This window comes from Candidatus Galacturonatibacter soehngenii (assembly GCF_008830185.1).
In the GTDB taxonomy this organism is placed as follows: Bacteria; Bacillota; Clostridia; order Lachnospirales; family Lachnospiraceae; genus Lachnotalea; species Lachnotalea soehngenii.
Map to the genome: position 1 here is coordinate 1,384,116 of NZ_WAGX01000005.1, position 115,343 is coordinate 1,499,458.

101 protein-coding genes and 1 riboswitch (2 of these 102 cut by a window edge) are annotated in these 115,343 nt (G+C 33.6%); of the genes, 22 read left to right on the forward strand and 79 right to left on the reverse strand.

Annotation, left to right across the window (positions count from 1 at the left end; all coding sequences use genetic code 11):
• A protein-coding gene (metK, locus tag F7O84_RS13775) for a methionine adenosyltransferase (RefSeq protein ID WP_151146295.1) crosses the window boundary here: on the reverse strand, nt 1–449 show its 5' portion. 739 nt of this gene lie to the left of the window's left edge; 449 of the gene's 1,188 nt are visible here — the first part of the coding sequence; it begins with the start codon at nt 447–449; its stop codon lies beyond the left edge, outside the window.
• 146 nt (nt 450–595) lie between these two features.
• Nucleotides 596–698, reverse strand: a riboswitch (SAM riboswitch).
• A 283-nt stretch (nt 699–981) separates the two neighbouring features.
• Between metK and F7O84_RS13780 the strand changes: the two genes are divergently transcribed.
• Nucleotides 982–2,049 (forward strand): HD-GYP domain-containing protein, encoded by a 1,068-nt coding sequence (locus tag F7O84_RS13780; RefSeq protein ID WP_151146298.1) that lies wholly within the window; start codon nt 982–984, stop codon nt 2,047–2,049.
• Nucleotides 2,050–2,151: 102 nt separating this feature from the next.
• Here F7O84_RS13780 and F7O84_RS13785 read toward each other — a convergent pair whose 3' ends face one another.
• The 3 genes from F7O84_RS13785 to F7O84_RS13795 all read right to left on the reverse strand — a co-directional run bounded on the left by F7O84_RS13785 (nt 2,152) and on the right by F7O84_RS13795 (nt 5,832).
• The gene (locus F7O84_RS13785; RefSeq protein WP_151146300.1) at nt 2,152–3,444 is read right to left on the reverse strand and encodes a UDP-N-acetylglucosamine 1-carboxyvinyltransferase; all 1,293 of its coding nucleotides are present in this window, start codon (nt 3,442–3,444) and stop codon (nt 2,152–2,154) included.
• Nucleotides 3,445–3,788: 344 nt separating this feature from the next.
• Nucleotides 3,789–5,339: a M23 family metallopeptidase gene (locus tag F7O84_RS13790; RefSeq protein ID WP_151146303.1), complete on the reverse strand. Its 1,551-nt coding sequence runs from the start codon at nt 5,337–5,339 to the stop codon at nt 3,789–3,791.
• A complete protein-coding gene (locus F7O84_RS13795) occupies nt 5,317–5,832 on the reverse strand; it encodes a shikimate kinase (RefSeq protein ID WP_151146306.1) in 516 nt (171 codons plus the stop codon). The genes F7O84_RS13790 and F7O84_RS13795 overlap by 23 nt, the downstream gene beginning before the upstream one ends.
• Nucleotides 5,833–6,164: 332 nt before the next feature.
• Between F7O84_RS13795 and F7O84_RS13800 the strand changes: the two genes are divergently transcribed.
• Nucleotides 6,165–7,370 (forward strand): DNA polymerase Y family protein, encoded by a 1,206-nt coding sequence (locus F7O84_RS13800; protein WP_151146308.1) that lies wholly within the window; start codon nt 6,165–6,167, stop codon nt 7,368–7,370.
• Between the two features lie 3 nt (nt 7,371–7,373).
• On the opposite strand, the gene F7O84_RS13805 is transcribed toward F7O84_RS13800, so the two are convergent.
• Nucleotides 7,374–7,961, reverse strand: a complete 588-nt coding sequence (locus F7O84_RS13805; RefSeq protein WP_151146311.1) for a helix-turn-helix domain-containing protein — start codon at nt 7,959–7,961, stop codon at nt 7,374–7,376.
• A gap of 183 nt (nt 7,962–8,144) precedes the next feature.
• Here F7O84_RS13805 and F7O84_RS13810 point away from each other — a divergent pair, with 183 nt between their 5' ends.
• The 4 genes from F7O84_RS13810 to F7O84_RS13825 all read left to right on the forward strand — a co-directional run bounded on the left by F7O84_RS13810 (nt 8,145) and on the right by F7O84_RS13825 (nt 11,100).
• On the forward strand, nt 8,145–9,296 hold the full coding sequence (locus tag F7O84_RS13810; protein WP_151144754.1) for an IS91 family transposase: 1,152 nt from the start codon (nt 8,145–8,147) through the stop codon (nt 9,294–9,296).
• Between the two features lie 56 nt (nt 9,297–9,352).
• Nucleotides 9,353–9,532: a hypothetical protein gene (locus tag F7O84_RS13815; protein ID WP_042679852.1), complete on the forward strand. Its 180-nt coding sequence runs from the start codon at nt 9,353–9,355 to the stop codon at nt 9,530–9,532.
• A gap of 180 nt (nt 9,533–9,712) precedes the next feature.
• Nucleotides 9,713–10,864: an IS91 family transposase gene (locus F7O84_RS13820; RefSeq protein WP_151144754.1), complete on the forward strand. Its 1,152-nt coding sequence runs from the start codon at nt 9,713–9,715 to the stop codon at nt 10,862–10,864.
• A 56-nt stretch (nt 10,865–10,920) separates the two neighbouring features.
• Entirely contained in the window at nt 10,921–11,100 is a 180-nt protein-coding gene (locus F7O84_RS13825) for a hypothetical protein (RefSeq protein ID WP_042679852.1), read from the forward strand.
• 175 nt (nt 11,101–11,275) lie between these two features.
• Here the strand turns inward: F7O84_RS13825 and F7O84_RS13830 are convergent, their stop codons facing one another.
• The 10 genes from F7O84_RS13830 to F7O84_RS13875 form a co-directional block, all read right to left on the reverse strand.
• Nucleotides 11,276–13,150, reverse strand: coding sequence for an ATP-dependent nuclease (locus tag F7O84_RS13830; RefSeq protein ID WP_151146314.1), 1,875 nt, complete (start codon nt 13,148–13,150; stop codon nt 11,276–11,278).
• Between the two features lie 25 nt (nt 13,151–13,175).
• Entirely contained in the window at nt 13,176–13,847 is a 672-nt protein-coding gene (locus F7O84_RS13835) for a flavin reductase family protein (protein ID WP_151146317.1), read from the reverse strand.
• A 17-nt stretch (nt 13,848–13,864) separates the two neighbouring features.
• Nucleotides 13,865–15,514 (reverse strand): putative manganese-dependent inorganic diphosphatase, encoded by a 1,650-nt coding sequence (locus tag F7O84_RS13840; protein WP_151146319.1) that lies wholly within the window; start codon nt 15,512–15,514, stop codon nt 13,865–13,867.
• Between the two features lie 204 nt (nt 15,515–15,718).
• Nucleotides 15,719–16,189, reverse strand: a complete 471-nt coding sequence (locus F7O84_RS13845; protein WP_151146321.1) for a hypothetical protein — start codon at nt 16,187–16,189, stop codon at nt 15,719–15,721.
• A 442-nt stretch (nt 16,190–16,631) separates the two neighbouring features.
• Nucleotides 16,632–17,285 carry a GTP pyrophosphokinase gene (locus F7O84_RS13850; protein ID WP_151146323.1) on the reverse strand — a complete coding sequence of 218 codons (654 nt, stop codon included), beginning with the start codon at nt 17,283–17,285 and terminating at the stop codon, nt 16,632–16,634.
• Nucleotides 17,286–17,393: 108 nt separating this feature from the next.
• Complete coding sequence (locus F7O84_RS13855) at nt 17,394–17,921, reverse strand: cob(I)yrinic acid a,c-diamide adenosyltransferase (RefSeq protein WP_151146326.1); 528 nt, start codon at nt 17,919–17,921, stop codon at nt 17,394–17,396.
• Between the two features lie 187 nt (nt 17,922–18,108).
• Nucleotides 18,109–19,563 (reverse strand): ISLre2 family transposase, encoded by a 1,455-nt coding sequence (locus F7O84_RS13860; RefSeq protein WP_151141076.1) that lies wholly within the window; start codon nt 19,561–19,563, stop codon nt 18,109–18,111.
• 130 nt (nt 19,564–19,693) lie between these two features.
• Entirely contained in the window at nt 19,694–20,431 is a 738-nt protein-coding gene (locus F7O84_RS13865; protein ID WP_151146329.1) for an ABC transporter permease, read from the reverse strand.
• Nucleotides 20,432–21,181 (reverse strand): ABC transporter permease, encoded by a 750-nt coding sequence (locus F7O84_RS13870; RefSeq protein WP_151146331.1) that lies wholly within the window; start codon nt 21,179–21,181, stop codon nt 20,432–20,434.
• A complete protein-coding gene (locus tag F7O84_RS13875; RefSeq protein ID WP_151146334.1) occupies nt 21,181–22,092 on the reverse strand; it encodes an ABC transporter ATP-binding protein in 912 nt (303 codons plus the stop codon). Before F7O84_RS13875 ends, F7O84_RS13870 begins: the two co-directional genes overlap by 1 nt.
• Before the next feature lie 179 nt (nt 22,093–22,271).
• On the opposite strand from F7O84_RS13875, the gene F7O84_RS13880 reads away from it, so the two are divergent.
• Both F7O84_RS13880 and F7O84_RS13885 read left to right on the forward strand, forming a co-directional pair.
• Nucleotides 22,272–23,003 carry a response regulator transcription factor gene (locus tag F7O84_RS13880; RefSeq protein ID WP_151146337.1) on the forward strand — a complete coding sequence of 244 codons (732 nt, stop codon included), beginning with the start codon at nt 22,272–22,274 and terminating at the stop codon, nt 23,001–23,003.
• Nucleotides 22,987–24,363: a sensor histidine kinase gene (locus F7O84_RS13885; protein ID WP_151146340.1), complete on the forward strand. Its 1,377-nt coding sequence runs from the start codon at nt 22,987–22,989 to the stop codon at nt 24,361–24,363. The genes F7O84_RS13880 and F7O84_RS13885 overlap by 17 nt, the downstream gene beginning before the upstream one ends.
• Here the strand turns inward: F7O84_RS13885 and F7O84_RS13890 are convergent.
• Together F7O84_RS13890 and F7O84_RS13895 are read right to left on the reverse strand one after the other, a co-directional pair.
• A complete protein-coding gene (locus F7O84_RS13890; RefSeq protein ID WP_151146343.1) occupies nt 24,360–26,147 on the reverse strand; it encodes an ABC transporter ATP-binding protein in 1,788 nt (595 codons plus the stop codon). The genes F7O84_RS13885 and F7O84_RS13890 overlap by 4 nt on opposite strands.
• On the reverse strand, nt 26,140–27,933 hold the full coding sequence (locus F7O84_RS13895; RefSeq protein ID WP_151146346.1) for an ABC transporter ATP-binding protein: 1,794 nt from the start codon (nt 27,931–27,933) through the stop codon (nt 26,140–26,142). The genes F7O84_RS13890 and F7O84_RS13895 overlap by 8 nt, the downstream gene beginning before the upstream one ends.
• 197 nt (nt 27,934–28,130) lie before the next feature.
• Between F7O84_RS13895 and F7O84_RS13900 the strand changes: the two genes are divergently transcribed.
• The 3 genes from F7O84_RS13900 to F7O84_RS13910 all read left to right on the forward strand — a co-directional run bounded on the left by F7O84_RS13900 (nt 28,131) and on the right by F7O84_RS13910 (nt 31,422).
• The gene (locus F7O84_RS13900; protein ID WP_151146349.1) at nt 28,131–28,985 is read left to right on the forward strand and encodes an AraC family transcriptional regulator; all 855 of its coding nucleotides are present in this window, start codon (nt 28,131–28,133) and stop codon (nt 28,983–28,985) included.
• 231 nt (nt 28,986–29,216) lie between these two features.
• Nucleotides 29,217–29,483 (forward strand): hypothetical protein, encoded by a 267-nt coding sequence (locus F7O84_RS13905; RefSeq protein ID WP_151146352.1) that lies wholly within the window; start codon nt 29,217–29,219, stop codon nt 29,481–29,483.
• 160 nt (nt 29,484–29,643) lie between these two features.
• A complete protein-coding gene (locus F7O84_RS13910; protein WP_151146355.1) occupies nt 29,644–31,422 on the forward strand; it encodes a GGDEF domain-containing protein in 1,779 nt (592 codons plus the stop codon).
• 44 nt (nt 31,423–31,466) lie between these two features.
• Here F7O84_RS13910 and F7O84_RS13915 read toward each other — a convergent pair whose 3' ends face one another.
• From F7O84_RS13915 to F7O84_RS13925, 3 genes are all read right to left on the reverse strand, one after another.
• Complete coding sequence (locus F7O84_RS13915; protein ID WP_151146357.1) at nt 31,467–32,816, reverse strand: glucose-6-phosphate isomerase; 1,350 nt, start codon at nt 32,814–32,816, stop codon at nt 31,467–31,469.
• 123 nt (nt 32,817–32,939) lie between these two features.
• Nucleotides 32,940–33,716: a hypothetical protein gene (locus F7O84_RS13920; RefSeq protein WP_151146360.1), complete on the reverse strand. Its 777-nt coding sequence runs from the start codon at nt 33,714–33,716 to the stop codon at nt 32,940–32,942.
• 104 nt (nt 33,717–33,820) lie between these two features.
• The gene (locus F7O84_RS13925; RefSeq protein ID WP_151146363.1) at nt 33,821–34,519 is read right to left on the reverse strand and encodes a 5'-methylthioadenosine/adenosylhomocysteine nucleosidase; all 699 of its coding nucleotides are present in this window, start codon (nt 34,517–34,519) and stop codon (nt 33,821–33,823) included.
• Between the two features lie 248 nt (nt 34,520–34,767).
• Between F7O84_RS13925 and F7O84_RS13930 the strand changes: the two genes are divergently transcribed.
• Together F7O84_RS13930 and F7O84_RS13935 are read left to right on the forward strand one after the other, a co-directional pair.
• A complete protein-coding gene (locus tag F7O84_RS13930) occupies nt 34,768–35,007 on the forward strand; it encodes a TIGR03905 family TSCPD domain-containing protein (RefSeq protein ID WP_151146366.1) in 240 nt (79 codons plus the stop codon).
• A gap of 18 nt (nt 35,008–35,025) precedes the next feature.
• Nucleotides 35,026–36,087 (forward strand): undecaprenyldiphospho-muramoylpentapeptide beta-N-acetylglucosaminyltransferase, encoded by a 1,062-nt coding sequence (locus F7O84_RS13935; RefSeq protein WP_151146369.1) that lies wholly within the window; start codon nt 35,026–35,028, stop codon nt 36,085–36,087.
• 111 nt (nt 36,088–36,198) lie between these two features.
• On the opposite strand, the gene F7O84_RS13940 is transcribed toward F7O84_RS13935, so the two are convergent.
• On the reverse strand, nt 36,199–36,609 hold the full coding sequence (locus F7O84_RS13940; protein ID WP_151146371.1) for an HIT family protein: 411 nt from the start codon (nt 36,607–36,609) through the stop codon (nt 36,199–36,201).
• Nucleotides 36,610–36,705: 96 nt separating this feature from the next.
• On the opposite strand from F7O84_RS13940, the gene F7O84_RS13945 reads away from it, so the two are divergent.
• Complete coding sequence (locus F7O84_RS13945; RefSeq protein WP_151146374.1) at nt 36,706–37,446, forward strand: two-component system sensor histidine kinase NtrB; 741 nt, start codon at nt 36,706–36,708, stop codon at nt 37,444–37,446.
• Nucleotides 37,447–37,514: 68 nt separating this feature from the next.
• Here F7O84_RS13945 and F7O84_RS13950 read toward each other — a convergent pair whose 3' ends face one another.
• The 14 genes from F7O84_RS13950 to F7O84_RS14015 form a co-directional block, all read right to left on the reverse strand.
• A complete protein-coding gene (locus tag F7O84_RS13950) occupies nt 37,515–38,504 on the reverse strand; it encodes an SCP2 sterol-binding domain-containing protein (RefSeq protein ID WP_151146377.1) in 990 nt (329 codons plus the stop codon).
• 55 nt (nt 38,505–38,559) lie between these two features.
• Complete coding sequence (locus F7O84_RS13955; protein ID WP_320411225.1) at nt 38,560–39,291, reverse strand: rhomboid family intramembrane serine protease; 732 nt, start codon at nt 39,289–39,291, stop codon at nt 38,560–38,562.
• Between the two features lie 145 nt (nt 39,292–39,436).
• A complete protein-coding gene (locus tag F7O84_RS13960) occupies nt 39,437–40,759 on the reverse strand; it encodes a DUF6382 domain-containing protein (protein WP_151146380.1) in 1,323 nt (440 codons plus the stop codon).
• A 17-nt stretch (nt 40,760–40,776) separates the two neighbouring features.
• Nucleotides 40,777–41,217 carry a hypothetical protein gene (locus F7O84_RS13965; protein WP_151146383.1) on the reverse strand — a complete coding sequence of 147 codons (441 nt, stop codon included), beginning with the start codon at nt 41,215–41,217 and terminating at the stop codon, nt 40,777–40,779.
• On the reverse strand, nt 41,208–41,633 hold the full coding sequence (locus F7O84_RS13970) for a prepilin peptidase (protein WP_192451760.1): 426 nt from the start codon (nt 41,631–41,633) through the stop codon (nt 41,208–41,210). The genes F7O84_RS13965 and F7O84_RS13970 overlap by 10 nt, the downstream gene beginning before the upstream one ends.
• A gap of 14 nt (nt 41,634–41,647) precedes the next feature.
• On the reverse strand, nt 41,648–42,562 hold the full coding sequence (locus F7O84_RS13975) for a hypothetical protein (RefSeq protein WP_151146390.1): 915 nt from the start codon (nt 42,560–42,562) through the stop codon (nt 41,648–41,650).
• An 18-nt stretch (nt 42,563–42,580) separates the two neighbouring features.
• Nucleotides 42,581–44,128 (reverse strand): DUF5702 domain-containing protein, encoded by a 1,548-nt coding sequence (locus F7O84_RS13980; RefSeq protein WP_151146393.1) that lies wholly within the window; start codon nt 44,126–44,128, stop codon nt 42,581–42,583.
• 104 nt (nt 44,129–44,232) lie between these two features.
• Complete coding sequence (locus tag F7O84_RS13985) at nt 44,233–44,406, reverse strand: Flp1 family type IVb pilin (RefSeq protein WP_151146396.1); 174 nt, start codon at nt 44,404–44,406, stop codon at nt 44,233–44,235.
• Nucleotides 44,407–44,444: 38 nt separating this feature from the next.
• Complete coding sequence (locus F7O84_RS13990) at nt 44,445–45,923, reverse strand: immunoglobulin-like domain-containing protein (RefSeq protein ID WP_151146398.1); 1,479 nt, start codon at nt 45,921–45,923, stop codon at nt 44,445–44,447.
• 1 nt (nt 45,924) lies between these two features.
• Nucleotides 45,925–46,665 carry a type II secretion system F family protein gene (locus F7O84_RS13995; RefSeq protein WP_151146401.1) on the reverse strand — a complete coding sequence of 247 codons (741 nt, stop codon included), beginning with the start codon at nt 46,663–46,665 and terminating at the stop codon, nt 45,925–45,927.
• Between the two features lie 14 nt (nt 46,666–46,679).
• Complete coding sequence (locus F7O84_RS14000; protein ID WP_151146404.1) at nt 46,680–47,906, reverse strand: TadA family conjugal transfer-associated ATPase; 1,227 nt, start codon at nt 47,904–47,906, stop codon at nt 46,680–46,682.
• 7 nt (nt 47,907–47,913) lie between these two features.
• The gene (locus F7O84_RS14005) at nt 47,914–48,903 is read right to left on the reverse strand and encodes a P-loop NTPase family protein (RefSeq protein ID WP_151146407.1); all 990 of its coding nucleotides are present in this window, start codon (nt 48,901–48,903) and stop codon (nt 47,914–47,916) included.
• Entirely contained in the window at nt 48,900–49,382 is a 483-nt protein-coding gene (locus F7O84_RS14010) for an A24 family peptidase (RefSeq protein WP_151146410.1), read from the reverse strand. The genes F7O84_RS14005 and F7O84_RS14010 overlap by 4 nt, the downstream gene beginning before the upstream one ends.
• A 140-nt stretch (nt 49,383–49,522) precedes the next feature.
• Nucleotides 49,523–49,795, reverse strand: coding sequence for a pro-sigmaK processing inhibitor BofA family protein (locus F7O84_RS14015; RefSeq protein WP_151146413.1), 273 nt, complete (start codon nt 49,793–49,795; stop codon nt 49,523–49,525).
• Between the two features lie 198 nt (nt 49,796–49,993).
• Here F7O84_RS14015 and F7O84_RS14020 point away from each other — a divergent pair, with 198 nt between their 5' ends.
• Entirely contained in the window at nt 49,994–50,251 is a 258-nt protein-coding gene (locus F7O84_RS14020) for a YaaL family protein (RefSeq protein WP_243140893.1), read from the forward strand.
• Between the two features lie 50 nt (nt 50,252–50,301).
• On the opposite strand, the gene F7O84_RS14025 is transcribed toward F7O84_RS14020, so the two are convergent.
• From F7O84_RS14025 to F7O84_RS14165, 29 genes are all read right to left on the reverse strand, one after another.
• On the reverse strand, nt 50,302–50,778 hold the full coding sequence (locus tag F7O84_RS14025) for a flagellar export chaperone FliS (protein ID WP_151146416.1): 477 nt from the start codon (nt 50,776–50,778) through the stop codon (nt 50,302–50,304).
• Nucleotides 50,779–50,788: 10 nt separating this feature from the next.
• On the reverse strand, nt 50,789–52,312 hold the full coding sequence (locus F7O84_RS14030; RefSeq protein WP_151146419.1) for a flagellin N-terminal helical domain-containing protein: 1,524 nt from the start codon (nt 52,310–52,312) through the stop codon (nt 50,789–50,791).
• Nucleotides 52,313–52,396: 84 nt separating this feature from the next.
• Entirely contained in the window at nt 52,397–55,543 is a 3,147-nt protein-coding gene (locus F7O84_RS14035; RefSeq protein ID WP_151146421.1) for a DUF6240 domain-containing protein, read from the reverse strand.
• Between the two features lie 63 nt (nt 55,544–55,606).
• On the reverse strand, nt 55,607–57,286 hold the full coding sequence (locus F7O84_RS14040; protein ID WP_151146424.1) for a motility associated factor glycosyltransferase family protein: 1,680 nt from the start codon (nt 57,284–57,286) through the stop codon (nt 55,607–55,609).
• A gap of 26 nt (nt 57,287–57,312) precedes the next feature.
• Nucleotides 57,313–58,152, reverse strand: coding sequence for a M15 family metallopeptidase (locus tag F7O84_RS14045; protein ID WP_207708060.1), 840 nt, complete (start codon nt 58,150–58,152; stop codon nt 57,313–57,315).
• 27 nt (nt 58,153–58,179) lie between these two features.
• Nucleotides 58,180–58,677, reverse strand: a complete 498-nt coding sequence (locus tag F7O84_RS14050) for a GAF domain-containing protein (protein WP_151146427.1) — start codon at nt 58,675–58,677, stop codon at nt 58,180–58,182.
• Between the two features lie 129 nt (nt 58,678–58,806).
• Entirely contained in the window at nt 58,807–59,643 is an 837-nt protein-coding gene (locus tag F7O84_RS14055; protein ID WP_151146430.1) for a TylF/MycF/NovP-related O-methyltransferase, read from the reverse strand.
• Nucleotides 59,640–60,368 carry an acylneuraminate cytidylyltransferase family protein gene (locus F7O84_RS14060; protein ID WP_151146433.1) on the reverse strand — a complete coding sequence of 243 codons (729 nt, stop codon included), beginning with the start codon at nt 60,366–60,368 and terminating at the stop codon, nt 59,640–59,642. Before F7O84_RS14060 ends, F7O84_RS14055 begins: the two co-directional genes overlap by 4 nt.
• Nucleotides 60,369–60,371: 3 nt before the next feature.
• Nucleotides 60,372–61,310 carry a GDP-mannose 4,6-dehydratase gene (locus tag F7O84_RS14065; RefSeq protein WP_207708061.1) on the reverse strand — a complete coding sequence of 313 codons (939 nt, stop codon included), beginning with the start codon at nt 61,308–61,310 and terminating at the stop codon, nt 60,372–60,374.
• A 370-nt stretch (nt 61,311–61,680) separates the two neighbouring features.
• Nucleotides 61,681–62,931 carry a hypothetical protein gene (locus F7O84_RS14070; protein ID WP_151146436.1) on the reverse strand — a complete coding sequence of 417 codons (1,251 nt, stop codon included), beginning with the start codon at nt 62,929–62,931 and terminating at the stop codon, nt 61,681–61,683.
• A gap of 54 nt (nt 62,932–62,985) precedes the next feature.
• Nucleotides 62,986–63,459: a hypothetical protein gene (locus F7O84_RS14075; RefSeq protein WP_151146439.1), complete on the reverse strand. Its 474-nt coding sequence runs from the start codon at nt 63,457–63,459 to the stop codon at nt 62,986–62,988.
• Nucleotides 63,460–63,494: 35 nt separating this feature from the next.
• Nucleotides 63,495–63,974 carry a hypothetical protein gene (locus F7O84_RS14080; protein ID WP_151146441.1) on the reverse strand — a complete coding sequence of 160 codons (480 nt, stop codon included), beginning with the start codon at nt 63,972–63,974 and terminating at the stop codon, nt 63,495–63,497.
• A complete protein-coding gene (locus F7O84_RS14085) occupies nt 63,974–65,062 on the reverse strand; it encodes a glycosyltransferase WbsX family protein (protein ID WP_151146444.1) in 1,089 nt (362 codons plus the stop codon). Before F7O84_RS14085 ends, F7O84_RS14080 begins: the two co-directional genes overlap by 1 nt.
• Before the next feature lie 17 nt (nt 65,063–65,079).
• Nucleotides 65,080–66,309 carry a glycosyltransferase gene (locus F7O84_RS14090; RefSeq protein ID WP_151146447.1) on the reverse strand — a complete coding sequence of 410 codons (1,230 nt, stop codon included), beginning with the start codon at nt 66,307–66,309 and terminating at the stop codon, nt 65,080–65,082.
• A gap of 12 nt (nt 66,310–66,321) precedes the next feature.
• Nucleotides 66,322–68,646, reverse strand: coding sequence for a hypothetical protein (locus F7O84_RS14095; RefSeq protein WP_151146449.1), 2,325 nt, complete (start codon nt 68,644–68,646; stop codon nt 66,322–66,324).
• Between the two features lie 74 nt (nt 68,647–68,720).
• Entirely contained in the window at nt 68,721–69,941 is a 1,221-nt protein-coding gene (locus tag F7O84_RS14100) for a CDP-glycerol glycerophosphotransferase family protein (RefSeq protein WP_151146452.1), read from the reverse strand.
• A gap of 24 nt (nt 69,942–69,965) precedes the next feature.
• Nucleotides 69,966–71,456 carry an N-acetylneuraminate synthase family protein gene (locus tag F7O84_RS14105; RefSeq protein WP_192451762.1) on the reverse strand — a complete coding sequence of 497 codons (1,491 nt, stop codon included), beginning with the start codon at nt 71,454–71,456 and terminating at the stop codon, nt 69,966–69,968.
• Nucleotides 71,457–71,501: 45 nt separating this feature from the next.
• Complete coding sequence (locus tag F7O84_RS14110) at nt 71,502–72,509, reverse strand: cytidylyltransferase domain-containing protein (RefSeq protein ID WP_192451763.1); 1,008 nt, start codon at nt 72,507–72,509, stop codon at nt 71,502–71,504.
• 238 nt (nt 72,510–72,747) lie between these two features.
• A complete protein-coding gene (locus F7O84_RS14115) occupies nt 72,748–73,692 on the reverse strand; it encodes an FkbM family methyltransferase (RefSeq protein WP_151146461.1) in 945 nt (314 codons plus the stop codon).
• Between the two features lie 34 nt (nt 73,693–73,726).
• A complete protein-coding gene (gene glgB / locus F7O84_RS14120) occupies nt 73,727–75,646 on the reverse strand; it encodes a 1,4-alpha-glucan branching protein GlgB (protein ID WP_151146464.1) in 1,920 nt (639 codons plus the stop codon).
• A 274-nt stretch (nt 75,647–75,920) separates the two neighbouring features.
• Nucleotides 75,921–77,075, reverse strand: coding sequence for a multiple monosaccharide ABC transporter permease (gene mmsB, locus F7O84_RS14125; RefSeq protein ID WP_151146467.1), 1,155 nt, complete (start codon nt 77,073–77,075; stop codon nt 75,921–75,923).
• Between the two features lie 4 nt (nt 77,076–77,079).
• A complete protein-coding gene (gene mmsA / locus F7O84_RS14130) occupies nt 77,080–78,618 on the reverse strand; it encodes a multiple monosaccharide ABC transporter ATP-binding protein (RefSeq protein WP_151146471.1) in 1,539 nt (512 codons plus the stop codon).
• Nucleotides 78,619–78,681: 63 nt separating this feature from the next.
• Nucleotides 78,682–79,839, reverse strand: a complete 1,158-nt coding sequence (chvE, locus tag F7O84_RS14135; RefSeq protein ID WP_151146473.1) for a multiple monosaccharide ABC transporter substrate-binding protein — start codon at nt 79,837–79,839, stop codon at nt 78,682–78,684.
• Between the two features lie 223 nt (nt 79,840–80,062).
• Complete coding sequence (locus tag F7O84_RS14140; RefSeq protein WP_151146476.1) at nt 80,063–81,094, reverse strand: substrate-binding domain-containing protein; 1,032 nt, start codon at nt 81,092–81,094, stop codon at nt 80,063–80,065.
• On the reverse strand, nt 81,091–82,695 hold the full coding sequence (locus F7O84_RS14145) for a helix-turn-helix domain-containing protein (protein WP_151146478.1): 1,605 nt from the start codon (nt 82,693–82,695) through the stop codon (nt 81,091–81,093). Before F7O84_RS14145 ends, F7O84_RS14140 begins: the two co-directional genes overlap by 4 nt.
• Nucleotides 82,670–84,196, reverse strand: a complete 1,527-nt coding sequence (locus F7O84_RS14150) for a sensor histidine kinase (protein WP_243140894.1) — start codon at nt 84,194–84,196, stop codon at nt 82,670–82,672. Before F7O84_RS14150 ends, F7O84_RS14145 begins: the two co-directional genes overlap by 26 nt.
• A complete protein-coding gene (locus tag F7O84_RS14155; RefSeq protein WP_151146481.1) occupies nt 84,174–85,214 on the reverse strand; it encodes a sugar ABC transporter substrate-binding protein in 1,041 nt (346 codons plus the stop codon). The genes F7O84_RS14150 and F7O84_RS14155 overlap by 23 nt, the downstream gene beginning before the upstream one ends.
• A gap of 241 nt (nt 85,215–85,455) precedes the next feature.
• Entirely contained in the window at nt 85,456–87,978 is a 2,523-nt protein-coding gene (locus F7O84_RS14160; protein ID WP_151146484.1) for a hypothetical protein, read from the reverse strand.
• Between the two features lie 967 nt (nt 87,979–88,945).
• Nucleotides 88,946–91,234 carry a hydratase gene (locus tag F7O84_RS14165; RefSeq protein ID WP_151146487.1) on the reverse strand — a complete coding sequence of 763 codons (2,289 nt, stop codon included), beginning with the start codon at nt 91,232–91,234 and terminating at the stop codon, nt 88,946–88,948.
• A gap of 348 nt (nt 91,235–91,582) precedes the next feature.
• On the opposite strand from F7O84_RS14165, the gene F7O84_RS14170 reads away from it, so the two are divergent.
• Nucleotides 91,583–92,974: an ArnT family glycosyltransferase gene (locus F7O84_RS14170; RefSeq protein WP_151146490.1), complete on the forward strand. Its 1,392-nt coding sequence runs from the start codon at nt 91,583–91,585 to the stop codon at nt 92,972–92,974.
• Nucleotides 92,975–93,061: 87 nt separating this feature from the next.
• Here F7O84_RS14170 and F7O84_RS14175 read toward each other — a convergent pair whose 3' ends face one another.
• From F7O84_RS14175 to F7O84_RS14205, 7 genes are all read right to left on the reverse strand, one after another.
• The gene (locus F7O84_RS14175; protein WP_151146492.1) at nt 93,062–93,319 is read right to left on the reverse strand and encodes a GlsB/YeaQ/YmgE family stress response membrane protein; all 258 of its coding nucleotides are present in this window, start codon (nt 93,317–93,319) and stop codon (nt 93,062–93,064) included.
• A gap of 21 nt (nt 93,320–93,340) precedes the next feature.
• The gene (locus F7O84_RS14180) at nt 93,341–93,553 is read right to left on the reverse strand and encodes a CsbD family protein (RefSeq protein ID WP_151146495.1); all 213 of its coding nucleotides are present in this window, start codon (nt 93,551–93,553) and stop codon (nt 93,341–93,343) included.
• Nucleotides 93,554–93,735: 182 nt separating this feature from the next.
• Nucleotides 93,736–94,137, reverse strand: a complete 402-nt coding sequence (locus tag F7O84_RS14185; protein ID WP_151146498.1) for a cytidine deaminase family protein — start codon at nt 94,135–94,137, stop codon at nt 93,736–93,738.
• A gap of 129 nt (nt 94,138–94,266) precedes the next feature.
• A complete protein-coding gene (locus tag F7O84_RS14190; protein ID WP_151146500.1) occupies nt 94,267–95,076 on the reverse strand; it encodes an SDR family oxidoreductase in 810 nt (269 codons plus the stop codon).
• 40 nt (nt 95,077–95,116) lie between these two features.
• Entirely contained in the window at nt 95,117–95,911 is a 795-nt protein-coding gene (locus tag F7O84_RS14195) for an SDR family NAD(P)-dependent oxidoreductase (RefSeq protein ID WP_151146503.1), read from the reverse strand.
• A 98-nt stretch (nt 95,912–96,009) separates the two neighbouring features.
• Entirely contained in the window at nt 96,010–96,648 is a 639-nt protein-coding gene (locus F7O84_RS14200) for a response regulator (protein ID WP_151146505.1), read from the reverse strand.
• Nucleotides 96,635–97,843 (reverse strand): sensor histidine kinase, encoded by a 1,209-nt coding sequence (locus F7O84_RS14205; RefSeq protein WP_192451764.1) that lies wholly within the window; start codon nt 97,841–97,843, stop codon nt 96,635–96,637. Before F7O84_RS14205 ends, F7O84_RS14200 begins: the two co-directional genes overlap by 14 nt.
• A 210-nt stretch (nt 97,844–98,053) precedes the next feature.
• Between F7O84_RS14205 and F7O84_RS14210 the strand changes: the two genes are divergently transcribed.
• Nucleotides 98,054–98,857, forward strand: coding sequence for an SDR family NAD(P)-dependent oxidoreductase (locus tag F7O84_RS14210; protein ID WP_151146510.1), 804 nt, complete (start codon nt 98,054–98,056; stop codon nt 98,855–98,857).
• Nucleotides 98,858–99,015: 158 nt separating this feature from the next.
• Here F7O84_RS14210 and F7O84_RS14215 read toward each other — a convergent pair whose 3' ends face one another.
• Complete coding sequence (locus F7O84_RS14215; protein WP_151146512.1) at nt 99,016–100,308, reverse strand: glycoside hydrolase family 1 protein; 1,293 nt, start codon at nt 100,306–100,308, stop codon at nt 99,016–99,018.
• 59 nt (nt 100,309–100,367) lie between these two features.
• A complete protein-coding gene (locus F7O84_RS14220; protein ID WP_151146515.1) occupies nt 100,368–101,771 on the reverse strand; it encodes an MFS transporter in 1,404 nt (467 codons plus the stop codon).
• Between the two features lie 209 nt (nt 101,772–101,980).
• On the opposite strand from F7O84_RS14220, the gene F7O84_RS14225 reads away from it, so the two are divergent.
• A complete protein-coding gene (locus F7O84_RS14225; RefSeq protein ID WP_151146517.1) occupies nt 101,981–102,214 on the forward strand; it encodes a polya polymerase in 234 nt (77 codons plus the stop codon).
• 1 nt (nt 102,215) lies between these two features.
• Nucleotides 102,216–103,430, forward strand: a complete 1,215-nt coding sequence (locus tag F7O84_RS14230; protein WP_151146520.1) for a helix-turn-helix domain-containing protein — start codon at nt 102,216–102,218, stop codon at nt 103,428–103,430.
• A 45-nt stretch (nt 103,431–103,475) separates the two neighbouring features.
• Here F7O84_RS14230 and F7O84_RS14235 read toward each other — a convergent pair whose 3' ends face one another.
• The 5 genes from F7O84_RS14235 to F7O84_RS14255 form a co-directional block, all read right to left on the reverse strand.
• Nucleotides 103,476–105,689, reverse strand: a complete 2,214-nt coding sequence (locus F7O84_RS14235; protein ID WP_151146522.1) for an alpha-L-rhamnosidase — start codon at nt 105,687–105,689, stop codon at nt 103,476–103,478.
• 45 nt (nt 105,690–105,734) lie between these two features.
• Nucleotides 105,735–107,204 (reverse strand): methyl-accepting chemotaxis protein, encoded by a 1,470-nt coding sequence (locus tag F7O84_RS14240; protein ID WP_192451765.1) that lies wholly within the window; start codon nt 107,202–107,204, stop codon nt 105,735–105,737.
• Between the two features lie 91 nt (nt 107,205–107,295).
• Entirely contained in the window at nt 107,296–109,524 is a 2,229-nt protein-coding gene (locus F7O84_RS14245) for a glycoside hydrolase family 2 protein (protein WP_151146527.1), read from the reverse strand.
• Between the two features lie 219 nt (nt 109,525–109,743).
• Nucleotides 109,744–111,543, reverse strand: coding sequence for a family 43 glycosylhydrolase (locus F7O84_RS14250; protein ID WP_151146530.1), 1,800 nt, complete (start codon nt 111,541–111,543; stop codon nt 109,744–109,746).
• Nucleotides 111,544–111,726: 183 nt separating this feature from the next.
• The gene (locus F7O84_RS14255; RefSeq protein ID WP_320411226.1) at nt 111,727–112,734 is read right to left on the reverse strand and encodes a sugar phosphate isomerase/epimerase family protein; all 1,008 of its coding nucleotides are present in this window, start codon (nt 112,732–112,734) and stop codon (nt 111,727–111,729) included.
• A gap of 111 nt (nt 112,735–112,845) precedes the next feature.
• Here F7O84_RS14255 and F7O84_RS14260 point away from each other — a divergent pair, with 111 nt between their 5' ends.
• From F7O84_RS14260 to F7O84_RS14270, 3 genes are all read left to right on the forward strand, one after another.
• Nucleotides 112,846–113,415, forward strand: a complete 570-nt coding sequence (locus F7O84_RS14260) for a TetR/AcrR family transcriptional regulator (protein ID WP_151146534.1) — start codon at nt 112,846–112,848, stop codon at nt 113,413–113,415.
• A 337-nt stretch (nt 113,416–113,752) separates the two neighbouring features.
• A complete protein-coding gene (locus F7O84_RS14265) occupies nt 113,753–114,364 on the forward strand; it encodes a DUF6273 domain-containing protein (RefSeq protein ID WP_151146536.1) in 612 nt (203 codons plus the stop codon).
• A 17-nt stretch (nt 114,365–114,381) separates the two neighbouring features.
• Complete coding sequence (locus tag F7O84_RS14270) at nt 114,382–114,855, forward strand: pyridoxamine 5'-phosphate oxidase family protein (protein WP_151146539.1); 474 nt, start codon at nt 114,382–114,384, stop codon at nt 114,853–114,855.
• A gap of 382 nt (nt 114,856–115,237) precedes the next feature.
• On the opposite strand, the gene F7O84_RS14275 is transcribed toward F7O84_RS14270, so the two are convergent.
• Nucleotides 115,238–115,343, reverse strand: partial view of a hypothetical protein gene (locus F7O84_RS14275; protein WP_151146542.1) — the 3' end only. 296 nt of this gene lie beyond the right edge of the window; only the last 106 of its 402 coding nucleotides appear in the window; the start codon falls outside the window, past its right edge; it ends in the stop codon at nt 115,238–115,240.

The window sequence follows — 115,343 nt, forward strand, 5'->3', positions numbered from 1 at the left end:
ATTGGATATGGCATATATTCTTCTGTCTCATTGGAGGCAAAGCCAAACATCATCCCCTGGTCACCTGCTCCAATTGCATCAATCTGAGATTCTGTCATCTTATTCTCTCTTGCTTCTAAGGCTTTATCTACACCCATAGCTATATCTGCTGATTGTTTATCCAATCGAACCAATACTTCACATTTATTTGCATCAAACCCATACTCTAAATTATTATATCCAATTTCATTTACAGTTTTTCGAACTATTGCTTCATAGTCAACGTTTGCATTTGATGTGATTTCACCCATAACTAGTACAAAACCTGTATTCGTACAAGTTTCACAAGCTACACGGCTCATTGGATCTTGCTCTAGTAATGCATCTAAAATAGCATCTGATACTTGATCACAAATTTTGTCTGGATGTCCTTCAGTAACGGACTCAGAAGTAAATAAAAGTTTTTCCATGATTCCTCCTAATCTGTATGTTCTATACATACTTACAAATGTACCCCATAATTCATAACTTTACCTATTAAGTAGAGTATTAGAATGGGAAATTTAAACGAAAAAAAATCCGTCATAAACGGATTTGAACTCAAATTAATCAAATCCCCTTATTGTTCGACTACTCGCTCAGGTTGGCACCTTCCTACATATAAGAGGGGTTGCCGTGACTTCACAGATCCTTTGTATCTCCATCACTCTGAATAAGAGAAAAAGTAACGATTTAGACCTTTAAAAAGCTCTTAATTGTTACGATAAATTACAATATTGAATTTTCTTAACTTGACATAGCTATGTATGCTACTTGAATCAAGAATACACTATAAGGCTTTTTTCGTCAATCCTTCTTTAAAAATTTATAATAAATTTATGAAAGAAAAATTATCAATTACTTTTTATATGAGACGATAGTACCAATTCAATTGACAAAATAATACATAATTTCTTATACTGTATTTATTAAATAGAATGGAAAATGGAGGGTGGGTAAATAATGAAAAGAATATTAACCAAGGATTTAATTCCAGGTATGATTACAGCCGAAGATATTCATACAATTAGCGGTCAGCTGATATTACCTGCGAATTTAAAGCTTACAGATAAGATGATTATCAGGCTTGAATTTTATGCAATTGATGCGATTAACGTAATAGAGGAAAACAGCGAGGAAGTAGCAGAGCCTGTATTAACCTATCGGGAAAAAGTAGGTAACAGCAATGAATTCAAGAAATTTAGAGAGTCTTTTTTTGAAAATGTGGAATATTTTCAAAACTCTGTCAATTTAATTATAAATCGCATTGCGCCTATTGATACCTACTCGCTACTTATGAATACACTAGATTTATTTTCTAGCGATTTAACGACTATTGGTGTTTTTGACATGCTTCATAATATGCGTGAGTATGATGATGTTACTTATCATCATTCCATGAGTGTAGGCATAATATGCAATATTTTTGGTAAATGGCTTGGATTTTCAAAAGAAGATATCGAGGTACTAACTCTTGCAGGACTTCTTCATGATGTGGGTAAGGTTATGATTCCAGATGCAATCATTAAAAAGCCAGAACGTTTATCTGTAACAGAATACGAAATCATAAAAACTCACCCGTTCCAAGGGTATAACCTATTAAAGGATGAAGATATTGATGAGCGAATTAAAAAGGCTGCACTGATGCACCACGAGCGATGTGATGGCTCTGGGTATCCGTCAAGGCTTCTTACAAATGACATTGACGAGTTTGCTAAAATAGTTGCCATAGCCGATGTATATGACGCAATGACTTCTGCCAGAGTATATCGTGGTCCGCTTTGCCCTTTTGATGTCGTACATATTTTTGAAACAGAAGGTCTTAAGAAATTCGACCCTAAATACCTACTTACATTCTTAAAGCGAATCATGGATACTTATATGAATAATGATGTCTTGTTAAATAACGGAGAAACAGGTACGATTATTATGATTAATCAATTGTACTTATCAAAACCAGTTATTAAAACTTCGACAGGCTTTATTGACTTATCACAGGAGCCTGATTTGTATATTGCGAAAATACTGTAAATAATATCGTAACGTATTTATAACACATTTAAAAGGTCATTGTGAAATTCACTCACAATGACCTTAACTTTACTCTATTTCATTTATTCATATCATTCAATATCAACCAATTTTTAATTTGAACTTTTGAATATCTTTTTCTGTTTCAACCTTCTCTATATTACCGCCAAGACTTCTTAGCTTTTCGTCAAAATCTTCATAACCACGTTCAATATAAATAATGTCTTCAACTGTAGTAAATCCTTCTGCTGCAAGCCCTGCAATAACTAGTGCTGCACCTGCTCTTAAATCAGGAGCATTCACCTGCGCTCCTGTGAATTTTGTTACGCCATCAATAATTGCTGTATTACCTTCTACTTTAATAGAAGCTCCCATTCTAGTGAGCTCATCTACATATTTAAAACGATTCTCAAAAATACTTTCTGTAACTATACTTGTCCCCGAGGATAAAGCTAAAGTCACTGAAAATTGTGGTTGCATGTCTGTTGGAAAACCAGGATATGGAAGTGTCTTTACATGTGTATGCACAAGTCTTTTTGCTGCAACTACTCTTACTGCATCGTCAAGTTCTTCAACCTCACAGCCCATTTCAACTAATTTGGCAGTAATAGCTTCTAAATGCTTCGGTATTACTTTCTTAACTGTTACATCACCTTTGGTGGCTGCCGCAGCAAGCATAAAGGTGCCTGCTTCAATTTGGTCTGGGATAATAGAGTATTCACTCTTATGAAGCTTTTCTACTCCAACGATTCTTATCACGTCAGTACCTGCCCCTTTGATATTTGCCCCCATACTGTTTAAAAAGTTTGCTACATCAACAACATGTGGTTCTTTTGCTGCATTTTCAATTATCGTACTTCCTGATGCCATTGATGCTGCCATCATAATATTAATGGTTGCCCCAACTGTAACCACGTCAAGATAGATATGATTTCCTACTAAATTATCTGCTTTTGTCTTAATTAATCCATGCTCAATACTAACTTCCGTTCCAAGGGCTTTAAAACCTTTGATATGTTGGTCAATAGGTCGGCTTCCAATATTACACCCACCTGGTAATGCAACCTCTGCCTTTTTGTATTTTCCAAGTAATGCACCGATCAGATAATAAGATGCTCTGATTTTTTTAATATATTCATTGTCAATGGTAGTTCCTCTAATATTAGAACCATTTATTTTTACTGTATGTCTGTCAACTCTTTCTACGCTTGCACCGATTTCCTCAATTGCCTGTAATAACACATTTATATCTCTAACATCTGGCATGTTATCAATCAAAACTGTTTCATCTGTCATAATGGATGCTGCTAGTATAGCTAGTGCAGCATTCTTTGCTCCACCTATTTCAACTTCCCCAACAAGTGGATTACCGCCCTTTATAATATACTGTTCCATAATACACCTCAATTAAATTCCAAATTTACTTTTCTATATAATAAACATTCTCTATTCGCAATTTTACATAAAAATAAAACACACATATTTTAATATAGTACACCAAAATATCTAATATGGCAACAACTTCTTAAAGCACTAAAGTTATTATAACATAATATTGTTCATTGTAAAGTATTCTGTGAAACGAATAGACCTTCGATATCTTCCCATTTCAGTGGCCATCTGAATGTTTATCCAAAGCTTAATCATAACCTTTTTCTTATTGTGTATTACTTTATTTACCAAAAATGCTTTACATAGAATAAATTTACTCTATATAAAGCATTTGCAATATCTTAAAATCAATTCAAGTAATTTAATGGATTTGACTGATCACCATTTACAATGATTTCAAAATGCACATGCGGTCCTGTACTTCTTCCTGTGTTTCCGCTTAATGCAATCTTATCACCTTGTGAAACCTTATCGCCAGAGCTTACTAGGATTTTACTTAAATGCCCATATCTTGTCTGCATTCCATTGGAATGTTTAATGGTAATACAATAACCATATCCATTCGACCATCCAGCGCTTACTACAGTTCCATTACAAGAGGCTTTGACCGCAGTTCCAACTGGGCAAGCCCAGTCAACTCCTTTGTGCATTCTGCCCCATCTTTTACCAAATCCAGAAGTAAATCTTCCACCTGTAATTGGCTTGATAAATGTAGGAGGCTCTTGCGTTCCAATTTGAATAATCTTTGGAATCGCTTCTGTGATTATATTTTCTTCTATAATTTCACGATTTGTTTCTTTTCCGTTTCTTTGAGTAAGCTTTGCTGTTACCTCTCGAAATCCTGAACTACCTTCTTGCATAACTTCTTGTTTTGTTGTAAACCAATTATCGTTTTCTATATATTCAACTGGAAGGGTATATTCCTCTTCATAAGTCGTCTGTTCTGTAACTATAACTGACAATTCTGGTTCTGGAACTGTAACAACAATTTCATCTCCAATTTGCAGTACGGTGTTCTCATCCAGATTTTCGTTCATCTCAACTATTTTTGAAACAGAAACGTTGTTCTTTTGAGCAACGACGGAAAGGCAATCGCCAGATATCACCTCATATATTTTATTCTTTTCCTGATCTTTTGTTACTAAATTAATTGCTGTTTCTAGGTCTGTTATCTCTTCACTTTGAACATAAGTCTCTACAACTTCAATTTTTTGTTCAAAAGAAATGTCTAGTATTCCATCTTCTGTAACTGCTTCTCCCGATAAATCACCAGTGGTTGCTTCAGGTTGTTGCCCATTGGCATCTGTTTGTTGTGTACCTTCCGTTACCTTATCTGTTTGATTTGGAGATTTTGACATTTTATAAATATTTGGCTGCAAGGCGATTAACTCTTGTTTTTCTTCCTGAATCAAATCAATTGAAAATTGATTTTCCTGATCATATTTATTCTTTGCCTCACTTAACAAAGATATAACAGCATCTTTACTTGGCAAAGTGATTGAAAAATCATCTATCTTAATGGTATAAGCCTTTTGCTTGGTCGCAACGATACAAGATTTTAATTCTTGATAAACATTGTCTTTTACTACATCCAGATTATCAACTGACCCAACAATTTTTTTATCTGGCACTATTTCATAACTATAATCCATATAAACAATATCTTGTGATTCTGATGCAATTTGCTTTCTTGCCTGCATTACAAGGTCATTGGCAACATTTTCCTCTAAGACAGTTCCCTCTTCTTGTCCATTGATAACAATGCGATAAAAAGTTCCGTCTCGGTCACCACGATTGCTTATGACAGGATTGACGATAAGCATCACAAGACAACTTAAACATGCACCTACAAAATATGTGATTTTGATTCTCTTACTAAACTTTGTGATTTTTTTCATTTTGAATAGCCTCTACTAATTTAGAAATTGTCATTTCAACAGTTAAATTTTCTTCATCAATTATTATATCTGCATACTTCTCATATAGCGGTGTTCTTTCTTCATACAAATCTTTTAAGGTTTGTCCCTTTTTTAACACCACGCCTCTGCCTTTAATATCATCTAAACGCTTCTCAAGCTGTTGATATGATAACTTAAGATAACAAATCATTCCTATGCTCTTTAAATGAGCCATTGCTTCTTTCCCATAAACAACACTTCCACCTGTTGCAATAATAGACTTGTCTGCTATTAGCGAAGCATTAACTTGATTTTCTATTTCTATAAAACCGTCCACTCCTTCTTCTGCAATAATTTCACGCAAAAGTCTTTTTTCTCTTTCTTGTATGATTATATCTGAATCAATAAACTGATATCCTAAAACCTTGGCTAATACGACGCCAATGGTGCTTTTTCCAACTCCTGGCATCCCAATTAATACCAAATTATTCATCTTATGTTTCCTCAACTTTCAATATGGGGAATATTCAACTACCTAATTATAAAATTCAAACTCAAATATCTTATTAACTAGTTGTTACATCATTACTTAATATGTTATTAAAAAATCTTATAAATTTCAAGTACAATATTTTTTAATTATGATATACTATACTACAAAACATGTATTTTATGAAGAAAAATCGATTTTTTATTTTTTACATAATTCGTCATTTTATGAACCAAATGTTACATAGAGGATCTTATGATTACAGTAGACAGAAACAGAACTGCTGATTTTTTTTAAACATTAATGATGCTTTTACTAAGGAAGGATGATTGGGATTGGAACGTATTATTTTTCATATTGACGTAAATTCTGCTTATTTAAGTTGGAGCGCGGTTTCTAATTTGCAAAAGAATCCTACGCAGATAGATTTGCGAACGATTCCCTCCATTATTGGCGGAGATCGGGAAAGTCGACACGGAATTGTACTGGCAAAGTCAATACCTGCAAAAAAATACAACATTAGAACAGGAGAGCCCGTTGCACAGGCTCTTCGTAAGTGCCCATCTTTGGTAATTGAACCTCCTAATCATCAATTATACAGTGAATATAGCAAAAAGCTAATGAATGTTTTAAGTGAGTATAGCCCTGATTTAGAGAAGTTGAGTGTCGATGAATGTTTTATGGATTTTACTTCTATCGCACATCAATATCCTTCTTATTTACATGCCGCAACCTTAATTAAAGATCGTATCTATGAAGAGTTGGGATTTAGCGTTAACATTGGAATATCTTCTAATCGATTGCTCGCTAAAATGGCTTCTGACTTTAAAAAGCCAAATCTAGTTCATACACTTTTTCCATCTGAGATAAAGGAAAAAATGTGGCCACTGCCCGTAGGGGAATTGTATATGGCAGGACAATCCAGTGTAAAAACATTTCATAATTTAGGGATTTATACCATTGGAGATCTTGCTTGTACTTCTAAAAAGCTAATAGAACTTCACTTAAAAAGCCATGGACGACTTCTATGGCAATATGCTAATGGCATCGATGATACACCCGTTATATCGGATCAAACGAAGCTAAAAGGAATTGGAAATTCCACGACGCTTTCCTTTGATGCCACCACAAAGGAAGAGAATACACATGTACTGCTAGCACTTTCAGAACAGGTATCAAAACGTCTTCGCTCATCAAAACAACTTGCGGGTATGATAAGTGTAGAAATAAAATATAATGATTTTTCAAATGTTTCTCATCAAATGCAACTAATCACACCTGCTAATACAACTGAGCATATCTATAAATACGCATGCATCCTTTTCGAAGATTTATGGAACCGTAACCCTGTCAGGCTCCTTGGCATTCGTACATCTAAGTTAACAAGCGAGGAGGAACCGATACAATTGTCTTTATTTGATACAGCAAAGAACGAAAAACACTTAAAGGCAGAACAAGCCATTGATTCTATTAAGACTCGTTTTGGTAACGATGCAATTATTCGTGGAAGCTTTCTTAAAAAAAATGATTCTTGCGAATAACTGCTATGCTCCAATATAATGATTCACTTTCGTTAATCCTGCTTTATCCCAACAAAGAACAACATAAAGACAAAGTATCTTCTCTCCATTATTACGATAACAATGCTCTTGATTAGCTGCTAATTGAATGGAATTGTTTTCTTTTACCATGTACTCTTTTCCGTTAATATTCAAAACAAGTTCTCCACTTGTTACCGTTACATACTCAAATGTATTTTCGCCACGTATTGTTTTATATTCTCCGCCTGGCTCGATTTCAATCAGATAGATTTCAAAGTTTCTTCTTTCATCATACGGAAAATAAGTGTATACACGACAATTATTTTCCACATCATATGTTTTTGTTAACTCGTCCTTTTCTACGATTTTTACCTGTTGCACAGGAGTCTGAATTAACTCTTCAAAGGACACTCTAATACCTTCTACTATTTTACCAATAATTGTAACCGTAGGATTGGATTCTCCTCTTTCAATTTGCCCAAGCATACTTTTACTAACCCCAGTCTGCTTTGCCAACATATCAAGACTCATATTTTTTGATTTTCTAATTCTTTTTAAATTTATCGCAATGTTTTTATCTAAATGGCCCATAAAATAACTCCTTTTTTATTCATAATTCTCTAATTCATCCCTCTAAGGGCTTTACAATTAGCAAGTTCTTCAAACTTTCCCATTATATAAAAAAGTGTCTTCGACACTTCAACTCCCCTCCCCCTCAATCTTGAGGGGATTTAGGGGGTTTTCTTTTTGCTACAAATCCTTCATAATAATCTTATGAGCAACATACTTCAGGATATATTTAAAGATAACTATGAAAGAATGATTTATACTTTACACCCTCGCAAGTCGGTCATTGAAAATGTTAATCGTATGATTAACTGCGGTGACCCTTCTTTTGGTGGTGCAATGTATGGTTGCGGCAAATGTGGTACCCTTAAATTTGTTCCTTTCCGTTGTCACAGTCGCTTCTGTCCTACCTGTGGAACTAAGTATTCCATTGACCGCACTACCTCTATGTCTTTTAAGATAATCAATGCTCAGCACCGTCACTGTGTTTTTACCATTGATTCTGAACTTAGACATTACTTTCTTGAAGATAGAAAACTTCTTAATCTTCTTTTTGAAGCTGTTCAAAGTGTTGTCTTTCGCTTATTTCACAAAGACAATAAAGCCGAAAAATTCACGCCTGGATTCATTCTTGTTCTCCACACTTTTGGTAGAGACTTGAAATGGAATCCTCATATTCATTGTCTTCTGTCCGAAGGTGGCATTGGTAACTCTGGTATTTGGCGTCCCAAAACTCACTTTAATTACACATTCCTTCGCAACGCCTTTCGCACAGCCCTCCTTAACTTAATGGAGAAAAAGCTTGGGCCATCTTTTATACTGGTCAAGGCTAAATGCTACCACGAACATAAAGAAGGATTCTATGTCTATGCAAAACCTAATAAGTGTAATCCTAAAGTTGTTACTAAATACATAGGCCGTTATCTTGGTCGTCCTGTTATTGCCACTTCTCGTATCGACGATTACGACGGTGAAAATGTAACTTTTCACTACAATCGTCATGAGGATGACAAACTTGTCGTTGAAACCATTCCTGTTATGGAATTCATTGAACGACTAAGCATGCACATTCCTGAAAAACACTTCAAACAAATCCGCTACTATGGTCTTTATGCAAGAACACGTGAGAGTGATAAAAAGCTATCTCTTGCCATATCAAAAGAAAAACATAAGGTTATTCTTTCATTCAATCGCTGGCGCAATTGCACTTTATCCTCTTTTGGTTATGATCCTCTCAAATGTCCATGCTGTGGCGAGACAATGCTTTTTCTTGAGCTTTATCATAAACATCAGCATATTTCTCTGGACAAAATGTATGAAAGGGCAATGGGAAGACTCCCAACTTTCTCTTCTGCATGAAATATATACATACCACCTCCGTCTGTGATAAAATATATAAAACGGAGGAAAACACTATGTCAAAATGTTCAGATGAAATCAGAAACAAGTATATACAGAATCCACCCGAAGGCATGACCGCTGATGACATCCGCCACATGAGTGAGGATGATTTGCTTGATATGGATTACTTCTTAAATGAAGACGATGCGTTTGACGAAGACTTCCCGGGAGCTGAAGGTTTCTATATCTTCTAAAACCTATCGTTTACTTGTTGTGCCCGCCTCCATGCGGGCCCTTTTCATATCAAGAGTTCTCCGAAGGAGAACTTTCCTATAAAGTAAAAAAGTGTCTTCGACACTTCAACTCCCCTCCCCCTCAATCTTGAGGGGATTTAGGGGGTTTTCTTTTTGCTACAAATCCTTCATAATAATCTTATGAGCAACATACTTCAGGATATATTTAAAGATAACTATGAAAGAATGATTTATACTTTACACCCTCGCAAGTCGGTCATTGAAAATGTTAATCGTATGATTAACTGCGGTGACCCTTCTTTTGGTGGTGCAATGTATGGTTGCGGCAAATGTGGTACCCTTAAATTTGTTCCTTTCCGTTGTCACAGTCGCTTCTGTCCTACCTGTGGAACTAAGTATTCCATTGACCGCACTACCTCTATGTCTTTTAAGATAATCAATGCTCAGCACCGTCACTGTGTTTTTACCATTGATTCTGAACTTAGACATTACTTTCTTGAAGATAGAAAACTTCTTAATCTTCTTTTTGAAGCTGTTCAAAGTGTTGTCTTTCGCTTATTTCACAAAGACAATAAAGCCGAAAAATTCACGCCTGGATTCATTCTTGTTCTCCACACTTTTGGTAGAGACTTGAAATGGAATCCTCATATTCATTGTCTTCTGTCCGAAGGTGGCATTGGTAACTCTGGTATTTGGCGTCCCAAAACTCACTTTAATTACACATTCCTTCGCAACGCCTTTCGCACAGCCCTCCTTAACTTAATGGAGAAAAAGCTTGGGCCATCTTTTATACTGGTCAAGGCTAAATGCTACCACGAACATAAAGAAGGATTCTATGTCTATGCAAAACCTAATAAGTGTAATCCTAAAGTTGTTACTAAATACATAGGCCGTTATCTTGGTCGTCCTGTTATTGCCACTTCTCGTATCGACGATTACGACGGTGAAAATGTAACTTTTCACTACAATCGTCATGAGGATGACAAACTTGTCGTTGAAACCATTCCTGTTATGGAATTCATTGAACGACTAAGCATGCACATTCCTGAAAAACACTTCAAACAAATCCGCTACTATGGTCTTTATGCAAGAACACGTGAGAGTGATAAAAAGCTATCTCTTGCCATATCAAAAGAAAAACATAAGGTTATTCTTTCATTCAATCGCTGGCGCAATTGCACTTTATCCTCTTTTGGTTATGATCCTCTCAAATGTCCATGCTGTGGCGAGACAATGCTTTTTCTTGAGCTTTATCATAAACATCAGCATATTTCTCTGGACAAAATGTATGAAAGGGCAATGGGAAGACTCCCAACTTTCTCTTCTGCATGAAATATATACATACCACCTCCGTCTGTGATAAAATATATAAAACGGAGGAAAACACTATGTCAAAATGTTCAGATGAAATCAGAAACAAGTATATACAGAATCCACCCGAAGGCATGACCGCTGATGACATCCGCCACATGAGTGAGGATGATTTGCTTGATATGGATTACTTCTTAAATGAAGACGATGCGTTTGACGAAGACTTCCCGGGAGCTGAAGGTTTCTATATCTTCTAAAACCTATCGTTTACTTGTTGTGCCCGCCTCCATGCGGGCCCTTTTCATATCAAGAGTTCTCCGAAGGAGAACTTTCCTATAAAGCAAAAAAGCACCAAGCCGCAAAAGGCTTGATGCTACATCTTCGTCGCATACAATTAATATTTTTATTTATATGATATATATTTTTTTATTATTAGTCAAGCGTTTCTTTTTTTCTACTTTCAAAGTAAACAAAACGATCAATCGCATCTAGTATATTGGAAAAATTCTCCTTGGGTGCTACATCAATGTATTTTTTTAGTATTTGTGTTTGGGCATCACCTTTATATTTTCCGTAGAATATATCAAACAAATTGTGTCCTCTGACATAGATTCGAAGAAACTCCATATTTTTCTTTAAATCCTCTTTACTTTTGATTCTTGTGCCCGTAATTTTAATCATACGTTTCATACTTGGAAGCTTATACAAATAGGACCTATATTTATCATATAAAATATTATAGAACTCTTCTTCACTTTTTATGACTCCAATTTTGCACATTACAGAAGGGTCTAAAAAGTAATTTTCAAAAGAATAATATTTTAAAACTAATACATTTCTAGGTTCTACTTTTGGCACATTACCTACATCTTGTTTTGCTCTCTCACTATAATAACTGCAAAGCTGTCTTACTAGGTGTTTTGGATTTTTACCATCGCTGTCTCGAATCATTAGAAATTGATCCTTTAAATATAACTTATTAATATACTTTAGATTTGCATAAGTTTTTATATTCGTACAGCTATTCGTAGGTATGATAGAAATACGTTTTAGCATTCCTTTTTCATCATAAATTTCTGAATAGTATTTCTCTAAAAGCATAGGAAGGCGGTTACCATCTTGTTTTCCCTCTACAATAAAAACAAAGCTTACATTCATTAAATCATTTGCCGTATATCCCAAATCATCTAAGATAATATCAATATCTACGTCCTCTTTGATTGTTGTGTTATAATCTTCATCTGCTATCACCTGCTTAATTTGTCTGGTCGAAAAATTAAACAGCATATTTGGAGAATGCGTTGAAAAGATAACTTGATTCTTCTTTGATAAACGAAATAAAATCTCACTTGCTACTTTTTGTAGCTGAGGATGAAGATATATTTCAGGTTCTTCAATGAGAATTATGCTGTTTACACTGTTATCTCTTTCAATATAAGCTTCTAGCATTGAAAAGATATAGATACTTCTTGTACCAGCTCCTAGATTATCAATGGTGCCAATGGTACCTCTTTCCTTATTATCAATCAATGTATCCATCGATAAAAGCCTGTCAAAATCAAAGTTCATAACATATTTGATATTTTGTGCTTCCCCATTATTTTTATGAAAGTAATAATTAATTCTACTTTCAAACTCTTCTATATTCGTTGTAAAAAGTTTATATTCCAAAAGCCTTGCTGTCTCTGTGATTGTAAGTTCATCTGTCTTTTTCTTTTGCATCATACCCACACATTCAAAGCATCTTGAACATGGCTTCTTTCCATCAAACATACATTTATCATAACGTAAGCTCTCAAGTGCTTTATTTCCCTGAAAGCTAAAAATATCTGCCTGAATATTGGATAAATCTCTTCTACTATTTAGATAATGAATCTTTGGAAGTACTTCTAAAATATATTTGTTATCTTTTTTGAAACCATCAAAATATCTTCTTTTTCCATCCCGATTAATAATACAGGTGAACTTTATTAACCCTTCTTCTTTCGAATAGCTTGGAAGCTTTGACATAAAGTCCTTTTCCCATATATCATAGCGTTTGTATCTGCTTACTGCACCTTTTTCATTTAGATGAGTCAAGTCATCCTCATCCAAACTTAATGTTACAGCTATTTCAATATTTTGGTTTTTTGAAAAAAAATGTCTCTCTTTTATCTCATAACTATCAAAAAGTGCTAAAAGTGCATCTAATACAACTGTCTTTCCAGTATTATTTTTTCCAACCAAAATCATGGCATTGTCAATTTCACTGATAGTCAGTTTTTTTATTGATTTGAAATTTTCAATTGATATTGCGGCTATTTTCATCGTCTACCTCTGTCTGATTATCAAGTTATTTTTTAACACTATCTTTTTTGGTATCCGTACGAATCCATTTTAGTTCTTTTTTTGGCAAATTAACTTTATTTTGACTGCTTTTATTTTTCGTTTTCGTTGTTGTTTTCTTTCTCACAGAGTACCCAAAAGTTCCAAGCTGTTCTTTTAGATTAAAATATTCTCCATGCGAATATACCATCAAATCTGCAGAATTCAAGCGAAACTTTCCGCTTTTATCCATATATCTCTCATCAATGTCAACTGCAAGTACCTGCGCTAAAAACATGTGATGCGTACCCAATTCTTTTATCTCTACCACTTTACATTCTATGCTAACAGGGCTTTCTTTGATAATCGGAGCATACATTAATTTTTCTGCTTTTTGTTTGGTAAGCTTCATTTCTTTAAATTTATCTACATCTCGTCCAGAACGTACTCCACAATAATCCGTTGCATAGACTAAGTCTTTTGTTGTCAGATTCACTACAAATTCGCCTGTTTCCTTTATCATTTGATAGGAATGTCTTTCCGGGCGTAGCGAGATATAGAGCATGGCAGGATTGGTACACACTGTGCCTGTCCATGCAATGGTAACAATATTTGCATTACCTTCTTTGTCACCGCAGCTTACCATAACTGCTGGCAGTGGATATAACATATTTCCAGGTTTCCATACTTGCTTTGACATCATTTACCACCTTATCATTATTGTTGTATTGCACTCATAAAAGCAGGTATTAATTGCTTCTTTCTTGATACTACATTCTTAAGAATATAGGAATCACTATCTGATTTTACATCAAATGCACTTTCAACCACGGATTTGGCATCTTTTCCCTGACAAATTACTTCGGTTGATTCCGCTATGATATTCGTCAACATGAAAAACAACATATCAATACCATGTTCTTGATAAGCCTTGTCCAAATACGGAATTAACTTACCCTTTATCTCTTCTAATTCATCTGCATTCATGGAATTAATTTGTCCCACACCAAAAGAGATTCCACTTACACTGAATTTCTTAAAATCTTGATAAAATATTTCTTCTGGTGATTTGTTTTTCAAATTGCTTCCTGCATGAAACATCTCGTGTGCAAATTCTTCTACGTCTATTCCTGCAATCTTTGCAAGCTCTTCTGCTGCCGCTTTATCAAAAGCCGTACAGGTAGGAGAACGATACATAAGAGTATCTGAAATAATAGCTGCACAAAGCAAACCAGCTATATGTGGCTCAATCTCTACTTTATTTTCAAGATACATTTTATAAATAATGGTTGCCGTACATCCTACTGGCTCATTTCTAAAAAATACTGGTGAAATAGTCTCTAAAGAACCAAGTCTATGATGGTCAATGATTTCTAAAATTTCTGCTTCTTCCACCTGGTCAACTGCTTGTGATGCCTCATTATGATCCACAAGAATTAGTTGCTTTCTAGTCATATTAAGGAGATTACGTCTTGAAATCATTCCAACATAAAAGCCTTTTTTATTAATAATTGGAAAATCTCTGTGTCTTTTTTTCGCCATGACTTCTTTTGCAACTTCAGTGAAATCCTCTGTTTTAAATGTAATCAACTTATCCTTTCTCATGAAGTATTTAATCGGCATACTTTGGTTGATTAATCGTGCAACTGTGTAAGTGTCATGAGGAGTACTAATTACAACACAATCTCTTTCTTCGGCTAATTTTTTAATGGTCATCGATATTTTTGCACCTTCACACACAATGATACAGCTAGCATTCATTTCTATGGCACATAGCTGGGATTCATAGCGATTTCCAAGAATCACCAAATCATCTGGTTCGATAAAATTCTCCATTAAATCAGGGTTAGCTGCTGCAATGAGCACTTTACCCTTTACAAAATACCCATGTTCATTTCCAACCACCATAGTTCCTTCCAAAGTCTCTATGATATTTTTATATTGTGTTCTCGCCGCTGATAAAATGGCACTATCAAATACCTCCATGTAAGAGGTTGTAATATCTCCGATTGTAATGAGTCCTTCTAGGCGATTCTCTTTATCTGTGATTGGAAGTGTAACAACATTTTCATCCTTCATTAACTGCCAAGCTTTTTTCAAAGAAATACTGCTACTAACTCCCTTTGTCTCCCTAATCTCTATATCTTTGATTTGTGTTCCTACATCAGACATATAAACAGGAGCTTCTACTCCAAACCGTTTTAACACGTACTGTGTTTCTTCATTTATCTGGCCAGCTCTCCTCGCACAATGTTCCTTCGAAGAAATTTTATTCTTTAACGCTGTATAAGCGATTGCAGAACAAATCGAATCCGTATCTGGATTCTTATGACCAATGATGTAAATTTTGTTACTTGTTTTTCCCATTTTTGTAATTCCTTTCAAACTTTGCCAAATTTATTTCTTATGTTATAACCTAGCCAAAGCTAGAGTATAACTTATTTACTTTTTATAACTGCCATAATTCACATTTTATATCCTAAATGTAATAAAATCTATATCATAGACTTTTCTAAGTCTTATTATTTCTTACTTTTTCACATATTCATGCCATTGCTTCAATATCAAACTTTAGATGACTCCTAAAATATTGGTTATAAGTAGCGCAGTGATTAATACCAAAAACCAAACAATTAATTTATTGATGCGACCTAACGCTCTCATTTTCCTTTCTTGGTTTTCATCATACTCTTCTAAGAGGCCTTTTATACTTTTGTATAATTTGGCATTTTCCTTACTTGATTCTTCTGCCAATTGATTCTTTAGCAAGGTCAGCTCATCGAAAAATTCCTGTCTAATATCCTTAAGCTCTTTTTTTAACTCTTCCATTTCCTTTTGATCTATATTCTGTTCATTTGCTTTTACTTCAATTCCTTTTATTTTTGTTATACTTGCTTCTACCAGAGAATTAATTCTTTTAACCAGTTCTACATTTTCGCTTGTTTGTTTTCTCATTTCTCGTAAGCATTGCATTGTCGTTTCTGCAATACTCTTGTCCAAATTTGTATCACGATTACTAATCATATCCATTAACCCAGCCATTTCAAATCCTCCTTTTTCCTTGTCTCCTTTCATTCTAACTATTTTTTTGCTATATTTCCACTGTTTTTTGCATATTCTTTGTTTTGTGCTACTTTTCTTCCGATGACATTTTTCATGTTTTTAACAGCTAAGTTTACATGTGTAAATCATATCTATTGTGCATTTTTATACATTTCCACTTCTAATACACATTTATTTTGTATATCTTTTACAATATATTAATATAGTGTTCATATTTTGTTCATAAGTGATTGCTATACTAATATCAAGTTAAAGATGCGTTACATCTTAACAAAAAAGTAATCTACGTAATGTTTTCATTACACATTATAGATAAATTTTTTCATAATAGCCTCGGTCTTGTCGCCGGGGCACTCCTCATTTATAGGTTTGTAATACATACTAAGTTTTTATATTTCATATACAAAAAAGACAGTTGCACTTAACTGTCTTTTTTCGTGTTGTTTTTTTCTGATTGCTTAATTGCTTCATTTAGCGATAGCATTTTTGCATCTAACATCGAGATCATATCTGCGCATTCTTTTAATTCATTTTGTATATTTTCTGGAGCATTTCCTTCGAATTTATAATAAATCTTATGTTCTAAGCTAGCCCAAAAATCCATTGCTATGGTTCTAATCTGAATCTCTACTTTTGTATCAATCACCTTATCCGACATAAAAATAGGCACGGAAACAACCAAATGATAGCTCTTATAACCACTGTCTTTTGGATTCTTAATATAATCTTTTACCATCAAAACCTTTAAATCACTGTGTTTTGTTATAATCTCTGCAATACGGTATATATCAGAGGTAAAAGAACAGGTGATTCTTACCCCGGCAATATCATTGATACATTTAACCATATTATCAATTGTGGATTCATATCCTTCACGCTTTAATTTCTTTACAATGCTTTCTGGAGTCTTAATCCTTGACTTTACGTGTTCAATTGGATTGTATTGATGTACATGTTGAAATTCATCATTTAATATGTCAATTTTAGTCGTAATTTCCTTTAGTGCTGATTTATATAAAAACATAATGGTTTTCCATGAATCAATATCATCACAGAGTACTTCGGTATAATCCATATCATCACATCCCTCTTCGCTTAGTGCGGCAGTCTACCATCTTAGATTATACCATATTTATCGGTATTTGTGCTTTTTTGACAATTAATTCACACTTTTTTAACTTTTCTACTTTTCAATTCCATACCTTGCTGGTAATCCCTGATCGTATGGGTGCTTTATTTTTTTTATCTCAGATACGTAATCAGCCACTGCTAGCAAGTCAGTACTTGGTGCGTTCCCCGTCAACACAACCTCCAAAGATTCTGGTTTACCTTTAAGATAGTTTAACACGATTTCTTCATCTAAAAGCCCTGCTCTTATGGTATATATAATCTCATCCATTAAAAGAAGGTCATACCCTTCTTCTTCGGCTTTTTTTGTAATCTCTTCAAAACGTTTTGTATAAAATTCTTTCCGTTCTTGTTTCTCTTTTTCTGCCATCTGGAAACTAAACTTTTCTTTTTGTAAGCCGTCTATAATGGTTATATTAGGAATTACCTCCAAGACATTTCGTTCACTGGTTGTATTATCCTTCATAAATTGATATATTAAAACCTTCATTCCATAACCCGCCGCTCTTACTGCAAGCCCCATTGCTGAAGTGGTTTTTCCTTTTCCATCCCCACAGTATATGTGTATAAGTCCCTTTTTCATCTCATCTTCACTTCTTTCTTACTTATATTGAGTTTCTTTGTTTGATTATATCATCAACAATTATCTCCTACAACTATAGAATCAAGATGGATAGTGTAAATTTACAGTAGGATTTTAATAGACAGACTTGCCCCTGATGTGTTTCCGATTTTTTGACTGTCCTTATTTTATTCTATTTTTCTCTTCTTTACAATCCCCAAATATGATTCTTTAATGCTGCGATTTTCTTTATCTGTGTATAAGGAATACTATAAACGGGTATATCTGCAAGGTTTCCCAGTCGTTTTCGATTTGCACGTTCCATCTGAAACATTTGATTACTGTTGTATATTACCTCTTCACAACCCACTGCCTGCGCAAACTCTTGCTTTTGATATCTCACTAATTCCAATATGTCTGCTTTATTGCTTTTATAAATCCTTAATCTTGACATTTTATCAGCACCAGTTTTGCTCCAGCCCAATGGCCTCGAACTCATCCTATCTGCTAATATATGACTGATATGACCTTCCGCGCTGCATTCTACTTCCTTGTTTTTATCTCTTACCCACTGCATGATTCCAGACCAGTTTCCTAGAATATATTCTCTGGCTGCCATGACTGTCTTTTGTTTTGAGCCTTTTTCTGTAACATTTAAAATCTTTTCAAAGGTTTTTTCTGCAAGCCATTTCTTTTCTCCATAGATTGCTTTATAGATTTCTCTTCGTGCATCCTCTACAGAATCTAAAAGATGAGAAGTTGCTCCTATGATATATTTATGCATATGAAAACGATCAAGGACAAACTTTGCTTTATGAATCAGTTTCTGACCACTTTTAATCCAAGCAGCTCCATCTCCATTAATATAGATTTTTTCCAGATATTCTATATCATACGAGTTTTCGATATATTCATACACTTCACCCCAAAGCCTTGTGATTTCAGCACTTCCTTCATAGATTCCTCCAAAATGAGCCTTTCCTATTAATTCATTTCGACCATTATCGTTTGTAATACCTTCATAAACATAAACAAGCCTTGGCATAATTGTATTACTTCTTGGTTTCTTTATATCTCCTTTTTTATCAAGATACTGCAAGGATACGTGGTCTTCGTCAGCATCAATATATAAATATTTCACTTGTTTTTTCTCTTGTAGTGGCTTTATTTTTGGAAATTCAAGGGAATGTATTTTGTTCATAACAGTTTCTTTGCTGACTTGCGTTTCACTAATGGATACTCTCTCTCCACCTTTTCGATAGCTGCTGTCTACAGCCTCATTGAGCATTTGGGCAACTGCATCTTCTGTTAATCTGGTATGGGGATCCAGCTGCATCACTTTATCCAATAGATAGGCATACGTTTTCTCCTTGGGATGATAAAACAACGTCTTGTGGTAAGTTACTTCTCCAAGAGAAGTAACTAGTGATGTTTGATCTCTTTTCACAATCTGCCAGCCTCGACGAATGTGTTTATTTCTCCTAAGCATTTCATCATAGGATTCCCATTCTTCAGCAATCATTGATAGACCAAGATCAACAACACTTTTTGTAACGCCCTGAACCATTTCCGCTATCTTTTTCATATCTGTTGAATAATCTACAAATATATTTTCTAACTTTTTTACCCCTTCTGACTGAAACTGTTGTATACTTTTAATCATAGAAAGCACCTCTTTCTGAATTAGATTTTTGTTTGGTCACTTAAATCCTAACACAGAATCGTGCTTTCTTTTTATATCTATTTCATTTTCCTACAAAAACTTTACACTAGCATCAAGATGAGCTTTTTACCTACCCAGCAAACACATCTTTTCTTTTCATCCAAACATAGGCAAATACAACACATATTCCTACATAAATCATACTATTTTGAAAGTACATTGGTATACTACACTGGATTGGCCCTCCTGGAGCATTTGCTCTCATACCTAGTCCAAGAAGAGCATATGGATACATAACTCCATAACCTGCTGAAAACGCGGGTATGCTTCCTATTCCCCCAATCAAAGCAATTCCAACAGGGAGTGCAAAGCTTCGAATGACCAAAGAAATACAAAGTTGTATTGCACATATGACGGTTCCGCCAAGGACTCCATACAGTAACCATTCAATTAGCTCTTTTGGAATGGATTCTGTTAGACCGCAAAGCTTTCCAGACAAAATAAACAATATACCAATCCATATCTGCGTCAACACTACCATTGAGGAAACAATGATTAACTTCGATAGATAACTGTATATTGGGGGAACTGGTAGCGTCATAACACGATACCAGTTATGGTTTACATGCTCTAAGCGATACAAATAAGAACAATAAACTCCGACGGTAACAGGCAAAAAGAAATAACAACTAAATAATGTGTGCTGTGTCCAAAGACTATACCATCCGTCTGTCAAAATATCTTTGTTTTGCAAATAGTTAAAGGTTCCCATAATAGCTGGAATAATTGGAAGCAAAATAAACGCAATCCATACCAAGCTATGTCTCAATTTTATTTTTTCTGCTTTAATTGTCTTTATGAATAACATTTATATTTCCCTCCTTTTTATTAAGACCAGGCTTAATGCATAGACTGCGACAAATACAAAAATAACCACGAAAAAGCCAATCCAGTCTGGAGAAGTATAATAATAATTGGTAACACGGGTTTTCTCATTCCAATCCATTCCTACAAGTAAAAGTACTCCATAATAACTCCATATCAAAAATCGTTTGATTCCTTCTGGAAAAAACAAAGAAAATAGTCCCATAAAAGAACCTAATAAGCCAATTGTAATTGGTATCATTTGATTCTTAAAATGTAGGGAAAGCAGTTGTTGTATCAGCAAAATCGTTACATTGATTAAAACTGTAAAGACAAAATAATACAACATCTTATCCATTGGGATACTTCCCACAAACCCTTTTATAGAACCTATGGTTACAATGATAAAAACCTGCAAAATAGTTGCCAAGGTCATAAAAAGGGCTCCACATAAAAACTTCGTAAAAAATAATTTTTGCTCTGGTATTACTGTATATAAAAGTTTTAACATTTCTCCTTTATGCTCAACATCGCAAAGTCTAGACGCTACCACAGCCGCTGTGATTGGCATCATGATTGTATTAAGGACAGGAAACTGATAAAGACAAAACATCCAGCCTTGCACCAAATCATTTGCATCCATTTTTCTAACAGCCCATAGTTGCCATAAGCCCTGTACGATAATGATGGAGAATACGATAAGCCATATTTTCTTATAACGAATTTTTAGAAATTCTATTCTAAGAGCTCTCATTATAAACTCACCGCCGTTCCTGTAATCTCTAAGAAAATATCCTCTAGATTCTTGCTTCTTTCTTCAATTCGTATGATTTTGGCACCTTTTTCAAGCAATGTTTTAATCTGCTCAAACAGTGCTTGGTCTGCTATCTTAGGAAGAAGAAGATAGTCTTCTTGTACTTGAAAGGATACTCCTTGTTCTTGTAGCATTTTGGCAACCATTTGGTTGTTTAATGTACGTATAGCAATTTTTTGGGTGCTTTGTTTATGAAGCACAGATAGGCTATCTTGGAAAACAAGCTCTCCTTTGCTAATAATACCAATGTGGTCTGCCATTTGGTCAATCTCACTTAATAAGTGGCTTGAAACCATAACAGTCATTCCATATTCTTCTGGCAAAGAGCGTATTAATTCTCTTATTTCCTGAATACCTGCTGGATCGAGTCCATTTGTAGGTTCATCTAAGACTAAGAGTTTGGGATTACCAAGTAAAGCACCTGCAAGTCCTAGCCTTTGTTTCATACCGAGAGAATACTGAGATACTTTTTTATTTTTTTGATTTTCCAAACGAACAATTTTTAATACCCTGTCTATCTCTTTATCTGGTAACCCTTTTAACATGCTAATAATCTTTAAATTTTCAGCTCCACTTAAATGCCCATAATAGCTTGGTGACTCAATCAAAGCGCCAACATGTTTTAATATTGGTATTCGATTTTTTGCATTTACCTCCTTGCCAAATACTTGAATGCTACCTTTGGTTGGCTTAGCAAGTCCAAGTATCATTTTCATAGTTGTGGACTTTCCAGCACCATTTGGGCCAAGAAAACCATATACTACTTGTTTTGGAATACGAAGATCTAAATCCTTTACTCGCAAAGCAGTCCCATACTGTTTGCAAAGGGAATTGGTTGTTATAATATTCATAGTGTTGCTCCTTTCTAATAAGCTATCTTTATCTTAACAGCGCCTCCTTACACCTACCTGTATGCAACCTTACATTTACCTTAAAACATAGAACTTAAATATCATTTTTTTATTTTTTAGGATATAATAGGGTAAAATATAGATAAAAAAACAATAGTAAAAGAAAGGAAGGATACGCCATGAATACCATTCATGATTGCAAACTCCTAATCATAGATGATGAACCAACTCTTTTAAAAATGGTCATCGATTTATTAAAGCAAAACGGTTTTTATAAAATCTTTTCTGCTTCTAATTGCAAGGAGGCTCGAACACAATTTTATGCCACAAAGCCAGATGCCATTTTATTAGACGTTTCTCTTCCTGACGGAGATGGCTTTTCTTTGATGCGTGAATTTCGTTCGCACTCAATTGTTCCAGTCCTCTTTCTTTCTGCCAGAGATGAAGATGAAGATCGTTTACTCGGTCTTGGCCTTGGGGCAGATGATTATATTACAAAACCATTTTTACCACGCGAATTGATATTAAGAATTCACGCCGTATTAAATCGCACCTATTTTCCTCTTATTTTAAATCAAGAGGAGAAACCAGTCTTTACACTAGGGGCCTTAACCATTGACTTTAATAATGCAACGATTACTTCCGAAAAAGGATGCGATACCCTTACCGCAAAGGAATTTGCACTTCTTTGGAAATTATATGAGAATAAAGAGAAAATTGTATCAGGCGATAGCTTGTGTCAAGCAGCCTGGGGAGATACGCTTTATGGATATGAGAATACACTTATGGTACATATTAGAAGATTACGTGAAAAAATTGAACCAGAACCCTCCAATCCCCGCTTTTTACTTACCATTCGTGGAATTGGTTATAAACTAACGGGAGGAGAAACACTTGAAAGGTCTAATTAAAATACTAAGTCGTTATGTGATTTCAGCTACCGCAGTAGCAATCTTTTTGCTTGTCATTAATTTTATTTTATTGGTAGCAATTACCGTTAAATCAGGAAGTACCACTTTGAAAAAAGAAAGTGTTCAAGAGCTCACAAAAAACTTGATAAAAGTAGATGATGAATATAGATTGCCAGATGATTTTACAACAACTCTCATACAAAATGACCAATGGGCAATGCTTCTTAATGAGGAGGGCAGTGTTGTTTGGAGCTTAAATCTGCCCTCTGATATTTCGTTACAATACTCACTTTCTCAAGTGGCTGGGTTTTCTCGTTGGTATTTAAATGATTATCCCGTTTATGTATGGCAGCATTCAGATGGACTTTTTGTATGGGGGCATCCAAGACATAGTGTTTGGAAGTATAGTGTCAGCATACCTCAACAATTTATGAATCGTTCTCCTTTTTATACTATATCGCTTTTTGTAGCAAATGTTATAGCTGCCCTTGTACTTGCTTTGCTGCTTGGACTTCGCTTATTTCGTTCGTTAAAGCTACTTACGAAAGGAATTTATCAATTAACACAAAAACAACCCGTCACTCTTTCGACTCAAGGTTTGCTTGGAGATGTGGCCAAAGTCATTAACCAGACCTCAGAAAAGCTAATCAACCAAGAAGAAGCTCTAAGTAAAAGAGACAGTGCAAGAACTACTTGGATTGCTGGTATTTCTCATGATATTCGTACTCCACTTTCCATAGCAATGGGCTATTCAAGCCAGTTAGAAAATGACTTAGAGTTAACCTTAGCAAAAAGAGAACAGGCAGAAACCATTCGAAAGCAATGTGAACTAATCAAAACACTTGTAAATGATTTAAACCTTGCTTCAAAGCTAGAATATGACATGCAGCCTTTTCACTTTGAAGTGATTTTACTTGCACCTTTCTTGCGAAACATTGCCGTAGACTTTTTAAACAGCAAATCAAGTGACCTACACAGCCTTGATGTATGTATTGATGAAACAGCTCAAAACATCTCTGCAAATGCTGACCGAGTATTGCTTTCTAGAGCTGTTTCTAATTTAATTACAAATAGTGTTCGTCACAACAAAGATGGATGCCATATTCGTCTTTCCTTAAAGTGTGATTCCTTTAATTGTAGTATCGAGGTTGCAGATAACGGAATTGGTTTTACAAAGGAAATGCTTCACACTCTAAATCACGAAAAAGCCTCTGTAGAACTAAATACACACGGACTCGGATTAACTTTAGTTAGACAAATAATAAAAGCACATAAAGGTTATACAAGATTTCAAAATCAATTGGAGGGAGGATGTATGATCACACTTTGTCTCCCACTTCATGAATCATCACATCTTTAGGAAGCTAAAAAGCTATACTGGGACAGGTAAAGGTTGTAATATTCTCCCTTTTTTTCCATTAACTCATCATGGTTCCCCATTTCTTTTATCTGTCCTTGATCAATATAGAGAATACAATCTGCATTTTTAATGGTTGATAATCGATGTGCAATGATAAAGGAAGTTCTACCCTTTAGAAGTTTTAAAAGACCTTCCTGTAGCATCATTTCAGTCTCCGTATCAATACTAGAAGTGGCTTCATCAAGTATTAATATCTTTGGGTTTGCTAACAAGGCTCTTGCAAAGGAAATCAACTGCCTTTGTCCTTGTGATAACCTGCTTCCTCTTTCATTTACCTGTGTATCATAGCCTTGTTCCATCTCCATAATAAAATCATGAGCACACACTGTTTTTGCCGCCACGATTACTTCTTCATCACTTGCTTCTCGATTTCCATATCGAATGTTATCCATAATACTTCCTGAAAAGATAAAACTATCCTGCAACATAACACCCATCTGCTTTCGCAAGGAACGAATGGTAACACCATTGATATCAATACCATCTATGGTTATTTCTCCTGAGGAAATGTTGTAGAAACGGCTTAACAAATTGATAATGGTTGTCTTTCCTGCCCCTGTTGGTCCTACAATGGCATAGGATTCTCCCTTTTTCACTTTAAAGCTTACTTTATCCAAACGCTTTATTCCATCATCATAGGCAAAATCAACTTCCTTAAATTCCACTTCACCTTGAATCGGAGGCATATCAACAGCATCTTCTCTATCTTTTACTGTTACTGGTTCATCAATCGTTTCAAAAATTCTCTCTAAATACGAAATAGAGGTCAGTAGTGAATTGTAAAAACTGGCAAGTGTTGTAATAGGATTCCAAAAGCGACTAATATATCCTGTAAAAGCAATTAAGACACCTGCTGTTATATTGCCTTCTCCTCCTAACATCCAGTTAATACCAAGTACATATATCATAGAAGTGGTTAATACCGATATGGTATCCACAATTGGTGAAAGCATCATATTATAACGCACTGCGTTCATCCAGGCACTTTTGTAATCACTGCTTAATTGATTGAAAATATTTTGATTCGTCTCTTCTCTTACAAAAGACTGTGTAACACGAATTCCATTTAAACTTTCTGCAATATAAGCGTTTAGATTTGATTGCTTATTGCTTTCAATCTGCCAAGCCCTTCTTTGCTTTTTCTTCACAGTCCAGATAAGAACTGCTAGGATTGGAATTCCGCACATACATACTAGCGCAAGCTTTACATTTATGGTTAGCATAAACACTATGATAAACAACAAGCTACATAAATCAGTAATCGTGTTTACAATTCCATTTGACAGCAAATCACTTAGGTTGTTTACATAATTTACTACACGTACTTGTATCTTTCCATGAGGTCTATCATCATAATAAGAAAATGGAAGCTCTTGAAGATGAACAAACAAATCTCTTCTTAACGCATGAATTACATTTTGACCCACACGGTTTGTTAAAATAATCTTTACTTTAAGACTCACGCAAATAAATATGGCAATTACCATAGTCAAAAGACTTAGGAAAACAATTCCCGTTATATTTTTATTAGGAATATAATCATCCATAATTGTCATAAAAAATCTTGGAGTTAACATAGAAAGAGCACTTGATACCAACATAATAACAATTGCTTTTATCATGTCTTTTTTATATGGTCCTACATATTTGGCAAGTCTTTTTAGCTGGCCAAAATCAAATCCAGCTTCTAAGGTTTCATCAATATCATATTTATTTCTAGCCATAATTAAGTGCCTCCTTTTGCTGTTCTTTGATATATTCTCTAAACTCACTGCTATTTTTTAATCGATCAAACTCGCCGTATTGATGACGAAATACGGTATCATAATAGCCTCTTTTTTGGATTAATTCTTCATGTGTTCCTTTTTCTACAATTCTTCCATTATCAAGCACTAAGATAACGTCTGCATCCTTTATGGAGGAAATTCTATGAGCAATGATAAATACTGTCTTTTTATCCTGTAGTCTAGTTAGTTCTTCTTGAATTCTAGTCTCTGTCTCCATATCAACAGCTGAAGTTGTATCATCTAGTATAATTATGGCAGGATCTGTTAGTAGTGCTCGCGCAAGAGAAATTCTTTGCTTTTGTCCTCCAGAAAGTCCCATTCCTCTTTCTCCTACAATGGTATCATATCCCTCTGGCATAGCCTTAATAAAGCTATCTGCGTTGGCTACCTTTGCTGCCCATTCCACTTCTTCGAAGGAACAATCAGGCCTTCCATATGCAATGTTTCCTTCAATCGTATCGGAAAATAAGAAGACATCTTGCATAGCCATTCCAATGTTTTGACGAAGTGAATATAAGTCCATTTCCTTTACATTAATATCATCAACATAAACATTGCCTTCACTTGCATCGTAAAAACGACATAATAAGTTCATAAGCGTAGATTTACCTGCTCCTGTTGCTCCAATAATTCCAACGGTCTGCCCAGGCTTAATTTCAAAGCTTACATCATTTAATATATCTTCATCATCTGCGTTGTAGGTCACATGCTCAAAACGTACGCTGCCCTTTAAATGCTTCTTTACGATTGCATTACTTGGCTTTTTAATATCAGGTTCGTGGCTGATGGTTGAAAATATTTTCTCTAGTGAAGTCATAAATCGTTGTATATCATTAATAAGCCACCCAGCAGTGCGAAGTGGTGTCGTAAGCATCCAAAGATACCCACTCATGGTTACCATATTTCCTAATGTCATTTGTTCATTGATTACCATAATTGCTCCAGGAAGCATCAAAAGAAAAGTTAAGACATTTGATAAAAATTCAAAAACAGGGATGTATTTCGCCCAAATCACAGCACCTTCTAATTGTACCTCTTTAAAGCTATCATTTTCTTTATCAAACTTTTCTATTTCGTAATCTTCTTTGGCAAATGCTTTTACAACTCGGTTACCACTGATGTTTTCTTGTGCAAAGGAATTTAGCCTTGAAAACATTAGCCTGCTTTTAATAAATGCAGGTTTAATATTTTTTACCTGAAAATATGTAGTAAGGGCAGTAAACGGCAAAACTAAAATCATCATAAATGCCATTTTAATATTAACGGTAAACATCATAATAAGAGCAAAACAAAATACAAATATGGATTCTACTGTCGCATAGATTACATGGGCAATAAAATGTCTGATTGCATCCATATCTCCTGTTTGTCTTGACATTAAATCTCCCGTCCGATTCTTATTATAAAAATTAAAATCTTGTAACAGTAAACGCTTATATACCGAATCTCTTAAGCTATAAAGCGTACCCTGTGATGCCTTTTCCATACTCATAATCATAACGAATCGAATTCCACTTCGTAGCAAGGTAGTAGCTACTAGTAGCAAAATAAGTTTTGGTAACAGTGAAACATTTCCTTGCTTCATTACCAAATCAACAATTGAACCTGATACCTTTGGATTAATCACTGCCAGTGCCGAGGCAATTGGTATAATTGTTAGTCCAATGATAATGTATCTGGCGTGTTTTCTTAAATGTGAGTAAAACCACTTATATGGTGTCATAACCTTATCCCCTTCTTAATAAAATAAATAAATTTACTTTTCTATCATCTTTCATTGCCATTGGAGTATATCGAAATTTATAACAAAATAAAATGTACTTTTCGACACACATGATGTATATTATTATAAAGAAGCTAGTAGAAATTGATATACATTTTATGTATCAAATGTTTTCATTCACACAAACGGAGGAAATTATGTGCGACTGCAGATTCGACATTACTTACAATGACCTCAATCCCACAATACTGTTTGTTAGCAAGGGGAAAATGACAAAGAACTCTCGTTATCACAACCACGACTTTACAGAAATTACCTTTATTTTATCCGGAAAAGGACAGTACTTTGTAGAAGGTAATACTTATGATGTTTCAGCGGGCGATTTATTAATCTGTAATTCGGGCGTGAATCATAATAACATTGTAATAAATGAAAAAGAACCTACTACTGAGTTTTTCGTAGGTTTTACCAATTTTCACTTTAAGAATATGCCAAGTAATGTAATTTCATTAAAGAATGGAGATTACATTATGCATACGAATAATAAGCTTCGCCAAGAACTTACCAAATATTGTTATGCTATGCTTGCAGAAAATGAAACTAATCAAGCTGGAAAGTACTTTATGATAAAAGCGAATTTAATCCAATTTCTGTTGCATATCATACGCCAAAACATAGAGCCTTGCCCACCTCAAGCAGGGTATCATTTTGATAGTCATCATAAGAATGATGTGGTAAATCAAATCATTTCCTATTTGGATACACATTACAATGAGAAAATCTCTTTGGATGCGATTGCTCAAAATATGTATTTAAGCTCTGTGTACATATCAAAGATTTTTAAGGATGAAACTGGAGAATCACCCATTAATTATTTGATTAAAATAAGGCTTGAAAAAGCAAAAGAAATGCTTGTTTCCTTAAAATCAGACAGTGTAAAAGAAATTGCTACTTTGGTAGGCTATGAGGATGTATATCATTTTAGTAAGCTATTTAAGAAATATTATGGAATGTCACCATTGCATTATAGAAAAAACTTTATTCGTTCGTAGGTTAAGTGATATATAGGTATATATGGGGTAGGTGCAAAGCATTTACCCTTTTAATTATTAATATAGGTTATAGGTACTACGAATGCTCCTATAAAAATAATTAAAATAACTCATAAACCGTTTGAGAAACCTTACATGAAATGTTATAATTAATGATGCAAGTTCAAATAATTTATATTAAGATAAAATATTTTGGATACTTTATTTAATATGCGAAAGGACCCTTTGTTTATGTTTCGATTATGGGCTAAAATATATTCTAATAACCGTCTTATAAAAGACATTACTATAGAAAATGATTCAAACGATACTCGTACCCACAAAATCTTTCACGGGTTGGAACAAATTTGTTATGACTTTGACCTTAGTAAACCAATTTGGTTGGAATCAAACATCAATGAATTCAAACGCCATAGCAAAGTGCGCTTTTCAAAAGATTCTTTCGTTGATGAAATTGATTTTGATTTTCTTGAAATCCAAGTGATTGAAGAGGATTAATTCCATTTGTGAGTGCAAGGCATTATCCATTTAAGAAATTTAATGTATTATATTTAAATCATTTATTATCTCGATCGTTACCATATCTTTTACTTGGTGCGAGTGGTTATAATGAAATCTACTATTAAGCAGTTGTTTCATATTACAGGGGTGTGTATTAATGCAGAATATTTCTTTTCATTCAATTTCAGAATCAAGGATTCCTATCGCCATTACCGACCTAAATCTTACTCTTCAGTATGGAAATAAATCTTTGTATACCTTAATTGGGAATGATTTATTTTATTCCATTTATAAAGTTGTGCTTCCTTCAGACCGCACGCGGTTATCTGAATGCATTCATAATATCTCTATCACCAAGTCTGTTACTGATATTTTTTCTATTTTATACAGTGATAATGAATATCATCACATGCTACTTAATTTTACTTATATTAAGAATAATAAATTAATTAAAATAGAGTTTCAATATCTATCCGACATCATCAATGAACATTCCAAGCTTGAATTTGATTTGATAAAATATCGTACTTTATTTACTTTGGTTGGTGATAAAATATTTGAGTACCAGCCCGAAACCAATCATTTTAAATTTTACTGGATAAACGAAAAACAAAATATATTGCTATTTAATGGGGATTTAACTATCTGGAAGGATGACATGATGAAACAGGAGCGGATTGCAAGGGAAGACCTTTCTGTTTTTTTAGAATTTTGCCAGTCCTTAGTAGAATCTATGAAAAACTTTGAATACCAGATATCTTGTAGTATACTTTCCAATGGTGAGATTTTTGAAACAACGAAACTAAAAGGAATTACACTAAAAGACCATAATGATAAAAAAATTGTAATTGGGGTCTGTCTTCCTTTTAATACCATACATAATACCAAGGAAAATCATTTTATTGATAATTTGTATAAAGATGAGTTGACTGGACTTTTAAATAAACGCGAAATTAAAAGTTATGCACAGAACCTATTAAGACAACAACCTGATCACAATATATATCTTTTCATTATGGATTTGGACAACTTTAAACAATGCAACGACATGTTTGGGCATATGTTTGGAGATGAGATCTTAAAGGCGGTATCAACCATTTTGAAAAATACGATACAACAGCATGGTGTGGCTGGTCGCATTGGAGGAGATGAATTTCTTGTTATTTTGGAAGATGTCGATTCCGAAAAGCTTCTTCGAAATATGCTTCGTTCCATCCGTGCAAACATACAATGGTTATATAAAGAAAAGTTGGCTGCCTTTCAGCTTGGCTGTTCTATGGGCGTTGCGTGCTATCCAAAAGACGCTTCCGACTATGATACACTTTTTAAATTGGCGGATTATTCCTTATACCTTGCTAAAAACAAGGGAAAGAGTCGCTACATTATCTATGATTCAAAACTACATGGGTTGGTAAACTGTAATGGGAATGATAACTCCATTTTGACTCAAAACATTCCATTTCAAACAACCGTAACTCTTTTGGATGTGCAAAAGAAAATATTTTTGTTATATACAAAGGGTAAGCCTGTCATACCAGAGATATTTCAGGTGATAAAGGAATTCTATAAATTACATAACATCGTAATATATATCCCTAATTTATCGTATGCTGATGTTGATTCCCTCAACAGCAATACTTTGGTTTATATGCCCATGATGTTTTACGAAGACTATTTGTCACAATTTATTGAAACAAGTACCTATTGCGTTACAAATATTAAGAACATTGAATTTACTTACAGCAAAATATATCATTATTTTTCTAATCTTTCCTCAACGTCTTACTTTCAATGTTTGATGATAGAACCAAGCAATCATCAAATAAATGGAATTATTAGTTATGAACATTCCAGTGTCCATTATTCATGGTCAAATGATACAAGGCAGCTACTTGCTTTGATAAGCTCTATGGTAAATGCCATATTATTTACTTAAAAACACAGAGTATCAAATACGATACCCTGTGTTTTTATTTTAATCTATAATCTTTTTAAAAGCTCTTCTCTTTCTTTTTCAAATCCAGGCTTACCAAGTAGGGCAAACATATTCTTTTTGTAGCTTTCTACACCTGGTTGGTCAAATGGATTTACTCCTAATAAATATCCACTCACACCGCAAGCAAATTCAAAGAAATAGAATAATTCACCTAAATAAAATTCATTTTGCTCTGGAATGTGAACTAACAGATTTGGTACATCACCATCTGTATGTGCTAAAATGGTTCCATTCATAGCACTTTTGTTTACAAAGTCAACGCTCTTTCCTGCCAAGTAATTTAATCCATCTAAATCCACTGGCTCTTCTTCTAGTAAGATTTCACACTGAGATTTTTCTACATTCAATACAGTTTCGAACATTATTCTTGCTCCGTCTTGAATGAATTGTCCCATAGAATGTAAGTCCGTGGTCAAATCTACAGCCGCTGGAAGGATACCTTTTTGGTCTTTTCCTTCACTTTCTCCATATAATTGTTTCCACCATTCAGATATATAATGTAAGCTAGGTTCATAGTTTGCAACGAACTCTACCTGCTTTCCTTTTCTTAATAAGATATTTCTTACCGCAGCGTATTGTAAAGAATCGTTTTCTTCAAACTTATTTTCTAATGCTTTTTTTCTTCCGCTAGCAGCACCTTCCATTAATTTATTAATGTCTGCTCCACTCACTGCGATTGGAAGTAGACCTACTGCTGTTAAAACTGAGAATCTTCCTCCAACATCATCTGGAACTACAAAGGTTTCATAGCCTTCTTCTGTTGCTAGTTTTTTTAATGCTCCTTTTGCCTTATCTGTCGTTGCATAGATTCTCTTTGAAGCTTCTTCTTTTCCATACTTTTCTTCCAATAGCTTTTTGAATACACGAAATGCAATCGCTGGCTCTGTTGTGGTACCAGATTTAGAAATTATATTAACGGAGAAATCTTTTCCGTCTAATACATCCATTAAATGTTTGATATAGGTGCTACTGATATTATTTCCAACATAATAAATTTCAGGAGTTTTTCTGATTTCCTTTGAAACAGAATTATAGAAATTATGTCTTAAAAACTCAATGGCTGCTCTTGCTCCAAGGTAAGATCCACCAATACCAATTACTAATAAAACATCGGAGTCTTCTTGTATTTTCTTTGCTGCTTTTTGAATATTTGCAAACTCTTCTTTATCATAATCAACTGGAAGGTCAATCCACCCAAGAAAGTCATTTCCTGCTCCTTTTCTCGATAACAATTGCTCCTTTGCCGCTTCGGCTAAACCACTCATCATACTAACTTCTGCTTCATTCATAAATGATAAAGCCTTTGAATAATCAAACGTAACTTTGTTTTCCATTTGTACACACTCCTTTATATCTTTCAGTTGAATCTTATCCGCACTCTTACAACTACTCTAATACAATAAAAATAGTTGTGATAAATTTGTCAATCTTTATTGTAGCAAAGTAGTTCCATGAAATCAAGATAAAAATTGACTTATTACATCCTCTATGATTGCTTCTGCGTTACTTTGAGATTCTTCCACAGACTCTGTCTTTTTATTTTTTTCTTTTTTCTGATAACGCAAAAGAATTTCATTGTCTTCCTTTTTGTTTTCTCGTATTACTGGAATGTCTTCTATTATTTCTCTTTCTTCTTCTGTGACTGCACCTGTTTTTACTGTGTCATGGGTGAGATGATTTTGCAACGAATTTTCAAAAAAATCAATTAAATTTGTATATACTATATTTTTTTTATGCCCTGTATCTAAGATCACTTCTGCTAGCTTTAATGTTAAAATTGCTCCAATTCCATATATCTCATACGAGGATCCTATTTTTACACTATATCCTTCTACATAGCAAATGAGTCCGCTTACAATACCAAACGTTCCACATAGCCAACCAAGCACAATAGGTATGCGATGCAATTGGTACATGCTAATACCACCTACTCTGTGCTTGTACATATATTTATCTACAAATATATTGACATTATTAACACCAAGATTTAATTTATAACAGTTTTCAAATTTTAACTTCATCTGCTTTATCAACTTGTTTTTAGAAGCTGGAATATTTTCCGATTCCTCCATTAACTTAACATAAAAAAATGTTTGTATTACTTTGATTACAACAGCAAATACAGTGGCAATAATAATACCATATTTGATAAAATCCCCTTTTAATATTTCTTCCAAAATAAATATTCCCCTTTCTTTCAATCTGGCTGCCTCAAATATATATGTATCAACCATATTGGTTTATACAAAATTATAGCTTATCAGGCATAGAAAAAAAAGAGAGGGGAAGGAAAAATCGTTTTACAAAAACCTAGTGTTTATAAGGGATTTTGACATTTTTATAGTTCTTTAAGCATATTCTCTACTAATATGACGGAATGTTCAATCGCCTTTTTTTCAAAAGTTGGGTAATCTACAAATGCACTATCATCTGCCTTATCAGAAATGGCTCTTAAAATCACAAAAGGTAACTGATTCAAATATGCTACCTGCGCAATTGAAGCACCTTCCATCTCTGTACAATAACCGTGAAAGTTGCTTTCAATTCGCTCCTTTACACTCTTATCTGAAATGAATTGGTCGCCTGTCACCACTCTTCCAATATGAGCTTTTATGTCTGGAATTTCTCTTTCACAAACTTTTTTTGCCAATGACACAAGACCTTCATCTGCTATAAATGTAGATGTCTCCATTCTAGGTATCACACCAAGTTCATAACCAAATCCCGTGGCATCTACATCATGCTGAATCGCATCACTTGATATTACAATATCTCCGATATCAATTTTATTTTGTAAAGAACCTGCAATTCCTGTATTGATGACACGACAGATTTTAAAATCATCAACTAATATCTGTGTACACACTGCAGCATTTACTTTACTTATTCCACTTCTAACAATCACAACTTCTTTTCCATTTAGAATACCTTTGTAAAATTCCATAGATGCTTTCTTTATTATCGCATCTACCTGCATCTTACTTTTTAAGATATTCACTTCTTCTTCCATCGCACCGATGATACCTGTTACTCCCATAATAATCTCCTTCATTTTTCAACATACATGATTACTATATTAAGATAGAAATAGTAACGAGTAAGCAATTTTTTCATATTATTATTGTTATAGTCAGCCATGCCACCTTTTGCAAGCAAGCTTTCATAGTTTTATGTTTACTGCGCATGCCTAGACTGTTACCATTATATCAGATTTTTTTTTATTGACCTAGTATAATTAAATAAATTTTGCTATACTTTAAGAAAGTATAAATAGGAGGATTTGAAATGTTATATAAGACATCAGGAGTCTGCACACGTGAAATCAACTTGGAAATTGAAGACTCTGTTATAAAATCAGTTGAGTTTGTCGGTGGATGTGCTGGAAATACACAAGGTGTTGCAAGGTTAGTAGAAGGAATGAACGTGAATGAGGCAATCAAGCGTTTAGAGGGTATCAAATGCGGTTCCCGTTCTACTTCATGTCCTGACCAGCTAGCATTGGCACTTCGACAGGCTTTAAAATAAATTGGAGGCACCTTTTTCATGAAACGAATCATACTTACCGGTGGCGGAACCGCCGGACATGTAACTCCTAATATAGCTTTGCTCCCAAAGCTTAAGGAGGCAGGATATGATATAAATTACATTGGTTCCTATGACGGAATTGAAAAAAAACTAATTAACGATTTTAATATACCATATTACGGTATCTCCTCTGGAAAACTAAGGCGATATTTTGATGTAAAGAACTTTACAGATCCCTTTAAAGTATTAAAGGGACTAGGTGAGGCATCAAAATTAATGAAACAGTTAAAGCCAGATATTGTCTTTTCTAAAGGTGGATTTGTAACCGTACCCGTTGTTTATGCCGCCAAACGTCTTAACATTCCTGTTATCATACATGAATCAGACATGACACCAGGGCTTGCAAATAAGCTTTCGCTTCCTTTTACTAGTAAAGTATGCTGCAATTTTCCAGAGACTGTACAATATTTGCCAGAAGGAAAAGCTGTACTAACTGGATCACCCATTCGCCAAGAGTTGTTATCAGGAAACAAATTAGCTGGTATTAAGCTTTGCGATTTTACTGTAAACAAACCTATTATTATGGTGATTGGCGGAAGTATGGGCGCTGTTGCAGTAAATCAAGCGGTTCGCAGTGCACTTCCAAAACTATTGGAGAATTATCAAATAGTACATTTATGCGGTAAAGGAAAGCTTGATGCGTCCTTAGCAAATAAAAAGGGATATGTTCAGTTTGAATATGTCAAAGAAGAATTAAAAGATTTATTTGCTATGACAGATGTAGTGATATCTAGAGCAGGTGCAAATGCTATTTGTGAACTGCTTGCTTTGAAAAAGCCAAATATATTAATTCCACTTTCTGCCGCTGCAAGTAGAGGCGATCAGATACTTAATGCGAAGTCTTTTGAAAAACAAGGATTTAGTTTGGTGATACAGGAAGAGTCCGTAACGGATGAACTTTTGATTCGCTCTATTGATGAGTTATATCAAAACAAATCAAAATACGTAGAGGCTATGTCTAAAAGTAAGCAGGCAGATTCCATTGATGTAATTGTGAAATTAATACAATCTCTCTCATAATACAATTATGCTCTTGTCTAATCAATGCGGATTGAAATTTCTTTCAATCCGCATTGATTAAATCAAGACATGGTATCTCTATTTACCACTACTTTACCTAAGTACGTTCGTCTAAAAATTCAACTGTTTTGCTATGCTTTGCATTTCTTCCTCTGTAATATCATGAACCGTCCAGCCAACTTTTGCATCATCATTTATAAATCTTGGAATCAAATGGATATGGAAGTGAAACACAGTTTGTCCTGATGCTTCCTTATTGTTTTGTACAATATTGAATCCATCACAAGAAAGTGCCTTTGTCATTTTCTCAGCCAGCTTCTTCGCCAAAACAAAGGCTTTCGCAGTCATCTCCTCACTTAATTCATAAATATCTTCATAATGCTGCTTTGGAAGAATCAATGCATGTCCTTTTGATGCAGGACCTCTGTCTAAGATTACTTGAAATAATTCATCTTCATAGATGGTAACAGATGGAATCTCTCCATTTGTAATTTTACAGAAAATACAATCGTTATTTTTCATTTTACAGTCTCCTTACTTTGTGTGTCACATTTTGTTACATTAATCTATTTGTAATATTTACAATTTAGTGCTAGACTGAGTTGGGGTGATAAATGAATGTTAAATAACAATGACAGGCAACAACTAGAGAAATTAATGGAAACAGATCCTGAACTTAATCGTCTTATAACCAATGTTATGGAAACTTACAAATTTAATATTTGTAAATTTTCACATGAACTAAGAAATCCTATCACATTAATCAATAGCTCTTTGCAATTGATTGAATCTCAGCACCCTGAAGTAAAAAACTTTAAGTTTTGGAATGAAACAATGGCTGATATTCAATATGTTCGATCCTTATTAGACGAATTATCCACTTATAATCAAAGTGAAACTTTGCACATGTCTAGTTATAGTATCAGTGAGCTTATGGATTCTGTTTGTTCTTCTATTCGTAATGATACTTGTGACTATTGCACACTTACCTGCACTTACGATAATTCTCTGCCGATTATGACTGGAGATATGGTAAAGATGCGACAAGTAATTACGAACTTACTTAAAAATGCAAAAGACGCTGTTAACCCTGAAAACGGTTCCATTCAAGTACGCATACAAAATTTGAATAACTCCCATATTCAAATTATCATTTCAGATAATGGCTGTGGTATCCACCCTGAATATCAGGATACCGTGTTTGAACCGTTTGTGACCCATAAAACAAATGGGTCAGGACTTGGCCTTTCTATATGCAAAAATATCATTGAGGCCCATGGTGGTTCTATACGATTTGAATCACAAATCAATATAGGAACCTCCTTTTATATAACACTCCCAATCTCTTCTAATGTTTGACCACGCCCACGATTTTCGTGGGTTTTTTATATAATAGGAAAGTTCTTTGAACTTCCCTATTATAATTTCTAAAAAGTGAATACATCATCTAATAACCGAAGAATTTTAAAATCACCCTTTGCCGTCATCTCTCCAGACATAAATGCTCTTTGAAATGTCATCTTACCATGTATGATACTATCCATCACTTGGCTTGTCAGTTTAATTTCCACATCTACATTCTCTTTATTACCATAATAACAATTTATTTCACTTTTATTAAGTTCCAAAATTAGTTTTTTTTGTTTATCAGATATGGTAAAAGCATAGCTTGAGATAGCTTCATTTTTTGATTCAAAATGACTTTTAAAATCATTGATATATTCCATTCCTGCTGTATTATCACTTAAATCTAATTTGGCCTTAAAAAGACTGGCAAGCTCTTCAATGTCTGCCTTTTGCTTTTTAACATATCGATCATCAGAGGCAAATTTTGATAATTGTTCTGTTTCTTGTGGCGTAAGTTCAATACCTTTTGTTCTTAATACATTTTGCTTTACAGCCATGTTACTGGTAGGCATGTTCTTTAATTTTTGAGATATCGCTCGATATAAATTCTCAGATGCCTTTTCAATCAAAACGGAGTAATCCTCATTCACTTCAAAACTTGCTAAATCATCCACATATCCACAAATTCCATTGCATTCCAAGCCTCCAAGTAAGGTCCATGCATTGGATAATGTAAGACTTGCTTCTCTTTCGCCATAGGTAGTTGACATCACTACTGGCTGCATATAAACACTGCTTAATTTTTCTTTATCCGCATACAGCCAACAAGCGTCAAGAAACATTTGCATATATCCACCAATTCCAAGCCATTCTACAGTGGTGGCAAGGATGATACCATCTGCTGCTTTAAGGGTTTGTGGTAATGTCATAATCGAATTTTTTTGTTCAAAAAGATTATATTTTACTGTTTCTACTCTTAGTTCGTCAAATACCTGCTGCATTTTATTTATGACATATAAAGTAGGGTCATCAATAAGCCCTCTTCCCCCATAATATATATTTATTCTCATGTATACCTCCTAGTATTCCTCAACAGTAAGAAATGATTTGGTTAAACCTTATTCTTTATTGTATAATATCACTGTCAAAACGGCAAGAAGGTTTTTTTCTTCGATACAGCAAAAGAGCAATTATAATGCCACTTAAAAATCCCCCAATATGAGCTAAATTATCAATCCCAGATTCGCTATATCCATGATAAAGACTAAATAAAGCTAATAAACCAAGTCGAGTTGAAGTCATCTCCTCTAGACGTCCTTTATTTACAATTACCACATAAAGCAACGCTCCAATCACTCCAAATACGGCTCCTGATGCACCTGCAGATACCACAACTTCTCCTTTGCTATAATTATAAACACAAGAAAGAACACTTGCACCAAGTCCACTTAATAAGTAGATCATGACAAATCTAACTTTTCCAACAGCACGTTCTAAATTATCACCTAAAAAAAACAAAACCAGCATATTATTAAACAGATGCTCGATTCCAAAATGCAAGAACATTGAGGTTAATAAACGATAATATTGTCCGTAGTCAATGATTAATGGTGCAAGAGCGGCTCCACTCTCTAACATAAATTTAGAATCAAGCGTAGAACCCTTCAACTCTAATACGATGAATACAATAATATTTGCCAAAACAAAACAGTTGGTACATATTGCATTTTTCATTACTCTATAATAAGCTTCTCGAAACATAGTAAGCCTCTTTTCATTTCTTAATAAAGAGACATTAACACTTTCTGAAATGGATGTCAACAATATGGGGCGTAGCTTATCACTTAAAATGCTCACGATGGGATGAATTTTTTTTCATATTTGCCTCCCTTATCGCAATTAATTATCGACACGTTCATCATATATTCATTATAAATCATTTCTATTAATTCGGCTTTTTTCCTTAGCGTATCGTATATTAGCGATTATAGTCGAAATATAGTTAACGAAACACATATTCAACGGTAGCAAATTGTATCCTATCTTCTGGATGTATTTCCACGGTTTCATTGGCCTCTAGCCTTCTGCCATTGTGAAACGTTCCATTTGTAGAGTTCAAATCAGTAAGAAAATATTTGGAGTCTACTTTTTTTATTTCAGCATGAATTCTGCTTATTCTTTCGTCTAAAACCACTCCGTCTACATGTTCTTGCATTTTCCCAATTAAAAAGGTCTTTTCTTTTAAGTCAAAGTTTTGATATATGTCCATTGTAGAAATCAGCCTTTTATTTGGTACACGATAATTTAATAATACGGTATTTCCATAATATGAAGATTCCAAATCCTCTTTTATACTCTCATTATGTACTTCTTCTTTATGAATTAATGTAACAGGTTCAACACTCTCCTCTTTGTCTTTTTCTAATTTTGTCTGAATTGATTCATCATCTTCCACAATAATTAAACTATCGGACTCCTCTTCTTGTTTTGACTGTGCCTTTTTATAGAAACTATAGATTACTATTACAATCACTATCAGTAGAACGCCTCCAACTTTTAGTAATATATCGTTATTTATTTCAATGGATTTGATAACTGCAAGGTTTTGATATAAAAAGTAAAGCAGCAACGCTAAGGCACTTATAATAACGAGACCTCCAAATAAAAAAAGTGGTTTTTTACTTTTTATTTTTTCTGTACTTTTTTCTACCTCCTCGCTAGCTTGGCTTACTGTTGGAATTTCTTGTTCAACCTCTTTTGACTTACTATACTCCACTTTATTTTCCTCTATTGTAATGGAACTTAAGATGTTTCTTAACGAATAATTATCATTCATAGTCTGACGATATAGCTCATAAGCAGTTGCTACGGTATACTTATCTTCATGGTCGATTCGTTCCAAGATGTAAGCGGTTAATGTATGAAAGCTTTGACTGATATCCTTTTCAAAACCAGGCATATAGCAAAAATAAATCTGATTCGTTTCTATGTTCATATATATGTATTCCGGCTCTAAAATAAAGTCATTCGGATTTAAAAGATATTCAAAGCTACTTTCTAATACCTTTAAAAAGCTTGTAACCAAAATGTTTAACTCTTCTTTTTTTATTTTCTTTTTTTCAAAAATGCGACTAATTGGATGCTTTGATGTAATCTCATAATAATATTTTGTTGCTTGATCAAATTTTCTAACATTACATTTCAATATAAATGGAATCTTATTTGAGATAAGCATTCTTACACGATAATCATCACTATTAGAAAGCGAATCATCACTTAGAATCATATAATTATTGTTTAAGTCTCGTTTAAACTCTAGCTGCATATCGTCCTCCTTATTGATTAGTTTATAAAACCTTCTACTATCTTACAGTACCTGATAAAGGTTACAGGATTTACGCGATTCATTGATTTTGTTGTAGCGATATTCAAACTGTTACTATTAAAAATCGTCTGTGAAATAAAAATACTAGGAAAATAAAATACTCCGCTACAAGATACTGTAATCTTTTTCTTTTCCACTTTAATGTTTGTTGTTATGCTTCTTGTTACAAGTACTTTATTTAATATTACTTGCTCACAATCTTGTTCTAGCTTTTGTTTAATTTCTGAATTGGATAAATTCTTCTCGTTTGTATACTTGTTGGCAAGTATAATGGCTCCTTCTTTTATGACTGCATTGTCATGCAAATAAAAGCTTATAAACAAAAGTATAACAATTGTTCCAATAATTAACGGCATAAGCAAGGATGCTTCTAATGTATAGCTACCTTTTACCTCCATATTATTAGACCTCCAGCAAATGATAGTAACAAAAATGGTATAAATGGAATTTCATAATTTTTATTCATACCTTTTTTGAGTAAAATAAAAGCACCAACAATAGCAGAAAGAAAGGTAGCTGACAACAACAATAATAAGTTATCATAAAAGCCTAAAAATAAGCCCGTTACCATTAATATAATTCCATCCCCACTCCCTATTTTTCCTTTTGTCACAAAGCTTATCATTAGTAATACAATTCCAATCCCCACTCCTCCTATTAAGGAAGTAAGTGGTACTAATTGATAAGAGAGATTACATATGACACCACTTACTAAAAAAGGAATTAAAAAATATAGATTAATTCTTTTTGACTTTAAGTCCATAATACTCATTATGCTAAGCATTGTAAGCACCAAAATTTTAATTACGACCATATTCCCTCCATACTCTAGTTGCCACATCTTTGGCATCGTTGTCTGCCTTCTATTTGAGAGATTGGTATTGCAATGATTCCTCTTCGAATTCCACTACAATCTCTTCGTTTATGATAACGATCTCCTGTGTTTGTAATAAATAAGCTTCCATCTCCTTGCTCATCGCCGCAAAGCTCACATTCATAATATTTTCCACCACTGTCATTTCTAAGATTGCTAACCTGTGTTTCTCTTATTTGAGATACAGATAGGTTTATATGGGTACAGGAAATATCAACGTGATAAACACTTCCATACTGCGTTATGTAAACCATTTCCTCTTCTGTATCAGAGCCATTCGATGCATCATATCCAGTCCAAGCTCTTATTCTTGCTCTTTGAATGACTCGTACCTTATCTATTTGAAAGAACTGGAAGGGTATTTTTATGCTATATATACCTACAACGTCAATCATATCCTCCTCTTGCATGTAAGAAGATAAAAGAAGGCTAATTCCACCTTCAACATGGTTGATTTCAAAGTAATTCTCACCTAGTTCATTTGTTATCTTACTTTTTACATACAGGCTGCTTAACATTCCAGATACCAAGTTTTCTACTTGTCCAGATGCGATGATATCATTACTTTGGGCACGTTCATAGACATAAGCATATAATGCTAAGTCCTTACTTTGTTTGTATAGCTCGTTTCCAACTTCCGCCTGTATCTTTACAATCTCAGTAAAGTACATCATAAAGCAAATAGCAAAGATAAAAATCGGGAGCACCATAGCTGCTTCTACCGTAAGACTTGCTTTTTGTGAGATGAATGAAGACACCCTTTCAGTCTTTGTACTCTTCTTATCATTTGGGGATGATAGTATGTGAAGTGTGTGGAGAGAGTTGTAAGTTTGATTGTAATTTGTATTTTTGTGATTCTGAAAGGGCATCTTCATTCACCTCCTTTGTCAATAATAGGAAAAATCCTTTGTTACGCTATAAGAATATGTATCGCTACCTCTTTCTAAGGTTCGAAACGGTAATCTTAAAAATAACCCTTTTGTTTCATATTGAATGTTTGTTTTGAAGCTTTGAGTACAATTATCAATTCTAAATTTTTCATTTATCATTTGAATATTTAATTCAATTAAATCAAGACTGCGTTTTATCTTTTTATTGTGATTTGAAAAGTACAAAAGTAATTTCAAATACCCTTCATAATCAATTCCTCCTTCATCTTCCTCCCCGCTATCTAGAACTTCTGATAGATTGCCTAGATTCTCAAGAGACAGATTCCAATTTGTGCTATTTTTAATAAGTGCTACCTTCTTTCCCGAAAGAAGCATACGAACTTCAAGTACGCTTTCTGCAAATGCCCAAGATAGTAACAGAATCATTTGAAGAGCCGCAATAGCAAGTGGTCCCAAGTACCCGACAATTGTAGTTGCCAAGGCAGTGGCTGCCTCTCGTTTAACAGAATCTGTTAATAAGTAAGTAAAATTAATCCCTTCTCGCATTAACAATAATTTATTTACAACGGCTTCTAAGTTTGCTTTGTCACTTTCTTTTCCTCCTAGAATATATTCTGCTTGATACAAAAGAACATCATCATTATCATAGTCTTGTGTTAGATAGTTGGGGAATTTTTCAAAAAGATATTCATTAAATATAGCTTTGTTGATTGCTCCATTACCTTTCCCTTCAAACGTTCCATTTCCAGTTTTTAATTCTCTTTTTGATGAAACATGATTTAAGTTTCTTATTTTTTTATTGGATAAGGTAGACGAATCCTCTAGAACAAGTTCTAGAATTGGGGAAGCTTGTAATCCTTTGATGGTATCTGCTGGATTGTATACTTCTGGTGGTTTGGGAGGTATCTCTACTTCATCTTCTCCCTCCTCTGCCGCTTCAAGTGCTGCATCATACTCAGCCTGATAAGACTCTTTTGCACCATCAATTTCACCTTGCAGACTACTTTCCTCCTCTTTATATGTTTCAAAGCTTTCTTGATTTTGTTTAATTTCCTCATTATATTGTCCTAAGAGATCTTGAACAATTGATAAGCCCAGTTTATTTTCCATGTAAGCAATTGCTTGACTATAATAAGCCTTTGCGTTGCGATCAGTAGCCAGAACATGTTGATCGGTCATTACATTTGTTACTTTTGTTCGCCAAAGCTCAGAATAACGAAATAATTCCATTGCTTCTAGCCCTTTTGTAGTATGGGTATTGTATTCTACAAAGGATTTTATTCGAGCATTCACTCGTTCTATTGTTCCATCTTCTGTTTGATATCCCATATCAATAAAAAATAAGTCGTATCGATCTAATAAGTCTCTGTTATATTCAGCAAATGCAGAATATATTCCCATGTCGGTTATGTTTTGTATCTGCATACGAACACCTTGCAACCTTGCACTTTCTATCGTAGTGCAAACCACTGAAAGTATGAGGGTAAGTATCAGACTTAAGAATACAGTAATATGTCCTTTGCTATAATATTTTGTTTTACTCATCTTATCTTTCCTTCCCCTCTTTACTTTAATCATTACAATATTACAAATAGTATTACTTTCAGTATTTATCCAGGAAAACTGATACGTTTTAAATCCCAAATAGTTTAGTTGTAAATACCTTCTGCTCCGGATTTTATTTTTTTGAAGATATTATCCACTAAGCCTGTCAGCTCATTTTTAAAGACAGCAACTAGCGCAATCAAAACAACCAGAATAAGAATAATCTCTACTACCCCTACTCCGTCTTCCTCTTGAATGAATCTTTGTATTATATTCATATGAATCCTCCTTTTTCTTGTCTTATTTTTTATCTATATTACATTTGAAAGGACATACATGCTGGTATCATAATAATGATAAGTACGACAACTAAATTTAAAAACATAGGTAACATAAGCTTTGTACTTGCTTCTTCACCCGCTACTTTTGCATAGGCTTTTCTATCTTCAAAGGCATCCAAACTTTCGTTTTCCAGAATCTTGGATAAGCCTTTGGAACCCTTTTTTAAATTCTGGGTAATTAACGAGATCATCTTCATATATCTTTGGTTTTTCATTCTTTTTCCAAACTCCTCGTATGCATACGCTTCTGATACGCCACTTGTAATTTCATAATAACTAATTAGCATTTCTTCATACGCATAACGAAAGTATTTTTTATCTATCTGCTTTTTCTCACGGTAATCAAGTGCTATTTTTTGCCATGCGCCTTTTACCGTCATACCTGCGCCTAATAGCAATGTTAATTTACTTACAATGTCTGGGTAATCCGTTAATAGCTGTTGACTTCTTTTTTTTATCTTTTTTTCTAAATCTTTATCCTTACCAATATAAATAAGAATCGAAGAAAAAATCCCTAGTATCCAAATCAAATGAGCCGTGTTGTCTTTTGGTTCACTCCATACGATTGTTTTTCCGTTTATACTTAGAGGAAGCTCTATGTATTTACTCGTTTGATCCCTTTCATCCGCCTGCTTTAATTGCTTGGATAGGTTTAATCTTACCCTCTCTTCGTCCGTTAAAAGTGGTGGCAAGATTTTAAGAGGAAGCTGTATCTTATCTTCGTATTCTTGACAATGAAGCGTGGCAATGAGATTAACCAAAGTTCCTTTTTCCTCAATATCTTGATTATTGATTTCACCATTTGTTCCTACTACTTCAAAATTACTCGTTTCCCAGCTTATTGTTAGTGGTAATCCCTCTATTCTAGTAGGAAGTACTAGTTTTGATCTAACCTCCATCAAAGAAGGATTACTTCCCTTTACAAGACTTTCAATTTGGCTTTTTGCTTCTGCAAACATTGTCTTTACTTCGTTCTCTGTTAAAAGCTGCCCGCTTATGGTGACTTTAATGTCTTGCTCCTTTAATTCGTCTTGAATGCTTATAATGAATTCTTTTGACTTTTCTCCTTCTTGGTAACTGCCACGCTCCACATATTTGTCTTCTATAATTGCACTTTCTTTTTTTTGTCCAAAGGATGCCAATAGTGTAAGAATACTTCCTGCAAATATCAGTAAAATGGATAATGCAATTTTTTCCACATAAAACTTTTTTATATGAAAGGTTGTTCGATCAGTTGGATTTATTTGTTTTAAACGCTCGATAACCACAGGTTTTAAAAACACATTTTGAATCAGTCCCTTTTTTTGTTTTAATAAAACCTCTACAATCGGAATGCTTAATCTATAAAACGGTATGTAAAGTTTTGAAGTAGGTTTGTATGGTTCAAACTCTATTTTTCTGAAAGCTATCATAGCTGTCATAATTCCTATTATCATTCCTATGGAAACAAACATACTATACCTCCACATCCACTATATTTCTGCCTAACCAATATGCCAAAAGATAGATTGAAAGACATATTGTCATCACAATGATTCCAAAAATGTTATGATATAAAATATTAAAATACTCTTTTGAAGTGATTCTGATATATAAGATAATAAACATCGGTATTAGATTCATTATTTTTTGTTCTAATCTTTTATTTGCAAGCAAAACATTAATCTCTCTTTTTACTTCTATTTTTCCTGTTATACTATTTACAGTCATATCAATAATGGCTAAAAAGTCACCGCCAGATCGTTTTGCAATGGAGAATACTTCTGTAAAACTTTTGATATCCTCATCTTTACTTCTTTTTGCCAAATCTGCCAATAAACTTTCTATTGTCTCATTCATTTCAAGCTTTCGCATGATGTGGTAGAGTTCTCTCATAATTAATGCATCTTTGGAATAAACCAAAGCCAATTCATCATAACTTTCAGCAATAGCATTTTCTACTGAATAGCCTGCTGCCAATGCGTTAGATAAGCTACTTATTGCATCCTTAAATTGAAAATTTAATTCTTTTCTTCGCTTATCGTTTAATATTTTCTTTTTGTCATCATAGAAGAATTTAATACATGCAAATAAAATTATGATGGCAAATATAGAGTGATAAAACAACCATCCGATTAAGATACTTAGTCCTAACCACTCTCCTCCATATAAAATTGCTTCTATTTTGGTAAACTTATATTCATCGTAATGAATCATTTTCCTCCCCCTTTTTATAAAGAGATACCAGCAGCCTTTAATTTGTCTGTATATTTTAAATCTGTAATCTTTTGCAAGCTTCCTATCACACAGTCTTTCTTGCTGTTTGTTTCTTCAATGAATTGATAGAGTGGTGTCGTTTGTATTTCTCCATTTTCATATCCTGTAATCTCTACAATTTCTAATACCTTCCTACTCTTGTCTCTAAGTCTTCCAAGATGCACAATAATATCAATTCCAGCTTCTAGCTGTCTTCTCACCGCATTGATTGGAATATCCATCCCCATTAAAATCATCGTTTCAAGCCTGCTTAACATATCTTTTGAACTATTAGCATGTCCTGTAGAAAGGGAGCCGTCATGACCAGTATTTAAGCACTGTATCATATCAATTGCTTCAGTTCCTCTTACTTCTCCAACAATAATCCGATTGGGTCTCATACGAAGAGCTGACTTAATTAAGTCACGAATCGTAATTGCAACCATGCCTTCTACATTCGCATTTCTTGTTTCCAGTTTTACAAGATTCTCAATTCCATTAATCTGTAATTCTGCTGAATCTTCAATTGTAATAATTCTTTCGTCTTTGGGAATAAAATTTGATAATGCATTTAGAAAAGTGGTTTTACCTGATCCAGTTCCTCCACTTATAAAGATGTTATAGCCTGCTACTACAAGCTTTTCTAAAAAATCTGCTGCTTCTTGGCTGATTGAATTCCATTTCAGAAGCTCTCTCATACCAATGGGCTTATCGGGAAATCGTCGTATTGTTACAATTGGTCCATTCAATGCGACTGGAGGTAATACTACATTTACTCTGGCTCCATTTTCTAATCTTGAATCCACAATCGGAGTTGATTCATTGACCACTCGATTGGTACGTGCTACAATTTGTTGAATTACATCTGAAAGCTTTTCTTTGCTTTCGAAACTCTTTTCCCATTTGTATAAATGTCCCGCTCTTTCAACAAAAATATTATCCGTTCCATTAACCATAATCTCTGTCACTGTATTATCATCCACCAGCTCTTGTAGAATATCAAGCTTTCTTAGAGAATTGAACACTTCCGTACGAAGCGTATTCTTGATTTCTAGGCCTATGTATACTTCTTTTGATAATTCTATGATGTATTGATCAATCATTTCATAGATTTCTTCATCTTTCATCTCTCTTGAAATATCAAGTTCGTTAATTACGTGCTCACGTATCATTTTTAAATATTTTATTACCTGGCCTTCCATACAACTCCTATCTGACTACGCTTCTAACATAATCTCCTAGTTCACTCCAAACAAGCTGTTCCGCATAACATTCTCTGCTTCCAAAGCTATTATGATAGGGTAGCTTAATCTTTTTCATATTTGATTTAAGCACTTCATAACCTGCTTTGTCCAAAAGGGATTCAAATTGTTCGATTTTAGCATTGGATAAATAATCTTCTCGAATCGGCACATATATTTGATTACATTCGCTTAAAAGCTCTAACAACCCCTCTGCTCCATCTCCAAAATCAACAATTACTGTCTCATACTTACTATTTGCACTTACTTCACGAAAAAGTTTCAGCCATTCTTCTTTCTTGACTTCTCGAATGTCCATCGGTGATGAAACTGGAGGAATATAATCTAGATTATTAATGGAATCAACAATTCCTTCTAGCTTAACTAACAAGTTAGCCTTGTCTTGTCTAAGATAATAAATTACATCTGATAAATCAGCTTTATACTCCTTTTGAAAAAGAGTTGAAAATCCAGAATACTCCTCCATATTAAGATACAAGACTGCTTTTTCCTTTGCCAATATTTGACCAAGTGCTAAACAAAAGGAGGATTTTAAGCTTCTTTTAATCGGTGAATACACTCCAATGATTTGGCACTTTTTATTAAGAAGGGATAATGGTTCATCTTCTCTTTCCGCATAATAATTCATAATGCTTTTTAAAATATTACCTGCTGATTGATATTTATATATCGCTTTATAGGTCTTGCCTGCTAAGACTGCTTCTTGTTCAGATAAAAGAATGGTAAGACCAATATTTTTTTTATTAATTAACTCAATATTCATCTTATCACTTACCAATAATATATGAATAAATCGCTCTTTTGCATATTCATGTATACTCTCTTCATTCGTAAAGGCTTCAGAAAAAAATATATTATTTTTATTATTAAAGTAATCAACTAGATTGTAGGCATATGCTGCTTCTTTATCGCATATTGCTATCATTCTATTTTTCATAAAATTCCTCCTATGTAGCACAATACACTAAATAAAATGGGAAGTGTAAAATGAATTGTATTGCTTTTTTCTCTTTCAAGTGTTTGGATTTGTTTGGATTGAAATATCCCGAATAGATACAGACTTATGTTACGAAGTATTTTTATTAGATTTCTTTCTAACAATAGTTTGAATATTGCTATGATTGCTCCAAATATAAAGGATACTATGATACATTGGAAAACCCCTTGATAACCTATGAAACCACCAATCACCGCAAATAACTTTACATCTCCTGCACCAATTCCACCGATTACGAATATAATTAGTAATAAAACGATTGGCAAAAAGACTCCAAGAAAATAATAAATGATACTATGTTTATTAACTACAACGGTAAAAACAAAACTTAATAATAATCCGATTAAAATTAACTTATTACTAACCTTTCCTGTCGTAAAATCGAGTATCACTGCAATTAATACTAAAAGTATTACAATAAAAAATTTGACATACCATCACCTCTGTTCAATTAAAATACATATTGGAAAAGTATTATGCAGATTGCATAAAGAATATTAAGACTTGTCCTAAAGTAAAACCATTATATAACAACTTTTCTCATTTGTCTAGTTTTATTTTAAAATAAATTAAAAAAAGCAATTGCGTAAAGTAAAACAAACCCTGGTATCCCCAAAGCACCAATTGTTCCAATCGTACCAAGATTTACTCCTACTAAAACATCAATCTCTTGTGATAGAAAGATTGTATTTAATAAATGTAGACTAACTGCTCCAAACACCATCCTAAGTATTACATTTACAAAAACCTCTGTTTTGTTTTTGGCGAACACAATAATAAGAACAATTGCGCAAACTACCAACATAAAGATAATAGCCTGTTCTAATTTCATTTTAAATCCCTTTCGACATGTAATATATAACTATTTATATGATAGTTTGTTCAAATTATTACAAAAATGTATATATTCATTAAATTTGCACTATACTAGTAAAAACAGGTAAATTTATTAACGTTGAATTAAGAGGATTTGCTCTTGATTAGCACTATAGTACGTTGAGAAAGCAGGGATATATTGATAAAAGAATTTTTGAGTACAATCAAAATACTACCACCGACAAAAAACGAAGCTGTTTCACTGCAAATATATCATAACCAAGAACATAGCAATCTATTATCCGACTTAGCTAAAACAAAAAATGATTTAGACATTGCCTATTCTAATTTCGAAAATGTTATTGATCCTGATTTAATTGATAGTTGCATCTATGAATTAAATGCGGTCCAAAAAAAATACAAATTTCTTTATGAGCGTGTGAAGCAGCATGAATTAGAGAACTTATTATAAAAGTAGATAAAAGAGGATATGTAGACGAACCCTACATATCCTCTTTTCATTTATACACAAAAACCTCTATTTAAGTCTTGAGTTGAATAACTTTCTGACAATGTACCTTTTCCATAGGTCAGTCCCGCATATACTTGTTGGGTATTTCCCATCAAAGGTGCAGAAGAATCTTGTTTTGCAATCTCTTCAAAAGCTTCTGTCAGAGTGCGAATCATACGCTTAATGGCCGGAAAATCTTGAGGCTCTTTCTTTATAACAGATTGTATTAGTAGTTTATTGATATAAATATAAATCTGCATCAATTCCACCGCAATTTTATGTCTTGTATCTAATGATGTCATCAACTCATAGATGCAAGCTCTTGCTTTTTTGGTTGTCAAAACAAAGCCTTCCAAATCTTCTTTATCATAGTATGCGATTGCTTCCTCTAGATATTCCATTGTCATATCAAAAATCACTACTACCAATTGGCTTCGATTGCTTTGCGTAATTCGAAGTGTATAATCAGATATCTTTTCTTTTTTCATGAATTACCTCTTAAGATAATAATTGTAACACTTGCTGTGGTCTATCATTTGCTTGTGCAAGAATAGCAGTTCCTGCTTGAGCTAATACATTCTCTTTTGTATAATTGGTCATCTCCTCAGCCATATCGGTATCCATAATTCTGGAAAATGCTTCTTCTAGATTCAGAGAGTTTGTATCAATACTAGCCGATGCAGATTCCAATCTATTTTCATAGGTACCAATTGTACTTCTTGCTCTTTGTACCTTATCTAACGCTTTATCAATCGCATCCAAGGAACGAACTAACCCTTCTGGTCCAATCATATTTAAGTTATCAATGCCTAGTGCCTTTACGGATACATCTGGCAATACAATATCTAGTGTCTGTCCTTCATTGGCTCCTATTTGAAGAATCATAGATCCAATTCCAGTTGCTTCGATTTTAATATTAGCTGAACGTGTCGGATCATCCACGATTCTTGTTAGCGTATCTCCTGCAACCGTTAGATTCATTTCAAAACCATTTCGATCGGTTATTGTCACCTGATCACCATCTGCTTTATAAATTGCAGTATCTGAAAAACCAGAAGCAGTATTTAATGTAATCTGCGCATCTACTCCGACAGAAGTAATCACTCCTGCTGTGGCAATATCACCTAAGCCTAATGCGTCTAATAACGCTGTGTTTTCACAGGAAATATTTACATGGGCCGCTGAACCATATTCCTCGGCTACGAATAAAAAGCTGGTTGTTCCGTTTACAAAGGAGGTCGTATTATATCCAGCTGAGCCTACTGTAGCCTCAGTAAATGTATTAAGAGGCAACGCTGTTGGGTCTGCTACTGAATATAGATTGACATCTGCATTTTTAGCCCCATCTCTAAGCTTTTCGTAAACCTCATCAGCAGTGTCACCTTCTTCAATCTTTATCACTACTCCATTAATTGTGATTGTACCTGCCTCAGCCGCAGTGATAGGATCTGGTATATTGGTAACACTTGTTCCAGGCGTAGTATTCATTACAACTGCTTTTTTAGGTGCAGTGGTAACAGTTAAGCTATAATCCGCAGTTAAAACATCTTTTGAATATGCATTAACTGTAACAGAAGAGGAATCGGAATAAGCGCGATAAGATAGATTGCCATTAATAAGTGCTTGCCCATTAAATTCTGTATCTCTAGTCAATCGGTCTATCTCTTTTACTAATTCATCTACTTCCGATTGAATACTTTGTTTATCATCCTCTCCATACGTTTCATTCATAGCTTGTAGTGTTAATTCTCGAACTCTTTGGAGCATGGAGTTAATCTCAACCAAAGCACCTTCCGCCGTTTGCAAAACTGAAATACCATCTAATGAGTTTTGTGATGCATTGTCGAGTCCTCTAATTTGATCTCTTAATTTTTGTGAAATAGCAAGGCCTGCTGGGTCATCAGATGCATTATTAATCTTATAACCAGAAGACAATCGTTCTGTTGATTTTACCAAGCTGTTTTCTGTACTTTTCAAATGATTGTTCGCAATAACTGCCTGTATATTATATGTAAGCTTCATTTTACCTCCATCTGTACTTTTTTGTACTTGTTTTCCATCTGTTTTATTTATCGACTGGAATAATTAAAAACTTTAGTTTGTAATTTAATTGGTCTTGGTTTGCTGGTTTTGTATGGAAATAACAAACGCTTTGGCTAGACGATAAAGGTCTTTCGTATTTGCTTGGTTTTCTATTTCACTTGGTTCTATATCGTGCTTTATTTGATTCATATCAAGATTTTTACTTGCTATAAAGTCAAGCTTACCAAGCGAAATACCACTCGCTTCAAGCTGGTTTTTCAATACATTTCCATTACTTTTTAGTATATTTAAACCACTTTGATTATCCGATGCTATGTATCCATAAGCTTCTTTGTCTTTTAGCACAAATTCTGCTACTGCTTTACCTACCGTCTCATTTTCCATGGTTATGGAAACTTTACCAGACTGCGTTCCACGAATTACAGTCAAATTGATGGATGTAATTTCTTCTCCAATTTGTATTGGTATTTCATACTTTTCTTCCTTGCTTAAATGAGTAGTCAACTTAATTTCATTTCTTAAAAGTTTAAGCTCTTTTAAATCAAGGGACGTAACATCTTGTTCTTTTACTTTTTCATCCAATGAAGACATTGCAACCTTCTCTAGATTCTCATAGGCTTGTTGCATCTCTTCTTTGGATTCAAGTGCGTCTGTAATCTGTGTGAAAGCATCAGAGAGTTTGTCGTTTTCTTTACTTTGCTCGGTCAATTTCTGGAACATACTTCCTCTTTTATTCATTAACGCATCCGCTGCCAAGATATTATGAATGGTAATTGGCTGTCTAAAGTCGGAAAGCATCGTAATAACATTTTTTTCAACCTGTGAAGCCTTTTGGATTACCTCTTGTTGTTCTTTGTAATATTCTTCCGATATCAGTTTATTTTCTTTGGCATTTGATAGTTCATCTACGAACTTTTCCAAGGACATATCTTTTATCTCGCCATCTTCAAACACTTGCTCTAATTTATCTGGTGTTATCTCTCTTAATGCTTTATCTAAAAGATTATTATAGTATTGTGTTTCTCCTGATTGATTATTGGCCTGCTCTTGTCCCATATTGGTTTGGCTAGGAAAAGCAGAACTTAACTGTTCACTAATAGAGGTTGTCGTAAAATGAAGGGATTCCAATCCACCAAAGTTATCATCCACTTTCACGTCCAAACCTTTATTTTTTATCGTTCGCACTCCAGTCAAAAGATTATTTAATGTAATCTCTGCATTTTGGTTTACCAATGCTCCAATCACTTGTCCATCTGTCTTTTCCACATTATGAAGCAAACGATACATTCCAACAAATGCATCTCTTTCTTTTGATGAAATTTCACTATTTTTTTCAAGTCTCCATAAAAACTCACTATACTTTTCTTGTGAATTATCATCTCCTAGAAGATGATTCATATCTTTAATCTGGTTATTTAACTCATTCACATCCGTGTCCAAAGGATTGATACCTTCACGTATCATATTTAATACCACCTTCGGCGTTAAACTTGAAATCGTCTGGTTTACTGCCGCGTCTGCTACCTTTACTGCATTAATATTCTCAAGATTAATCTCCATGTTGTTGTAACCTAGAATTCGAACCGCACGCTGATTGGAGTTGGTTATCTCAAGACCTAAGTCTGTTAAAATGTCATCTACATTTTGAAAGGCTTTTGCGATATGATCACCCATATCACTTCTTGGTTTGGTCATCAACGCTTCGTAGCTTTGATTTGCAGCATCATATTTACTTTTTAATTCACTTCCTGTTTTATGAATTCCTTGAATGGAGTTTGGCGTTTCCCCTGATACTACCTTTCCAATCACGTCACTTGGTACATATCGAATTTCAGAAAGTTTTGTTGTAATATCTTTTAGTGTACTAATATTTTGTGTACTTGCCTCTATATCGCTACTATCCAAAAGTTGCTTGTAATAAAGATTCTCTGCATTCTTAAGCTCTGTAATCAAGGCTTGTAAACTGCTTGTCTCTATGGATATTCCCTGCTTTAAAAGTCTATAATTAGCTTCCACGCTCATCTGTAGTCGAATTTCTTCTAGCTGTCTTCTTGCCGTAATATAAGTTATGTTATTTTCAATTACCTCTAGTGCTTTAGAATTCGCTTTTTCACTCGTATCCTCTGTCTGTTTTGCCTGAACATCCTTTAGATTAGAGATGGTAACTGGAAGCTCATTTGCTATCACTTCTTTAATATCTTGTGCAGTGGTCTCTTGAATTACCTGATATGCCTCTTGAGCTCGCTCTACGAAGGAAGGTTCGTTTGTTACAAGCGCTTGTACTGGTTTTTTTCCTTCTTGTATTGCCTGCATAATCTGGTTTAAGACATCTTCTTGTGATAGAGGAAGTGTAACATCTTTTAATGATTCGTACTGTGATAATGTATCCTTTGTAAGTGGAATATGATTCTCCATCAGCCATTTCGCATCAGACAAAGTCTCATTATCTACTTTAAGGTTCGCACTTTCAATTACTTTGCTCATGGACTCTTTTAGACTATCCCAGTTAAAATCGTCTGAAATTTTTCCAACATAACCTGTTCCTTCACTAAAAAAGCCTGCTGCGTAGGTTCCACCTGCACTGTTTAATCCGCTAAATTCAGCTTTATAAATATTTTCAATGCTAGGAGCTAGTTTATTATGAATCAAATATTTGAGCGCACCGTCGGATATAGGCTGTAATTGATTTGCTATTTCCAAGGCTTCTTCGATATCTTCTATATTATCTTTCGTAATTGGGAGATTACTTTCCATAAGTTTCTTAGAAATCTCCATTGCAAGCTGTGAACTACCTGCAACCTTTTCGATTGCTTCCTTGCTGATATCCCCTGTTATCTGATAATCTTCACAATGAGTTGCAAGATAAATTTGTATTTTATCTGTTACCGTAACAATGGTTTTAACCTCATCTTCCGTAACATCAAAACCTTCTTTATCAAGCTCTGATAAGTCATTAGAAGTCACCGTCTTACCAAGTGCAGCTAATGTACTTTTTACGAACTCTGAAGGCTGGGTTTGTGCTGCTTGCATGATATCTTCCTGAGCATTCTCACCCATTTTAAATAGCTGATTTTTGCTGTCAGAGGACTCTACTTTAAAAGCATCTTGGCTAAATAATTTTTGTGTCACACTATCTATATTTTTTTGCTTTTCACTAAACTCTAATTTATTATGAATACTATTTAAATCTACTTTATTATTTACGTTCATAACCGCCTCCTGCATAGAACCACATACTTCATATTCCTACTCTATGCGGTATATTTCGGCATATTAATTTAAATCCTTAACAGAACTTAACTCAATTATTTCTTTTAGGGTACATATCCTTGTCCCTTTAATAAACGCTCCGCCTTCGGTTGCATCAATAACCTTGGCATCAGCCTCTTTTGCAATACGCTTTTCAATCCATTCTTTATACATATTTAGTACTCGTGTCGTATAAACGATTCCACCATCAACGGATTGAATGGGAATCAACCCTTCCATATCTGCATTTCTTCGACCTAACGTGCCTGTTGCATGTGTTTGGCTATCGGTATGAGCCATATCTGCTCCTAGCAATATAACTCGCTTGGCTTTTAGACGCAGACATATGTCAAGTGCCGTTGTCGTAACCGATCCCCCTGTACCATACAGGTTATAATTATGTTCCTTTGCATATTTTTCTGCTTCTGGAAAACCCGACTGGCATACCAAATACTTTGCTCCTTTGTGAACCATTGCCAGTTCTTTGCAGGCAGTTGATAATAAAATTAAGGAAAAGTCTTCCTTTTTTACGCCACGAATTTGTCCAATCAAGGTTTTTTTAGCATCTGTAATGATAGTGTAATCTGCTTTAATTCCCATATTTTCAAGTTTCTTATGTACCGTTCCTACCGCAAAAATAATACTATTTTGAGGCTTTTCTCTTAATAATTCAATGTTTTTATCAAGAGAAGGCCCTGCAGCAATTAAGTAGACATCTTTATCACAAAACTGGTCAAATAGCTCATCAACATAATGATCGCAATTCTTTATATTACTAAAAAAGTTTGATATCATCCAATCATTTTGATTGCGAATGGAGCTATCCACAATAAAGAGATTCTCAAACTTTTCTCTTATTTCCTTTTTTTTAACCGTTCGAATTGAGGGCTGATGTATTGCTAATACTCTATCAGAATCTGGTATTTGTGTCCTACTTGCTAGCTTTGTTAAATCTGGATCATAAATAATTTTTATTCTGTTTGTTGATAAATGATGTAAGCTTCCATACATAACAGCTAACTTAATCATATCCAAATCCGATTCATACACCTCGACACAAAAAACGTCTTTCTGTTCGATAAAGGCATTTGCATGATTTAATAACTCAATTCCATATAAAATATATTGAGACGCCCTTGGTGTATAATATGCATCTGCAAATAATCTTGCTGTATCTTGTGGATCATTATTGCTTGTTAAATAAAAGGAGTCCGCTTCGTTTACTACCTTAATTGTTACACTTCCATTTGTTGTAGGCTCAGGAAGGTACCTTTTGCTTATGCTTGTGTCATCTTTTATTAATTGATAGAGCTTGTTATCATATTGTTCTAACAAAAGAAGATTTTGCTCATAATGATTGGAAAGCATTAGGACATCTTCTTTTGATTGTATTACCGTTTGTAGACTAATTAGGAATGGAAGTAACTGAAGCTCTAAAAGGTCAGCTAGCAAATGATAATCGTTTTGCTTTTGCGATTTCGTAATGGATTCTAGTAGTTCCATGATATAAATCTCATCTAGCGTTACATATTCTTCGTTAAAATAATCTTTGTGTTCTAAGACCTGTGTAAGAAACTCAGTCATAATTACGTGCATAAAGCGTAACAACTGCATACCCCTACTATGGTTTTGTCTTCTTAATTCATAAATCACGTGTTTTATTTTAGTAATTAACTCTTTATTTTGATTGTATATTTTCTTCACTTAAAACCTCCAATTAACCAAAATGTCTATTCTACATCAAAATCAAAATAAGTATCCTTGTACGGCTCATCTTTCAGTTGAAAGTGCCACCACTCTGTACGAATGGAATCAAAACCTGCTTCCTCCATAATCGTTCTTAAATACTCACGATTTTCATGCTGACTTTTTGTGATTTTATCGGTATCATAATTAGATATGGTATCAAGCATATCAAAAGGGCTTCCCATATCAATTTCTGAACCGTTTTCATCTACAATGGTAAGATCAACTGTACTTCCTCTGGAATGTCTGGATTTTTTTGATATGTATCCATTTTGAAATAAAACTTCTTTTTCCATAGAAGGGTAAAATACCTCTTTCATACTATCGTCCTTGCTGCTCTCCCATCTTAGAAAATGGTTGACCGCCTTTTGAGGTCGATACGCATCATATATTTTTATATGATAGCCATCCTGTTGTAAGCGATCGGAAGCTTTTTTTAGCGCTTTCGCTGCGCTTGTGGTTAAGATTGCAAATGGTGCATGATAACCATCAATCTTCTCTCCAACAAAATTATAATCCGTCACATACCGAATATCTAGCTCGGCAGTTGGTATTACATCGTCCACATACACGAAACCCTCTGGTAGATTATACTTTTTCTCTATTTTTATAACCTGCTCTTCTACCTCTTCTTCGATTGCAACTACTTGCTGGTTTAAAGCTGGTACATTGGCTTTCTCTAAGCTCTTTGTCTCTTCTATCAAATCTAGGATTGGGGAAGTGATTTCTTTTGTCTCGTTACTTTCTTTTTGTGTTAACAATTGTTTTCCACAGCCAGTAAATATCGTAACAAACAGCAATAAAAGAATTATTTTTTTATTCAAACCAAGCTCCTCTCCAAACAGATATCACTAAACAATGCGAACGCTCCAATCACACTGTTTTTCTACTACCTCAATTATCGTTTCTAATCCCTCTTTGTCTTGTTCATCAAACCTCGAAAAATTAGGGCTGTCTATGTCTAGTACACCAACCACTTTGTTGTCTATTATAATAGGTACTACAATTTCAGAATTCGATGCACTATCGCAAGCAATGTGCCCTGGAAACTGATGTACATCCTCAACCATTTGAGTCCTGGCTTCTTTTGCTGCTGTACCACATACTCCTTTTCCCAATGCTATTTTTGTACAAGCTACTTTTCCCTGAAACGGGCCAAGTAGTAAGATTTCTTCTTTCAGTAAATAAAAACCTACCCAGTTAATGTCTTCTAGTACTTCATTTAGAAGTGCAGTGGCATTGCTTAAGTTGGTTACTAAGGGGAGGGTGGGGTCTATGATACTTTTAATCTGGGCAATTAAAAGCTTATATTTTGATTGTTTATAACCAGTTGATTTTGATTTGCTCATAATACTTATCCTTTTGCTTTGAATTTATTCTTCATTATATATTATAAATATATCGGTCTCTTCGCTTTTAAAACTAAGGACAAGACTCTGCAAAATAGTCTTGTCCTTAGTTTTAAAGTTCCTATACTCCTATTTTATTACTCCTATACTTATATCATCACCGATAGGAAATAGCTTTAGTGACTGACCTATTTCTTTTTCATAATATTCAACTGCTTTCTTTACATTTGGCCATTCTGGATTAAAATAATCATGTATTACAATAATTCCATTGTCTACTAATTTAGGATAAAAAAATCGGAGTCCTTCTAAAGTTGGTTTGTATAAATCCAAATCTAAATTAACGAAAGTAAACATTTCATTCACCTCTAATGCTGATTCCGGAAAATAACCCTTTTTTACAATACATTGCTCCTTAAACCTCATCTTACCTAAAACTAACTCAACTGATGTATCCTTTAAGTGTTCTGCCTTTGCGACTTTAGCTGCTCCTTCTTCAAATTTTATATCTTGATTATCAAACCCTTCAAATGTATCAAATAAATAACATTTACGATCATAAAAATAGTAGTTTATCCACTTTGCAAACTCTCCGCGATACACACCTGCTTCAGCAACGCATCCTTTAATTTCGTTTTTCATCACTAATTCTGAATACCTTTTAAGCCAGCTTATTCTAGCCTCTTCGGAATTAGTTCTTCCTTCATCTAATAACATACTGTTTGAAATTCCCATTTTTAATAATTGAGTTTTAATTTCTGAGACAGACACACTACCAATTAAAATATAATCAAATTCTGTAGCTATTAAGTTAGAAGGTGGAATACATTGTATTCCATCAATAATAACGCTACCCCACTTTCTCCTATCATTATCTACAAAATATATAATATTAAATTTTTCTTTATTTTGATTATACGATTTTAATCCTGTTGATCCTGTTCCAAATATAATTACTTTTTTCATTTTACTAACACATCTTTCCTATTTTTGGAAACCCATACCCTTGCTAATTCTAAATCAGTCAAATCATGAATATCAATAGATTCATCTATTCTGTAGGGCTTAACATTTTTCCCCATAAAATCCCATGGTGGTTCCCCTTTTTCTTTTCTCAATAGTGTCTTAACATTTAAAACCCAAAAATTATGTGCCAGAAAAAAACATTCAGGTAAATCTTGCCTATTTGTAGATATCTCACCTTCTATTTGACCAGAGTCGTACATTACTAAATTTCCATCACTACCTATTTTCTTTGCTCTTACCGGATGATGATCATTATCTTGATATATTGGTACAACTGCACTAACACTCATATCATCCAGCATAATTTCAATACACTCATCAACCCATTCGGTTTTTATAGTTACATTGTTTGCTAATACAGTAATTAAAATGTCTGGAATTTCCCCTTGACTTTTCATTATATCTAAAGCATGGTAAATACTATCTATGTGTTGCGCTGTTGGTAATGCTAGTTCATGAGGTCTAACAATTGGTATGTAGCCTATCTTTTTTGCCTCTTTTAGAATATTTGAATCATCACTACTACAATAATTTTTTTTAACATACTTTGAATTTGCTACCGCTGTTGCTGGATAATACAAAACAGGTTTACCTAATATATCCAAAATATTTTTATCTCTTAATGTGTTTTTACCTCTTCCGGTCAGCAATGAGTATATTTCCATAATTTATTTCTCCTCTCTTTGTATAGCCCATTTAACCATTTCAGCTATACCTTCATCAAAGTTAGTTTGAGACTGCCAGTTTAACTCATTTTTTATTTTTGTATTATCTCCATATATTCCATGTTGATCTCCAGGAGTTCCTTTTATATACTCTACTGTTACATTATATGGTAAGTTATTTTTAATCTTATATACTAATTCTTCAACTGTATACTTTTTACTATTCGAAACATTATAAATCTCAAAATTACTATTAGTTTTTTCACTGTTCAGGGCAAGAACCATTGCTTCAACAACATCGTTTACATTTACAAAGTCCCTAAACCTATCTTTTGAACCTTTTACCACAATGTGTTTATTTTTTATAGCTTGTGCAAGATATATGCTTAACATACCTTGTTTTAAATTTTCCATATTCTGACCAATTCCATATACATTAAACAATCTTAGAACAGTACATTTAATATCAAAAGTACTATAAATTTTCATATAATTTTCACTTGCCAATTTTCCCACGGCATAAAAAGACTTTGGGCTTGTATATGACTCCTCATTAACAAACTCTTCTTTATGGTCACCATATACAGACATTGAACTAGTATAAATAAATTTCTTACAACCAGTTTCTTTTGCTAAATTAAGTAGCATAAGTGTTGACTGTGCGTTTGTTTGCAAATCATAAACAGGCTCGTCAAAACTAATTTCACCTGAACTTTGCCCTGCTATATGAAAAATAGCTTCGAAATTATAGTTTTTTAATTCTCCTATAATACTTGAATCAAATACATTTCCAATATAAGATTTACAATCTTTTGGAATGTTTTGCATTTTACCTGTTGATAAATTATCAACTGTTACAACCTCATATTTTTCTTCTATTAATCTTCTAGCTAATGCTGAACCAATAAAACCTGCTGCTCCTGTAACTAATATACGCATCATTTTCATATTCCTTTCTTTTCTAAGAAAAATTGTTTAAGAATTATTAAAAAATGAATTATCAATATATATGCTTCTCTTTGAAATCATCATCTAAGAATACGCCATTAGGTTATTCTTCTTTAAACACAAATAATATTAGCTCATGGTCAATTGTGTCATAGATAACAATAGCTTCACACGTCAAATTTTCCAAAATCTATGGTTAGTAACCCATACATTGTTTCATAATGACTTAACACTTAACATCAGAAAATTGTATGTAAAATATTTTTTAATAATAAATATACTTCTTTTTTCTACTCTGATTACGCATTTAACAATGGTATACCTAATTTCCCCAATAGAATCCCAAAACTAAAATTTCTTTGCACTAACTATTAATAAACTTCTTATAGAATTCAAAATAATTTGTACTAAAATCTCCAACTCCGCATAAAAATTCTCTTGTTGACATCAACCTTTCCTCAAATAGATTAATATTATTAAAATATCTTTCATAAATTTTTAATAATTCTTTACTATTACTAAACCTACACCATTTTATTGCACAATACATGTCACTATCTTCTACAAATCTAAAGCAAGGTAATAAGGCATAAATAAATTCTTCAAACATAGATGTGTTGCCTAAAAGAACAAAATCAACGCTCTTAATTATGTCTTTTTTATTCAAATTACCAACTAAATATTTTCTAAAAAATTTTCTATCAATCACACTGATATAACGCCCTTCATTATCTGCTGGATGCATTCGTACAACATAGTTTAAATTATATTTATTAGCTATTGCATTGGCAATTAAAATTAATCTTTTGTTTTTTTCAATTACTGTATTGTCCCCATTTTCTAACACTATTAAAAATTGCTTCGTTGAGTTTATTACTATATTATCCACTTTCTCAATTTCATAACTCATAGGCATGCCTGTTGTTATGAGTTTATTGGGATCTGTACCAAAATGTTTAGCTATTACATTAGTATATTCACCGTGTGATAGAAAATAATCACTGTATGAATACTTAAAATGCCAAGCTTGATGAAAAAATCCATGTTGTAATGTTGCCGTTTTTATTCCAATACTGTTACAATATTGAACCGTCATACTATCGATCATATGTAAATCACTTAAAACAACAACCAAATTCAAGCTATTTCTTTCTTTATCTATAATATCTTTAATTGAATAAAAATTGTTTACTCCAAAATTAAGTTCTAGGCAACATGCAATTTTTAACCAAAATGGCATATCTATTTTCAGCATTTGAAGAAACCATAGAACCGTATAAAAATAAGATCTTTTTATCTTTAAATTGGATTTACCCGCAATAACTTCAATCCGGTGTTCACAAAGTGTAACATTTTGCTTAAACCACTTAACATAGTCCTTTCGATTTGAATATGAGTTTGAACATAAAAAGAGCAAACTAGACTTTCCTTTACAATTAACATCATAACCTTGTAGACATTTATAGCTATAATATTTTTCCTTCACGTCCTGAAAAGATATTGATTTGTTAAGTGTCAAAAACGCTACCAGCGTAGAACCAACCTTTTCTATTGGTATACCTACAAATTTAATTTTATTTAATTCTCTAACATATTTTTCCCTTTTATTTTTCATCATTACCTCTTTATTTCTTTACTTATAGTAAATAGAATCCTAGTAATAAAGTAATTAATCTAATGAGAATATTACGCTTTCCAATGATACGATATTAAAGTTCCCTTTCTTCTTTAGCTCTGCTTCAATTGTGTTATAATCAAATATTGCCGAAACAACTATTAAGTCAACTTCCTCTAACTCTTCATTCATATTATAAATATCCAAATCAGAATTTGGTATTCCACCATTTTGGTCAATTCCGTATTTTATACAAACTTTTCCTTCTTTAAGTTCCTCGTAAAGTCTAGTGCCTAGTTCTCCCATTCCATAGATAGCTATGTTTTGATAACCATTATGAACAAAATATTTTTCCACAGAAAGTCCTTTATTGCGTAAACTTAACCAATGATTTAACAGCTCATAATATGCTCTAAATTTAAATGCCTTATCATATTTCTTGTTTTTAGTATTGAAATATTTTACAATTGCTGCGCCTACTCCCGCACCTGCTATTAATGTTAAAAAAGTAGATATTACCTTCTTCATAATTGTATTACCTTCCTTTATTTTTATTCTTCTAACTACATCCCATACACAACATCTTCCAATGAAATTATATCACAATCACATTTATTTCTTAATTCTTTTTTTATACTATCATAAGCATTGACGCTGCTTACCACAATACAATCCACTCCTTCAAAACGTTCCTCTTCATCAAACGCTAATATATCTAAATCAGCGAATGCAAGTGTAGGATCTCTATCAATTCCATAACTAACTACAATGGAACTATTGTCTAATCTTTCATATAATCGGTTTCCCAGTTCGCCCATTCCATAGATGGCTATAGTTTTATATCCTCTTTCTACAAAATAGTCCTCAATGTTGTAATGGTCAAATTCTACCTTTAACCATTTATTTAATACTTCATAATATAATCTAAATTTATCTATTTGTTTTTCTGTACTTACAATAATCTTATCCTTCAACTGATTGGATAAAAAAAATCCCAATCCTCCTGATATAATGCAAAACATAAAAATTATAAATGTATTCACTATTCTTCCTCCAATGCTTCCTTAACAGCCTGTAAATACATAAACTTGTATTTTTTATCAGGTTCTAAATAATTTCCCTCTCCCCACTCATTCCAAGCATTAAGAAACAAAAACTCATTTCCTTCCTTTTTAGAAAGTTGAATCTGTTTTTTTAGATATTGTTTAAACCTTTGTGGTGTTGATCCTTTACAGACTATTCCATCAATCCCTCTTCTAGGTGTATCATCATAGTTAACAAAGGCTCCCCTAAATTCGTTTTTTGCATGGGGTTTATTAATCATTGTTTCATTCAACTCTTTATAGCTTAATGTATTACAAAGGAACGAATTAAGTATTTTATATTTTCCATATTTTTTTCTCATTTCCTCCTTCCACTCAAATAATGCTTTATTTTTCATACCAAGATTTTTTCTGCTTTGTCCAGGTTCAAAATCAACGGTAGCACTAATTCTTTTGTTTTTTATTATCTTTCCATTGCCAGTAATCATGCCTACCAAATAAATTCCATCAAATCCATTCTCTTTAGCTAGCTTATTCCAGTAATCTAGCATTCTATCAAAACATAAAATAGTATTAATACGATAAATCAAAAATACTGGTTTATTGTCAATTTTAATATATCTTTCATCTTTAAAGAAATCTAATAGATAGTCAAAGTGTTGTTTCCATTCGGATTCTTTTCCATATTTTTGCTGAATTAATACCTCTTTTTCTCCTTTTGCGCCATGCCAGGTCCTTGTCCATGATTCATTTGCCCAAGCAAAGCAAAACGGAAACTTTATATTTTTATGTTCTAATAATAATTCTGTAGGTTTTTCTAATACTTTTTTTCCACCTTCAAACCAATAGTGATAGAAGCAAAATCCATATATGCCGTATTTTTTTGCCATTTCAACTTGATTTTCCATTGTTTCTATATTAAGAAGGTTATAATAATTATCCTGATACGGTTCTCGTGGTTGATAATGCCCTTTAAAATAGCTTTTTGCTTTTTTAACATTTGTCCACTCCGTAAAATTTTCTCCCCACCACTCATTATTTTCAGGTATTTCATGAAACTGGGGCAAATAAAATGTCAATATCTTCATCATTCTCTCCATTAATCTTATAAAAGCTCACTTACTAGCATTGATTCCAAATTTATTATTTGACTATTTACATATAATTTAAGCTCTTTTGATATCTGATTAAAATCATATGAAGTGGTTACAATAACAGCATCTACTTTCTCTTCTATTTCCTTCATTGATACAGTCTTTATTCCTTCAACAATACTTTTATTTTCATCAATCGCAAATGAAATCTTAACATCAGTTTCTTTTAGAACGTTAATAAGCTGAATGCCTACTCTACCTACTCCATATATAGCAACCGAATTAATCTTTGAAGTTTTTAAATAAACTGCTAATTTTTCTGAAAGATTATGAATTTCACTCATTCTCATAGCCATTTCATAATTGCTTTTGTATTTTACACTACGTTTTGTTTCATGCAGTAGCACATGAAACATAGTTTCATCCATAACCTCAGGTACAACTCTCTCTTTATAAATCAAGAACTCTTCCTGTGTCAACTCTCCTAACATATGTCTCATAATTGCCGATATCATTTCACACAATTTCGTTTTATCACGGACTAAATCCTTGTTTTTTTTCACCATGTAAATATATGCATCCAGTGCATTTCTATAATTATAGTTAACACTGTTTTTAGAGTAATTAACATTTACTAACATTTCATTTACAAAACCTATTTTGTACTTATAACATATCCTCAATGCTAGTTCCCAATCTTCAAGGCATCTAAGAGTTTCCTCAAATCCCCCAACTTGTTCTAATACTTCTTTTTTGATAATCATTGTTTGGGTACTAATCTTATTCATTTCAAACATTGATTCAAAAATATTTCCTTCTAATTCCTCTAAACTATATTTTTCAGAAGGATACTTATAGTTCAAACTTCCTTTCAGATAGCGATATGCACAATATACTAGCCCATAGTCTTCTTGTTGAAATAATTGTAACTGGTGTTCTAGTTTACTGGGTAACCATTCATCATCACTATCTTGAAAAGCAATATACTCTCCTTTTGCATGCTGAATCCCTTTGTTTCTTGCTCCAGAAGGACCTAGATTCATTTCATTTTTAATATACCTAATTTTATCATTGCCCAAAAGCCCAATTAATTTTGCTGTATTATCACTTGAATTATCATCAACAACAATAATCTCAATATTTTGATAAGTCTGATTTAATACACTTTCAACCGCCTTTATTATCGACCCAGCTCTATTATACGTTGGTATTACCACCGATACCAAAGCATTTTCTTGCATAATACTCTCCTCCTATACATAAAAAATCTTTGGCTCAGTAACAAATTCCTTGAAACTCTTTTCTATATAATCTTTAATTTCACTTATTGAAAATAATGATGTTATAATAAAGTTCCTATTTCCATTACCTATTGCCTCTTCTAATCCACAAATGGTTACTCCTTCTTTCATCCTTCCCCACAAGGATTCCTTTCGATCAATAAAACAACTTACTTTTATATTATATAATTTACATATAAAGTAAAACTGCCTTCCATTTTCTCCCGCCCCGTACAAAGCAACCTCTTCAATTCCTAGGTTATACACATTTTCTACTACTTCTTGCATGTTTTTTATTATTTCATTCCCCGCAGAATTTTTCAAAGCTTTTCTCAAATAATAAAATTCATCCTTTAAAGTGATAAGGCCTTTCGGCCAAACAATATTACTATTTTGGTAGGAATAGCTAACATTACATTTGTCTATAAATTCAATACCTTTGTTTTCTAATAAATCCAAATTTTCTTTTGTTATAATTGGTTGTTTATGATTGGTTCCAAAGTTAGTATCTGCTTCAAAACTCATTATAAGTTCTACTTCTTTTAATGTAGGTATGTCAATCATGCGATGTAATATCTCTAAGCACCCTTTTTTATTGTCTATAACTTTATCAGCAATCTCTGGCTTTTGCTTTCTAAAATAAAACCAATATTGCTGAAAATTGAGAATCCCTTCAAAAACAATATTAGTAAGCCTTTCATTTTTTATAGACTCATCTTGTAGCGGAACAATTTTGTTTCCTACTCGCTGATATCCGATTGTGCTTCCCTCACAAACACTTATTAATTTTTCTAACACATCAGGAGTTCGATGAATTGTTGTCATCATATTAATATGTTCAGCAAATGTTCCTGTGTATCCTTCAATATTTATCCCGTTGTAAACACGATCCTCTGTTACTCCCATTCCTAGAAAATGTTTTAAATGAAACTCTCTTTGCTCTAATCGTAATGCTCTTTCTGTCCATTCCTGAATCCTTCCCACACAACCAATATCAATGGTTGCCGCATCCATTAAATTGTTAATTTCTTGTTCTAAATACTCAATGTATAACCTACGTTCTTGTTTCACATAATCTTCAATCTTGTTTTTGTTTTCTTCGTCAAGCAATCGTTCGATCATATATTCCTTTAGTGATGCATAATTATCAAACGGTATGGAATGAGATACCTTTAGCTTCGTATCAAAATAATATTTAGCTTCTTTAAAACCATGCTCATCTAGTCCAAATATTGTTATCAGCTCTCTTATCGTAAGATTACGTACCCCAATAATATTCTCTATTTCTTCTCTGTCAATTTTTTCTATTGCACCAATATAAGACACTTTTCTAGATGTATAAATTGCCTTTACATTAATCGATAATTGTTGGTCTTCAATTTCTCTCTTCAGTAATTCTGATAATAGAAATCCTTCTCGCATCAGTGGGTATATATTATTTATATTTAGCTTTTGCATTCTTTTTACCACATGAGATACAAATAAAGTCAGAAAGGGGCCAACAATACTCGCCCCTATTTCAAATGCAGTTTTTTCCTTATCATCTACAAAATCCACTTGCTGTGTAGCAATTTTTCTCAAAGATAATATTTCTGGCTGTGGTATATTGTGTCGTATCTTTTCATAGTCATATACGCTATTCATTTTTGTCGGAATCACATCATAGTGAAAAGCATGTAGACCATAGTTAAGTGCTTGTTCATAATCACTATATTTGTTATCCCCTATATGTAAAATTCTACTTTTTTGAACTTCTGGGAATAACCTAAATAACTCTTCGTAAAGTACTCCTTCTTGCTTACTACTCCTCTTTTCACAAGAAACAATAATTTCATCAACAAGTTTTATATCAAATCGAGCAGACTCCAGCAATTGAATGATTTGCATTTTATTAAGATACATATCTGAAAGCAGTACTATTTTTTTCTTTTGTCTGCTAGCTTCTTTTATTAACTCATGAATATCAGGATTTAGGTATCCTAAACGCATTTCTGTTTCAATCTCCGCCTGCATCAACATTTCTTTGCTTTTAACAATATAGGTAGGCATTTCATTATATATATCTTCTAGTACTACTTCTCTATGTGCATACCGACTTCTAGCTCGTCTTTCCATTTCTACCCGAAGCTTCAAAAATTCATATGGAGTTATATCAATATTAGTTATTCCATCACTAACAGCTTTCTTCCATACATATTCAAATATATCAATTGGTTTTGCAACAGTTCTTAACCATAATGTATCAAATATATCTAGACTAACTACATCATATTTTTGTAAATTAATTGCTAGTTTCATATTTTACCTCCATTAAAGCAGTATCTATGTGTACAAATTATTGAAGTAAGTACTGCTTTCATTATCTGTCGTAGTTATCCTATTATCCTATAAATCTTGTTATAAACCTTTTCGCATGCTAATTCATTCGGTGTCGCAAACATCCTATCTCTTGACTTAATGCGATTCTTAAGGCATATATCCTCAAGCATAACCCTTTTAATTACTTCTATAAGCTCATCCATGTTATATGCTTTTAATTCTGGCATGTATTCATCAAAATCAAAATAACACTCTCTCGTATCTTGTGAGTAGGAATCGTAGTCATAGTAAAAACCCACAACAGGTCGATTAAGCAACATAAAATCGGTGTAGATTGATGAATAATCTGTCGTTAAAATATCCACTAATTGTAAAAAAGTATACGGATCAATATTTGCATCCACATATTTGATATTTGAATAATTAAATTCTTTGAATTTATTTGCAATAATTGATTTTGGATGAAGTTTTACTAAAAAAATCATATTATTTTGAACTAAAAAGTGATTAAATTTATCAAAATTCATAACCGAAAAGAGCTTAGTTTCTGAATTGCGGAAAGTAGGCATATAACAATTGACCTGTAAGTTCTTCTTTCTCCAGCTTGTTATAGAAGTTATTAGCTCCTTTTCCTTTTCATTATATAAATTCTGAAATTCCGGGTCCAACAGCGCATCGTTTCTTGGCAAACCCGCCTCTATGATATGTGACTGCGCCACCCGAAATGCGGACATAAATATTTTTGTTTTGACTGGTGATGTCGCCAAAACATAATGATTTGGCTTTTCATCCGACATTCTTCGAAGAAACGTTTTAAATTTATCCCAATTATTTTTGGGATGTCTTACCTTGTCAAATTTGTTATCATAGTTAATTTTCTTGTTTCCAACTCCGTGCCAAAGATTTACTTTCGTCGCACCACCTGATAGCCAAAAAGAGATGTCTTTGGAATAATTATCAAAAATATAAACTTTACCTCTTAGACAATAATAAATCCCTTTTAGCGAACGATAATAATAGACTTCGTAATTCTTACCATTTAAAAACTGTACCACATCTTTGTTATGCGTAATCCAGATTGGCCTTATTTCATTCTTTTGGTTTTGATTTGCATACAAATAAAGGTACTTCGGATTATCCGCGAAACGGTTGCCGAATGTACTCCCAAACAACCATATATTCTTATCTCTTGGAGTAAGAAAGGATATCCAGTAAATCGGTAGTAACAAAACCTGTCCCCAATACTTTATCCCATCAATCAATTTTTTTCTCATGTAATTTAAATCCTATTCTTTTGCTTACCATTTTTTTAATATGGTTTTTCTCTCCATAGGGTCTAACAAGCTAATTTTACTATCTTCATAATAAGAATCACTTTTCACATGAGTCGTTGATACCTCTTCAAATATAGCCCCCGTTGTAGAGGTAAAGGAGTGTCTTTCCCCTCTTAGTACCGTCTGTATATCACCTGGTTTCATGTCTATTTCTTTTCCTTCAATGACTACATGCAAGTCCCCATATAATAACTGGAAGGTTTCTTCTTTCACTTTATGTGCATGAGTTGGGTGCTTTTGACCTGGAAGAACAATTAATAGCTTTTTGCAATATTCACGATTAATAATACTAATAATGATCGCACCCGTTTGCCTAAAATGCTGCATTCCATAGTGGTGTGATAATTCTACTTCAAAATCATTTCCTAGAGCGATTCCCGCTTCATAAAGCATACCTTTTGCATCGTGTACAACACTTCTTGCCAGTTTAGTAGGGGTTATTTTTCTTGTTTCAAGAAGCTGTGAGTTTTTATCATAATCTTTGCTAGCGATAACTCCTTCATAGAACTCTCCACTATTCATCTGCTTATCGTGACATGGCATAGCAAAAAAGACATCATCTCTTGTAATAGTTTCCCCAGCCTTAATGTCACGCTTACAATACACTCCACGCATTAAAGAGTTAAGAGAATCTAATTCTTCCTGACTGATATATTTATCATTCTGCTTTTTCGTAGTACAAATAAGTTTCGCTTTTAATGCCGCTTCCACCCATTTTTCCGCCTGTGCTGGATTCATGGAATAAGCATTTAATTTTATTGTTTCTGTTGGGAGACCAACATGACGTTCTAATATTTTTGCACCTTTTGCTATTGCAAGCATTGTTACAGTATTATCATCTGGATCTTCATGACCGGAATATCCAATTGTAACGTCACGGTATCTCTTATTCATTCGGTCAATGAAATCCAGTTGTAAATGTTCCAACGGTGCCGGATATTCAGCTACACAATGCAAAAATGCAAATTCGCATCTTCTGTGTGTGAAATAATTATATATTTTGTCGATATCAGACAAGGACTTACCACCCGTAGAAATGATCAATGGCTTACCTGTTGTTGCTACCTTTTCTAATAGAGGCCAATCAAGCGCACTACAGCTTGCAATCTTGATGATATCAATTCCTTGATCCATACACCAATCAACACCATCTTCGTCAAAAGGAGTACTCATGGTAACCATGCCTTCATCTCTTACCGCTTCAACAAGTTGGGTAAATTGTTCATAGTCTAACCTGGTACTCATAAATCTTGGAATATGGTTGACATCTGTTCGCTCCTTGTAATCTGGATGAACAAATGTCTCTAAATTTCTATATTGAAGCTTAACAGCAGCTCTTATATTATTTTTTCTTGCTATTTTCCCCATGTTCTTAATGATATCAATGCCGTGTTCTACACTGCCTTGATGACTATTTGCCATCTCAAAAATAAATAAGTCTTCAAAAATACTCATAACTACCTCCATGTATGTAGACAGGTTCTAAAACCTGCTATTTATCTATTCAAATAAGTCATATAAATGTTGTAAACTAAGCATTTTATCATCAATATAATAATCCGCATTAGGCTTTCCAAACTTTAGCTCATGATATTTGACTCCCCAGCTTTTCATTTGCGCCTTGGTTACTTCTTCCCAATCTTTTCCTGTTACATAGCCTCTCGCCGTAAAAAGAACAATTGTATTCCCATATTCATATAATTTATTAATGATACGAATCATTTGGTCGTTTGGCTCAGAAAGAGCATAGTCTAAGTCTGGCTGTAATTTCGCAATTACTCCATCAATATCAAACACAAAAGTTTTGTTCCCCTCTATCATCTTTAAATATTCTTCAGCTTTTTGGAACTCTTCTTCGGTATCAATGTCAAAATTGTGATCCATCTCATACCCGACTATATAATCACCAGACATAGAGTTCTTTTTCGTTATTACTGATGTTCGAATCACATCAATGCACGCATTTTGATAGTACACAACTGGTAATTGTTGACGCGGCATATTATAACATTCCTTTATCTCTTTCATAATGGGAACTAATCTTCCATCCAAGTCCTTATGCCACATCTTATATGCAACTTCTTTTGCCTTTGCAATGCAACGAATGGAATCAATTGACTCATCTGCAAGCATTTGCTCAATTATATTATCAATGTCTTCTACGTTACGAATCGGATAAGTCGGTCTTAATTGAACTACTAAATCAGGCACATATCCTTCTTTTTCTTCCAGGTACAAAAGGGCATGCTGGAATACTTCTAGGTCAAGTGAATGATCCATCGATATTTCGGCTGGTCTTATGAAAGGTGTTTCGGCACCATAAGTCCTTGCGATTTCTGCGTATTTTTCGCTATCGGTACTAACAATAACTCTATTAATATATCTTGAAGCTTTTGCATGTTCAATGGAATAAGCCAGCATAGGTTTTTTATTCATCATTCGAATGTTTTTATCTTTCACACTTTTCGAACCACTTCTGGCAGGAATAATAGCTAGTACCTTACACATAATTACCCTCATTTCACAATCTAATCTATTATAAAACTTAAAACTTTGGTTTAATTATACTACAAATCTACATAATATTATATATTATTTATATATTTCGGCATGATACAAAAAAATCTTAGAAATTACGACAAAATTTTTATGCAAAAAGAAGGAAGTTTCATCCATAAAAAAAGATTGTCACATCAAAATGACAACCCCTTTATCATACTACTAATATGTTAAAGTTTGCATACTATCACAAACTGTTTATTCTCACAAAAATATAGTTTTCTATTGTATGAGCATATACTTTATACCCTTTTTGAAGCATTAGCTCAATTAACGCTTCATCCTGATTTGTACATTCGCACATTATTATATCAACTGGGTATTTTGTCGCATCAAAGGTAGAAAGAATTTGATAATCTAGTCCTTCTACATCGATATCAATTATTTGCGGATAGGTATCAAAGTTTTCTTCTATCACTGTATTGATACTCTCTAGTGCAACTCTTTCTTTGGTATATTCAAATCCAAGTTTTCTTCTGTGCTCTGCAACTTCTTCAACAAATGTATTAAGTCCAGGCACTTTTGAAAAGTTATAATAATATAACTCACCTTTTTCGCTTGAAACCCCAATCTTTAACAAAGTATCCTTACTTCTGTACTTCTCAATTAATGAATGAAACTCTGGGTTTGGTTCTACTAATACTCCTTTATACCCCAATTCATAAAAAAGAAACGTATTATTACGCATAATTGGATGGCAAACCCCAATATCTAAGTAATTTACCTTATCAAGTCCTAGTCTCGTTATTAATTCAAGAAGTATAATATCATCCGCATTCTTTCCATTCCATATAGGTAGTAATCGATTGACAACTTCTATTTCTAACAGATTATAAATAATTGTATCTGCATTTACATTTAATTCTTTTATTGTTTCTTTTATCTCTTTTTCGTAAATAGTATAAATTACAATTAGAATTCTTCCTTTTAGTTCCTTGAGTCGTTCTGGTTTACAAATTTCTATCCCTTCGTATTTCGTATTTAAATTATCTCCTCTTCCATCCACAATAAAATCCATCGAAAAATAATTTTGATTATAATTTCGTTTTAATAGTGTGCCAGTTCCCCATCCTACAATAAAATCATAATTGCTGCTAATCTCTTTTAATGCTGTTCTCTTTAAGTACTTCATAAAGTCTCCTTATTAATTAATTTATTTTAAACGTTTAAAACAAAAACACAAAAGCACTATACGGTTTCATCGCAAATCCCACCGAATACTCTCTTCCATCACATGAAATATTCTCTGCTTTAAAGCTTTTTGTTACTTTTTCTTGCGTACCACCAAACTGTACTTCATTGCTGTTAAGAATTAACCTCAAATTCTTTTTAAAAGGAATCCCAACTCTGTAGTCTTTCCACTCCACAGGTGTAAAATTGCACACGAACAAAAGATTATTTTTGCCCGTATTCGACCAACGAATGAAACTAAATATACTTCGGTCGCAGTCATTGGCATTTATCCATTCAAAGCCTCCCGCTTCACAATCTCTTTCATACATGGCAGGGTATTTTTTATATAGCTTTTGGAGTTCCTTGCAATACAGTTGCAGTTGAAAATGCGAATCTTCTTTTAGCAAATGCCAATCCAAAGCTTTTTTTTCGCTCCACTCACTAATTTGACCAAATTCCTGTCCCATAAACAAAAGTTTTTTACCTGGATGTCCCATCATAAATGTGTAAGCAGTTCTAACATTTGCAAATTTTTCATGGTAATCGCCTGGCATCTTGCTTAATACAGAGCGTTTTAAGTGAACGACCTCATCGTGTGACAACACAAGTATATAATTTTCACTGTATGCATAGGTCATGGCAAATGTCATCAAATGGTGTGCACCTTTTTTAAATAATGGGTCTAGTTTGATGTATTCCAAAAAGTCATTCATCCACCCCATATTCCACTTAAAGGTAAACCCTAATCCATCCTCTTGTATCTTTCCTGTTACCTTTGGCCAAGCAGTTGATTCTTCTGCAATCATCATCGTTCCATGATTTCTACCAAGCACCACTGAATTGAGATGTTTAAAAAACTCGATTGCCTCCAAATTCTTGTTACCGCCATATTGGTTCGCAATCCATTCTCCATCCTTTTTCCCATAGTCAAGATAAAGCATAGACGCCACTGCATCTACTCGCAACCCATCAATATGAAACTGCTCAATCCAATACAAAGCATTTGCAATCAAAAAATTTCTAACTTCATTTTTACCATAATCAAATACCTTCGTACCCCAGTCAGGATGTTCTCCCTTTTTAGGGTCGGCATATTCATAAAGGGGTTCTCCGTCAAAATTAGCAAGTCCATGCTCATCCTTTGGAAAATGAGCTGGTACCCAATCAAGAATTACCCCAATCTTATTCTTATGAAGATAATTAATCATATACATAAAATCCGCTGGCGTTCCATACCTTGCAGTAGGTGCATAATACCCCGTAACTTGATATCCCCATGAACCATCAAAAGGATGCTCTGCAATTCCCATTAGTTCAACATGAGTATAACCCATTTCTTTTACGTAATCTGCCAGTTCATGGGCCATTTCTTTGTAATTATAAAATCCATCTTCATCGTCTTCATTATATTCATGCCTTTTAAAAGAACCTAAGTGCACTTCATATATAGACAATGCTTCTTTTTTCATGTCCTTTGTTTCTCTCTTTTTAAGCCATTCTTTATCTCCCCAAGTAAAATGATTCAGACTTGTAATCACAGATGCATTACTTGGACGAAGCTGCGCGTAATTTGCAAAGGGATCCGCCTTATATAACAACTCATCTTCTTTTGTTGTGATAAGGAATTTATACATCTGTCCTTCGCACGCACCTTCAACAAAAGCTTCATAGAATCCAAGCGGTTCCAAGCGGTTCATTTGATGTATTCTTGCGTTCCAGTTATTAAACTCTCCTACCACACTGACTTCTTTGGCATGAGGCGCCCATACAGCAAAATATACTCCCTTTTTATCATCTAATGTAGCTACGTGCGCACCAAGCTTTTTATATATCTCATAGTGTGTACCCTCGCCAAAATAATACTGATCTAGCTCGCCAAGCTGTATTTGATTCCCTAATTCGTCTATTATCATACTGTATCGCCCCTTTTTGGCTATTTTATTGATACTAAAACTTATGAATTACCCTCTAGAATCTTATTTAAATGTTTTATACTTTAGCACTTTCTTTTTTATTTCATTTGTATTGTCTTGATTGTACCAATCGCTATAAAAGATGTCAATGTATGTACATAATTAATTGTATTGAATTCTATGATTTTACAAAAAGTCCGTATCATCTTATTTCAAATGATACGGACTAAATAAAAGCTATATTCCATTTATTTTTACCATAAAAACAACACTTTTATGCTTCTTTTTTCTTAGTAGACACATCAAAGATAACCGCTGCAAGTAACACAAGTCCTTTTACCACTTTTTGATAGTTGGCATCAACTCCCATGATGTTCATTCCAAGGTTAATAACACCCATTAAAGTTGCACCAATGATAACACCTGGTACTGTTCCGATTCCTCCGTATGCAGATGCACCGCCAATAAAACAAGAACCAATCGCATCCATTTCATAGTTTGTTCCCGCTGTTGGGTTTGCAGAATTTAATCGAGCAATGGTAATCATTCCTGCAACAGAAGCTAAAAATGCCATGTTCAAATACGCTTTAAAATACACCATGTTTGTATTGATACCTGATAGCTTAGTAGCTTTTTCATTTCCACCAACTGCATAAAAGTATCTTCCTGTTGTTGTTTTTGAAGTAATATAAGAATAAATCAAAATCGTAACCACTACCCAAATTAGAACCGTAGGAATTCCTTTGTGCTGGGATAGCTTAAAGCTAAAAGCAAGAATTGCAATACATATAACAACTGTTTTTCCTATCATATTACCAACTGGTTCCATTTGATATCCTTTTTTGGCTCTATCATTTCTACTTTTAATTTGCAACACAGCATAAATGATACAAGTTAAGATACCAACCAGCATACAGGTAATGTTAAATCCATTTCCACCAAAGATATCTGGGACATATGTATTAAATAGATTTAAATAAGAATTTGGCATAGGTGCTATCGTCAGACCGTTTAGTATGACATTGGACAATCCTCGAAACACAAACATACCTGCAAGTGTTACAATAAATGGGGGAATTCGTTTGAATGCAATCCAATATCCTTGCCACGCCCCAATAACAAGACCTACTACAAGCATAACCACAATTGCAAGTAACACTGGAACTTTTTGATTTACCATTAATGTTCCACCAATGGCACCAACAAAGCAAACCACTGACCCAACCGAAAGATCAATATTACCACCTGTTAAAATACAAAGAAGCATACCTGTAGCCAATACAAACACATAAGCATTCTGTGCTATTAGGTTGTTCACATTTGCTGGAAGGAGCATTTTTCCTCCTGTTCCTATTGAAAATAAGATAAATACTAAGATTAATACCAAAACCATGGTATATTTTTTTAATATTCCTTTTATTTTATCCATCGTCTTACTCTCCCTTACTTGATTTCACAATTCGTGCCATAATTCGTTCCTGGCTAGCCTCCGCTGCATCCAATTCACCTACAATTCTACCTTCATTCATAACATATATTCTGTCACACATTCCAAGAACCTCTGGAAGCTCTGAAGATATCATGATAACTGATTTTCCTGCTGCAACAAGGTTGTTAATGATACAATAAATCTCATATTTCGCACCAACATCAATTCCTCTTGTGGGTTCATCAAGAATTAAAATGTCTGGGTCAGCAAACATCCATTTTGCCAACAATACCTTTTGCTGATTCCCACCACTTAAGTTTCCCACATTTTGCTCTACCGTTGGGCATTTTGTATTTAATTTTTCTTTATATTCTACTGCTACATTATATTCTTTATCTGTATCAATAATTGTGTGATTACTAACTTCCTTTAGGTTTGCAAGTGTCGTATTGATTTTTATTGGGTTTGAAAGTATAAGCCCATTTCCTTTTCTATCTTCTGTTACATAAGCTAATTTTTTATCTATGGCGTCTTTTACACTATGTAATGTAACCAATTCCCCATTTATTTTTAAGGTTCCAGAAATATTTGTACCATAGCTTTTTCCAAAAATACTCATTGCAAGTTCAGTTCTTCCAGCTCCCATAAGCCCTGATATACCAACCACTTCACCTTTTTTAACATGAAAGGATACCTTATCAACCACTTTTCTTTCTGTATATTGCGGATGATATACTGTCCAGTCAGTTACCTCCATGTTAACTGACCCAATCTTGTGTTCCTGACGCTTTGGGAAACGATCTGTTAAATCTCTTCCTACCATACCTTTGATGATTCTATCCTCTGTAATGTTATCTTTTGCTTTGTCTAAAGTTTCTATAGTAGAACCATCTCGAATGATTGTAATTTTATCTGCCACGTATGAGATTTCATTTAATTTATGAGAAATAATAATGGATGTCATTCCATTTTTCTTAAATTCCAATAACAAATCTAACAGTGCTTTTGAATCGGTCTCATTTAGAGACGCGGTTGGCTCATCCAATATTAATAATTTTGCATTTTTAGCAAGTGCTTTTGCAATTTCTACTAGCTGCTGTTTTCCAACACCAATATCTTTTATAAGTGTTCTAGAGGACTCTGACAGCCCTACCTGTCTTAACAGTTCATCTGATTTACCATATGTTTCGTTCCAGTCAATGGAGGTTTTTTTCCCTCTCTCATTTCCTAAAAAAATATTTTCACCAATTGTCATATGAGGAACCAATGCAAGCTCCTGATGAATGATAACAATTCCTTTTTCTTCACTATCTTTAATCTTTGTAAATTTACAAATTTCGCCATTATAAGTAATATCACCCTCATAAGAGCCAAATGGATAGATACCGCTTAAGACGTTCATCAAAGTAGATTTTCCAGCACCGTTTTCGCCCACTAAAGCGTGTATTTCTCCTTCTTCAACCTTAAGATTTACATTGTCAAGTGCTTTTACACCTGGGAAAGTCTTGGTTATATTCTTCATTTCCAACAATATCTTAGCCAAAATAGATCCCTCCAATACTTCTTAAGGGTTGCTACCTCAATAGCAACCCATATATGTTTAGCCTTACTCTAGGTCAGACTCTTTGTAGTAACCAGAGTCAATCAACAATTCTTTATAATTATCAATAAAAGCAAAAACAGGTTCGCAAAGATAACTTGGAATGATTCCTGTACCATTATCATAAGATTTTGTATCGTTAACTGGAGCTTCTCCACCCTTCATGATTGCATCAACCATTTTAACTACCTGTGCTGCCAAATCACGCGTATCTTTAAAGATTGACATTGATTGTTTTCCTGCTTTCATATTCTTTATATTGGCGATATCACAATCTTGACCAGTGATAACAGGCCATTTACCTGTGTAGTTAGCTTCTAATGCATTTTCAACACCAAGTGCAGTAGAGTCATTGGAGCAAAGAACGACATCCAAATCAGTTCCGTCTGCGTAATAAGAACTAAGAATTGCTTCCATTCTTGATTGTGCAGTTTCGGTTGACCAGTTTGCAGTAGCTACGTCTGCAAAGTCTTTTGAACCAGATTTTACAACTAACTTACCTGACTCAATATAAGGATTTAAAACATCCATTGCGCCGCCATAGAAAAAGTTTGCATTGTTATCTCCTGGATCACCTGTAAATATTTCTAGATTAAAAGGTCCTTCTGCTGTTTCAAGATTAAGTGCCCCTACTATGTATTCACCTTGTTTCGTTCCAACCATATAATTATCAAAGGTTGCATAATAGCTTACTGCATCTGAGTTCATAATCAAACGATCATATGCAATGACTTTAATTCCTGCATCCTTAGCTGCCTGAAGTGGTGTGCCAAGTGAATTTCCATCAATACTTGCAACAACTAATAAATCACAGCCATTTGAAATCATATTTTCAATCTGAGATACCTGTGTTGCAACATCATTACTTGCATATTGTAAATCAACCTGATATCCTGCATCTTCCAATAGCTTTTTCATGTTTTCGCCATCTTGATTCCATCTTTGTAAATCTTTCGTAGGCATGGCTACTCCTACTAATCCCCCTTCTGATGAAGTGTCTTTTGCTGTATCTGTGGTTTGTGCTTCATCCTTCGTTGTATCTGTGGTTTCGGTAGTGGCTTTTTCCTCTGTAGAAGATGTCTGAGTTGTTCCACTTCCACATCCAGCGAGCATCAATGTTGTCATGGCGCTCGCAAGCATTAAGCTGAGTAATCTTTTTTTCATATAGCGTAAACCTCCCTGTAATAAATAATTGTTTTTAACTTGGAATACCCTTCATTCCAGTTATGTTATTTGCTACACTTAAACTATACCATTTTCCCTCTAGCACTTATTTGTCACCTTCTATATATTTTTATCTGGACATAACAAAATGAAAGCCAAATTAAAAAAAGGAATAGCACATTTTTAATTTGTGCTATTCCATCTTAAATTACTCCTGATTTTCTTATTCTTCTGGGACATTTAAGTAAACATCTTCTCTTAGATGAAAGCCCGAATCAATGATTACTTCGTCCATATTTTTCGCTGTTACTGCAATTGGTTCTAATTTAATATAAGAAACCTCATATTTGTTATCATGAATGGTGTCCGTTACTTCTATTTCTTCTCCCTTTGCAAGCATCACTGCATATTTTGCAGTGGCCTTAGCCAAGTTTTCAACTGGTTTATATACCGTCATAAGCTGAACTCCTTCTACAATTCTTTGACAAGCATCCAAATCTGCGTCCTGCCCCACCACTGGAACAGTTCCAGCAAGCCTTCTTTCTGAAAGATACCTAACAGCCTGACCTGCCAAACTATCATTTCCGCACATGATGCCTCCTATCTTAACTGCAATCTGATAGTTGTCACTTAAATAAGAATATGCAAGCTCCGCCTTCCAACCATCGGCGTTCATAATATTGGCAACTTTGATTCCCCTGTTATCCATTACTTTATAAAAGCCTTTTTCAACAAAAGCAACATTCGTATCCGTCGTAGGACCACAAAGCATTAAAATCTCCTTGTTTTTATCAAGTTTACTAACGAGTGCCTCTGCCATAAGCTCGCCTACTTTTTCATTATCAAACGATATATAAAGATCAACATTTGCTTCTGATATTAATCTGTCATAGGCAACTACTTTAATACCCGCCTTTTTTGCTTCCTTTACAACATCCGTTATTTCTTTTGAATCAATTGCAATAATAACAATTACATCCACTTGTTTGTCAATAAAATATTTTATTTGAGAAACCTGCGTTTCAAGGCTTCCATTTGCATTTTGAACATTTACTTCTGCTCCTAATTCTTTTGCCGTTGTTACAAATACATCTCGATCTCGCTGCCATCTTTCTATTACAAAGGAATCAAAGCACATACCAATTTCTATTTTATCATCCTTTACATTATAACTTTGTATATTTGCATTTTTACTACATCCCGAAAGCATTAGAATCACACATACAAATGCGACGTAAGCCACAGCCTTTTTCATACTTTTAGCCCCTTCCCCTCCTTGTATTCAGTTGGTGAAATTCCGATATTTTTTTTAAATATCCTGCTAAAATAATTAGGGTCTAAATATCCGATTTTACCGCATATTTCCTTCATACTCATGTCTGTATTCTGCAAGAGCTCTTTTGCACATTTTAATCTTATGTTTGTTAGATATTCTATAAAATTTTCTCCCGTTTCTTCTTTGAATAATTTACTAAAATAATAGGGACTGATATTTACTTCTTTTGATACTTCGTCTAAGGATATGTCTTTATGATAATACTTTTCTATGTATTCTTTTGCTTTATCAATTACGCTACTTGAGGATTCTTCTTTTTTTACTTTCACATTCCTGCAAGCTGCAAAGATTTTTTCCATAAACCAGCCACGAAAATCCTCTTTTTCCTTCATTTGATACAATACCGAAAGATAATCGCTTCTTGATCTGAATTCGTATATCATACCCCCACTTTCATAGGCTATTTGCTCTGCTCGTAATACAAATTCCAACGATTTTAACTTGATATCATCTTCAAATTCGCCATATTGTTCTACCATCCACTCAAAAAACTGGTTGGCTGCTTCATTACAATTTGTAATATCTCCACGGGTTACCGCTTCAAAGAGCCTTTGTTCTAATTCAACTGGATAATCCTTTTCATATCCACATCCAATTGGTAAATCCTCCACATGCGCAACCCTTCCCGTAGTACTAATCAATGCATTTAATGCCTCACTATATGATTTTGAGGCCTCATTGATATTTCTAACTTTACCTATACCAATTCGAAACTGTAAATCAAGCCTGTTTTTAAGCTTTCTAGACAATTGCCGTGCTCTCTCAATTAGTTCTATCCTTACCTCATAATCCATATTTTTTTCATTACAAGGCATCAAAACAGCAATTTTATTTGCCATAACAGGACCAATGATACCAGGAAAAAATTCTTTTATATACTCTCTAATATCTCGGTAACTTGATTGTATTCGAATTCCGCTTCCAATTGCATTGGTCATTCGATTATTTTCTTGGTTTTCTCCACAGACAAAGGAAATCATATAACCATAATCCACTAAAACCCCTAACAATTGTTTATAATTCTCAATGTCCTCTTCAAAATGCTCTTGAAATAGGATTGAATAAATAAATCCACTTTCAATGACTGGAACTACATTTTCTAGCTTTTCTCTAATCAACAAATCATTTCTTCGTCGATTTCTTTCTTTATCAACAATCTCCATAGCATGCTTTAAAATAGTAACGATTTTATCCTGCATAATAGGCTTATTAATATATTCCATAACCCCAAGATTGATAGATTCTTTCGCATAATCAAATTTATCATAAGCACTAATTACAATAAAAATAATAGAAGAATTGTTCTTACGAATCTCTTTCATTGCATCAATACCGTTAATACCAGGCATTTGAATATCTATAAAAGCAATGTCAGGCAAAAAAGTCTCCGATAACTCAATTACATTTCTTCCAGTTTTCGCAAACTCGACAATACATTTACCTTCAAAGTTCTTCTCAATAATAAATTTCAAAGCATCAATTACAATTCCTTCATCATCTGCTAACATAATTTTGTACATTTGATTTTTCCCCCTCTATCGGAACATAAATAGCAACTTCGGTACCCATGTCTTTTCCAACACTCGTTATCTCTATTACATCTTGACAAGAAAAAAACAAACGAAGTCGATTTATTACGTTATCCAGTCCAACACCATTTGAATCCTTTGAAATGTCTTTGTCCTTTAGCCTATGATTCATTATTTTTTCAATAAGTTCTTTACTCATACCTATCCCGTTATCTCTTATACTAATACATACGTGATTATCTTCTCGAAATACCAATAACTCAATAACACCCTCCCATTCAATATTTCGAATACCATAATTAATGCTATTTTCAATAATGGGCTGTAGAATCATACTCGGAATCTTTAAATCCAAATAGGTTTCATCTATCTTTTTTACAAATTTAATTTCTCCTGAAAACCTTACATTTAATATGTATATATAGCTATCAACTAATTCTATTTCTTCTCTTAAGGTCACACATTCTTTATTATTTTGCACGTTATAACGAAAAAATTCAGCCATGTGTTGAATGTATAAATAGGTTCGATCTGCTCCCTCAAGCATCGCAAGTTGTGCACCTGCATTTAACGTATTGAATAAAAAATGCGGATTAATTTGCGCTTGCAGATAGCGAAGTCTTGCATCCTTTAGATGATTTTCCATAATCAATGCTTTTTCTTTCATAGAGCTTTGCAGCTCTATATTCTTTTTTATTTGCTCGATATAAACTTGAATGCTTAATACCATTTGATTAAATGCTTTGGTTACAACTCCAATTTCATCTTTTGATTCCACTTTTACTAATTCAATATCAAATTGTCCCTTTGCAACCTGATCTGCTGCTTCTGCCAACTTAATAATTGGGTTTATCATTTCTCTGGTAAATAGTAAAATTAAAATAATATTTGCAATGGCGATTACGATTAAAATTCCAGTATTTATGACTTCCGAATATTTAAGAGAGGATAGCAACAATTGATAATTTTTTGTATTTTCTTTAAATTGTTCGTTGTTAAGACTATAGATATATGTATTAATATAGTCATAGATAATAGCTGCCTGCTCATAGGATACTCTATACTTTTCTACATTTCTTCCTCTTTTATACTCAATTGTTTTATCTGTAACCTCAAGATAATTAAGTGACATATTCTTAATATTTTTCTCAATAATTTTACTATCATCGTTTACTATTTGCTCATTGAGTCCACCAATTAAACGTATGTATTTATCTTCATTTTTATAGTATGATTCCATAGCATCTGAGCTTTTTGTATTCAAATACTCACTCATGGATTCTTGCACCTGTTTTAACACAGATTGTAGTTCATTTAAATTTACATTACTAATATAGACCTTATCTATTTCTGAAATCATTTTATTCATGTTTTGATTCATTATCATGTTTACTGCAAGCAAAATACAGGACGTAAACAAAAATACTGCAATCAATTTGGTTTGTATGGAAAATCTAATATCTATTTTCTTATTTGGTTGTTTCCTCATCATAAATTAGATACTCCCCAACATTCTCACTGGTAATAAGATTAATGTTTGCCGACACATATTCACTGACATGCCCTGTATTATTATATTCATTTAAAGTATCGATACAATATTTTCCAAGCTCGTTGTAATCAATTGATATGGTTGAGTTAATCACTTCTCTGTCGATTGCAGTTAAAATAGTATCGGATGTATAGCAGCCAATAATATCTACCTCTCCAACCTTGTTATAATCAACTGCTGCTTGATAAGCACTTGTTGTACTTACCTCATCCAAACAAATCATAATATCAGGAATAGAATTTTCATTCATAAAGATATCTCTGACTGTTTCTTCTGTTCCAAAGGTACTTTTGTTGTTTATTGCCAGTGCCGTTAAATGATATTGATCTTCTTTCGTACTATCTTTCATTAAAGTATCACGAATTCCAGCATAGATTATATTATGTATCGTATTATTGGTATTTGAATTCATAAGTACTAAAATATCCATCTCTTTTTCTTTTGCTATTTTTAGTACCTGCTCCCCATATACCTGTCCCATATTATAGCTATTGACCCCAACAAAGCTTTGTCTCTCACTGGTGGTGCAATCCGATAAGATTGTGATTACGGGAATTTGTTTTTGGACAGCGGTATTAATCAAATCCGACAATGACTTACTGTCATCGCCCTCAATAATGACTCCATCAACTTTAGATTGAATTGCAATCTCTAATAATTGGGCTTTCGTATAATTAACTGCAAGATTCTTTCCTGATTGCTCCAAAAAAATATTATATTTCTCACCCTCTGCTTTCGCACTTTTATACACAGCATCCCAGAACGTATCTGTCTTATCATCAACTATAAATGCATAATGTTTATTGTAAGGTTTGTATTCAACCGTATCGTATTGTTTTACATTAAGGGAATTTTTTAAATAGACAATACTGGTTCCTGTTAACACGATAATAATCATCAAAAAAATGACCAAAACCCACACCATGGTTTTGTTAGATAATAAATTTTTGCTTTTCATATATTCCCTCACACCGATTCATTCCAACTATGCATTGTTTCTATTATAATCTATAATTTCTCGTCTATATTATACAATATTTACACTCCTATATCTATAGTTTTTATTTTTAGTATATAAATCAAGATATAAACTCAATATATTTGGTTGTTTTTATGTATTTTTAGTATCTTCTAACTTCAATATTTTTTTGTAACGTTTAAAAAAAGCTATTGCCTCTTCAAAGACAATAGCTTTTACTTTACATTATATTTTCAAAATCTTCTTCCAATAAAATAACTCGTTTTTCTTCATCATATCTTCTTTTCATAATGATGTCTTTAAGCTTTTTAAGCTTCTTTTTATTTGACTGTACAATCGCTTTGTCAACAATCTCCTTTACTTGATCTATCGTTAACGCTTCCTCATCCTTTTGAATGTTGCCAAGACAAGTATACAACGCTAAGATAGCCATATCATCAATGGTATACATTAATGTTTTGGCATAATCTTTTCCAAACTCGACTAATTCGTCATTGTTGTATTCTGGTAATTCAACTTGATTGGTAACTCGATTTGCAAAGTCTGTATCTTTGCTCAAAAGTGCCTTAATACCCGATTTGGTATCTTCTAAGATTAGCAGTATTTCTTCATTTGCCTCTCGAATTGCACTCATCATACCTTTAATTGTTTTTTCCGTCAGGTTTCCAGCCTTTTCAATAATCAAGACTCCGCCTTCCATCTTATTCGTCAGCTGTTTAATGTCCTTTATATTTAGGGTATTTGCAGATATTTTTGCAACTTTAGCACTTTTTTTATGTTGTGCTATTTGGATTTCTTTTGCAATTTCCATGGCAAGTGTTGTTTTTCCCGTTTTTTCATTGCCAAGTACCGCAATATAACCAACATCAAAAGGAATTCCTGCACTACTTGATTCATTTATTGAATCAAAAATAGCATTTAAAGACTTCTCTACACCTCGAACAGATAAAAATGCTGCAAATGCTTCCTTTTGTTCCTTTGTTAATCCGCTACTTTCAGCAATTACTTGCTTTTTCTCTTCTTCTTGATATTCATTCGAGGTCGTGTCAAGTTCATCTGCAAGAATAGCTTCAATATTTGCAGATAGATTGGAGGTATCATCTGCTTCCTCTTCTATTACAGCTTCTGGTTGCTCTTCTTTTGTATTCTCTTTTGTGTCTTCTAAGCTTATGTTACTATCTTCGGTTATGTTATCAGGAGTAGCTTCATCTAATTCTTTTACTTCTTTAATTTCTGCTTCTTTGACATCTGCTTCAAGAGGTAACTCTTCTTCAGAATTTAAATCTTCTAGCGCTTCTAGCTCTTTTGAAATATCAATCATATCCGTATGATAGCGAATCTCTTCTTCTTGCAATTCCTTTAAGCTAAGATCACTTTCTCTCCCCTTTTCAAGGGAAGCTGCTACTTGTGCTAAAGCTTCATCTTCTTCCAAAAAGCTAGCTTCAATTGCGGCAGCAATTTCTTGTCCATTTGCCTTCATCTCTTCTTCTGAAATAATAAGAGATAACTTTGACATGATATTTTCAGCCTTTTGAAGCGCTTTACTTTTTGCTTCATTAAGTCGTTTTAGCTCTGCCTCTTTGATAGCAAGTTCAGCCGCCGATTTCATTCTATCCCATTCTTTTAATACATCTTCAATCTTAATTTGCCCTGTGATTTGTTTTTCTAATATATTCGCTTCCGGCATATATAAACTGATTTGTCCATCTCTTTCTTCTGCTAGTACTTTATCAAAAGATGACTTTTTTTCTTCATTCTCATTCACTGCAACAGGTATTTCTACCTGCAAATTTTCTTGAAAAATTTCGTTTTTTTCAAGTTCTTCATCAAAATTAATATCAAGAATCTGACTATCTTCCACTAGTTTTCTAATATTTTCCATAGTGGAGTCTACCGCTTCTTTTTCGGTAGCACTCATAATCTGTTCCATGCTTTTTGCAAGTTCTGCCTGCAAATTAATGGTATCGTATTTACCTAAATTAACTGGCTTAATTGTAATATCATTGGGATCTACTTCATCAGAGAACATATCTTCTGTAATAACCTGAATTTTTGAAGAATCAATCATATCTTGTACTTCCATTGATTCTTCGTCCTCCTCGTCATAATAGGAGGTTACCTCTTCTTTTATATCAAACCGATGATCATATTTTTCTTGTTGTTCAGGTGTCAAAGGTCGATAAAGCATCTTTAGCTCCATAGCCTTTTCGACAAATTTTCCTTCACTAAACCATAAAATGATTTCATCGCATTCTTCTACACATTTTGAACCCATTCCAGCTTCATGATACAGATGAGCCAGTTCATATGCCCACTCCTCATGATATTCTTTTTCTTTGAACGCTTCCATGATAGGGATTAACTCTTCTGGACTAGCACCTTTGGCTTTATAAATTTTATATTTTAGTATATCTGCTGCTATATCTCCAGGTGATAAATGTACAAATTCTCTATAATAATCAATGGCTTCTTCGTAATCTTCCATTTTAATTGCAAGTTCAGCTAATTTATATACCATCATCCTGCCAATTGGCGAACGATCATAAGCCATCAATAATAATTCATGGCTCTCTTCATACTTCGCATTTTTTTCATAGATATCACTTACCGTGCATAGCATAGAAACGTTTTTAACTCTTCTCCAGTCTATTGTATCAGCAAGCTTCATAGCAGATATATAATCTCCTTCATTTACAAGCTTTTTAATCTGATCTGCCTTTATTCTGTATTCATACTTGTCCATTGCTCATTCACCTCTGTCATTGCCACCACAATGCATTTTTTGTCTCTTAACCCACTAGTATTAAGTGTATCATATGGGTATTATCTTGTCAAAAAAAAGCTAAATTATACATCTAAAGTACGAAGTATGTCACAACAAAAAATTAAACTTTATGCGTTTCAACGAAAAAGAGAATCTATGTATATCACATAAACTCTCTTTTCATGTTTTTTCGTATTTAATTGTTTTCAAATCCTTTTTAATCGGAGGCAAAAATTGTGATTTTACATCTGTGTATAATTAGTTATACTATGCAAATATTCCCAATTCTATTCATTGTTAACAGTTGCTGATCCAATATTTTGAATAATATATCCATTATTCGCAATGTATTTGTAAATACACTTTCAATTAATATTATATAAATATTTTCTATCAGTCTATTTACTACTAACACTTTTATAGCCTGTTTCTTTACACATTCTATAAAACTATCAGACCTTTTTGTGGCTTCCTTCAATATGAGGACTATTATCACGAGTAAATATTTCCGGAATTCGCTCCGATTTGTTATTATTTTCAGCCGGATATTCTATATTAACTACACAGATTATTATTAGTCCTGCCACTCATATTGAACCGATAAATCAACTAACATTTCCAACGGTATCAACCTCTTTCTTTTAATACTTTTAATTATCTTTCACCTAATTATTAGTATTATCTGAGTGCTTTATCTTTTGTTGTATTTATCTTAACACAGTCAAAAACATTTGTCAATATATTTTGCTCTGTATAATATTGTTAATTATTTATTGTTCTATTTATCTATACTATTTTGTTTTTTTATTATATTCTATATAATTTTCTGATTATTTAAAGGGAGTCTTTTATACATTATATTATAAAAAATGCAGATTGAAAGATGAGTTTATCCGGATAGCTAGTACTTGTTTCTCTTCTTTAATCTGCATTTTGTTAATTACATTTATCCTTTATAGTAATTAATTAAACATCCTTTTAAGATAATTGTTCTTTCATCCTCTGTTAATTCACCCATTTTAAGAGTAAATTCTTTTAATGTATCTCCTACTACAAAGGCTTTTATTTCTGTTTTTTTGTCTTCAATTGCTTTTTTAACATTTGGTACAAAAATATAGTTTCCATTTGTAAATGGTAATTCTTCATTAGCAATAATAAATGGAAGCATTCCCCAATTAATCAAATTAGAACGATATCTTTTTGTAGCATATTCATTCGCAATATTTGCACATCCACCAAGTACTCTTTGGCAGGATGCCGCTTGTTCACGTGCAGAACCATCTCCAGGTTTTACAGCAAAAATAGTACTTCCAATACCAGTATTCTTATAATCTACTGTTTCAAAATGTGACTTAATCAAGTCAAATACAGGTGCTATTTCACTTAATTCTTCTTCAGGTGCTTTTCCCTGTCTTCTTGCATTTTCTGCTCTTTGCACCTCTTTTGCCTTTCCAACATATTCAGGATCTTTTCTGGATAGTGTAAATTCAGCAAGACCAATTGGATTGGAACGATATGAGGAAGTCTCTCCTGAAGGAATTAATTCGTCTGTCGTTGTTACTGGATCATGGATTTCTGAAACTACTTTCATTAACATATGATCTGTAAGTGCTATCATCTCTGGCCAGTCTTTAATATTTGGACCAAATTTAATAGATACACTTGGGTCAGCTACTCCCTTACTATCAAATACGCGATTCTCATAGATTGTCTTATCAAAGAAATATTTAGGAGTTGTATAATCAACATCAATATCTGTGGCTGCTGTTAAATAGCCTTTGTTTGCTGCTGTTGCTGCAATTGAACGTGCATCCATAAGTGCAACAGACGCAATTTGTCCGCTTTGTAGCTTAGAGCCTTCTCGATTAGGGAAATTTCTGGTTGAATGTCTAATACTAAAAGCATTGTTTGATGGTGTATCGCCAGCCCCAAAGCAAGGTCCACAAAATGCGGTTTTAACAACTGCTCCAGCTCCCATTAATTTAGCAATACTTCCATTTTTCACAAGTTCCATATAAATTGGTGTGCTGGCTGGATAAACACTAAGTGTAAATTCATCTGCACCAATACTTGCACCTCTTAAAATGTCTGCTGCATCACAGATATTTTCAAAACCTCCACCTGCACAGCCAGCGATAATTCCTTGTTCCACGTATAGCTTGCCATTACGTACTTTATCTCTTAGCGTAAAGTCAACAGAACCACCAAGACTTACTTTTGCTTTCTTTTCACAATCTGCTAAAATATCCATTAGATTCGCATTCAACTCTTCAATTGTATATGTATTACTTGGGTGAAATGGCATTGCAATCATTGGCTTAACTTTGCTTAAATCAACATAGATCATGCCATCATAATATGCTACCTTGTCCGTATTTAGCTCGCAATACTCTTCTTTTCTTCCATGAATTTCATAAAATTCTTTTATTTCATCATCTGTTTTCCAAATAGAAGATAAACAGGTTGTTTCTGTTGTCATAACATCAATACCAATTCTAAAATCAGCACTTAGGTTTGCAATTCCATCGCCTACGAATTCCATAATTTTATTATTAACGTATCCATTTGCAAACACCTCGCCGATAATTGCAAGGGCAACATCTTGTGGGCCAACACCCTTTTGAGGCTTTCCAGTCAAATAAACACCTACAACTTTCGGCATGTTGATATCGTAAGTTTTTGATAATAGCTGTTTTACAAGCTCTGGGCCACCTTCTCCCATTGCCATAGTTCCAAGGGCTCCATATCTGGTATGACTATCAGAACCTAATATCATTTTTCCACCACCAGCAAGCATTTCTCTTGCAAATTGATGAATGACTGCCTGATGAGGCGGAACATATACCCCGCCATATTTTTTTGCAGCGGTCAATCCAAACATATGGTCATCTTCATTGATAGTTCCTCCTACTGCACATAAACTGTTATGACAATTGGTAAGAATATAAGGAACTGGAAATTTCTCAAGCCCTGATGCTCTGGCTGTTTGAATAATTCCTACAAAAGTAATATCATGAGATGTTAACTTATCAAACTTTAGTTTTAACTTTTCCATGTTACCAGATGTGTTATGTTGCTCTAATATACGATATGCAATTGTGCCCTTAGCCGCTTCTTCCTTGGTTGGCACTGCTGTACCTAATTTACTACTTAATACAGCATTTACTTGCTCATTGTCTTCAATAATCTCAGTGCCATTTAATAAATATGCACCACTTTTGTATAATTGTACCATTATAAATCCTCCTATTTCTAAAAAATCGCACTAAGGGTATTATAATAGTATATGCTAGCAATGTAAAGTGATATATGGGAGTTGGAAGAAAATTTAAAAACCCACTTTTTATTATTAATAAAAATTCATAATGACTAATTTTTTCAAAAAATTACATTTTTCTGTTAATTATAAATAACTAAAATAAATAATGTAACAAATTTGTAAATTTTCTTTAATCTTTCTTCTAAATTTATATGTTATTATCTAAATACCTGTGCAACATTTTGCACAGTAGCATCTACAATGCACTTAACTTTATAGGAGCATGCATTGTAGCAAAGGATATCATCGAAAGGATGTAGCAATTTGATTACAAAATTAAAAAATTTAAACAAAACATTTTATTTAGAATTACTCTTTTATATTGCTTTGTTTGGTGTGTTTTTTATCTGGTGTCTGATGCTTCGATTTGATGATGCACCCGATGAACTAGGTCGTTATAGTATCTGTCAATATATTTTTAACCATTGGAAACTTCCTCATGGCGGTGATATGGAAATTAGAATGGAAGCATGGGGCTTTTCTTATGCATTTCAGCCAATCCTTCCTTATATGATTGGTGCTGTATTAATGAAGTTGACCGCTCTATTTACAAGCAATGCTTATTTTTATATTATTGCAGCACGATTTGTTAGTGTCATATGTGGTATTGTGATGGCCGTATTTGTTCGTAAAATCGCAAAAAGGCTTTTTATTGACTCTTCATGGCAATGGATTTTTACGTTTTTAGTAATGTTACTTCCACAAAATATGTTTATGTTTGTGTATGTAAACACAGATTCCATGGCTCTTATGTCATCTGCAATCATTGTTTATGCCTGGTTATATGGATATGATACAAATTGGAATCATAAAGCATGCATTTTACTGGCAATTGGAATTATCTTTAATGCAATGTCCTATTATAATGCTTATGCTTTTATCCTATGCAGTGTCATTGTGTTTGTTGTGCATCATATTTCGTATTCTAAGTCAGATAAATTAGTAATACAGTGGAGCTCACTCCTAAAGAAAGGATTGTTTATTTCCTTTCTTGTATTTCTTGGTACAGGCTGGTGGTTTATACGAAGTTATATTCTTTATGATGGCGATTTTCTTGGGTTACGTATACGAAATGAATATGCAGAAAAATACGCTACCACAGAATACCTTAAGCCTTCCCAAGCAAAAACTTACTATATTGCAGGACTCTCTGTTTTTCGTATGTTAAAAGAAACACATTATATTATCGACCTTTCACTTAGCTTTATTGGCCAATTTGGTAATATGAGTATTGTACTTCACAAATGGATGTATCGTGGGTATGGCATTTTGATAGGATTAGCTTCTATTGGATTACTGCTAAAAAAACGAAAACCTTTAACCTTACTTCATTTTAACAAAAAAGATACCTTTGCATTTTACATTTCCATGATTATATGTATTATTGTCCCTATCTTTTTATGTACCTACAGCTCCTACGTAACTGATTATCAGCCTCAGGGACGTTATATCCTGCCTATGGTCATACCTTTTATGATATTTATAACAATTGGACTTAAGAAGCTCTTTGATTTAATTTTAAGAGATGAATTCCTATATCAGGATGCGACAAGGGTTGTTAGGGCATGGTGCGTTATTGTTGTTTTCTTCTTTATGAAGGATATTGTATTTAGAACGTATTGGGATACCTTTACCAAGTTTATTACTTCTCTATAATAATAACCCTAAAAAATAAAAAAGGTTCAATCTCTTTTCATACTTTTTTTTTCAGATAAATAATTTAAGGAGATTGAACTTTTTCATTTAAACTTTATTTTTAAATAGTGCATTTATAATAAAAAGCAATATAACAGAACCAATAAAAGATACCACTAAACTCCACAGATTAAAACCTGTCATTCCTGTACTGCCTATTATATTCATGATAAACCCACCTATTACGCCTCCAACTATACCTACCAGTATATTACTTCCCACCCCCATTTTTGCGTTATTTCCTGTAATCATACTTGCTAGCCATCCTGCTATACCACCTATAATAATCCAGCTTATTATTCCCATTGTCTTTTCCTTTCTCTTGTTTTATTTTTTATCTATTTTATCAAGGATGTCATTCACCTTTGATGAGGCCTTTTCTTTTATATTCTCTCCAAACTCTAACGCTGTATCAGCAATTTCTCCTTTCTTTCTTTGAAGTTTTCCCTCCATTTCCATCCATTCTGATTCCAAAGCTTTACCTGTATTTTCTTTTATTGTCCCTGCAAGTTTATCTAGCTTATTGTTAATTGATTTCATATTTGGTCTCCTTATATAGAATTTATGTAAAATATTTTAGCTGTCATTATTATTACAAGCTAAAGCGTTTTTTATTCTATTTTCTTTTTTAAATTATTGTAGGTTATCTTTATACAAAAAACAGACAAATGAATTATTTGGATTCACTCGTCTGTTTTGTAGCTTACTTTCTTTCATTGGTCTTAACTTTCAACTTCATACGCATACGGCAACAATTCTTTTGCCAACACTTTTCCTAAGGTATTATTTCCTGTAGAAATGATAACTTCACAATTTGGTGTATAATCACTTAATATTTGACGACAATTTCCGCATGGAGGTATTACTTCTTCCCCTTCTTTGCCACGAACTGCTACAATTGATACAAACTCCCTTTCACCATGTGCAATTGCATTACCAAGCGCAACCTGCTCTGCACAAGCACCATGTATGGAATAGACATTGATACCTTTATATATTTTACCGCTTTTACCTCTCACCGCTGCTCCAACCGTATGATTAAAATTTTCACTGTCATAATTTAAGACGATTACCTCTTGAGCCATTTTTACTAATTCATTATCTTTTTCATTTAGTAATTTCATTTTATCACCCTTATTTTATATTTATAAATTTTATTATACACTCAGCATTGCTTACTAACAATATTTAGTTCTCTGTGCATAATTAAATGCAATTTATATTCTAAAACTCAAAGGCCAAATTTTTATTCTTTATGATAACTGTGAAGCAACACATCCTCCATCACAGAGGATATCCACTCCAGTCAAGTAGCTAAGCTTTTTATCTGCAATATAACGGAATAAGTACGCAATTTCCTCCACTTTTCCATAACGCTTTATTGCGCATTTTTCTATGAAATCCTTGCTTATCTCTTTTTCCATTTCTCCCATTGGAGTTTCAAATAATCCCGGCGAAACTGAAACAATACGTATTCCCTTTTGTGCAAACTTTTTAGCATCTGTCTTTGCATACCAGATTACAAAATTTTTGGAGATTCCATATGAAACACCTGTCCGATGCTTTTTAGGTAGTAAATTCACTCGTTGCATCATTTTCTTCATAAACTGTCTATGACTGATTCTAGATAATTTGTAATGTTTATTTGGCATTATAATTTCTGGTATCATATACCCAGACATAGATGACACATCGATTAAGCAAGAACCATTTTCCATATACTGAAAGAATACATCATTTACATGAATCGTACCAAGTGCATTTACCTTCATTATTGCTTCAGCATCCGCCATGTTGGGTGACATGCCAGCAGCATGAATTACGGATTTAATACATCCTAACTTCGAGGCATGTTTTGCTAATTTTTCTACTGATTTTTTGTCCGACACATCACATGCAAATGCCTCTGCATCAATACCTAATTCTGTTAACTCGTCGATTGCTTTTTTTAATTTCTCAACTGTTCTTCCAGAAATAATTATATAATGATCTTGCCCCATTACTTTGGCAGTTGCAAGTCCCATACCACTTCCGCCACCTGTTATTACACATATATTTTTCATTATATACCCTCTTTTCTTAATTATAAACTGTTCTATTTTTTTATTGTAACTCTAACATTTTCTTCATTAGTTTAATCGCTAGCTTTGGATGAAACTTATACAATATATTCATTAAATTTGCATCTTTTCCAATAAACATACGGAATTTATTCTTTTCTATACAGCTGATAATTAGTTTAGCTGCTCTATTTGGAGTTAATAAAAGACTTACCCCTTTGGCATTCATATCTGCTGTTTTTCCTCCAATTTCAGAGTTTTTCATAATGTTGGTAGCAATCCCTCCTGGAATTATAACGGAAACACCAACATTTGTTTCATTTAATTCTGCATATAAGGCTTCTGTCATTAGCTTCACAGCTGCCTTTGAAGCCCCATAAATACTTTGTCCTGGAACAGGGAAAAAACCTCCCATACTAGATACATTGGTAATATGGGCCTCTGGCCTTTTCTTTAGAACTGGTAAGAATGCTTTTGTCATATACAGTGTTCCAAAAAAGTTTACGTTCATTACTTTATTAATTTGATCCATATCGATTTCATCTACATCAATAAAAGGCTGAATGATTCCTGCACAGTTAATAATTCCATCAACCTGGCCATGATAGGAAGTTACTTCCTCTACTAAATTGTTAACAGCTTCCTGTTCTGAAATGTTTACAGTATGTAACGATAATTTTTTATTTTTACCTGAGAGTGCATATGTTTCATCCAGTCCATTTTTATTTAAGTCAACTGCTGCTACTTTAGCTCCCTTGTTCAGTAAAGTCAAAACCAATTCTCTTCCGACACCATTTCCTCCACCTGTTACAACCATTACTTTGTTTTCTAATTGCATACCCTTCTCCTTTAACCTATGTAAATTACTTTTTTCATTTTATTATAGGTATAAACTCATACATATATCTATTGTACCTTTGGGAACAGCAGCTTAATCTAAATGACTACGATTTTTCTTATAATAGATAAGGTTACTGCCTCTGTTCTTGAATTTACTTCTAGTTTTCGATAGACACTCGTTAGATGAGCTTTTACTGTTCTTTCCGTAATCCCCATGTCAATGGCAATTTCTTTACTTGTTGCTCCTTTTACCACTTTTTTAAGTACAGTTAATTCTTTTTTTGTCAAATTCCAATCTTTGATAGCTTCAATTTGCTTTTTTTTCTTATTATCTTCAGGTAATATATTCAAAGATTTGCTAATTTCTCCTTTTGAAACCTGCAAAACCATCTGAACCATCTCTTCTCTTTTCGCATCCTTTAGCAAAAAACCTTTTATTCCAAACGACATTGCACTCCTAATTACATCTTGGTCATCAATGGTAGTAAGAATAACAACACTTGTTGTATTATTTATTTTTTTTTTCTCTTTTAAGAATTTCAGTCCATCCATAACGGGCATACTAATATCTAGTAAAATCAAATCATATGTCTTATGTCTAATTAAATTAAGGGCCTCTTCTCCATTAATTGCTTCATCTGCAATTTCTATCTTGTCTTCCGTCTTAAGAATTAACTTAAGCCCCTCTCTTACAATAGGATGATCATCTACAATTAAAACTTTAATTTTCTTCATCGCTCTCTCCTTTGATTCTATTTGGAACAGGTACAACCAAGGTAACACAGGTTCCTTTTCTCTTATGGCTATCAATCAATAGCTCTCCCTGTATCGTTTTTGCCCTTTCTTTTAATCCAATGATTCCATAATGTCCATATAAACGATTAAAATGAAAATAATCAAACCCTATGCCATTATCTTCAATTCGTATGGCTATCTTATCTGATTCTAGTGAGATATTTATTATAACTTTTGATGCTTTTGCATGCTTTTTGACATTTGTTAATATTTCTCGAACAATAAAAGTAACATTTTTGTAAATTATATGGGATACTTCAACATTACCATCCCAGTTTATAAAAACATCCGCATTAGAATCTTCTTTGAAACGTTCAACTTCTTCTTTAATTAAATTTCCAAGATTCCTCCACTCTTCATTATGTAGCCTCAAATCTCGAATAAGTTCTCTTGCTTCCTTTAAATTATCTCTTACTTGGCTAATTGCATTTTGCGCTATCTCTTTGCTTTTCTCTGTATTTTCTTCTTCTATATTTAATTGTAATACCTCAAGCTTCATAAGAACACCTGCTAAACCTTGCGAAAGTGTATCATGTATGTCTCTTGCCAGCTTTTGTCTTTCCTTTTCTCTTGTTACTTCTTCAAGTTTATCGTAGGTAGCTTCTAGTTCAAACAATAGCCTTTGGGATCTTTCATAAGCTCTTATCTGCCTTGTATAAAAGTAACCATAACTAGAAATTGCTGAAGTAATAAGTATAAGTAATGAAATAGAATACAACAAATCTTTAAGACCTTGATAAAAATAAATGGTACTTATATAAATGGTATAGTAATAACAGATCGAATATAATATCTTCTTTCCATCTTTTAAAAGATGTATGCTCTGAGCTAATATAAGGGGGATTAGACCAAGATATGCTGCTTGATAATTCTCTTTGATAAAGAGAGACAGAGTAAAAATAATTACTCCTTGAACCAAAAAGTATAAGAATAAGTTACTTTTAAAAATTTGTTCTCTAGAAAGATACATTATAATATGAAGTAAAATTACAACAGAAAATCCAAATATAGACTTTGCATTCCAATTATGAGCATTTTGAAAAAATACAGTAGCTGTATAGGCCATTAAAACTCCACCTATAATTGGGAATTCTATTGCAAATATATTTTTCTTTGTTTTATTCTTAGTTTCCATAGCACTTTCTCCATAGTATAACATATTTTAGCTATTTTAGCACACAGAAAAAAACATGCATTTATATATTTGTTTTTATATTTGATTTTTAGTGATTGAGGTTAATTGAATTAGTCCTTCCCAAAGGTACAATATAAATTGAATATGGATTTCTATAGAATAAAACTATCTTGTGTAAAGAAGAAAATCATAATATAGGAGGAAAAAATCATGGATTTTGATAGTGTGAAAGGTAAAGTGGCAATCATAACAGGTGCGAGCAGTGGAATTGGTAAAGCAATTGCTATGTGTTATGCTAAGGCTGGGATAAAGGTAGTATGTGCTAACCGCAACTCCCAAAAAGGTGAGGAGACTGTAAATACGATTAAGTCTGCTGGCGGTGATGCAGTTTTCTTTCAAGCTGATGTGAGCAAAGCAGAAAATGTAAAGGAGCTTGTTGATTTTGCAGTTCATACATATGGTCGATTGGATGGAATGGTTAATAATGCTGGAATCGGACTAGGAGGAACTCCGCTTCATGAATATAGTCTGGATGAATATGATAACATTATGTCACTAAATTTAAAAAGTGTATTTACTGCTATGAAATATGCTTCACAAGCAATCCTAAAATCAAAGTCAGAAGGTGGATTTATTATTAATGTTTCTTCTATAGCAGGGCTTATGCCTCAGTCTGGGCAAAGTTTATATACTTCAACAAAGTTTGGTGTTATCGGTATGACCAAATCTGCTTCTTTGGAATACGCTCCTTACAACATAACTGTAAATGCCATTTGTCCGGGCTATACCGTAACTCCAATTTTTGGCGATGCCCCAGATGCTGCTATGAACTTTTTTTGTTCTGCTTGCCCTACTGGACGAATGGGGCAGCCTGAGGAATGTGCTTACCTCGCATTGTTTTTAGCTTCTGACATGGCACGCTATATCAGCGGTGCTGCGATTCCTGTAGATGGTGCATTATCCGCAGGAGCAAGAAATGTAATTCAATGGAAGCATCCTGAAATATTAGATTAAAATTATTATTGACTCAATTAACAAAAGGCATCCAAAAGCTAACCTTATGGTGTGAATACACACCGCCTACGGTTGGCCTTTGTTTGCCTTAAATACAATTAACTGGTGATATAAAAGTTTACTTTAATTTCTAATAGAAGAATACGTCCAAATAGTTTCTATTTTGGAGCAAATGAACCTAATACTTGCAAACTATCCTTTGGATATCTCGTCTGCGTAGTGCGATCCACTGCAATAAGACCAAATGTCATGGAATACCCCTTCTGCCATTCAAAGTTATCAAGCAATGTCCAGTACATATAACCTTTTAGAGGAATTCCATCATCTATACATGCTTGTATCCCTTCTATGGCTTCTCGAATAAACTCACAACGTCTTGCATCATTGTCAGTAGCAATACCATTTTCTGTTACAATCAAAGCTCCCTTAAATTCTTCTGCTACCTTTCTTACCACATTGGCAATACCAAGTGGATAGTCTTCATATCCCATCTGTGTGCGTGGTGCACTTTCGGCTGGCTGTACTACGCCATTTGAATCAAATAGTTTTCTTGAATAACACTGCACTCCAAGAAAATCATCATCTTTAATAAATGGAAGGTAATGTAAGAATTCTTCCTCCCATTCTTTTTTTGCATGTGCTTCTCCACCTTCCAAGGGTTGCATATCGTGAAGGGAGAGAGTCAGGCCGATTTTTAGATGAGGGCAAGCTTTCTTCATGGCATCTCTTGCTGCTTCATGTGCTCTCATTACAAGAATATCTCCCTTAGGTGTGCACTGGGATACAAAAGTATGAATCTTTGTTGGATCTTCTATACCAAAAGCTTGTGCTGCTTCTATCATGCCAAGCTTAATATTCTCTGGCATCATATTAATTCCCACCTGAACATCACTTTGTGCGGCCTGGCTTCCTACATTCCCGCCCATCATTCTCTTCATCATGTCTTTAATTAAAGCTGCAAGCTGAAGTCTCATATTTGCCTCATTGATGGTACATACATATTCAAGTTCATCCCCAATTTCTTCAACCAGACGCTTACAATATGTTTGAAATTTTGTAACGACTTCTGGGTTTTCCCATCCTCCCTGCGTTATCAACCATTTTGGAGATGTAAAATGATGCATCGTTACAATTGGTGTAACTCCATTTTCTTTGCAGCATCTGATTACCTTACGATAATGTTCCACTTCTTCTCTTTCCCAAGCATCTGGCTCTGGCTGTATTCTTGCCCATTCAATAGAGAAGCGGTATGTATTTAACCCTGCCCCTGCTAAAAGTCTGATATCTTCTTCATATCGGTTATAATGATCTACCGCGTCAAGAGATGGTTCATCAAAGCTGGAATGAGGAATCTGTTCTTGTACCCAGTAATCACTGTGAATGTTGTTACCTTCAACTTGATGTGCCGCTGTAGCTGCTCCAAGCATAAATTCTTTTGAAAATTTTTTCATAATATTACCTTTCTTTTTACATACATAATTTTTGTTATTTAGCTTTCTAACCACAATGTTTAATTACTTAGCATTTCAGTCATACTGCAATCACTTAAACACTTTGACTCTTCCTTCTTTTCTTCTAGCTCTTTTTCTAACTGCGGAATTTTCTTTTCTAATTTACCAAGCACCAGTGCACATAGAATAATAAGTACAAAACAAATAAGTGGTACTATACTATATAGAACACGAATCATAAGCAAGGCTCCTTCGGGTTGTACTGCACCTGCATTACTACTATATCCAGCCGCCCCTAAAAGAACCCCCACAATCCCTGCTCCTACACCATTAAATACTTTATTAGAAAAACTACTTAAAATATTTGTAGAACCTTCCATTCTCGGAAGGCCTATTGATTCATTATAGGTAGCCAGTTCCATTATTATAATAGCACCTAAATAGGCGATTGGAAGGGAGGCCACGGTCATTAACACATTTCCAGCTATTAACATCGGCATATTAGATTTAGCCAAAAACATAAGCAGATACCCAATAATTGCAGAAAAAGACCCACCAATAATAAGAGTAGATACATTGAATTTTTTCATTAATGTAGGAAAAATAAACATGACAGGTAGAACAACTACAGACATCATTCCCATAATTCCCATTAATCCCAAATCACCTACAACATACTTAAAATAAAAGGTAGTGACATTTAGCCCCACTGTCATTTGATAAAATCCCATAATCCCTGCATATGCCCAAGCATATTTATTTTTTTTAAATAGCTCAATGATTTGCGTTAGGCTAACTTGCTGGCCCACTGCTCCAGCATCAATGGATGGATCTTCCTTGACATAGATAAATCTTAAAATTCCCAATCCTGCAAGAGGAAGTCCATAAATCAAAATTAATGTTCTCCATCCAGCTGTAGAAACAGCAAGTTTAGCCATTAAAATCGGAAATGTTACTGAAATAATAATTGCTCCAATCATAGACAGTATCCCGCCATATGAAGCAACTTTTCCGATAACAACTTTGCTCTTAAAAGCTCTAATCATATAAGGTGTTTGGGATGCGCCAAGCATGGTAGAAAAAATAGAAAATACTAATGTATACATTACAAATACCCATACTGACTTTATTACTAAACTCCAGTTCCCTGGACAAAAAAATAATAATATAGTACATCCCCATGCTCCTAAAATACACCACTCATAAGGGCGACCTTTTCCCCACCTGGTATTCGTATTATCTACAAGAAATCCTGCAAAGATATCTGTTATACCGTCACATGTTTTGCTTGCCAGTAAAAGAGTACCTACTAATGCAGCTGGCATTCCTAATGCATCAGTACAGAAAATCGTTAGATATGTCATAATAACGGTTACACAAGCAATTGATATATCTCTTGCCTTCCATGCTAAAAATTTTCCAACCGGAAGTCGATCCTGATTTGATAATTTTTCTGTTTTCATAAAACTTTTCCTCCACAAATTTTATTTTCATATAAATAGCTTTCATTTAGATTTTATTTCTATTTTTCAATGCACGAATTAGACAAGTAGCTATTTAATTTGATAATTTGCTTTTATTTCTGGTGTAAAACTAATTTTCTAATATAATAACTAATTTTATTATGTTTCTTTTTATCTTTTCAGCTATAATTATAAAAGGAGGTGTTGCTATGTATTTAAAACGTGACATTGATATTAAAAACTTCTTATTGCAGGTTACAAAATGTGCTGAAGATGTTTTTTTCGAAACAACAGAAGGTGATGTCCTAAACTTATCTTCTACTTTAAGCCAATATGTATTTTGCTCAATTTCTATTCAACCCGAATACTGGGTTACTGGTACAATTCGTTGTGCAAATGCATCTGACTATAAAATTCTATCTGATTATTTGTTAGAGGTATAATATGGAGAATATAAAGGAAAACTTATCTTTATTTCAGGAATTAATTAGTTGTAGCCATAAACTTTACTTATGGAGTTATTCTTCTGATTTCGAATTACTACATACGAACTGTCCAAATCATCTCAAAGAAAGTGAAAGTATTTTTCTCTTTAATCAGGCTAAACCTTTGTTAGACTATGCACAAACTGGTCATTATCCGTTTATTCTAGAAAGTTTTCTAAATGTTTTATGGATTTCAGTGTTTGAACGAAGAGAAAATAAGCTATTTAAAATTCATATCATTGGCCCAGCTTTTTGTGGAAGGAATTCCTATCAGCAGTTAAAGCACAAACTAGATCAGAGAAATTTTTCTGTGCCGGCAAGGCTTGCCGTATTAAAGCAACTTGACTCTATACCGATTCTACCAACCAATTTAATATTTCAATATGCTATTATGCTGCACTATTGCATTACAGGAGAAAAAATCGCCTCCACTGATTTACAGTATCCTTCTCAACACGATCACAAAATTACTAACATTGATAATGTACTAGTTTCGGAAGAGCATCCCGGAATCTGGGCAGCAGAGCAAGAATTTCTTACTATGATACGAGAAGGAAATCCAAATTATAAAGCTGCACTTGATAAATCAAGCTTCCTTAGTAGTGGTATCAGATTCGATACTGGTGACTCACTTAGAAAATCCAAAAATAATTTGCTAGTCTTACTTACCTTAATCTCAAGAGCTGCAATTGAGGGTGGTCTGTCACCTTCTACTTCTTACACCCTATGCGATTATTATACTCAAAAAAGTGAAGATGCAAAATCAATTTCTGAATTAACCATTCTTTGCCGTAACATGCTAGAAGATTTTATAAAGCGAGTCCAACAAACAAAAGATAATGCCGAAATTTCCAAGACTGTGCAAAGCTGCTGTGACTATATTAGTGCAAACATAAATGATAAATTATCCATTGAGTTTCTATCTAAACGTGCGGGTTATACCGAGTATTATTTTTCTCGTAAGTTTAAACAAGAAATGAGAATGAGTATAAATCAGTATATTAAAAATGAAAAGATAAGACAGGCAAAGCTTTTACTTAGCTCAACAAATAAAAGCATTCAAGAGATTGGTGATGACCTTTCCTTTAGCTCCCGTAGTTATTTTTCCGATTCTTTTCAAAAAAGTACAGGGATATCACCAAGCGAATATCGTAGGCTACACTTAAAAATCTAAGTTTTAATACCAGGAAACTCAGAAAATTTCCTGGTATTGGTTTAGTTATTGATTTCGTACTTTTTCCGCCTTAATTTGATATTCATGGGTTCCAGGTGTAACCTGTTCTTTTCTGCCGTCCTCCAATACTATTTCTGCTTCAACAGGAGTTGTTAAGCGAATCAAGAGTTCATTCTTTTCATAAAACCATTCTGATTTAATCTCACCTTTGCAAGACATATAACTACCATTTACATGACCTAAGCGCTTATCTGTGTATGGTTCAAAATGAAGTTTTTCATAGCCAGGCAACATCGGCCTGATTCCGAGTATATATTGATAGTAGAATTCACCCACACTTCCAAAAGCATAATGATTGAAGGAAACCATATTTTCACCAGATCCTGGCATTTTCTCTTCATTTACTGTTCCATCTGGCTTTAGTGCATCCCATCTCTCCCAAGTAGTTGTGGCTCCTCTAAGAACCTGATACATCCATCCCGGACAGTTCTCCTGCAACAACATATCATAAGCAAGTTTTGATTCTCCTGCTTCTATTAATAACGATAAAAAATGCTGTGTTGCAAAAAAACCAGTTTCAATCCCCTTTTTCTTTACATTCTTCACATACTTTTTCAATGTCTTTTCTCTTAGTTCTCCTTTTGGAATAACATATTTTAATGCCATAATATAAGCGGATTGATAATCTCTTGCAACCTGTCCATCTTTTCTGACATACTTTCTTATATATGCTTTTCTTGTTTTTTCTAACTGATTTTCATATCTTAACGCATCGTCTTGTTTGCCCAGACGTTTCGCAACTTTAGTTATCACTTCCAAATCATGAACAATGAATGCATTGGAAATAGGTCCATTGTGCATCGCCTGCCATGCAATTCCTTTACCTGGCGCAAGCCAATCTCCAAGTGATGGTCCAATCCAAAGATTTTTTTTACCCATTTTTCTTATTTCTGCTTCAACAAAAAGTTTCATACTATTATATTGACCTAAAAGAGTTTCTTCGTCACCATACTGCCAATAAAGCATTTCTGGTAATATCGTTACTGCATTTCCCCATCCAAGCATACTCATAAAACCAATTCCTGCTGGTCCAGTGGCTGGTACCGTTGCACATACATATCCTTCCGAATTATCTTTCTGTCCAAGTCGTAAATCTACTAAGAAGTTTTTCCAAAAATCTTGCGTATTAAAATTATAAGCTCCAGTTAGAGCAAAAACCTGACCATCTCCTGTATAACCCATACGCTCATCACGTTGAGGACAGTCAGTCGGTACTTCAACATAATTAGACTTTTGCCCCCACACTTGATTTTCATAAAGTTTTTGTACCAGCTTATTGGCACAATTAAAGTTTCCTGTTCTCTCCATGTGTGAGTATACCGCATAGGCTGTTATCATGCCTGATTTATACTCAACTCCACTGATCTCCATATAACGAAATCCCATATAAGTAAATCGCGGACGATATTTTTTCTTTTCTACTCCTGCATGGTATATAATTGTAGCCTTTGCTTTTCTTAAATTGTTGGTGTATAGACTTCCATTTGGATTTAAAATCTCTCCATGGCGAATGGTAAGAGTTTCCCCTGCTATATATTGTGGGTCAATTTCAACAATTCCTGCAAAGTTTTGTCCAAAATCTAAAATCGTTACTCCATTCAATTTACTCACTTCTTTTACAGGCATTTCTTCGTGGACTTGAACCTCTACAAGGGTTTTTTCTAATGATTCTGGTATGGGTTCTTTATATGGTACAGCATAACCTTTTACTTTATTAAATTTTCCTGCAAAGTAAATTTCTCCATCATATTCTCCAGCGTACTCGTAAGGAGATTCCAATTCTTCTACATTAGTACCTGAATGAATTTCTTCTATGCTTCCATCCTGACACGTAATCTTTAATACCCATGATACTCCTGGTTTTTTTCCATATATTTGTGTTTTATTTTCACATAAGAATCTTCCACAATACCACCCCTGCCCTAGATAAACTTTTAATTCATTTTCTTCACTTTGAACCATGGAAGTAACATCGTGTTCCTGATAAAGGAGTCTTCTTGGATAATAGGTATAGCCTGGAGCATACATTTGTTTTCCAATTTTCTCCCCATTTAACTCTGCCTCATACATTCCAAGGGCAGTAATTAGTATGGATGCACTTTTTATTGGCTTTACATTAAATTTTTGTCTAAATACTGCCACTGCACCTTCTTTATATACATCTGGTGATGTAATAAAATTTTCTCTTAATTCTCTCATGTTACACCTCTTCTAACCGTCTTTCTTATATATAAGCAAAAATGTTTATTTTTTATTTACAACAGCTGTCGATAACTCCTTACTTGCTTGATGAATACTTTCCATTAATTGAAATACCTCTTTAATTTTTTCATCCTGCTGCATTATTGTTGCTGTCATTTCTTCGCTAAATGCAGAATGCTCTTCCGAAACGGCAGCAATACTTTCTGACTCAGCACTGATGTTTTTAAAAATTTCCATAGTAGTATCAAACATTTTCATTTCTTCCATTATTTTATGATCAATCTGATGAAAAGACGCTTGAATATTTTGAAAACTTTCACTTACTTCCTTAACAATTAAGTTTCCTTTCTGAATTGCGCTATCTCCGTTTTGTACCTCTATTAATGCACTTTTGGTCTTTTTTTGTATTTTTCTGATGATTTCATATATAGAACTTGCCGTTTTTGAACTTTGCTCTGCCAATATTTTCACTTCATCTGCAACTACAGCAAAACCTTTCCCTTGTTCTCCTGCTCTTGCAGCCTCAATTGAGGCATTTAAAGCTAATAAATTGGTTTGGGATGCTATATTGGTAATACCTTCTAAAAATCCATTTACCTCATTCATGTCTGCTTCTAATTCCATAACAGTGGTTAAAGATTCTCCAATTGCAACATTAATCTGCTTCATTTGATCTGTCATTTTTGAAATATTTTCTGGACCTAGGGATACTACTTTCAAGGTATTCAATGAAATGTCTGATATTTCTTTTGTTATATGGCTTGTTTCATGAAATAGATTCATTGCTTTAGCAATCATTTCATTCATACATGAAATGTTATTTGCCTGATCCAAATTCCCTTTTGCAACCTCGTCAACTGTAACTAAAATCCCACTACTCATATCATCAACGGATTGTAAATTACCATAAGATTTTTCAATATCTCGATTCAACTGAGCGGTGTTTTGTTCTATAAGATTTAAGGTGCTTTGTAACTGCCACAATACATTTTTAGTCTGTTCTTCGCTTTTCATTGATTCAAAAATCAGCTTACTACTCCATTTTGTTATAAAAAATAAGCTAATATCGGCTATGGTAAAATAAGATGCTACCATTATAGTTTCATAAAACCCATAATTTACTTTCAATAAAATTAAGAGGGTAATTCCTGTTATGATACTTGATAGAATGAAAAGTTTTCGCTCAAAAAACATGGTTGCCAATAGTAAAACCAAAACATAAAAGAAACAAATGTAAATTCTAGATTCAGCTGGCATATTAATAATTTGAACCGTTAAAAATATTAAAACACCGCAAATTAGTATGTAGCTTATAATCTGCTGTCCCTTTTTCAAAAGATGTAGAATACTAGATATAATAAGCAAAACAAATAAGGGTGCAACTGCAATCTTAACAAAAATTTTTCCACTTACCGCAATGTATCCAATATTAACAAGTAAATATATCCATAAAATAATAAGTAATACTTTATTTACCTTTTTTCTATGTTCCAGCAAAATATTTTCTTTCATTATGTATCCCTCCATACATTGTATTACACCTCACTTTTTATTGATTAATAAATTAATTTATCAGATAAGGCTTCTATTTAATGCTACAAAGCTACAACAGCTCCTCAGGCTTTTTAATCTTGGTCAATTGTTGATTCAAAGCCACTATCATTTCTGTCTTTACAGAGTTTCCTCCCTGTTTCAATAACTTTTCTAATGTAAAACGATTCGTCATTTGCTGCATTGCTTCTGTAATTTCTACGCCCTTGGCCATATCTCCCATAGCCGCAGATGCCTGCTCCATTACTGCCTCAACAAGAGCTGCTCCTGCAGGTGACTTCTTAATATCTCCTATCGTATCCTTAATCGAATAATATCCTGGAATAACTTCCATGCCGGGTTCTTCGAACCAGTTACATATTGCCGAACCTTTTAATATGTAATCTGGATTTGGTTTATCCACTTTACGAATCCTTATTTCATCTCTATATGCACCACTTATCGCCTCAATATGGTGTTCACCATGAATAGGGATTTGAAAGGTAAATATATGGGAACCTGCTTTTTCTTCCATTTGCTGGCCATCTACATAAAGTACGATTTTAGTTTGATTACTATACACCTTAATTTCCGTAATCTCTTCTGTTCTATCAACGTAACGTCTACCACATAGATGTACAAAAGGCTCCTTGCTCCACCATGCTTTATAAATATAATATGCATCTTTTTTCACCTTACGGTCAAAGGTAACAAGTCCCTTATGATTTACGCCATTGTCACCCGCTTCTTCCCTACCATCTGCTGCAAAATCAAACATATTCCATACAAAAGTTGACCATAAATAAGGACGTGTAGAAAACATTTTTAACATATGTTCATGATACAATGCCTGATACTGTTCTGTATAATCTCCCTTTTGTGGATTTGGTGACTGCAGCTTGTAAAAAGTATCTGCACCATATTCAGAAAGTCCAATGACACGATTTGGATATTTTTCATGGAATTCATCAAAGAACTTATCATTATCCTCCAATTCTCCCACATACCAGCCATAATACAAATTATAAGACATAATATCAGGAATATCCAAAAGAGGGCTATCTGTCTCTAGCATAAATAGATTAGCCATTGTAGTGACACGGCTTGAATCCATTTTATGAACCAAATCATTTAAAACTTTATGATTTTCTAATAAGTCATCTGTTACCCCCATTAAGCTAATCTCATTTGACAACGCCCAACAGATAATTGACGGATGATTATAATTTTGTGCAATCAGTTCTTTCATCTGTGAGATTGTATTTTCTTTAGCCATTGGTAAATGGGTGGAAATGTAGGGGATCTCTGCCCAAACGATAACTCCATTTTTATCACAAAGATCATAAAAATACTGATCATGTTGATAATGTGCTAAGCGGATTGCATTTGCTCCCATGGAGAGAATCAATTCCATATCTTCTTCATGCATTTCGTGTGTTAAAGCATTTCCTACCCCTTTCCTATCTTGATGGCGGGATACTCCATGGAGCGGATAAGATTCTCCATTTAAGAAAAAGCCCTTTTCAGGATTAAATGAATAGGTACGGCAGCCGAAAGATGTGGTAACCTCATCAACAACTGTGTCTTTTACTAGCAACTCTGCTTTTGCCTGATATAGATAGGGATCTATTCTTCCATTCCAAAGATGAACATTTGGAATCTTAACGATTATAGATGCTTTTTTCTTATTATGATTAATCGCACTTATGGTGTCATCTTCACATACAATAGTATCTACCCCCTCAATGCTAAATCTTACTTTATCTGCATCCCCTACAAAATACACTTCCACGAAAACAAAAGCATCATTCTCTTTTATTTCTGGCGTAACTTTTATTCCAAGTCCTCCATAATAATCTAAGTCAAAATGCTGTTTTGACACAATAATAAGATTGACATCTCGGTAAATACCACCATAGAAAGTAAAATCTGCACGTTGTGGATATACTCTCTGATTAGGAGCATTATCTACTTTGACTTCTATTTCGTTAACATCCTTTAAGTAATCTGTAATATTCACTCGAAATGTAGAATAGCCGCCGTCATGTTGTGTGCAGAATTCTCCATTCATAAAAATTTCTGCGCTGGAATTTACTCCATTGAATTCTAAATATACTTGATCTTCTACATTAAACTTTGGTTTTACAAATTTTTTCTTATATATACATGTGCCGCGAAAATAGTCATTTCCTCCGTCTTGCCCGTCAGTGGCATTCCATGTATGTGGCAAATTTACTTGTATTGATGATTCTCCCTCTTTCCAAAAATCCCATTCCGTGTTAAATTTCTTAATAATTCTCATAGTATTTCCTTTCATATTTACTTTTTTATACTAAAGTTGCACTCAATTTTTTCATTTTAATAGAATTACCTTCCAATATTAATTATATCAACTTGAAAAAATTGGCTGGTTTAAAAAATAGACAAAATGTTAATAATTTTGTTGTTCTTTTACAAACATTATAGAAAAAGACTGCGTATCTTCAAATCTGAAATAGCAGTCTTTCTATTCTTCTAAGTTTTACTTTTCTTCCAACAATACTGTTGTTCCTTGGGTTATTCCATTTTCATTAAATGCATCTACACGAACATAATACTGCCTTCCTTTTACCAATGCCCCAACTCTTTGACTTTCACCATATACCATGTAGCTGTGATATAACTTATTTGGTCTGTGTCCCCATAGAATGTTATAACCCGTAGCACCATTTGGCTCTATATCAACCTGCATATCTAGGTCATTCGTCCTTAGCGCCTTGAACTTTGGTATGTGTGGTTTTTCCCCATGCCCTTTTCCAAAAACACGAAATCCTGATATACAAGGCTTTTGTTCATAAGGTACTTCTATAACGGTTAACTTCAGATAACGTACTCGTATTCCTTCTTCCCTCACAATAAAATCATGGGATAACTCTGTATCTACTTCAGATTTATCTTCTACCACAAAATAATTCTTACCATCTGCAGAGCCCTTTAATATCCACCTTGTAACAAGATCAGCTTCTTCAATATATCTAGCTTGAGTTGTTCCACGAATCTTACCTGGCGTAGGGATACTAATTTTATCATCAGCAAAATTAATCTGGACAGCGTTCACATCATAGATTTGACCTAAATCAACTTGAATCCATTCTCCTTTACTAGCAGAATCAGCCCTCCACCATGTCTTAATATCTTCATTAATAGCTAGAGATGGTTCATGACCTACATCATAAGAAGAGGCTGTAGCTGATTTTCCAAAGCTTAAAAGATACCATGTTGGGTCATTCCATGGATTCATTTTCCTTTCGTCTACTTTCTGTGGCCAGTCCCCATATCTTTGATTACAGAATAATTCGCCATCTTCATCAAAACCTGCCGGCCAAATACCTACGCGTCGTTCAAATTGATGGTTTACACTAATTCGAATTGTCCCTGTATGCCATAGGTTCCCATAATAATCCCACTCCGTAGAACCATGCCCGGCACCTGGGGCAAATCCCCCTGGTTTATAAGAGTATGGATTGTTTTCTGCCAGTTTAAATGGACCTAGTGGACTATCAGAGATATAAACTCCATCACCATAAGAATTATACTCCGTACCCGGGCAGGCATATTGAAGGTAATATTTCCCCTTATACTTATTCATCCAGGCTCCTTCAATAAATGGTTTCCTTGAAAACATTCCCTTGATAAGAGAAATTAAATCAGCTGGTAGATTTTCTTGCGTATTGCCTTGTGATTTTAGAAACTGTTGGTAATACATTTCTATTTCTTCCTCTGATCTTGGAAATTCGCAGTTATCAACTCCCATTCTTTCGTAGCCAATAGAAAATGGATGTCCTGAAATAAGTTCTATTTTCTCACCAATTGGCTGCATAGTCTCTCTATTTAATTCCACTCCCCAGATTGGGGTAATATTCGAACATCCCCAATAAAAGTATATACGGCCATCATCATCTGCAAATAAATGGGGATCCCAAAAATCAAATGTTCCAAGTATCTCTTCATAAGGACCTTCTAAAATATCTTTGGTCCGATAATAATTACAGATTTCTCCACGCTTAGAAGCACAAAAATAAACATAATCTCCAATTACACGTACATCTGGTGCATAATCATATAATGGAAGATTTTTTGGTAATTTGTGATTGATCCACGAAACCAAATCCTCCGATACCCATACTCCTAATGTCATAGATGCAAATATGTAATATTTACCTTTAAAGCGAATCATAGAAGGATCAGCAGCTTCTCTTGCCACCTCAATCCCCTTCTTTCTTTGATCATCATTAAATTGATAACGGTAATTAATATTTACTGGATTACAAAAGTATTTCATAATCTTCTCCCTTTCTTATTATGTTTAAACATTTTAACTCGTATCATTTTCGTGCTTGCAAGTGAAATATGACTACGTTGTAATAAAAATTTTATTCTGCATGCAACATATACATATTTTAAACCAGCTTTGAAACATTTGGAGTTTATAATTTCGTTTTTCTGTTAGTATATTAGATATCCTTTATTTATCTCCAAACTTCAATTTTATGTACTCTGCACTAACCTGAAGACTTTTAATTGGATCTTTATCCACCCAATTCCTATGAGTCTCCAATATGACACACTCTACTCCATTTTTTAAAGCTATGGCTGATAGAGTATCCAAATCCATATTTCCATACCCCAATTCCGTTGCATTTTCTTTCAAAATTGGTGTCATATAAGGACCTGATTTGCTACACCCACGATCATTAATGTGCCATAATTTTATTCTATTTCCAAGACGCTCCATCAGAGCTGAAACATTTGCACCACCATCTGCCATCCAGTAACTATCAAATTCGAAGTTGATATATTTAGGATCTGTTTCTTCAATGATAACGTCATATGCTGTTTTTCCATTGGCAACCTTTTGTAATTCACAATTATGATTATGATACAAAAGACGTATTCCTTCCTTTGAAAGAGCCTGTCCTGCCTGGTTCAGACGCTTTGCTAGTTCCTTAACATCCTTATGATTACTATAATCAAATTTGTACATACCAGTAATCACTACAATATCTGTTCCAAAACTTTTTGCTTTTTGGGCTATCGCTTCTGAATCTCTCTCAATGCTTGCCAAATCACTGTGCAGACTTACAACCTTTAAACCACTTTCCTTTATAAGCTTTGCCCAATCAAGTTTGCCACCGTTCCCAATTGGCATCCCTGAGAATTTTGTCATCATTTTTACCAAAAAAGAGGCTTTGTGAATCATAAAATCATTTAATTCAATGGCATCATAACCTGCATCTTTAATATCCTGTAATGTCTGTAATGCCTCTTTATAAGTATTACACTTTGTTCCAATCATAATCTGCTGAACTGCTGTCGTAATATTTTTTGACTTACTATTATTTATTACATCTTCTTGTTTTGCATGCTTTGTAGAATTTGATTTTGGTATGGAATTATATCGTACACCTTCCTTTGCCTTGCAACCTGTCATAAATATTGTCATGCACATAATAAACATAATTATTTTCTTCACTATCCATTACTCCTTCTATTGATTTCTTTCATTTGTACTTTATAATAATATCAACATATGTTGATTTTGCAACCGACAGATGTTTCAAAAGTGTTGATTGGAGGATAGGCCATGCATAAAAAAAGTATTATCAATCAAAGAGTCATGTTAACCAAACGCTTGATTCATGAGGCTTTATTAGAAATGTTAAAAACTTACAACATTAAAAAAATTTCCATACGCGAATTGTGTCAAGTAGCCAGGATAAATCGTACTACCTTTTATAATCATTATGGGAGTCAATATGATGTATTAAACGAAATCGCTCAGACTTATATACAAAATACTTCATTTACCATTTTAAATGATATGTCAAAAAGCAAGAGCATTGATGAGTGTTTGACTCAGGTTCTACAATATATAAAAGACAATCTTGAATTTGCAAAGCTGGTGTTAGAGCAAGACAACTATGATTTATTAACACAAATCGCACTTTCTCTTCCACAGTTTGATCAGCTGATCATAGAACATCTACCCAAAGACCTTGATTTGGATAAAAAAAAGGCAATTGCTTCCTTTGTTCAGCACGGAACAGTTAGACTTGTTAAAGAGTGGATTTTTTCGGATTGCTTGAAATCCCCAGAAGAAGAAGCCCAATTAATATTATACATTGTAGGAAGAACAATAGGCATGAAGTACTAGAAAAGAAACTTATTCATATTTTTTACATGGTTAAATCTGTGTTTCATCACTTATGTTACATGCTTTCGCAACATAAAAGTGCGAAGCATTAATAAATGCAACTTAAAATTGCTTGCTTTGCTAAAAATTGGAGATATAATAAAGTATAAGGGGGTGATAACATGAATTTGAGGTAAACATACAGTACTTACATGTGGTAGAAAGAGGAGGGTGCTTAAATTATGTAACAATCAACCGATATACCTATGACGATTTTGCCTTTGAAAGTCCATTTAAAATAGGTAACAAAGAATACATGAAAATATATGTTGCGATTAAATAAAAAGAGGGGTAGCTTATGAAGATTGGGGCTGGATTAAAATTTGGTGGTTACGCATGGCGTGTTCTCGATATGAAAGATGAGAAAGCTTTGATATTAGCAGAGGAAATAATCGAGCAACGTGATTATCACAATAAATCTGTAGACATTACTTGGAAAGACTGTGAATTGAGGAGATATCTTAATGAGAACTTTTACAATCAATTGAGCAAGAATGACCAAGAAAGAATAGTTGAAACAGTAAACACCAATCCTAGTAACTTGTGGTATAAGGCAGACGGCGGCGAAGATACTATCGATAAGATATTTTTATTATCCATTGATGATGTTGTTAGAAAATATTTTGGTGATAGTAGTCGATTGCTAGATTATCCTGGTAAGAATCAAAGATATTGGTTTCAAAGAAAAGATGAGAACAATATGAAACGAAAGTCAACATTTTTAAATTGTTCTTGGTGGTGGTGGCTTCGTACACCAGGAAAGAATAATCGTGTAGCCGTTTATATACATGGTGACGGCAACATTGGTATACAAGGTAATGGGATTTCAAAACGTAATACAAATATAATTCATCGGTTAACCAATGACAATAGAGGTGGGGTTCGCCCAGCTCTTTGGATAAAAATGTAAATATAAGGAGGTTATATATGAGTAAATTTGAAGAAGGAATGAAGATTCTTAACGAAAGATTTGGAAACAATAAGGACAATGTAATTTCTCTTGCTACAATCTCACTTGAACAAAGTGAGGATGGTAAACCTCGTCCATGTGTGCGTGATGTAGATGCCTATTATGAAGATGGTGTGTTTTACATCGTTACGTATGCACTATCCAATAAGGTAAAGCAAATAAGTGCTAACCCTGAAGTGTCAATTTCAGTTAATTTCGAAGATTTTTTTAGTAGTGGAATAGGGAAAAATTTAGGATGGGTGCTAGATCCCAGCAATGCTCAAATAAGGGACAAACTACGTATTGCCTTTAAAGACTGGTACGATTTTGCTAACAACGAAAATGATAAAAATTGTTGTTTTCTGGCTATCTATTTGACAAAAGGCACACTTCGAATTGATCATGGTGCTGAGTTTTATCACTTTGATTTTGAAAATAAGTCGGCTACATAAATATTTTACATATTATTTTCTTCGGAGTTTAATTTTGTTGTACCATAGCTCAGGGCAGTTATGTGACAGTCTTGAGCTATAATTCGCCTAAATAACAAGTTGATAATTGCTGAATACTTTCGTCTACAATAAATAACATAGAGCCTTTAGAAAAAGGACACGGATAGTTTTACCCATGCCCTCTGTACTCTTATTTTTGTTAAATAAACCGTATTGTTTATTTAAACCAATTCTTTAAACTTCCCATAACTCACTGCAATATCAATATCTTTGATAGAATTAAAATCTCGTTCCTCTGTATGCCTACATACAAAACAATTACCCATAATAATTTCTAGAATAATCCCTCTAGATAAGCTTTGTCTTACCTTTATCTTCGTTATTATGGTGTAGACACCATAGGTTCTTCAGATATTTTAATTATTTCTTGTGGTATTATAGAATCATCAACAAAATAGTATTTTTCATCAACACCAAATATCGTTGCA

Coding starts and splice junctions, on each gene's coding strand:
- F7O84_RS13945 (WP_151146374.1), top strand. CDS start 36,706: ATGTTAAATAACAATGACAGGCAACAACTAGAGAAATTAATGGAAACA.
- F7O84_RS13870 (WP_151146331.1), bottom strand. CDS start 21,181: ATGAGAGCTCTTAGAATAGAATTTCTAAAAATTCGTTATAAGAAAATA.
- F7O84_RS14160 (WP_151146484.1), bottom strand. CDS start 87,978: ATGGACAAGTATGAATACAGAATAAAGGCAGATCAGATTAAAAAGCTT.
- F7O84_RS13790 (WP_151146303.1), bottom strand. CDS start 5,339: ATGAAAAAAATCACAAAGTTTAGTAAGAGAATCAAAATCACATATTTT.
- F7O84_RS13910 (WP_151146355.1), top strand. CDS start 29,644: ATGCAGAATATTTCTTTTCATTCAATTTCAGAATCAAGGATTCCTATC.
- F7O84_RS14115 (WP_151146461.1), bottom strand. CDS start 73,692: ATGAAGTACTTAAAGAGAACAGCATTAAAAGAGATTAGCAGCAATTAT.
- F7O84_RS14220 (WP_151146515.1), bottom strand. CDS start 101,771: ATGAAAACAGAAAAATTATCAAATCAGGATCGACTTCCGGTTGGAAAA.
- F7O84_RS13810 (WP_151144754.1), top strand. CDS start 8,145: ATGAGCAACATACTTCAGGATATATTTAAAGATAACTATGAAAGAATG.
- F7O84_RS13805 (WP_151146311.1), bottom strand. CDS start 7,961: ATGGGCCATTTAGATAAAAACATTGCGATAAATTTAAAAAGAATTAGA.
- F7O84_RS14155 (WP_151146481.1), bottom strand. CDS start 85,214: ATGAAAAGCAAAAATTTATTATCTAACAAAACCATGGTGTGGGTTTTG.
- F7O84_RS14235 (WP_151146522.1), bottom strand. CDS start 105,689: ATGAGAGAATTAAGAGAAAATTTTATTACATCACCAGATGTATATAAA.
- F7O84_RS14005 (WP_151146407.1), bottom strand. CDS start 48,903: ATGAAAAATAGAATGATAGCAATATGCGATAAAGAAGCAGCATATGCC.
- F7O84_RS13835 (WP_151146317.1), bottom strand. CDS start 13,847: ATGTCAAAGCAAGTATGGAAACCTGGAAATATGTTATATCCACTGCCA.
- F7O84_RS13920 (WP_151146360.1), bottom strand. CDS start 33,716: ATGGTTGATACATATATATTTGAGGCAGCCAGATTGAAAGAAAGGGGA.
- F7O84_RS14240 (WP_192451765.1), bottom strand. CDS start 107,204: ATGAAAGAAAATATTTTGCTGGAACATAGAAAAAAGGTAAATAAAGTA.
- F7O84_RS13825 (WP_042679852.1), top strand. CDS start 10,921: ATGTCAAAATGTTCAGATGAAATCAGAAACAAGTATATACAGAATCCA.
- F7O84_RS14225 (WP_151146517.1), top strand. CDS start 101,981: ATGTATTTAAAACGTGACATTGATATTAAAAACTTCTTATTGCAGGTT.
- F7O84_RS14210 (WP_151146510.1), top strand. CDS start 98,054: ATGGATTTTGATAGTGTGAAAGGTAAAGTGGCAATCATAACAGGTGCG.
- F7O84_RS14025 (WP_151146416.1), bottom strand. CDS start 50,778: ATGAAAAAAGAAAAGATATCTGATTATACACTTCGAATTACGCAAAGC.
- F7O84_RS14065 (WP_207708061.1), bottom strand. CDS start 61,310: ATGATGCGTATATTAGTTACAGGAGCAGCAGGTTTTATTGGTTCAGCA.
- F7O84_RS14035 (WP_151146421.1), bottom strand. CDS start 55,543: ATGAACGTAAATAATAAAGTAGATTTAAATAGTATTCATAATAAATTA.
- F7O84_RS14175 (WP_151146492.1), bottom strand. CDS start 93,319: ATGGGAATAATAAGCTGGATTATTATAGGTGGTATAGCAGGATGGCTA.
- F7O84_RS14030 (WP_151146419.1), bottom strand. CDS start 52,312: ATGAAGCTTACATATAATATACAGGCAGTTATTGCGAACAATCATTTG.
- F7O84_RS14085 (WP_151146444.1), bottom strand. CDS start 65,062: ATGAAGATATTGACATTTTATTTGCCCCAGTTTCATGAAATACCTGAA.
- F7O84_RS14190 (WP_151146500.1), bottom strand. CDS start 95,076: ATGAAAAATATATGTGTAATAACAGGTGGCGGAAGTGGTATGGGACTT.
- F7O84_RS14070 (WP_151146436.1), bottom strand. CDS start 62,931: ATGAAAAATAAAAGGGAAAAATATGTTAGAGAATTAAATAAAATTAAA.
- F7O84_RS14200 (WP_151146505.1), bottom strand. CDS start 96,648: ATGAAGAAAATTAAAGTTTTAATTGTAGATGATCATCCTATTGTAAGA.
- F7O84_RS14015 (WP_151146413.1), bottom strand. CDS start 49,795: ATGAAATTAGAACAGGCTATTATCTTTATGTTGGTAGTTTGCGCAATT.
- F7O84_RS14265 (WP_151146536.1), top strand. CDS start 113,753: ATGAAGATTGGGGCTGGATTAAAATTTGGTGGTTACGCATGGCGTGTT.
- F7O84_RS13785 (WP_151146300.1), bottom strand. CDS start 3,444: ATGGAACAGTATATTATAAAGGGCGGTAATCCACTTGTTGGGGAAGTT.
- F7O84_RS13830 (WP_151146314.1), bottom strand. CDS start 13,150: ATGAAAATAGCCGCAATATCAATTGAAAATTTCAAATCAATAAAAAAA.
- F7O84_RS13855 (WP_151146326.1), bottom strand. CDS start 17,921: ATGAAAAAGGGACTTATACACATATACTGTGGGGATGGAAAAGGAAAA.
- F7O84_RS14230 (WP_151146520.1), top strand. CDS start 102,216: ATGGAGAATATAAAGGAAAACTTATCTTTATTTCAGGAATTAATTAGT.
- F7O84_RS14000 (WP_151146404.1), bottom strand. CDS start 47,906: ATGGAAGGCCAGGTAATAAAATATTTAAAAATGATACGTGAGCACGTA.
- F7O84_RS13935 (WP_151146369.1), top strand. CDS start 35,026: ATGAAACGAATCATACTTACCGGTGGCGGAACCGCCGGACATGTAACT.
- F7O84_RS14060 (WP_151146433.1), bottom strand. CDS start 60,368: ATGGAAATATACTCATTGCTGACCGGAAGAGGTAAAAACACATTAAGA.
- F7O84_RS13990 (WP_151146398.1), bottom strand. CDS start 45,923: ATGTTTGTTTCCATAGGAATGATAATAGGAATTATGACAGCTATGATA.
- F7O84_RS14245 (WP_151146527.1), bottom strand. CDS start 109,524: ATGAGAATTATTAAGAAATTTAACACGGAATGGGATTTTTGGAAAGAG.
- F7O84_RS13890 (WP_151146343.1), bottom strand. CDS start 26,147: ATGGCTAGAAATAAATATGATATTGATGAAACCTTAGAAGCTGGATTT.
- F7O84_RS13820 (WP_151144754.1), top strand. CDS start 9,713: ATGAGCAACATACTTCAGGATATATTTAAAGATAACTATGAAAGAATG.
- F7O84_RS14055 (WP_151146430.1), bottom strand. CDS start 59,643: ATGAAAAAAGTAATTATATTTGGAACAGGATCAACAGGATTAAAATCG.
- F7O84_RS13850 (WP_151146323.1), bottom strand. CDS start 17,285: ATGGATTATACCGAAGTACTCTGTGATGATATTGATTCATGGAAAACC.
- F7O84_RS13930 (WP_151146366.1), top strand. CDS start 34,768: ATGTTATATAAGACATCAGGAGTCTGCACACGTGAAATCAACTTGGAA.
- F7O84_RS14165 (WP_151146487.1), bottom strand. CDS start 91,234: ATGGTACAATTATACAAAAGTGGTGCATATTTATTAAATGGCACTGAG.
- F7O84_RS13895 (WP_151146346.1), bottom strand. CDS start 27,933: ATGACACCATATAAGTGGTTTTACTCACATTTAAGAAAACACGCCAGA.
- F7O84_RS13860 (WP_151141076.1), bottom strand. CDS start 19,563: ATGATTAAAAGTATACAACAGTTTCAGTCAGAAGGGGTAAAAAAGTTA.
- mmsB (WP_151146467.1), bottom strand. CDS start 77,075: ATGGATAAAATAAAAGGAATATTAAAAAAATATACCATGGTTTTGGTA.
- F7O84_RS14195 (WP_151146503.1), bottom strand. CDS start 95,911: ATGCAATTAGAAAACAAAGTAATGGTTGTAACAGGTGGAGGAAATGGT.
- F7O84_RS14270 (WP_151146539.1), top strand. CDS start 114,382: ATGAGTAAATTTGAAGAAGGAATGAAGATTCTTAACGAAAGATTTGGA.
- F7O84_RS14050 (WP_151146427.1), bottom strand. CDS start 58,677: ATGAGCAAATCAAAATCAACTGGTTATAAACAATCAAAATATAAGCTT.
- F7O84_RS13925 (WP_151146363.1), bottom strand. CDS start 34,519: ATGGGAGTAACAGGTATCATCGGTGCGATGGAAGAAGAAGTGAATATC.
- F7O84_RS13780 (WP_151146298.1), top strand. CDS start 982: ATGAAAAGAATATTAACCAAGGATTTAATTCCAGGTATGATTACAGCC.
- F7O84_RS13975 (WP_151146390.1), bottom strand. CDS start 42,562: ATGCCCTTTCAGAATCACAAAAATACAAATTACAATCAAACTTACAAC.
- F7O84_RS14140 (WP_151146476.1), bottom strand. CDS start 81,094: ATGAAAAAGGCTGTGGCTTACGTCGCATTTGTATGTGTGATTCTAATG.
- F7O84_RS14185 (WP_151146498.1), bottom strand. CDS start 94,137: ATGAAATTACTAAATGAAAAAGATAATGAATTAGTAAAAATGGCTCAA.
- F7O84_RS13900 (WP_151146349.1), top strand. CDS start 28,131: ATGTGCGACTGCAGATTCGACATTACTTACAATGACCTCAATCCCACA.
- F7O84_RS14145 (WP_151146478.1), bottom strand. CDS start 82,695: ATGTACAAAATTATGTTAGCAGATGATGAAGGAATTGTAATTGATGCT.
- F7O84_RS13905 (WP_151146352.1), top strand. CDS start 29,217: ATGTTTCGATTATGGGCTAAAATATATTCTAATAACCGTCTTATAAAA.
- F7O84_RS13880 (WP_151146337.1), top strand. CDS start 22,272: ATGAATACCATTCATGATTGCAAACTCCTAATCATAGATGATGAACCA.
- F7O84_RS14150 (WP_243140894.1), bottom strand. CDS start 84,196: ATGATGAGGAAACAACCAAATAAGAAAATAGATATTAGATTTTCCATA.
- F7O84_RS14100 (WP_151146452.1), bottom strand. CDS start 69,941: ATGAGAAAAAAATTGATTGATGGGATAAAGTATTGGGGACAGGTTTTG.
- F7O84_RS14075 (WP_151146439.1), bottom strand. CDS start 63,459: ATGAAGAAGGTAATATCTACTTTTTTAACATTAATAGCAGGTGCGGGA.
- chvE (WP_151146473.1), bottom strand. CDS start 79,839: ATGAAAAAAAGATTACTCAGCTTAATGCTTGCGAGCGCCATGACAACA.
- F7O84_RS14110 (WP_192451763.1), bottom strand. CDS start 72,509: ATGTGTAAGGTACTAGCTATTATTCCTGCCAGAAGTGGTTCGAAAAGT.
- F7O84_RS13995 (WP_151146401.1), bottom strand. CDS start 46,665: ATGATTCATTACGATGAATATAAGTTTACCAAAATAGAAGCAATTTTA.
- F7O84_RS13875 (WP_151146334.1), bottom strand. CDS start 22,092: ATGAATATTATAACAACCAATTCCCTTTGCAAACAGTATGGGACTGCT.
- F7O84_RS13845 (WP_151146321.1), bottom strand. CDS start 16,189: ATGGCTGGGTTAATGGATATGATTAGTAATCGTGATACAAATTTGGAC.
- F7O84_RS13840 (WP_151146319.1), bottom strand. CDS start 15,514: ATGGGAAAAACAAGTAACAAAATTTACATCATTGGTCATAAGAATCCA.
- F7O84_RS13915 (WP_151146357.1), bottom strand. CDS start 32,816: ATGGAAAACAAAGTTACGTTTGATTATTCAAAGGCTTTATCATTTATG.
- F7O84_RS13960 (WP_151146380.1), bottom strand. CDS start 40,759: ATGCAGCTAGAGTTTAAACGAGACTTAAACAATAATTATATGATTCTA.
- F7O84_RS13980 (WP_151146393.1), bottom strand. CDS start 44,128: ATGAGTAAAACAAAATATTATAGCAAAGGACATATTACTGTATTCTTA.
- F7O84_RS14180 (WP_151146495.1), bottom strand. CDS start 93,553: ATGAAATCAATTAACAATAAGCTAGATAAACTTGCAGGGACAATAAAA.
- F7O84_RS13950 (WP_151146377.1), bottom strand. CDS start 38,504: ATGAGAATAAATATATATTATGGGGGAAGAGGGCTTATTGATGACCCT.
- F7O84_RS14090 (WP_151146447.1), bottom strand. CDS start 66,309: ATGCAAGAAAATGCTTTGGTATCGGTGGTAATACCAACGTATAATAGA.
- F7O84_RS13965 (WP_151146383.1), bottom strand. CDS start 41,217: ATGGAGGTAAAAGGTAGCTATACATTAGAAGCATCCTTGCTTATGCCG.
- F7O84_RS13815 (WP_042679852.1), top strand. CDS start 9,353: ATGTCAAAATGTTCAGATGAAATCAGAAACAAGTATATACAGAATCCA.
- F7O84_RS14250 (WP_151146530.1), bottom strand. CDS start 111,543: ATGAAATACTTTTGTAATCCAGTAAATATTAATTACCGTTATCAATTT.
- F7O84_RS14105 (WP_192451762.1), bottom strand. CDS start 71,456: ATGAGTATTTTTGAAGACTTATTTATTTTTGAGATGGCAAATAGTCAT.
- F7O84_RS13865 (WP_151146329.1), bottom strand. CDS start 20,431: ATGTTATTCATAAAGACAATTAAAGCAGAAAAAATAAAATTGAGACAT.
- F7O84_RS14095 (WP_151146449.1), bottom strand. CDS start 68,646: ATGAAACTAGCAATTAATTTACAAAAATATGATGTAGTTAGTCTAGAT.
- F7O84_RS13795 (WP_151146306.1), bottom strand. CDS start 5,832: ATGAATAATTTGGTATTAATTGGGATGCCAGGAGTTGGAAAAAGCACC.
- F7O84_RS13970 (WP_192451760.1), bottom strand. CDS start 41,633: ATGGTCGTAATTAAAATTTTGGTGCTTACAATGCTTAGCATAATGAGT.
- F7O84_RS13940 (WP_151146371.1), bottom strand. CDS start 36,609: ATGAAAAATAACGATTGTATTTTCTGTAAAATTACAAATGGAGAGATT.
- F7O84_RS14205 (WP_192451764.1), bottom strand. CDS start 97,843: ATGGAAACTAAGAATAAAACAAAGAAAAATATATTTGCAATAGAATTC.
- glgB (WP_151146464.1), bottom strand. CDS start 75,646: ATGATAATAGACGAATTAGGGAATCAAATACAGCTTGGCGAGCTAGAT.
- F7O84_RS13985 (WP_151146396.1), bottom strand. CDS start 44,406: ATGAATATAATACAAAGATTCATTCAAGAGGAAGACGGAGTAGGGGTA.
- F7O84_RS14215 (WP_151146512.1), bottom strand. CDS start 100,308: ATGAAAAAATTTTCAAAAGAATTTATGCTTGGAGCAGCTACAGCGGCA.
- F7O84_RS14260 (WP_151146534.1), top strand. CDS start 112,846: ATGCATAAAAAAAGTATTATCAATCAAAGAGTCATGTTAACCAAACGC.